The organism is Mycobacterium sp. Root265 (genome assembly GCF_001428895.1).
Taxonomy (GTDB): domain Bacteria; phylum Actinomycetota; class Actinomycetes; order Mycobacteriales; family Mycobacteriaceae; genus Mycobacterium.
In genome coordinates this window covers 1-105,338 of sequence record NZ_LMJA01000010.1, presented here as the reverse complement: position 1 = coordinate 105,338, position 105,338 = coordinate 1, and the positions used below count along the sequence as shown (strand labels likewise).

Annotated in this window: 105 protein-coding genes and 1 pseudogene; 72 read left to right on the top strand and 34 right to left on the bottom strand. The window is 68.0% G+C overall.

The annotated features are described in order from the left end of the window. The first annotated feature begins 266 nt into the window (after window positions 1–266). Entirely contained in the window at window positions 267–1,571 is a 1,305-nt protein-coding gene (locus tag ASE48_RS11710; protein WP_057167252.1) for an HNH endonuclease signature motif containing protein, read from the top strand. Window positions 1,572–1,708: 137 nt separating this feature from the next. Here the strand turns inward: ASE48_RS11710 and htpG are convergent, their stop codons facing one another. The 3 genes from htpG to hglS form a co-directional block, all read right to left on the bottom strand. Further along, window positions 1,709–3,616 (bottom strand): molecular chaperone HtpG, encoded by a 1,908-nt coding sequence (gene htpG / locus ASE48_RS11705; RefSeq protein WP_057167251.1) that lies wholly within the window; start codon window positions 3,614–3,616, stop codon window positions 1,709–1,711. A 62-nt stretch (window positions 3,617–3,678) separates the two neighbouring features. Further along, a complete protein-coding gene (amaB, locus tag ASE48_RS11700) occupies window positions 3,679–5,223 on the bottom strand; it encodes an L-piperidine-6-carboxylate dehydrogenase (protein WP_057167250.1) in 1,545 nt (514 codons plus the stop codon). After that, a complete protein-coding gene (gene hglS, locus ASE48_RS11695) occupies window positions 5,220–6,419 on the bottom strand; it encodes a 2-oxoadipate dioxygenase/decarboxylase (protein ID WP_057167249.1) in 1,200 nt (399 codons plus the stop codon). The genes amaB and hglS overlap by 4 nt, the downstream gene beginning before the upstream one ends. Before the next feature lie 18 nt (window positions 6,420–6,437). Between hglS and ASE48_RS11690 the strand changes: the two genes are divergently transcribed. Then, window positions 6,438–6,899 (top strand): Lrp/AsnC family transcriptional regulator, encoded by a 462-nt coding sequence (locus ASE48_RS11690; RefSeq protein ID WP_057167248.1) that lies wholly within the window; start codon window positions 6,438–6,440, stop codon window positions 6,897–6,899. A gap of 50 nt (window positions 6,900–6,949) precedes the next feature. Further along, entirely contained in the window at window positions 6,950–8,290 is a 1,341-nt protein-coding gene (gene lat, locus ASE48_RS11685; RefSeq protein ID WP_057167264.1) for an L-lysine 6-transaminase, read from the top strand. On the opposite strand, the gene ASE48_RS11680 is transcribed toward lat, so the two are convergent. Then, a complete protein-coding gene (locus ASE48_RS11680; RefSeq protein WP_057167263.1) occupies window positions 8,277–8,810 on the bottom strand; it encodes a restriction endonuclease in 534 nt (177 codons plus the stop codon). The two genes, lat and ASE48_RS11680, sit on opposite strands and share 14 nt — an antisense overlap. A gap of 119 nt (window positions 8,811–8,929) precedes the next feature. On the opposite strand from ASE48_RS11680, the gene ASE48_RS11675 reads away from it, so the two are divergent. The 5 genes from ASE48_RS11675 to usfY all read left to right on the top strand — a co-directional run bounded on the left by ASE48_RS11675 (window position 8,930) and on the right by usfY (window position 11,245). After that, window positions 8,930–9,358, top strand: a complete 429-nt coding sequence (locus ASE48_RS11675; protein WP_057167247.1) for an SRPBCC domain-containing protein — start codon at window positions 8,930–8,932, stop codon at window positions 9,356–9,358. After that, on the top strand, window positions 9,355–9,696 hold the full coding sequence (locus ASE48_RS11670; protein WP_057167246.1) for an ArsR/SmtB family transcription factor: 342 nt from the start codon (window positions 9,355–9,357) through the stop codon (window positions 9,694–9,696). Before ASE48_RS11675 ends, ASE48_RS11670 begins: the two co-directional genes overlap by 4 nt. A gap of 11 nt (window positions 9,697–9,707) precedes the next feature. Continuing rightward, window positions 9,708–10,397, top strand: coding sequence for a PAS and ANTAR domain-containing protein (locus ASE48_RS11665; RefSeq protein WP_057167245.1), 690 nt, complete (start codon window positions 9,708–9,710; stop codon window positions 10,395–10,397). A gap of 96 nt (window positions 10,398–10,493) precedes the next feature. After that, the gene (locus ASE48_RS11660) at window positions 10,494–10,853 is read left to right on the top strand and encodes a hypothetical protein (protein ID WP_057167244.1); all 360 of its coding nucleotides are present in this window, start codon (window positions 10,494–10,496) and stop codon (window positions 10,851–10,853) included. An 83-nt stretch (window positions 10,854–10,936) separates the two neighbouring features. Then, window positions 10,937–11,245: a protein UsfY gene (gene usfY, locus ASE48_RS11655; protein WP_057167243.1), complete on the top strand. Its 309-nt coding sequence runs from the start codon at window positions 10,937–10,939 to the stop codon at window positions 11,243–11,245. 82 nt (window positions 11,246–11,327) lie between these two features. Here usfY and mbp1 read toward each other — a convergent pair whose 3' ends face one another. Beyond that, a complete protein-coding gene (mbp1, locus tag ASE48_RS11650) occupies window positions 11,328–11,564 on the bottom strand; it encodes a microaggregate-binding protein 1 (RefSeq protein WP_057167242.1) in 237 nt (78 codons plus the stop codon). Between the two features lie 177 nt (window positions 11,565–11,741). Between mbp1 and ASE48_RS11645 the strand changes: the two genes are divergently transcribed. From ASE48_RS11645 to ASE48_RS11630, 5 genes are read left to right on the top strand one after another with little or no spacing between them, the layout of a single operon-like run. Then, window positions 11,742–11,975: a hypothetical protein gene (locus ASE48_RS11645; protein WP_057167241.1), complete on the top strand. Its 234-nt coding sequence runs from the start codon at window positions 11,742–11,744 to the stop codon at window positions 11,973–11,975. Continuing rightward, window positions 11,972–12,127: a DUF6131 family protein gene (locus ASE48_RS33110; protein WP_156409158.1), complete on the top strand. Its 156-nt coding sequence runs from the start codon at window positions 11,972–11,974 to the stop codon at window positions 12,125–12,127. The genes ASE48_RS11645 and ASE48_RS33110 overlap by 4 nt, the downstream gene beginning before the upstream one ends. Before the next feature lie 35 nt (window positions 12,128–12,162). Beyond that, window positions 12,163–12,696, top strand: a complete 534-nt coding sequence (locus ASE48_RS11640; protein ID WP_082614132.1) for a DUF6328 family protein — start codon at window positions 12,163–12,165, stop codon at window positions 12,694–12,696. 41 nt (window positions 12,697–12,737) lie between these two features. Then, window positions 12,738–13,721 (top strand): LLM class F420-dependent oxidoreductase, encoded by a 984-nt coding sequence (locus ASE48_RS11635; protein ID WP_057167239.1) that lies wholly within the window; start codon window positions 12,738–12,740, stop codon window positions 13,719–13,721. After that, window positions 13,718–14,407, top strand: coding sequence for a HemK2/MTQ2 family protein methyltransferase (locus ASE48_RS11630; RefSeq protein ID WP_057167238.1), 690 nt, complete (start codon window positions 13,718–13,720; stop codon window positions 14,405–14,407). The genes ASE48_RS11635 and ASE48_RS11630 overlap by 4 nt, the downstream gene beginning before the upstream one ends. A gap of 1 nt (window position 14,408) precedes the next feature. Here the strand turns inward: ASE48_RS11630 and ASE48_RS11625 are convergent. The 4 genes and pseudogenes from ASE48_RS11625 to ASE48_RS33685 form a co-directional block, all read right to left on the bottom strand. After that, window positions 14,409–15,388: pseudogene (locus ASE48_RS11625) on the bottom strand (iron-containing redox enzyme family protein). A gap of 15 nt (window positions 15,389–15,403) precedes the next feature. After that, on the bottom strand, window positions 15,404–16,306 hold the full coding sequence (locus ASE48_RS11620) for a DoxX family protein (protein WP_082614127.1): 903 nt from the start codon (window positions 16,304–16,306) through the stop codon (window positions 15,404–15,406). 84 nt (window positions 16,307–16,390) lie between these two features. Continuing rightward, on the bottom strand, window positions 16,391–16,594 hold the full coding sequence (locus ASE48_RS11615; RefSeq protein ID WP_057167236.1) for a hypothetical protein: 204 nt from the start codon (window positions 16,592–16,594) through the stop codon (window positions 16,391–16,393). Between the two features lie 89 nt (window positions 16,595–16,683). Then, complete coding sequence (locus ASE48_RS33685) at window positions 16,684–16,806, bottom strand: hypothetical protein (RefSeq protein WP_268766293.1); 123 nt, start codon at window positions 16,804–16,806, stop codon at window positions 16,684–16,686. 115 nt (window positions 16,807–16,921) lie between these two features. Here ASE48_RS33685 and ASE48_RS11610 point away from each other — a divergent pair, with 115 nt between their 5' ends. After that, window positions 16,922–17,347, top strand: a complete 426-nt coding sequence (locus ASE48_RS11610; RefSeq protein WP_057167235.1) for an ATP-binding protein — start codon at window positions 16,922–16,924, stop codon at window positions 17,345–17,347. Window positions 17,348–17,373: 26 nt separating this feature from the next. Beyond that, the gene (locus ASE48_RS11605; RefSeq protein ID WP_235571076.1) at window positions 17,374–18,096 is read left to right on the top strand and encodes an RNA polymerase sigma factor SigF; all 723 of its coding nucleotides are present in this window, start codon (window positions 17,374–17,376) and stop codon (window positions 18,094–18,096) included. 1 nt (window position 18,097) lies between these two features. Here the strand turns inward: ASE48_RS11605 and ASE48_RS11600 are convergent, their stop codons facing one another. After that, the gene (locus tag ASE48_RS11600; protein ID WP_057167233.1) at window positions 18,098–18,469 is read right to left on the bottom strand and encodes an STAS domain-containing protein; all 372 of its coding nucleotides are present in this window, start codon (window positions 18,467–18,469) and stop codon (window positions 18,098–18,100) included. A 314-nt stretch (window positions 18,470–18,783) separates the two neighbouring features. Here ASE48_RS11600 and ASE48_RS11595 point away from each other — a divergent pair, with 314 nt between their 5' ends. Then, window positions 18,784–19,344 carry a nucleotidyltransferase family protein gene (locus tag ASE48_RS11595; RefSeq protein WP_057167232.1) on the top strand — a complete coding sequence of 187 codons (561 nt, stop codon included), beginning with the start codon at window positions 18,784–18,786 and terminating at the stop codon, window positions 19,342–19,344. 1 nt (window position 19,345) lies between these two features. Here the strand turns inward: ASE48_RS11595 and ASE48_RS11590 are convergent, their stop codons facing one another. From ASE48_RS11590 to ASE48_RS11565, 6 genes are all read right to left on the bottom strand, one after another. Continuing rightward, window positions 19,346–19,678 carry a hypothetical protein gene (locus ASE48_RS11590; RefSeq protein ID WP_057167231.1) on the bottom strand — a complete coding sequence of 111 codons (333 nt, stop codon included), beginning with the start codon at window positions 19,676–19,678 and terminating at the stop codon, window positions 19,346–19,348. A gap of 81 nt (window positions 19,679–19,759) precedes the next feature. Next, window positions 19,760–21,556, bottom strand: a complete 1,797-nt coding sequence (locus tag ASE48_RS11585) for an acetyl/propionyl/methylcrotonyl-CoA carboxylase subunit alpha (protein WP_057167230.1) — start codon at window positions 21,554–21,556, stop codon at window positions 19,760–19,762. A 270-nt stretch (window positions 21,557–21,826) separates the two neighbouring features. After that, complete coding sequence (locus tag ASE48_RS11580; RefSeq protein ID WP_057167229.1) at window positions 21,827–23,260, bottom strand: hypothetical protein; 1,434 nt, start codon at window positions 23,258–23,260, stop codon at window positions 21,827–21,829. Window positions 23,261–23,475: 215 nt separating this feature from the next. Continuing rightward, window positions 23,476–23,892: a SufE family protein gene (locus ASE48_RS11575; protein ID WP_057167228.1), complete on the bottom strand. Its 417-nt coding sequence runs from the start codon at window positions 23,890–23,892 to the stop codon at window positions 23,476–23,478. Beyond that, on the bottom strand, window positions 23,889–24,785 hold the full coding sequence (locus tag ASE48_RS11570; RefSeq protein WP_057167227.1) for a sulfurtransferase: 897 nt from the start codon (window positions 24,783–24,785) through the stop codon (window positions 23,889–23,891). Before ASE48_RS11570 ends, ASE48_RS11575 begins: the two co-directional genes overlap by 4 nt. Window positions 24,786–24,819: 34 nt before the next feature. Beyond that, window positions 24,820–25,362 (bottom strand): cysteine hydrolase family protein, encoded by a 543-nt coding sequence (locus tag ASE48_RS11565; RefSeq protein ID WP_057167226.1) that lies wholly within the window; start codon window positions 25,360–25,362, stop codon window positions 24,820–24,822. A 90-nt stretch (window positions 25,363–25,452) separates the two neighbouring features. Between ASE48_RS11565 and ASE48_RS11560 the strand changes: the two genes are divergently transcribed. Next, window positions 25,453–25,872, top strand: a complete 420-nt coding sequence (locus ASE48_RS11560) for a ChaB family protein (protein ID WP_057167225.1) — start codon at window positions 25,453–25,455, stop codon at window positions 25,870–25,872. Window positions 25,873–25,874: 2 nt separating this feature from the next. Here ASE48_RS11560 and ASE48_RS11555 read toward each other — a convergent pair whose 3' ends face one another. Genes ASE48_RS11555 through ASE48_RS11545 form a run of 3 tightly spaced genes read right to left on the bottom strand, consistent with a single transcriptional unit; the run spans window position 25,875 to window position 28,398 of the window. Next, on the bottom strand, window positions 25,875–26,516 hold the full coding sequence (locus tag ASE48_RS11555; RefSeq protein WP_057167224.1) for a Maf family protein: 642 nt from the start codon (window positions 26,514–26,516) through the stop codon (window positions 25,875–25,877). Further along, complete coding sequence (locus ASE48_RS11550; RefSeq protein WP_057167223.1) at window positions 26,513–26,773, bottom strand: acyl-CoA carboxylase subunit epsilon; 261 nt, start codon at window positions 26,771–26,773, stop codon at window positions 26,513–26,515. The genes ASE48_RS11555 and ASE48_RS11550 overlap by 4 nt, the downstream gene beginning before the upstream one ends. After that, entirely contained in the window at window positions 26,770–28,398 is a 1,629-nt protein-coding gene (locus ASE48_RS11545; protein ID WP_057167222.1) for an acyl-CoA carboxylase subunit beta, read from the bottom strand. The genes ASE48_RS11550 and ASE48_RS11545 overlap by 4 nt, the downstream gene beginning before the upstream one ends. A gap of 128 nt (window positions 28,399–28,526) precedes the next feature. Here ASE48_RS11545 and ASE48_RS11540 point away from each other — a divergent pair, with 128 nt between their 5' ends. From ASE48_RS11540 to ASE48_RS11505, 8 genes are all read left to right on the top strand, one after another. Further along, on the top strand, window positions 28,527–30,152 hold the full coding sequence (locus ASE48_RS11540) for an AMP-binding protein (RefSeq protein ID WP_057167262.1): 1,626 nt from the start codon (window positions 28,527–28,529) through the stop codon (window positions 30,150–30,152). After that, on the top strand, window positions 30,145–31,728 hold the full coding sequence (locus ASE48_RS11535) for an FAD-binding protein (RefSeq protein WP_057167221.1): 1,584 nt from the start codon (window positions 30,145–30,147) through the stop codon (window positions 31,726–31,728). The genes ASE48_RS11540 and ASE48_RS11535 overlap by 8 nt, the downstream gene beginning before the upstream one ends. A 2-nt stretch (window positions 31,729–31,730) precedes the next feature. Continuing rightward, complete coding sequence (locus ASE48_RS11530; RefSeq protein WP_057167220.1) at window positions 31,731–32,855, top strand: Rieske 2Fe-2S domain-containing protein; 1,125 nt, start codon at window positions 31,731–31,733, stop codon at window positions 32,853–32,855. A gap of 132 nt (window positions 32,856–32,987) precedes the next feature. Beyond that, window positions 32,988–34,166: a glycosyltransferase gene (locus ASE48_RS11525; protein ID WP_082614125.1), complete on the top strand. Its 1,179-nt coding sequence runs from the start codon at window positions 32,988–32,990 to the stop codon at window positions 34,164–34,166. Window positions 34,167–34,239: 73 nt separating this feature from the next. Continuing rightward, the gene (locus ASE48_RS11520; RefSeq protein WP_057167219.1) at window positions 34,240–34,917 is read left to right on the top strand and encodes an acyltransferase; all 678 of its coding nucleotides are present in this window, start codon (window positions 34,240–34,242) and stop codon (window positions 34,915–34,917) included. Further along, entirely contained in the window at window positions 34,917–36,053 is a 1,137-nt protein-coding gene (locus ASE48_RS11515; protein ID WP_057167218.1) for a glycosyltransferase family 4 protein, read from the top strand. The genes ASE48_RS11520 and ASE48_RS11515 overlap by 1 nt, the downstream gene beginning before the upstream one ends. Before the next feature lie 4 nt (window positions 36,054–36,057). Beyond that, on the top strand, window positions 36,058–37,239 hold the full coding sequence (locus ASE48_RS11510) for a lipopolysaccharide biosynthesis protein (protein ID WP_200962130.1): 1,182 nt from the start codon (window positions 36,058–36,060) through the stop codon (window positions 37,237–37,239). Next, window positions 37,236–38,363, top strand: coding sequence for a glycosyltransferase (locus ASE48_RS11505; RefSeq protein ID WP_057167217.1), 1,128 nt, complete (start codon window positions 37,236–37,238; stop codon window positions 38,361–38,363). Before ASE48_RS11510 ends, ASE48_RS11505 begins: the two co-directional genes overlap by 4 nt. On the opposite strand, the gene ASE48_RS11500 is transcribed toward ASE48_RS11505, so the two are convergent. Continuing rightward, a complete protein-coding gene (locus ASE48_RS11500; RefSeq protein WP_057167216.1) occupies window positions 38,360–39,856 on the bottom strand; it encodes an O-antigen ligase family protein in 1,497 nt (498 codons plus the stop codon). The two genes, ASE48_RS11505 and ASE48_RS11500, sit on opposite strands and share 4 nt — an antisense overlap. A 181-nt stretch (window positions 39,857–40,037) precedes the next feature. On the opposite strand from ASE48_RS11500, the gene ASE48_RS11495 reads away from it, so the two are divergent. The 10 genes from ASE48_RS11495 to ASE48_RS11450 all read left to right on the top strand — a co-directional run bounded on the left by ASE48_RS11495 (window position 40,038) and on the right by ASE48_RS11450 (window position 52,348). Next, window positions 40,038–41,498 (top strand): polysaccharide biosynthesis tyrosine autokinase, encoded by a 1,461-nt coding sequence (locus tag ASE48_RS11495; RefSeq protein WP_156409157.1) that lies wholly within the window; start codon window positions 40,038–40,040, stop codon window positions 41,496–41,498. A 4-nt stretch (window positions 41,499–41,502) separates the two neighbouring features. After that, window positions 41,503–42,753 (top strand): lipase family protein, encoded by a 1,251-nt coding sequence (locus ASE48_RS11490; protein WP_057167214.1) that lies wholly within the window; start codon window positions 41,503–41,505, stop codon window positions 42,751–42,753. A 14-nt stretch (window positions 42,754–42,767) separates the two neighbouring features. Next, window positions 42,768–43,496, top strand: a complete 729-nt coding sequence (locus ASE48_RS11485; protein WP_057167213.1) for a YveK family protein — start codon at window positions 42,768–42,770, stop codon at window positions 43,494–43,496. A 7-nt stretch (window positions 43,497–43,503) separates the two neighbouring features. Next, entirely contained in the window at window positions 43,504–44,763 is a 1,260-nt protein-coding gene (locus ASE48_RS11480; RefSeq protein ID WP_057167212.1) for a lipase family protein, read from the top strand. A 43-nt stretch (window positions 44,764–44,806) separates the two neighbouring features. Then, window positions 44,807–46,093, top strand: coding sequence for an acyltransferase family protein (locus ASE48_RS11475; protein WP_057167211.1), 1,287 nt, complete (start codon window positions 44,807–44,809; stop codon window positions 46,091–46,093). Beyond that, window positions 46,093–47,346 (top strand): lipase family protein, encoded by a 1,254-nt coding sequence (locus ASE48_RS11470; protein ID WP_057167210.1) that lies wholly within the window; start codon window positions 46,093–46,095, stop codon window positions 47,344–47,346. The genes ASE48_RS11475 and ASE48_RS11470 overlap by 1 nt, the downstream gene beginning before the upstream one ends. 835 nt (window positions 47,347–48,181) lie before the next feature. Then, window positions 48,182–49,702 (top strand): sugar transferase, encoded by a 1,521-nt coding sequence (locus ASE48_RS11465; RefSeq protein ID WP_235571073.1) that lies wholly within the window; start codon window positions 48,182–48,184, stop codon window positions 49,700–49,702. A 58-nt stretch (window positions 49,703–49,760) separates the two neighbouring features. Continuing rightward, on the top strand, window positions 49,761–51,026 hold the full coding sequence (locus tag ASE48_RS11460; RefSeq protein ID WP_235571062.1) for a lipase family protein: 1,266 nt from the start codon (window positions 49,761–49,763) through the stop codon (window positions 51,024–51,026). Beyond that, entirely contained in the window at window positions 51,016–51,819 is an 804-nt protein-coding gene (locus tag ASE48_RS11455) for a biotin--[acetyl-CoA-carboxylase] ligase (RefSeq protein ID WP_057167209.1), read from the top strand. Before ASE48_RS11460 ends, ASE48_RS11455 begins: the two co-directional genes overlap by 11 nt. 10 nt (window positions 51,820–51,829) lie before the next feature. Then, the gene (locus tag ASE48_RS11450) at window positions 51,830–52,348 is read left to right on the top strand and encodes a PH domain-containing protein (RefSeq protein WP_057167208.1); all 519 of its coding nucleotides are present in this window, start codon (window positions 51,830–51,832) and stop codon (window positions 52,346–52,348) included. On the opposite strand, the gene ASE48_RS11445 is transcribed toward ASE48_RS11450, so the two are convergent. Further along, window positions 52,303–53,013 carry a GtrA family protein gene (locus ASE48_RS11445; RefSeq protein WP_057167207.1) on the bottom strand — a complete coding sequence of 237 codons (711 nt, stop codon included), beginning with the start codon at window positions 53,011–53,013 and terminating at the stop codon, window positions 52,303–52,305. The two genes, ASE48_RS11450 and ASE48_RS11445, sit on opposite strands and share 46 nt — an antisense overlap. Before the next feature lie 150 nt (window positions 53,014–53,163). Here ASE48_RS11445 and ASE48_RS11440 point away from each other — a divergent pair, with 150 nt between their 5' ends. From ASE48_RS11440 to ASE48_RS11430, 3 genes are read left to right on the top strand one after another with little or no spacing between them, the layout of a single operon-like run. After that, on the top strand, window positions 53,164–54,345 hold the full coding sequence (locus ASE48_RS11440) for a 5-(carboxyamino)imidazole ribonucleotide synthase (RefSeq protein WP_057167206.1): 1,182 nt from the start codon (window positions 53,164–53,166) through the stop codon (window positions 54,343–54,345). 1 nt (window position 54,346) lies between these two features. After that, window positions 54,347–54,874: a 5-(carboxyamino)imidazole ribonucleotide mutase gene (purE, locus tag ASE48_RS11435; RefSeq protein WP_057167205.1), complete on the top strand. Its 528-nt coding sequence runs from the start codon at window positions 54,347–54,349 to the stop codon at window positions 54,872–54,874. A gap of 36 nt (window positions 54,875–54,910) precedes the next feature. Further along, the gene (locus ASE48_RS11430; protein WP_057167204.1) at window positions 54,911–56,071 is read left to right on the top strand and encodes an acyl-CoA dehydrogenase; all 1,161 of its coding nucleotides are present in this window, start codon (window positions 54,911–54,913) and stop codon (window positions 56,069–56,071) included. 69 nt (window positions 56,072–56,140) lie between these two features. Here ASE48_RS11430 and ASE48_RS11425 read toward each other — a convergent pair whose 3' ends face one another. The 3 genes from ASE48_RS11425 to ASE48_RS11415 form a co-directional block, all read right to left on the bottom strand. Further along, entirely contained in the window at window positions 56,141–56,941 is an 801-nt protein-coding gene (locus ASE48_RS11425; protein WP_235571060.1) for a class I SAM-dependent methyltransferase, read from the bottom strand. 90 nt (window positions 56,942–57,031) lie between these two features. Further along, window positions 57,032–57,742, bottom strand: a complete 711-nt coding sequence (locus tag ASE48_RS11420; RefSeq protein WP_057167203.1) for a TIGR03089 family protein — start codon at window positions 57,740–57,742, stop codon at window positions 57,032–57,034. A 1-nt stretch (window position 57,743) separates the two neighbouring features. Next, window positions 57,744–59,243, bottom strand: coding sequence for an LCP family protein (locus tag ASE48_RS11415; protein ID WP_057167202.1), 1,500 nt, complete (start codon window positions 59,241–59,243; stop codon window positions 57,744–57,746). 215 nt (window positions 59,244–59,458) lie between these two features. On the opposite strand from ASE48_RS11415, the gene ASE48_RS11410 reads away from it, so the two are divergent. From ASE48_RS11410 to ASE48_RS11395, 4 genes are all read left to right on the top strand, one after another. Then, a complete protein-coding gene (locus ASE48_RS11410) occupies window positions 59,459–60,511 on the top strand; it encodes a hypothetical protein (protein ID WP_057167201.1) in 1,053 nt (350 codons plus the stop codon). 6 nt (window positions 60,512–60,517) lie between these two features. Then, on the top strand, window positions 60,518–61,372 hold the full coding sequence (gene rfbD, locus ASE48_RS11405) for a dTDP-4-dehydrorhamnose reductase (RefSeq protein ID WP_057167200.1): 855 nt from the start codon (window positions 60,518–60,520) through the stop codon (window positions 61,370–61,372). 109 nt (window positions 61,373–61,481) lie between these two features. Further along, entirely contained in the window at window positions 61,482–62,357 is an 876-nt protein-coding gene (locus tag ASE48_RS11400) for a glycosyltransferase family 2 protein (protein ID WP_057167256.1), read from the top strand. Next, a complete protein-coding gene (locus ASE48_RS11395) occupies window positions 62,358–63,446 on the top strand; it encodes a sugar phosphate nucleotidyltransferase (RefSeq protein ID WP_057167199.1) in 1,089 nt (362 codons plus the stop codon). It begins immediately after the preceding gene. A 16-nt stretch (window positions 63,447–63,462) separates the two neighbouring features. Here the strand turns inward: ASE48_RS11395 and ASE48_RS11390 are convergent, their stop codons facing one another. Genes ASE48_RS11390 through cofD form a run of 3 tightly spaced genes read right to left on the bottom strand, consistent with a single transcriptional unit; the run spans window position 63,463 to window position 66,343 of the window. Beyond that, on the bottom strand, window positions 63,463–63,993 hold the full coding sequence (locus ASE48_RS11390; RefSeq protein ID WP_057167198.1) for an NUDIX hydrolase: 531 nt from the start codon (window positions 63,991–63,993) through the stop codon (window positions 63,463–63,465). After that, window positions 63,990–65,348: a coenzyme F420-0:L-glutamate ligase gene (locus tag ASE48_RS11385; protein ID WP_057167197.1), complete on the bottom strand. Its 1,359-nt coding sequence runs from the start codon at window positions 65,346–65,348 to the stop codon at window positions 63,990–63,992. Before ASE48_RS11385 ends, ASE48_RS11390 begins: the two co-directional genes overlap by 4 nt. Further along, window positions 65,345–66,343 carry a 2-phospho-L-lactate transferase gene (cofD, locus tag ASE48_RS11380; RefSeq protein WP_057167196.1) on the bottom strand — a complete coding sequence of 333 codons (999 nt, stop codon included), beginning with the start codon at window positions 66,341–66,343 and terminating at the stop codon, window positions 65,345–65,347. Before cofD ends, ASE48_RS11385 begins: the two co-directional genes overlap by 4 nt. 472 nt (window positions 66,344–66,815) lie before the next feature. Here cofD and ASE48_RS11375 point away from each other — a divergent pair, with 472 nt between their 5' ends. Continuing rightward, on the top strand, window positions 66,816–67,085 hold the full coding sequence (locus ASE48_RS11375) for a WhiB family transcriptional regulator (protein ID WP_199196430.1): 270 nt from the start codon (window positions 66,816–66,818) through the stop codon (window positions 67,083–67,085). 35 nt (window positions 67,086–67,120) lie between these two features. On the opposite strand, the gene ASE48_RS11370 is transcribed toward ASE48_RS11375, so the two are convergent. Beyond that, window positions 67,121–67,543: a metallopeptidase family protein gene (locus ASE48_RS11370; protein WP_057167194.1), complete on the bottom strand. Its 423-nt coding sequence runs from the start codon at window positions 67,541–67,543 to the stop codon at window positions 67,121–67,123. A gap of 130 nt (window positions 67,544–67,673) precedes the next feature. Between ASE48_RS11370 and ASE48_RS11365 the strand changes: the two genes are divergently transcribed. The 10 genes from ASE48_RS11365 to ASE48_RS11320 all read left to right on the top strand — a co-directional run bounded on the left by ASE48_RS11365 (window position 67,674) and on the right by ASE48_RS11320 (window position 76,496). Continuing rightward, window positions 67,674–68,105 carry a DUF3499 domain-containing protein gene (locus ASE48_RS11365; RefSeq protein ID WP_057167193.1) on the top strand — a complete coding sequence of 144 codons (432 nt, stop codon included), beginning with the start codon at window positions 67,674–67,676 and terminating at the stop codon, window positions 68,103–68,105. A 144-nt stretch (window positions 68,106–68,249) separates the two neighbouring features. Continuing rightward, complete coding sequence (locus ASE48_RS11360) at window positions 68,250–69,662, top strand: phosphomannomutase/phosphoglucomutase (RefSeq protein ID WP_057167192.1); 1,413 nt, start codon at window positions 68,250–68,252, stop codon at window positions 69,660–69,662. Further along, the gene (locus ASE48_RS11355) at window positions 69,659–70,729 is read left to right on the top strand and encodes an SIS domain-containing protein (protein WP_057167191.1); all 1,071 of its coding nucleotides are present in this window, start codon (window positions 69,659–69,661) and stop codon (window positions 70,727–70,729) included. The genes ASE48_RS11360 and ASE48_RS11355 overlap by 4 nt, the downstream gene beginning before the upstream one ends. A gap of 4 nt (window positions 70,730–70,733) precedes the next feature. Next, window positions 70,734–71,960, top strand: coding sequence for a mannose-6-phosphate isomerase, class I (gene manA, locus ASE48_RS11350; protein WP_057167190.1), 1,227 nt, complete (start codon window positions 70,734–70,736; stop codon window positions 71,958–71,960). Between the two features lie 193 nt (window positions 71,961–72,153). Beyond that, window positions 72,154–73,380 (top strand): alkane 1-monooxygenase, encoded by a 1,227-nt coding sequence (locus ASE48_RS11345; protein ID WP_057167189.1) that lies wholly within the window; start codon window positions 72,154–72,156, stop codon window positions 73,378–73,380. Then, complete coding sequence (locus ASE48_RS11340) at window positions 73,377–73,550, top strand: rubredoxin (RefSeq protein ID WP_057167188.1); 174 nt, start codon at window positions 73,377–73,379, stop codon at window positions 73,548–73,550. Before ASE48_RS11345 ends, ASE48_RS11340 begins: the two co-directional genes overlap by 4 nt. A gap of 30 nt (window positions 73,551–73,580) precedes the next feature. Beyond that, a complete protein-coding gene (locus ASE48_RS11335; protein WP_057167187.1) occupies window positions 73,581–73,760 on the top strand; it encodes a rubredoxin in 180 nt (59 codons plus the stop codon). 41 nt (window positions 73,761–73,801) lie between these two features. Beyond that, window positions 73,802–74,434, top strand: a complete 633-nt coding sequence (gene alkX, locus ASE48_RS11330) for a TetR family transcriptional regulator AlkX (protein WP_057167186.1) — start codon at window positions 73,802–73,804, stop codon at window positions 74,432–74,434. A 122-nt stretch (window positions 74,435–74,556) separates the two neighbouring features. Further along, window positions 74,557–76,017 carry an adenosylhomocysteinase gene (ahcY, locus tag ASE48_RS11325; RefSeq protein WP_057167185.1) on the top strand — a complete coding sequence of 487 codons (1,461 nt, stop codon included), beginning with the start codon at window positions 74,557–74,559 and terminating at the stop codon, window positions 76,015–76,017. A gap of 5 nt (window positions 76,018–76,022) precedes the next feature. Next, window positions 76,023–76,496 (top strand): hypothetical protein, encoded by a 474-nt coding sequence (locus ASE48_RS11320; RefSeq protein WP_057167184.1) that lies wholly within the window; start codon window positions 76,023–76,025, stop codon window positions 76,494–76,496. A gap of 27 nt (window positions 76,497–76,523) precedes the next feature. On the opposite strand, the gene ASE48_RS11315 is transcribed toward ASE48_RS11320, so the two are convergent. Then, a complete protein-coding gene (locus ASE48_RS11315) occupies window positions 76,524–77,150 on the bottom strand; it encodes a trimeric intracellular cation channel family protein (protein WP_057167183.1) in 627 nt (208 codons plus the stop codon). 24 nt (window positions 77,151–77,174) lie between these two features. On the opposite strand from ASE48_RS11315, the gene ASE48_RS11310 reads away from it, so the two are divergent. The 8 genes from ASE48_RS11310 (at window position 77,175) to lpqB (ending at window position 86,555) form a co-directional block, all read left to right on the top strand. Next, complete coding sequence (locus tag ASE48_RS11310; RefSeq protein WP_057167182.1) at window positions 77,175–78,440, top strand: amidohydrolase; 1,266 nt, start codon at window positions 77,175–77,177, stop codon at window positions 78,438–78,440. Between the two features lie 289 nt (window positions 78,441–78,729). Beyond that, window positions 78,730–80,037 carry a lipase family protein gene (locus ASE48_RS11305; RefSeq protein WP_057167181.1) on the top strand — a complete coding sequence of 436 codons (1,308 nt, stop codon included), beginning with the start codon at window positions 78,730–78,732 and terminating at the stop codon, window positions 80,035–80,037. Window positions 80,038–80,145: 108 nt separating this feature from the next. Next, a complete protein-coding gene (locus tag ASE48_RS11300; RefSeq protein WP_156409154.1) occupies window positions 80,146–80,832 on the top strand; it encodes a hypothetical protein in 687 nt (228 codons plus the stop codon). Continuing rightward, complete coding sequence (locus ASE48_RS11295) at window positions 80,825–81,652, top strand: hypothetical protein (RefSeq protein WP_057167179.1); 828 nt, start codon at window positions 80,825–80,827, stop codon at window positions 81,650–81,652. Before ASE48_RS11300 ends, ASE48_RS11295 begins: the two co-directional genes overlap by 8 nt. A 9-nt stretch (window positions 81,653–81,661) precedes the next feature. Then, window positions 81,662–82,285: a dTMP kinase gene (locus tag ASE48_RS11290; RefSeq protein WP_057167178.1), complete on the top strand. Its 624-nt coding sequence runs from the start codon at window positions 81,662–81,664 to the stop codon at window positions 82,283–82,285. A 106-nt stretch (window positions 82,286–82,391) separates the two neighbouring features. Further along, window positions 82,392–83,078, top strand: a complete 687-nt coding sequence (gene mtrA / locus ASE48_RS11285) for a two-component system response regulator MtrA (protein WP_057167177.1) — start codon at window positions 82,392–82,394, stop codon at window positions 83,076–83,078. Window positions 83,079–83,106: 28 nt separating this feature from the next. Continuing rightward, window positions 83,107–84,786 (top strand): MtrAB system histidine kinase MtrB, encoded by a 1,680-nt coding sequence (gene mtrB / locus ASE48_RS11280; RefSeq protein ID WP_057167176.1) that lies wholly within the window; start codon window positions 83,107–83,109, stop codon window positions 84,784–84,786. Then, window positions 84,783–86,555 carry an MtrAB system accessory lipoprotein LpqB gene (gene lpqB, locus ASE48_RS11275; RefSeq protein ID WP_057167175.1) on the top strand — a complete coding sequence of 591 codons (1,773 nt, stop codon included), beginning with the start codon at window positions 84,783–84,785 and terminating at the stop codon, window positions 86,553–86,555. Before mtrB ends, lpqB begins: the two co-directional genes overlap by 4 nt. 70 nt (window positions 86,556–86,625) lie before the next feature. Here the strand turns inward: lpqB and ASE48_RS11270 are convergent, their stop codons facing one another. Further along, window positions 86,626–87,426 (bottom strand): SDR family NAD(P)-dependent oxidoreductase, encoded by an 801-nt coding sequence (locus ASE48_RS11270; RefSeq protein WP_057167174.1) that lies wholly within the window; start codon window positions 87,424–87,426, stop codon window positions 86,626–86,628. Window positions 87,427–87,579: 153 nt separating this feature from the next. Between ASE48_RS11270 and ASE48_RS11265 the strand changes: the two genes are divergently transcribed. The 3 genes from ASE48_RS11265 (at window position 87,580) to secA (ending at window position 92,161) form a co-directional block, all read left to right on the top strand. Next, window positions 87,580–88,209 carry a ComF family protein gene (locus ASE48_RS11265; protein WP_057167255.1) on the top strand — a complete coding sequence of 210 codons (630 nt, stop codon included), beginning with the start codon at window positions 87,580–87,582 and terminating at the stop codon, window positions 88,207–88,209. Window positions 88,210–88,544: 335 nt separating this feature from the next. Next, window positions 88,545–89,180, top strand: coding sequence for a ribosome hibernation-promoting factor, HPF/YfiA family (gene hpf / locus ASE48_RS11260; protein WP_200962132.1), 636 nt, complete (start codon window positions 88,545–88,547; stop codon window positions 89,178–89,180). A gap of 197 nt (window positions 89,181–89,377) precedes the next feature. After that, window positions 89,378–92,161: a preprotein translocase subunit SecA gene (gene secA / locus ASE48_RS11255; protein ID WP_057167172.1), complete on the top strand. Its 2,784-nt coding sequence runs from the start codon at window positions 89,378–89,380 to the stop codon at window positions 92,159–92,161. Here the strand turns inward: secA and ASE48_RS11250 are convergent. Next, window positions 92,158–92,670, bottom strand: coding sequence for an Rv3235 family protein (locus ASE48_RS11250; RefSeq protein ID WP_057167171.1), 513 nt, complete (start codon window positions 92,668–92,670; stop codon window positions 92,158–92,160). The genes secA and ASE48_RS11250 overlap by 4 nt on opposite strands. Before the next feature lie 169 nt (window positions 92,671–92,839). Here ASE48_RS11250 and ASE48_RS11245 point away from each other — a divergent pair, with 169 nt between their 5' ends. From ASE48_RS11245 to ASE48_RS11225, 5 genes are all read left to right on the top strand, one after another. Further along, window positions 92,840–94,249: a WS/DGAT/MGAT family O-acyltransferase gene (locus ASE48_RS11245; RefSeq protein WP_057167170.1), complete on the top strand. Its 1,410-nt coding sequence runs from the start codon at window positions 92,840–92,842 to the stop codon at window positions 94,247–94,249. Window positions 94,250–94,302: 53 nt separating this feature from the next. Next, window positions 94,303–96,066, top strand: coding sequence for a BCCT family transporter (locus tag ASE48_RS11240; RefSeq protein WP_057167169.1), 1,764 nt, complete (start codon window positions 94,303–94,305; stop codon window positions 96,064–96,066). A gap of 6 nt (window positions 96,067–96,072) precedes the next feature. Beyond that, complete coding sequence (locus tag ASE48_RS11235; RefSeq protein WP_200962131.1) at window positions 96,073–96,573, top strand: DUF6912 family protein; 501 nt, start codon at window positions 96,073–96,075, stop codon at window positions 96,571–96,573. Window positions 96,574–96,639: 66 nt separating this feature from the next. Beyond that, window positions 96,640–97,794 carry a ferredoxin reductase gene (locus ASE48_RS11230; protein ID WP_057167167.1) on the top strand — a complete coding sequence of 385 codons (1,155 nt, stop codon included), beginning with the start codon at window positions 96,640–96,642 and terminating at the stop codon, window positions 97,792–97,794. Window positions 97,795–97,862: 68 nt separating this feature from the next. Then, complete coding sequence (locus ASE48_RS11225; protein WP_057167166.1) at window positions 97,863–99,110, top strand: fatty acid desaturase family protein; 1,248 nt, start codon at window positions 97,863–97,865, stop codon at window positions 99,108–99,110. A gap of 78 nt (window positions 99,111–99,188) precedes the next feature. Here the strand turns inward: ASE48_RS11225 and rsgA are convergent, their stop codons facing one another. Continuing rightward, window positions 99,189–100,175 (bottom strand): ribosome small subunit-dependent GTPase A, encoded by a 987-nt coding sequence (gene rsgA / locus ASE48_RS11220; protein ID WP_057167165.1) that lies wholly within the window; start codon window positions 100,173–100,175, stop codon window positions 99,189–99,191. Next, the gene (aroA, locus tag ASE48_RS11215) at window positions 100,172–101,455 is read right to left on the bottom strand and encodes a 3-phosphoshikimate 1-carboxyvinyltransferase (RefSeq protein ID WP_057167254.1); all 1,284 of its coding nucleotides are present in this window, start codon (window positions 101,453–101,455) and stop codon (window positions 100,172–100,174) included. Before aroA ends, rsgA begins: the two co-directional genes overlap by 4 nt. A 10-nt stretch (window positions 101,456–101,465) precedes the next feature. Here aroA and ASE48_RS11210 point away from each other — a divergent pair, with 10 nt between their 5' ends. Both ASE48_RS11210 and ASE48_RS11205 read left to right on the top strand, forming a co-directional pair. Then, window positions 101,466–102,260 carry an SOS response-associated peptidase gene (locus ASE48_RS11210; protein ID WP_057167253.1) on the top strand — a complete coding sequence of 265 codons (795 nt, stop codon included), beginning with the start codon at window positions 101,466–101,468 and terminating at the stop codon, window positions 102,258–102,260. 11 nt (window positions 102,261–102,271) lie between these two features. After that, window positions 102,272–103,729, top strand: coding sequence for a N5-glutamine methyltransferase family protein (locus tag ASE48_RS11205; RefSeq protein ID WP_235571056.1), 1,458 nt, complete (start codon window positions 102,272–102,274; stop codon window positions 103,727–103,729). On the opposite strand, the gene ASE48_RS11200 is transcribed toward ASE48_RS11205, so the two are convergent. Beyond that, a complete protein-coding gene (locus ASE48_RS11200) occupies window positions 103,730–104,494 on the bottom strand; it encodes a class I SAM-dependent methyltransferase (RefSeq protein ID WP_057167163.1) in 765 nt (254 codons plus the stop codon). A 27-nt stretch (window positions 104,495–104,521) separates the two neighbouring features. On the opposite strand from ASE48_RS11200, the gene ASE48_RS11195 reads away from it, so the two are divergent. Then, on the top strand, window positions 104,522–105,244 hold the full coding sequence (locus ASE48_RS11195; RefSeq protein ID WP_057167162.1) for a YqjF family protein: 723 nt from the start codon (window positions 104,522–104,524) through the stop codon (window positions 105,242–105,244). Window positions 105,245–105,338 lie beyond the last annotated feature (94 nt).

Below are 105,338 nucleotides of genomic sequence, written 5' to 3'. Positions count from 1 at the left end.
CGATACTTTCGACTGCCGTGATCTCGTCATCTGACACTCCTTCTGACATGTCGCCAGTCTTACCCCGACGAACATGACAAGAAGTTTGAGTCAGTAGAAGCGCGTAGAATCGAACACAAGTTCGAATGCGACGTGGCTCCCAACGCAACACGGTGAGCCTCAGACCGCGACTTCGGTCGCCGCGAGGTTCGACGGTCCTGCGGGACTGTCGAACTGCCTTGCCTGATCGTGCCGTTGTGCACCTTCTGTGAAAGCCGGTATCCGCCATGGACGCCACGTACCTCGAGACTGTCATCGATGCGCTCATCGATGACCTCACCCCGACGCCTGCGCTCGACGAGGTCGCCGACCGCACGTTGTTTCATCTGTTGGACCGTCCCCGGCGGGTGATCGATGAACCGGCCCTGCTCGCGGTGCTGGTGGCTGCGGTCACCGCTCGCAATCTGTTCGATCATGTGATCGCTCAAGCGGTCGCGGCCGCTGAGCGCCTCGGGATCCCCGCACGACGACACCTGAGCTCCGGGGCCGATTTACTCACCAGCCTGGGGGTATCACCTGGTGCGGCGTACCGAGCGGCGCGGGTGGGACGCGCCGCACACACGCTGCCGGCTCTGACCCAGGAACAGCGCCTCGGTGGGATCGGCATCGAATTCGTGGATGCGGTCGGTAAGGGGGTCACCCACATCAACAACCGGGTGCCCTTGTCCGAGCAGGACAGAGCGGCCGTTGTCACGAAGTTGATGATCCAGACCACGCCTGCGCAGGTGGACAAGAAAGCCCGCGAAATCGCGATCGATAAATCCGCCGCCCGACCGCCCGAAGATGGCGCGGTGCCGGTTGCTGAGAACAGTGACCTCAACGAGATGACCGTCGTGCAGACCGACGACGGGCGGGTCAGTGCCACTCTCGATCTCGATCTGCTGACCGGTGAAGAACTGATGACGGCATTGGATCCGTTATGCCGGCCCGTGCCGCTGCCCGACGGATCCCCCGACCCCCGCCCGGCGGGTAAGCGGCGCGCGGACGCGTTCGGGCAGTTGATGCGTACTTATCTGTCGAATTCGCGTCGGCCGACCTCCGGTGGAGTGCTCCCGCACGTCACCCTCATCCGTAGCGATGGGCGCGTAGACACCCTCGGCTTCGCCGGACCCGTCAGCGCGTTGACTGCCGAACTCATCACCTGCGACAGCACCCTGACTTCGGTGCTCGTCGATTCGGCCGGGGTGCCACTGGACGTCGGGCGCGCCGAGCGTCTGTTCACGCCCATCATCCGGAAAGGGTTGGCCGTACGCGACTGTGGCTGCGCATACCCCGGCTGTGGCCGACCGGTCTCCTGGTGCGACGCCCACCACATCACCCCCTGGGCCCACGGGGGCACCACCAGCCTGGACAACGGAGTGCTGCTCTGCCGACTGCACCACACCGCGATCCACCACGGCGGCTGGCAGGTCTACCTCGGCCCCGACCGCCACCCCTGGTTCATCCCACGCCGCAAACCTGGCGAAGCAGAACCGACGCACCTGCGCTCCCACGCCCGACGCACCATGACCATCCTGCCCGCTGCCGCCTAAACGCTTTGCGCACCTTGACAACTACACAGTGAACACCAAATGACGGCGGGAGCCGGCGCACAGTGCAGAGCCGGACCCGCCACGACGAACCCCGCTGTCTTTGACCCCAGGCGACCCGTGACCTGCGCCGTGGGTGTCTAGAACGTCTTGGCCAGCCGGTCGGCGAGAATGGCGGCGAAGCGCGCCGGATCGTCGAGCGACCCACCCTCGGCGAGAAGAGCTGTGCCGTAGAGCAACTCGGCAGTATCGCTGAGCCCGTCCGGTGACGACGCCAAGGCGTCCCGCAGACCGGTGACGAGGGCATGGTCGGGGTTGAGCTCCAGGATGCGTTTGCCCACCGGCACCTCCTGACCGGAGGCGCGGTACATGCGCGCCAACTGTGGGGTGATGCCGAAGGCGTCGGTGATCAGGCAGGCCGGCGACGAGGTCAGTCGGGTCGACAGCCGCACTTCCTTGACATGCTCGTCGAGTGTCTCCTGCAGCCAGGTGAGCAGGTCGGCGAACTCGGTGCGGTCGGCGTCGGCCTCGTCGTCTGCGGAGCCGAGATCGACTTCGCCCTTGGCCACGGACTGCAGCGCCTTGCCGTCGAACTCCGGCACCGACTCGACCCACACCTCGTCGACCGGGTCGGTGAGCAGCAGCACTTCATATCCCTTGGCCTTGAATGCCTCCAGATGAGGGGAGTGCTCCAGCAATTGGCGTGATTCGCCCGTCGCGTAGAAAATCTGTTCCTGGTCGTCCTTCATCCGGCGCACGTAGTCGGCCAGCGTCGTCGGAGTGTCCGGACTGAACGTCGACGCGAACGACGACAGCCCGAGCACGGTGTCGCGGTTGTCGGTATCGGTGAGCAGGCCCTCCTTGAAGGCGCGGCCGAACTGTGTCCAGAAGGTCGCGTAGTCGTCCGGGCGGTTGGCCTGCAGGTCCTTGATCGCCGAGAGCACCTTCTTGGTGAGGCTGCGCCGGATCACCTTGATCTGGCGGTCCTGCTGGAGAATTTCACGAGACACGTTGAGCGACATGTCCTGTGCGTCGACGACACCCTTGACGAACCGCAGGTACGGCGGCACCAGCTCGTCGCAGTCGCCCATGATGAAGACACGCTTGACGTACAACTGCACACCGGTGTGCCCGTCGCGGTTGAACAGGTCGAACGGCGCCTGGGACGGGATGAACAACAACGCCTGATACTCGAAGGTGCCTTCGGCCTTCATGGAAATGACATCGAGTGGCTCATCCCAGGCATGGGCGATGTGCCGATAGAACTCCCGGTACTCCTCGTCGGACACCTCGCTCTTGGACTTCGCCCACAAAGCGGTCCGCGAGTTGATGGTCTCTGTCTCGACGGTGAGGGTCGGCTCGCCACCGTCCTCGGTGGCCGGGACGGTCTTCTCGACCTCCATCCGGATCGGCCAGGAGATGAAGTCGGAGTACTTCTTGACCAGCTGCCTGATCTTCCACGGCGCGGTGTAGTCGTGCAGCTCGTCGTCGGCGTCCTCGGGCTTGAGGTGCAAGGTGACCGACGTGCCCTGCGGAGCGTCGTCGACGGTGGCGATGGTGTAGGTCCCGTCGCCGCTGGATTCCCAACGGGTGGCGGTGCTCTCGCCCACCTTGCGGGTCAGCAGCACAACCGAGTCGGCCACCATGAACGTCGAATAGAACCCGATGCCGAACTGGCCGATGAGGTCGCTGACCTCACCCTGCTGCTGCGCCTCACTGAGCTTGCGGCGCAGTTCGCCGGTACCGGACTTGGCGAGCGTGCCGATCAGGTCGACGACCTCGTCACGGGACATCCCGATGCCGTTGTCGCGAATCGTCAGCGTCCGAGCCGCGCTATCCGCGTCTATCTCGATGTGCAGGTCGGAGGTGTCGACCTCCAAGTCCTTGTCCTGGTACGCCGCGAGCCTCAGCTTGTCCAAGGCGTCGGAGGCGTTCGAGACCAGTTCCCGTAGGAACGAGTCCTTGTTGGAGTAGATGGAGTGCACCATCAGCTGCAACAGCTGACGGGCCTCGGCCTGGAATTCCCGCTGTTCGACCTGCTCGCTCACAGCCCGCGATATTACGTGCGGCGGGCAGGAGCGCAGCGACCCGGGGTTGGACCCGGCCCTGCTCACCCGAACTGCACGCCTTGGGCGAGCGGCAGCTCGGATGAGTAGTTCACGGTGTTGGTCGCCCGGCGCATATAGGCCTTCCAGGAGTCCGACCCGGACTCCCGGCCGCCGCCCGTCTGCTTCTCGCCACCGAACGCGCCACCGATCTCGGCGCCCGAGGTGCCGATGTTCACGTTGGCGATACCGCAGTCCGAGCCGTCCGCGGCCATGAACCGCTCCGCCTCACGGATGTCGGTGGTGAAGATCGCCGACGAAAGGCCCTGCGGCACGGCGTTGTTCAACTCGATCGCGGAGTCCAGATCCTCGTAGGTCAGCACGTACAGAATCGGGGCGAAGGTCTCGTTGTGCACCACCTCGGTCTGCGCCGGCATCCGGACCAGCGCCGGGGCGACGTAGTACGCGCCCTCGTCACCCATCTCGTGGCGGTGCCCGCCGATGACCTCGCCGCCGTCGGCACGCGCGGCCTCCAGCGCACCGACCATGTCGCGGTAGGCGCGGGCGTGGATCAGCGGACCCACCAGAGTGCCCTCGACGGAAGGGTCACCGATGGGCAGCGTCTTGTAGGCCGCCGCGACCCGCCGACACAGCTCATCGGCGATCGAGGAGTGCGCGATCACGCGTCGCATCGTCGTGCACCGCTGACCGGCCGTCCCGGCCGCCGAGAACACGATCGCGCGCACCGCGAGATCGAGATCCGCCGACGGGGTGACGATGGCGGCGTTGTTGCCGCCCAATTCCAGCAGTACCTTGCCGAAACGGCGAGCCACCCGCGGGCCGACTTCCTGACCCATCCGCACCGATCCGGTGGCGCTCACCAGCGCGACCCGCGGATCGTCGACGAGCTGCTCGCCGATCTCGCGGCCACCCTGGATGAGCCGGGCGACGTTCTGCGACGCACCCACGTCGGCACAGGCACGCTCGATCAGCGCCTGACACGCGATGGCGGTCAATGGGGTCAGCTCGGATGGTTTCCAGACCACGGTGTCCCCGCACACCAGCGCGACGGCGGTGTTCCACGCCCACACCGCGACCGGGAAGTTGAAGGCGGTGATCACGCCGACCACGCCGACCGGATGCCAGGTCTCCATGAGCCGGTGGCCGGGCCGTTCGGAGGCGATCGTCTTGCCGTAGAGCTGGCGGGACAACCCGACGGCGAACTGGCAGATGTCGATCATCTCCTGCACTTCGCCGAGTGCCTCGGAGGTGATCTTTCCGGCCTCCACGGTGACCAACGTGGCGAGATCGGTCTTGTGCTCGGTGAGCAGTTCGCCGAGCCGCGCCACCAGCGCGCCACGGACCGGAGCCGGAGTGGTCCGCCAGCCGAGGAATGCGGCGGCAGCGGCGGCAATGGCGTCCTCGGTCTGCGCTGCGGTGTGCTCGGGAACCGAGAAGAGCACGTCGCCGCTGATCGGGGTGCCCGCAGGCAGCCCCGGCTCGCCCGGTGCCCCGAGCCGGGCGTCGGCGCCGATCGCCTGTAGCGCGACACGTACCTGGTCGCGAAGGTCATCGGCGGTGGGGAGAGTACTGGTCTGCACGACGGTCATGATGCCGCTTTCTCGTAGAGGGCGTAAGGGTCGTGGATGTGGTGGTCGATGGCGCCCGACATCCAGTCGAGGCTGTAGCCCGGCTGGTCGGACTGCTGCACCGGCTCGGCATCGGTATCCAGATTCGAACGGAAGATGCCGGCCGCAGATGCGGGCAGAAAATCCTCGTAGACAACGGGTTTCGCCGGGTCTCCGCCGCGGTAGTAGGCGAGCCCCGCAGCGGCCATGGCGGCATCGGTATCCGGGAAGTACTCATCCCAGCGCTGGGGGTCGGCCATCGCGGCGTCGTAGCGTTCGCGACCCGCCGGGGTGAGCGCCACCCCGCGAGCCTCGACCTCACCGAAGCGCACCCGCAGGGCGCCGTCGAACACCGTGCCGTCGGTACCGCGGAACCGTCGCGGTTCGGCGAGGGCCCGAAACGAGGTCTGTCGCAGTAGTACTGCGGGCCCGGCGGTGCGCGGTGGTCCCTGGATCGCGTCGATCATGGTGACGCCCCGAGCGGTCATCCGGGCATACAGCTCATCGATGTCCAGCACGCGGGGCGTGAGGTGGTTGATGTGGGTGGTGCGCACACCGGCGATGTCGGCGGCCACCGCCGACACCGCGGCCAACTCCTCGTACCAGGCCTTGTCGATCGGTGCGCGGGACAGCGCGAATGCCGCGGCGGCACGGCGCACGAAGTCCTCGGCATCCTCGCGCGGGCAGCCGTCGGCGGCGATGCGGCGGGCTTGGCCGATCAAATCCGGGTCGAAGAGTTGTCGCCGGGCGATGAAGGTGCCCATCCTGGTCTGCAGGTCGGGGGAGAAGAACCGGGCGTCGTCGGTGGCAAGCATCGAGGTGAACACCCGGAAAGGGTTGGCGTCCAACTCGTCCGAATCGATGGGGCGGAACGCCGTGGACACCACCGGAACCGGTGACGCCGCCTCGCGGAGATCGTAGAAGCCGACCGGGAGCATGCCGAACGCCGCGAAAAGGTCGGCCGCGTCGGCAAGTTCGGCGGCACTACCCACCCGGATCGCGCCGTGGCGTTCCGCGGTGACCCGCGCCGGCGACCCGAGCGCCTCCGAGCCGGTGTGACCGCGGTTCACCTCGGAGGTGACCTCGACCAGGGTGGTGTAGGCGGGAACTTCGGCGCCGTACATGTGCGACAGCGCAGCGGCGAACGATGCGCGCAGCTGTGAAGTGGGCACGGTCATCTGCGATAGTCTCCGGCCATGGTCGACACCGAGCACCTCGACGACATCGATCGGATCCTGGTGCGGGAGCTCATCGCGGATGGACGCGCGACGCTGGCGCACCTCGCGACGACCGCGGGGCTGTCGGTCTCGGCGGTGCAGTCGCGGGTGCGTCGACTGGAATCCCGCGGCGTGGTGACCGGGTACACGGCCCGGATCAACCCCGAGACCGTCGGACACATGTTGTCGGCGTTCGTGGCCATCACTCCTCTTGATCCCTCTCAACCCGATGACGCTCCGGCCCGGCTGCGCCACATCGATGAGATCGAGTCGTGCTATTCGGTGGCCGGCGATGAGAGCTATGTGCTGCTGGTGCGTGTCGCCTCGGCGCGGACCCTGGAAGACCTGCTGCAACGGATCCGCACGGCGGCCAATGTCCGCACGCGAAGCACCATCATCTTACAGACTTTTTACGATGGAAGAACCAACCTGCCGGAATAGTTCCTGTTTGATGGTGGGTAGAGCGTAAAAATTGCGTTAGGATGGCGCCCATGACCGCTGTTCTGACTTCTGCCGACCACCAGCGCCCCGCCGAGATCCCGGCCCGCCAGGTGCACGATGTGCTGGGCCGCAACATGCTGGCCGACGGCATGGATCTGGTGCTCGATCTCGAACGATCCCGAGGATCGGTCCTGGTCGATGCCCGCGACGGCCGGCGCTACCTGGACATGTTCACGTTCTTCGCCTCGTCGGCGCTCGGCATGAACCACCCGGCCCTGGCCGACGACGAGACCTTCCGCGCCGAACTGGCGCAGGCGGCGGTGAACAAGCCGAGCAACTCCGATATCTATACCGTGCCGATGGCGCGATTCGTCGAGACCTTCGCCCGGGTGCTGGGTGATCCGGCGCTGCCGCATCTGTTCTTCGTCGACGGGGGAGCCCTCGCCGTCGAGAACGCGCTGAAGGTGGCCTTCGATTGGAAGAGCCGCCACAACGAGGCCCGCGGCATCGATCCGGCGCTGGGCACCCGGGTCCTGCACCTGCGCGGCGCCTTCCACGGCCGCAGCGGCTACACGATGTCGCTGACCAACACCGACCCCAACAAGGTCGCCCGCTTCCCTAAGTTCGACTGGCCGCGTATCGACGCGCCGTATCTACGGCCGGGCGTCGACATCGCCGAGCTGGAGGCCGAGTCACTTCGCCAGGCGCGTGCCGCATTCGAGGCGCACCCGCACGACATCGCATGTTTCATCGCCGAGCCGATTCAGGGCGAAGGCGGTGACCGGCACATCCGGCCCGAATTCTTCGCGGCCATGCGTGCACTGTGCGATGAGTTCGACGCACTGCTCATCTTCGACGAGGTGCAGACCGGGTGCGGTATCACCGGAACTGCCTGGGCCTACCAGCAATTGGGCGTCACCCCGGATGTGGTGGCCTTCGGTAAGAAGACCCAGGTGTGCGGTGTGATGGCCGGCGGACGCGTCGATGAGATCGTCGACAACGTGTTCCATACCAGTTCCCGGATCAACTCCACCTGGGGTGGCAACCTCACCGACATGGTGCGCGCCCGGCGCATCCTTGAGGTCATCGAATCCGACGAACTGATCGCCGACGCCGCCGTGGCGGGACGGCGTCTGCTGGACCGGCTGCGCGAGTTGACCGGTGAGTTCCCCGACCGTGTGCTCGATCCACGGGGCCGCGGGCTGATGTGCGCGTTCAGCATGCGCACCGCCACCGAGCGGGACGAACTGATCCGGCGGTTGTGGGACCGGCAGGTGATCATGCTGGCCAGCGGTACGGATTCGGTGCGGTTCCGGCCGGCCCTGACGGTGACCGCCGCCGAGATCGACACCGCGGTGGACGCGGTGCGCGACGTCCTCAGCGGGATGTAGTCAGCCCGCGGATCAGCCCCTTGAGTCTGGGGATGTCCGCCCCGGTGACCAGGATGCAGTCGTGTCGTTCGGCCAGTTTCCTTGCCGCAGGCGTGAACTCGTTGTTGGTCACCACCATGGTGTGAGTGCAGTCCTGCATCGCGGCACCGGCCACCACCTCTTGGACGGCGCTCGTGCCGACCGGACGGTTCATCCGTTTGCACTGCACGGCAAGACGTTCGGGGCGACGACCGATGATGAGGTCGACACCCCAATCGCCGGTGATCGAGGTCATGATCACCGGGGCGCCGCAGGAGCGGGCGATGCGGGCGATGTAGTCCTCGAACTCGGTTCCCGACATGGTGTCGATCGGATTCTCGTCGGGAGCCGGGGTGCGCAACCCGGATAGGAAATGCGGCACCGTCGCCACCGTGAGCGGCGCGAGCAGTGCGGCGGTCAATGCCAGTTGCCACCTGGCGCCCGCGGCATATGCCGCGGCACCGGCCGTGATGCCCACCGCGAGAACGATCTTGATCCGCACGCTCGCATGGTAGGCGACGGCTCCGACAGGCCGATCGGACGACATGCAACTTCAGGGTTGCGTTAAACCGGGCATCATGCAATTCTGGGGTTGCACATCAGCCGACGAGGGAGACTCCCATGGACACGCTCGACATCACCCGCAGCATCGACATCGCCGCTCCCATCGGCAAGGTGTGGTCGGCGCTCACCGAAGCGGATCTGATCGCACAATGGTTCGGTGACAGCGCGGAGTTCGAGGCCGTCGCCGGTGGCACCGGCTTCTTCGGCTGGTCCGATCACGGCAAGCACCGGGTGCTCGTGGAACAGGCCGAGAAGCCCCGGCTGCTGGTGTACCGGTGGGCCAGGGAGGCCGACACCGACCCGGTGCCCGGGAACTCGACGGTGGTGCGCATCGAGCTCGTCGAGGTCGACGGCGGGACGCGACTCGCGCTGGTGGAGAGCGGGTTCGAACAATTGCACAACCCCGAGGCCGCGCACGCCGACAACCAGGGTGGGTGGACCGCCGAACTCGGCGAACTGGTCGAATTCCTGACGCCGGCGTCGTGACGGCCACACCTCCCGCGTCGGAGCCGACGGCGCTGCTGGCCGCGCTGGCCGACGAAACGCGTTGGCGCATCCTCACCGAACTCGGCGCCGCCGAGATGTCGGCCAGTGCGCTGGCAACCCGACTCCCGGTGAGCAGGCAGGCGATCGCCAAGCACTTGGTGGTGCTGGCCGAGGCCGGTCTCGTCGAGTCCGTCCGCGCCGGTCGCGAGGTTCGCTATCGCGCGCTCGGTGCCCGGTTGAGCGCGCTGGGCACCCAACTCACAGTGATCGGGCAGCAATGGGATCGTCGCCTTTTGGCTATCAAGCGCATCGCCGAAGGGCTGGATGAACGGGCATAATCCATCGTGAGATGAGCGATGGACAACACCTTGGCAAACAACTGCCGGACGAGCCCGCACTCGCCGGTGGTGAGCATCAACACGTCGGTTGGTTTCGTTTCCATTTCGCCGATGAGCGATGGGAATGGTCCGAACAGGTGCAGCGCATGCACGGTTACGAGCCCGGCGCGGTAGAGCCCACCACCGAACTGGTGCTGGCACACAAACATCCGGATGACTACGGTCAGGTCGCGGCCACGCTGGCCGAGATCCGGCGCACCGGCGCGGCGTTCAGCACCCGGCACCGGATCGTCGACACCCGCGGCAACACCCACCATGTCGTTGTCGTCGCCGACCAGTTGTTCGCCGATGACGGCAGCACCGTCATCGGCACCCATGGGTTCTACATCGACGCCACGCCCTCGGCGCAGACCGGCACGCGCGAGCAGCAGGAGCGTGTCAGCGAGGCCGTTGCCGAGATCGCCGAGGCCCGTAGCGGTATCGAACAGGCCAAGGGCATGCTCATGCTGATCTACCGCATCAGCGCCGACGCCGCGTTCGAGCTGCTGAAATGGCGCTCGCAGGAAACCAACACCAAGCTCAGGGCGCTCACCGAGCAGATCGCCAAGGACTTCCTCGAACTCGACTACCACGAACTTCTGCCGCATCGCAGCGTGTACGACCGGCTGCTACTGACCGCCCACCTGCGCGTCGACTCCTGACGTTTACGCCCCGGTCTGCTCGGGCATCCACCACTCATGGTGACCGGCGCCACAGGTGTGCCCCGCTCCGGAATCCCCGCGGCGAGGTGAGCGTCGATGCACGCCGAACCGAGACTGCAACGCGACGACCCCGAGGTGAGCGCCGCGATCCGATTCGGTCTGGTGACGGCCGTGCTGGGCGTTCTGTTCCTCACCGTGGCGGCGATACTGGCCCGTGGCTGCGACGGCGCGGTCGTCGATTCGGCGACGTGCGGACGGCCGCAACGCATCGTGCTGGCACTGGGCGCGCCGGTGATCCTTTTCGGGGGCGGCGTCCGCGCGTTTGTGCGCACGTATCAAACCTGGAAGCACCGGCAGACATGGTGGGCGTGGCAGGGCGCCGGCTGGTTTCTGATGCTGCTGATGATGACGGTCCTGACCATGAGCCTTCCGGCGTTGGCCGGGTTCGGCGGATGACGGCGTTCGGCAGCAGCGAAGTGCGGACAGTCCTACCCTTGAGGTAACCCGGTAACGGGTCAGGTTGGGGAGAAGGAGGCGCCATGAAAGGCCCCAGAGATCCTGTAGACCACACCCGCACGACGCGCACCCACGCCGGCGAGTCCATGACGGACAACGTGATCATGCCCGCGCTGGTCGTGATCGGAGTGGCACTCGTGCTGTTCGTCGGTTGTCTTGCCGCCTTCGCCACCCGGCACCATGATGTCGGGCTGATGCTCGGTTCGCTGTCGGCCGCCGGTTTTGTCATCGGCGCGCTGTGGATGACCGTCGAGCATGTTCGGGTGCGTCGCCTCGAAGAGCGGTGGTATGCCGAGCACCCCGAGGTCATCCGCCAGCGTCCCGCCAGTTAGACCCTGAGGACGGCCCGAACACGGAAAGGCCCAGCCCCGCGGGGGAGCTGGGCTGGGCCGGTCCGTGGAGCCGCGAGGGCAGTTACTGCTCTGCCTTCTGGCGCTGCTCGGCTGCGTCGGCGCCGGCGCGAGCGCTCTCGGCCTCGGCTTCCTTCTTGGCCACATCGCGCTCGGCTTCGGCCTTGTCCTGTTGGGCCGCGCCCTCGCGCCGCAGATCGTCCTGGCCGGTGACGGTGCCCACGGCCTCCTTGGCCTTGCCCTTGACGTCTTCGACGACGCCGCTGATGCCGGATTCGGGGCCGGTCTTCTTGTCAGTCATGTTCAACCTTTCCGCTACGGGAGTGGATTGGTTTTCCCGCACCACCGCAGGCTTCCCGGTGCCTTGGCGGGCCAAACCTGGGCCACGACACAGTTTTCAGTACCACCAAACAGGTTTGACGCGACCGTCAAAGGGGTACCCGGCGTCTGCATTCATCCATAGCAAACTGGAGGATTCATGGGACGCGGACTCATCGGCACGCTGGTGTTGATCTGGTTGTTGATCGGGGTGTTCGCGGCGTTTCAGCGCGACTACTTCGACAGCGGCGCCACCAACTGTGCGACCGCCGGGACCATCGCGCTGACCGTGGTCGCCGGGCCACTGAACTACGCGGGCGTGAACCCCAAGGTGGCGAATTGCAAACTGCCAGAGCCCAGTTCGATGGGTCCGATGGAAATGAGGGTGTCGTGATCGTTCTCGGAGCAATACTGCTGATCCTCGGCTTCGTGCTGGATGTGTATCTGCTGTGGGTCGTCGGGGTCGTTCTGCTCGTCGTCGGCGCGGTCTTCTGGGCACTGGGTGCCATCGGCAGGCCGGTGGCCGGTAGGCGTGCCTGGTATTAGCGGGCGGAGAAGTGCCGCGGCCCGACGAGGTCGACGTGGACGATCTGGAGCGCGACCGACGTTGGAATGAAAACGCTCGTCACGAGACGAGTACGCAAAGGCTGGACCGTAACTGGTCCAGCCTTTTGCAGGAGTTGAGGGTGGTGCAGACCGGAGTCCAACTGCTCACCGGCCTGCTGCTGACCCTGCCGTTTCACGACGGCTTCGAGGGCCTACGACTCGAGCTGCGGATCGTCTACCTGGTCACGGTGTCGTGTTCCATCGGTGCGACGGTGTTGTTGATCGCCCCGATCGGCATCCACCGGCTGCTGTTCCGCCGCCACCGGCTGGATCTGGTGGTGACGACCGCGCACTGGCTGGCCTATGCCGGCATCCTGCTGCTGGCACTCACGCTGTCCGGCGTGATGGTGCTGATCTTCGGTGCGGTCCTCGACCTGTGGGCCGGTGTGCTGGCGGGTCTGACCACCGGACTGGGCCTGGTGGCCTTCTGGTTGGTGCTGCCACTGGTGCTGCGGATACGGGCCGGGCCAACGGAATGTGAGACCGCAGAGCATAGCCCCGAGCGTTGAGCGCCGCGTTTGCCCAGCGGGTGAGCGGGTATGCCCCGGCCATGACCAGATTCGGCTACACCCTGATGACCGAGCAGACTGGTCCCAAAGATCTTGTTCGCCATGCGGTTTCCGCCGAGCAGGTCGGGTTCGACTTCGAGGTCTGCAGTGATCACTTCTCGCCATGGCTGGCAGCGCAAGGGCACGCCCCCAATGCCTGGCCGGTGCTCGGCGCAGTGGCCCACGCGACCTCCGAGGTGGGCCTGTACTCGTACGTGACCTGTCCGACGATGCGGTATCACCCCGCGGTGGTGGCGCAGCAGGCCGCGACCGTGCAGATCCTCGCCGACGGCAGGTTCACCCTCGGGCTGGGCAGCGGCGAAAACCTCAACGAGCACGTCGTGGGTCAGGGCTGGCCGACCGCAGGTCGCCGGCTGGACATGCTCGCCGAAGCCATCAAGGTGATCCGGGAGCTTCTCGGCGGCGATCTCGTGGACTTCCACGGCGAGTACTTCTCGGTCGATTCCGCACGGCTGTGGGATCTGCCGCAGGAGCCGGTCGGGCTCGCGGTCGCGATGGCAGGGGACCGGGCGGTCGGGGAACTGGCCGTGCTGTCCGACCATCTGATCAACACCGCGCCCGACACCGATGTCGTTCAGGGCTGGCATCACCAGCGCCAGGGGATGGGTCTGACCGAGGGGCGCGTCATCGGTCAGTTGCCCATCTGCTGGGATCCCGACCGGGACACTGCGATCGCTCGTGCCCACGATCAGTTCCGGTGGTTCGCCGGCGGATGGCCGGTGAACGCCGACCTGCCCACCCCGGCAGGGTTCGCCGCGGCCACCAAGTTCGTCCGGCCCGAGGACGTGGCATCGGCGATACCCTGCGGGCCCGATCTCGACGCCATCATCGAGGCGGCGCGACCCTACCGGGACGCCGGTTTCACCGACATTGCGCTGATCCAGATCGGCGGGGACACCCAGGATCAGTTCCTGTCCGAGGCGGCCCAACCGCTGCTGACCGCATTGCGCGCGGAACTCGGATGAGAACGACTTTCACCCGGACAGCCTCGGAACTCGCCACTGTGTATCGGCCGCAACAGGATTCGTATCTTCTCGTGCAGGCTCTGCAGGAAGCCGCGGCGGTGGCCGGGCGCCGTGTGCTGGATCTGTGCTCCGGTAGCGGCGTGGTCGCAATGGCTGCCGCCGGCCTGGGCGCCAAAAGCGTCACGGGGTTCGACATCTGCCCCCGTGCCGTGCAGTACGCCCGAACCCGCGCATCGGTCGCCGGGGCGGATGTCCACATCCGGCTGGGGTCATGGACGCAGGCGCTGGAATGCGCACCGTTCGATGTGGTGGCGTGTAATCCGCCCGGGGTGCCGATGCAGCCCGACGGTCGCGGCGCAACGCCCGGCGCGTGGGGTGCGCCGAGCACGCCGTGGAACGGGGGCCCCGATGGCAGGCTGATTTTGGACCCGCTGTGCCAGGTGGCCGCCGGGATGCTCGCCGCCCGCGGGGTATTGCTGTTGGTGCAGTCGGAGCTCTCCGATATCGACCGGTCGTTGGAGCAGTTGCGCGGCAGCGGCCTCGATGCCCGGATCGTGCTCACCGAACAGGTCCGGTTCGGCCCGGTGCTCAGTGAGCAGGCGGGCTGGCTGGAGCAGACCGGACGACTCGACACCGGGCGACGGGAAGAGCAGATCGCCGTCATCAGGGCCGACAAGCCGGCCTGATTCAGCTCAGCGCCTGCAGTAGTGAGGTCTCCTCGGCCGCCCAACTCTTCAGCATGTGCTCGGCGAGCCGATTCTCGACGATATCGTGCGCGCGGATGCCGAACACCACATCCTCGTTGAGCTCGGGCTCGGCCTCCAACAGATCGCCGACCACCTCGAACGCCATGTCGTTCTCGGGAACGCACGCGTGTTCGCGATAGAACTTCGTGCACGGACCGGGAGCGTCCATCCCCTCCAGTGCATCCGCCAACCGCCGCGAATACGGCGGTGAGGTGATCCCGGCCGCCGCGAAGTGCCCGACCGCGGCGCCGCGCAGACTGCGGTGCAGCCCGAACATCGACATCAGGTTCACCACCGTCAGCGACACCGCGGGGACCGCGCCCAGGTACGCCAGATAGGCATCGTCGAGTTCAGCGGCCGCATCAACTCGGCGAACAGCCGCTGGTCCATGTGCGCGGCGTGACCGGCGCCGTACTCGTCGAACTCGACGGCCACGAACGATGCCTTAGCCTGCCCGGTGAGCCGGGGGATGACCCACGCCTGCGGATCGGCTTCCTTGAGCCGGTGCAGTGAGCGGTGCACGAAGTACTCGCGCATCTGCTGCCAGGTCCCGTGGTGGTGCAGAAAGTGTGCCGGCCCGCCGACGTCGTCGGACTCCGCGGTGAGCCGCCGCATCTCCTCGGCAGCCGATATCCCGCCGGTATCGCCGGCGCAGTCGCGAAGGTGGTCGAGAAAGACCTTTTCGAGCCGGCTGCGCAGTCCGATCAGGTCGGCGTCCCATTCCCATCTCGGATCGACGCCCTGGAAGCCCCGGTAGGCCAACTCATAACAGACATACAGTGCCAGCTGCACGTCGAGCCCCACCGGGTCGGCGCTGCCGGGCCGCACGCGGGTGAGGTCCTGCACCCGCCCTGCCAGGTGCGCTGTCACCGCCGCCGACGACGGGCCGGCGGCGGCGGGCAGGGGACGCGAGGCCGTCACGACATCAGGACGGCGTCAGACCTGCTTGCGCACCCGTCGCCAGCCGGAGGACAGCTGGTCGCCACCCTGCTCGATGGCGGTCTCGGCCAGTTCCGTGCCCCGGCGACGTGCCTCGGCGGCCAGCGGTGCGGCCCTGTCGGCACCCTTCTGCAGGGCGTAAGCGCTGCGTTCGTAGGCTTCGGCGGCCAGCGGTGCGGCCTTGTCGGCGCCCTTCTGCAGGGCGTGCGCGCTGCGCTCATAGGCCTGGGCCGCCAGCGGTGCGGCACGGTCTTCGGCCTTTCGTAGCGCCTTGGCGCTGCGCTCGTATGCGGTCGCGGCCAGCGGGGCGGCCCGGTCGTAGGCCGTCTCGGCCAATTCTCGGCCGCGGTCGACGCCGGTCTGTACGCCGTGACTGAGCTTGTCGGCCAGCTCCGCATCGATCAGTGCGTCGTGCGAGGACGACGGCAGCGCGGCTGAAACGCGTTCGGCCACACGACGTCCGGCACGCCGGCCGCGCCAGCCCAGTGACGGCTTCCCGGCCGTGTCGGCCGACGCGAGCACCAGGCCGCCGATCAGGCTCAGGTCGGTCAGGAACCCGCGACGCTTCTCGGCCTTGAGAGCCGGATCGGTCTCGTCCCAGAACATGTGCTTGCCGAGATTGCCGGGAATCACGGTGGCCGCCAGCAGCGCCGAGGCGACCCGTGGGATGCGGCCGGTGGCCAACAGCAGACCGCCGCCGATCTGCACGGCGGCGTTGATGCGCGCGACGGTGACGGCATTGTCGGGGATCTGATCGGCAACCGAGCTCGGGAGCGCCTGGGCCGCGTCAAGGGTCGGCTGTACGACCTCGGCGGCGGGCTTCACGTCTCGCAGGGCTTCAATACCCTGTCCGATGAAGGCGGCTGACAACAGTGGGCGGGCGATTCGTCGAACCAACATGGGCCAGGAATGCCCACCCCTCGCACGATGCAAACACGCAACAAGCCGACCGGCGTCGGCCGGGTCCGGTTGGCTCCCAACGCGTCAGCCGCGGCGGTCGAATTCGTCCGCGTCGGCGTCCGGATCCAGCGCGGCGGTCTGCTCCTGCCAGTCGGCCGCACTCGCCTCCAGCGGCGGGGCGCCGTGGTCGGGCTCCGGGGACTCCCGGTCCGGGACGGTCTCCGCGGCGTCGCGGGACTGCTCGAGGGCATCGGCGACGGGTACCTCGTCGGGAACTGGACTCGTCATGGGGGATGAGTACCCGGGGTATGACCGGCGAAACGGCCTCAAGGTTTGTCGACCCGGTGTGACGGGGTACCGAGGGCGGCATGCTCATTTCAGGCCATCATCGGCCCGAGCATGATGAAAGCGACGGCGTACACACCGATGGCGATGAGTACGGCGATGGTCAGCACCACGGCGATGGCGATGAGGACCCCGCGCAACGTGTTGTTGCTCATAGCGCGGGATTACCCATGGCTCGTCAAGGTGACACACCCGTGAGGCGGTGCAGGACCGTTGGTTAGCTACCAGCAGTTGTGGGGTAACCTCCGAGCGGACTCAGCGGGAGGTCAGATGGTGCACGGTACGGGCACGCACGACGGTGCGGTCGTCGGAGACAGATCGGTGGAACTTCGGGTGGCTGCCACCGTGGAGAACCTCGCCGTGCTGCGGGCTTTGGTGTCCGCCGTGGCGACATTCGAAGATCTGGATTTCGACGCCGTCTCCGATCTGCGCTTGGCGGTCGACGAGGCCGCCACCCGGCTCATCCGGTCGGCGGTGCCCGGCTCGCCGTTGCTGGTACGGGTCGAACCGCGCGAGGACGCGGTAGTGGTCCGTGCGTCGGCGACCTGTGAGACCGACGAGGACACCATCGTGGCTCCGGGAAGCTTCAGCTGGCACGTGCTCAATTCGCTGACCGACGAGGTCAGCACCTTCAACGAGTCCGACAGCGTGTTCGGGATTTCGCTCACTGCGAGACGAGCGAGCCTGCTGCAGTGAGTTCGGAATACGCCGACGTCCTCGAGATGTTCCGCGAACTCCGCGAACTCCCTGAGGGCTCAGCACAATTCGCGCGGCAACGCGAGCGGATAGTGCAGCGCTGCCTACCCTTGGCAGATCACATCGCGCGCCGCTTCGAAGGCCGCGGTGAAGCCCGCGACGACCTGGTGCAGGTGGCTCGCGTCGGTCTGGTCAACGCGGTCAACCGGTTTGACGTCGATGCCGGCTCGGACTTCGCCTCCTACGCGGTGCCCACCATCATGGGCGAGGTGCGCAGGCACTTCCGCGACAACGGCTGGTCGGTGAAGGTGCCGCGCAGGCTCAAGGAGCTGCACCTGCGCCTGGGTGCGGCCACCGCGGAGTTGTCCCAGCGGTTGGGCCACGCGCCGACCCCCACCGAACTCGCCGCCGAACTCGGCATGGATCGCGAAGAGGTGGTCGAGGGTCTGATCGCCGGCAGCTCGTACAACACGCTGTCCATCGACAGCGGCGGTTCGGGCGATGACGAGGCGCCGGCGATCGCCGATACCCTCGGATCCTCAGATGACGCGCTCGATCAGATCGAGAACCGGGAGGCGCTGCGACCGCTGCTGGCGACCCTGCCCGAGCGTGAGCGCACGGTGCTGATCCTCAGGTTCTTCGAATCGATGACCCAGTCACAGATCGCCGAACGGGTCGGCATCTCGCAGATGCACGTGTCGCGCCTGTTGGCGAAATCCCTGGCCCGCCTGCGCGACGAACTGCAGTAGGTCAGCCTGCCTTGCGCAGTTCGTCGAGAGCGTGGTCGGGATCGCAGATCTGCAACATCCGGTCGACGGCTGCGCTGGTCAGCAGATTCCACTGCACGTTCTGCCCGGCGGCCTGGACGCTCACCTTGTGAACAGCCGAGAACGCTTCTGCGGCAAAGAAAGTCACTCCACTGAGGTCGAGCACCAGCTTCTCGGCATTACGCAGGCGGAGCTGGATGTAGTCGCTGAACTGGGTGGTGTTCGCCGCATCGAGTTCACCTTCGACGGTGATCACGACGGTCGACGGCGGTAAGGCCTGGGTGGTGTAGCTCGCCCGGTCGCGGGTGAGGTGCTGCGTGGCAGCGACCCGCACGTCGGCGTTGAGGTTGGTCATGTGTACTCCATCAGTCGGATGCACTCTGGATGAACCTGATCGTGCTGGCACGCGTCCGCGTGTTCCGGTTCTGAAGAAATCGACCCCGTGTGCTTGAGGCAAATCAGGCGGGGGCTCTCGAGGGCCCCGTAGCTGCGATGACGCGTGGTGCCGGCTGTTAACTCAACCTGGTACCGACCCTACGCCACATGATCAATGCGAACAATCGCCTTGCTGGACTCTCAGGAAATTGCGATGTCACGTGTCATTTTTGACATCACGGTGATTCTCCCGGTCGATGGGCCGGATTCCGTTGACCGGTTCACACTGGTGTCATGTCGATTACCGCCCCCGCCGCCGGCGTCGTGCTGGCCGCCGGAGCAGGCACCCGGTATGGGATGCCGAAAGTCCTTGCAGATAACGGAGTTTGGTTGCGGCGGGCGGTTGCGGCCCTGGCTGGCGGTGGCTGTGATGAGGTGGTCGTGGTGCTGGGTGCGGCCGGTGCGGATGCCGTCGAAGTGCCCGCCCCGGCCCGCGCGGTGCATGCGCCGGACTGGGCCGACGGTCTGTCGGCGTCCTTGCGGGCGGGGCTGAACGCCGTGGACGCGGCCTTCGCCGTCGTGCATCTGGTGGACACCCCGGATGTCGGGGCCGACGTGGTCGCCCGGGTGCTCGAAGCGGCCCGCTCGGCACCGTCGGGATTGGCCCGAGCGGTCTATGCCGGCCGCCCGGGCCATCCCGTCGTCATCGCGCGCCGGCATCGGCGGGAATTGCTCACCGGGCTGAGCGGTGACGTCGGAGCCGGGCCGTTCCTGCGCGCCCGCGAGGACGTCATCGCGGTGGAATGTGGTGATCTGGCCGGCGGTGCCGATATGGACGAGCGGGCCGAGAATTGAGTCAGGTGTGCACCGTGAGGCCCAGCGCGGCCGATGCATAACGCCGCACGGTGTCCTCGGACATCGCCGCTGCGTCTTCGAAGCCCGGCCGGGCCCTGCTGGCCATGAACCCCGTTTCGCGGTCCAGAGTGACCTCGGCGAGCAGTTCGCCGGTGCTCGGTTCGCACACCGCCCAGGTGTAGCGGGTGTCGGATTCCCAGCCGTCGGCGGCCTCGTCGATGTAATCGAGGTCGGTTTCGCCGAGGTCGGCCAAAGCGGGGCGGTCATCGACGCGATCGTCGTAGCGCAGCCCCCGCAGGTACCACTGCCCGTTGTTGATCTCCACGGGTTCCATCAGGCCTCCAGAATGCCGAATGGCCACTTATCGCACGGGATTCGGTACGAACCCGCGCAATAAGTGGCCAGTGAGCGGGTGTCAGTCCTTGATCTCGGCGATCACGGTGCCCTGGGTGATGGCGGCACCGGCCTCCACGGACAGTCCGGTGATGGTGCCGTCCTTGTGGGCGGTGACCGGGTTCTCCATCTTCATGGCCTCCAGCACCACGACCAGATCGCCTGCCGCGACCTGCTGGCCCTCTTCGACGGCGACCTTGACGACGGTGCCCTGCATGGGTGCGGTCACCGAGTCGCCGGAGGCTGCCGCACCGGCGGCGCCGCCGCGCTTGCGCGCCTTGGGCTTCTTGCGGATGGCGCCCGCCGCGGCACCGCCGCCACCACCGATGGCCAGGTCGCCGGGCAGCGAGACCTCCAGGCGACGTCCGCCGACCTCGACGACGACCTTCTGCCGGGGCAGGTTGTCCTCTTCGTCGAGGGGCTCACCGCCGGTGAACGGTTCGACGGTGTTGTCCCACTCGGTCTCGATCCAGCGGGTGTGCACGGTGAAGCCGTCGCCGTCGCCGATGAAGGCGGGATCGGAGACCACGGCCCGGTGGAACGGGATCACGGTCGCCAGGCCCTCGACGTTGAATTCCGCCAGCGCCCGGCGCGAGCGGGCCAGGGCCTCGTCGCGGGTGGCGCCGGTGACGATCAGCTTGGCCAGCATCGAGTCGAACTGGCCGCCGATGACCGAGCCGCTCTCCACACCCGAGTCCATGCGGACGCCGGGGCCGGTGGGGGGCTCGAACTTGGAGACCGGGCCGGGGGCGGGCAGGAAGCCGCGGCCGGCATCCTCGCCGTTGATGCGGAATTCGAAGGAGTGCCCGCGCGGCGTCGGGTCCTCGGTGATGTCCAGCGCCTCGCCGTTGGCGATCTTGAACTGCTGCAGCACCAGGTCGATGCCCGAGGTCTCCTCGGTGACCGGGTGTTCCACCTGCAGGCGGGTGTTGACCTCGAGGAAGCTGATCAGGCCGTCCTGGCCGACCAGGTACTCGACGGTGCCGGCACCGTAGTAACCGGCCTCCTTGCAGATGCGCTTGGCGGACTCGTGGATCTCCTTGCGCTGCGCCTCGGTGAGGAACGGCGCGGGCGCCTCCTCGACCAGCTTCTGGAAGCGGCGCTGCAGCGAGCAGTCGCGGGTGCCTGCGACGACGACGTTGCCGTGGGTGTCGGCGATGACCTGGGCCTCGACGTGGCGCGGCTTGTCCAGGTAGCGCTCGACGAAGCACTCGCCGCGGCCGAATGCGGCGACCGCCTCACGGGTGGCCGAGTCGAACAGCTCGGGGATCTCTTCGAGGGTGCGGGCGACCTTCATGCCGCGCCCGCCACCGCCGAAGGCGGCCTTGATGGCGATCGGAAGGCCGTACTCCTTGGCGAAGGCCAGGATCTCGTCGGCGTCCTTGACCGGGTCGGGGGTGCCGGGGACCAGGGGAGCGTCGGCGCGCGCGGCGATGTGGCGGGCGGTGACCTTGTCGCCGAGGTCGCGGATGGACTGCGGGCTGGGCCCGATCCAGATCAGGCCGGCGTCGAGGACGGCCTGGGCGAAGTCGGCGTTCTCGGACAGGAAGCCGTAGCCGGGGTGGATGGCGTTGGCGCCGGACTTGGCGGCGGCCTCCAGCAGCTTCTCGAACACCAGGTAGGACTCGGCGGAGGTCTGGCCACCGAGGGCGAACGCCTCATCGGCGAGCCGTACGTGGGGTGCGTCGGCGTCGGGCTCGGCGTAGACGGCCACGCTGGCCAGCCCGGCGTCTTTCGCGGCTCGGATCACACGGACGGCGATCTCCCCGCGGTTGGCGACGAGCACCTTTGAGATCTTCGAGCTGGCGTGACTGGGCACTGGGCCTCCTGATGGCATGTTCTCTAAGAAACGTCTTTAAGAATGTATCGGGCGAAGTTTATGTGTCCAATTCCGGGGTGGCGAGTCGGACCCCCGATTTTCGGCGGAGTTACCGTCGCCCTTCCGGTAAGGCGGGTTTGTTACTGGTCGGTACGTGTGACGTGCTCGGTAGCTGCGCTGCGGGAATGCCGCCGAATGCACCCTCAGAGTAGAACGGCGGCGCCCCCGTTCGGGGGCACCGCCGTTTCTTGACAGCTGTCGAGTTCTTCCTCAGCCGAACAGGGTCGGGATGCCCTTCATCGACGGCGACGGGTCCACCCCGAGCGCATTGGCCAACAGTGACGGCGCCACGTCGAGGATGTCGACCTCCTTGCGCGAGGGATCGGCGGTCACGCCGGCACCCGCGGCCAGCAGGATGCCCTCGGGGATGTGGTATCCGGTGTTCACCCCACCGATCCGCGAGTGCACGCTCAGGCCCAACTCGGTGGCCGGGACGGTCACGCCGGCGTCGGCACCCGTGGGCCGCAGGGTCACGGTCGTGGTGTCGTCGCCGGGCACCGTGTAGTCGATGCCGAAGGTGACGGTCTTGCCCTCCACCCGCAGTCGGGCGAACAGCCGCTCGGTGCCGTTCACCAGAACCGACTCCAGCGGTGCGACGGCCTCGGCGGCATCGGACTCCGACTGGAAGACCAGCGAGAGCATCGGGTACATCGCCAGCGCGACGTCGGCGGGCTTGAGGCCCAATTGGGCGATCAGCTTGGTGTGGTCGTCCAGGACGAACCGGCCACCGTCGAACTTGGGCACCTCCACCGGGCCCTGGCCCATGCTGGCCGACAGCACCAGCATCGACTGCGGATGCTTGGCCAGATATTTGCGGATGCGCCCGATCTGGCGGTCGGTGATGTCCATCGCGGCGACGATGAAGCTGCCGTACACCTCGTCGGCGTCGTACTCGTACGTCTCGGTGTAGCCGGGCATCCCGTCGCCCCAGAACCGGTGCATCATGCCGGCCACGTGATTGGTGAAGAAGACGCTGAGGCGCGGGTTGTTCTTGCGGTGCTGGCGCCAATACAGATCGAAGCTCAGCGGGGCCTGCATCGCCGATCGGAAAGCCTTGTAGCGCGGGTCGATTCGCTCCTTGACCAGATGGGTGGCCAGGGTGGCGGTGACCCGAGGTGTCAGCCCGAGCCGCACCAGATCGACCGCGGTGCCGGCCAGCGCCTTGGGGCTCAGCGCGGAGTCCGGCGAGAAACCGTTCTCACCGGTCATCGCGAGGTTGAACGCCTGGAACCGTTCCAGGGCGGGCGGGTAGGTCTTGGCATCGGAGGCGAAGGTGTCGGGCACATAGAAGCCGCCGTGCTTGAACGGGCGGGCCGGCCAGCTCTGCATCGGGCCGAACAGTCCGACGGACAGACCGGCTTTCTCGGCGACATCCCAGATCGGCTCGCCGCGGAACGTCGAGGGATCCTGGCCCAGGTCGAAGGAATTGTGCTCGTAGGAGGAGGTGTGCAGGGTGGGCCAGGTGCGCCACGGCTGCAGCCCCTGCAACTCCTCGCGGTCCTCGTGCACGGTGGTCAGCGACTGGCCCTCCCGGAGCAGTGCCGCGATGTTCGAGTCGGGACGATGCTTGACGTAGATGTCGACGACATCCCACGGGACTTCGTTGAGCTCATAAAGAATGACGTCTCTGGCCTGCCGATTCATCGAACTGGGCCCCTTTCCTGGTCGTCCTTCGCCGCTGGCCCCCGCCCGCAACCGTCGTATCCAGCCTGGCGGGCGGTGCGGACGGCTCGCTGGCTAGTTAGCTGGCTTTGAGCCATTCTGGCACGGATCGACGGGAATTGCCGTGGTCGGCAATATTGACACCGGCGACAACAGTGATGGCACTCACAGCGCGCGAGGTCCGGCCGCGGCAGGCGTCAGGCGGCGCGCAATCGGCGCTTGATCCGGGCCAGCATGGCCGACATCCCGCGCAGCCGAAGCGGACTGATCAGCGCCGCCAGGCCCAGGTCGGCGTAGAAATCGTCAGGTACCGCCAGGATGTCGGCGGCCGATTGCCCATCCAGGCCTGCGGCCAGGATGGAGGCGAAACCCCGGGTCGTCGGCGCCTCGGCGGGAGCGCTGAAGAACAGTCGCACATGGTCGGGGTCGGTCGCGTCGACGTCCAGGAACAGTGGCGACTGGCATTCGGGGACCGGTTCCATGGCGGCCTCCTCCAGGTGCGGGGGCAACTCCGGAAGATCGTTGGCGAATTCGAGCAGGAGTTGCAGCTTGTCCTGCCCGGTGACCTCCTGGAACTCCCCGACGACTTCGGCGAGCGCCGCGGGCACGCTCATGTGGCCGCGGGTGCCGATCCGGGCTCCTCGCCCACGGCGACCGGTACCCGCACCGCATTGCCCCACTCGGTCCAGGATCCGTCGTAGTTGCGCACGTTGGGCAACCCCAGCAGATGGGTCAGGACGAACCAGGTGTGGCTGGAGCGTTCGCCGATGCGGCAGTACACGATCGTCTTGTCGTCGGCGGTGAGATGTCCGTACAGCGCGTCCAGGTCGGTGCGGCTGCGGAAGCGTCCGCTGTCCTCGGCGGCCTTGGCCCACGGGATCGACACCGCGGTGGGGATGTGCCCGCCCCGCAGCGCACCCTCCTCGGGGTAGTCGGGCATGTGGGTGCGCTCACCGCTGTACTCCTGCGGGGAGCGCACATCGATCAGCGGCTCCTGCCCGAGCACGCCGAGCACATCCTCACGGAACGCCCGGATGGCGGCGTCATCGCGCTCGACGACCGGGTAACCGCTGCTCGGCTTGCTCGGCACATCCAGCGTGGTGTCGCGGCTGTTGGACACCCACAGATCGCGCCCGCCGTCGAGCAGGCGGACATCGGGGTGGCCGAACAGGGTGAACACCCACAGCGCGTAGGCGGCCCACCAGTTGCTCTTGTCGCCGTAGATGACCACGGTGTCATCGCGCGAGATGCCCTTGCGGTCCATCAGTTCGGCGAACTGGGCGCCGTCGATGTAGTCGCGGACGGCCGGGTCGTTGAGGTCGGTGTGCCAGTCGATCTTCACCGCACCCGGGATGTGCCCGGTGTCGTACAGCAGGACGTCCTCATCGGACTCCACGATGGACAGCCCGGGCCGCCCGAGATTGGCCGACAGCCAATCCGCGGTGACCAAACGTTCGGGGTGCGCATAGGCGGCGAGGGCAGGATCTGGATCGGCAGGAAGCGACACCCCATGAGCGTACCCATGATCAGTGACGCAGCGCTCACGCCGGCAGGCAGTGTGCTGCGGGGATGAGTTCGGCCCGCATGTTGCGGCGCATCATCGCCAGCGCCGCCTCGCCGAGGCCCGCGTCGATGTGGGCCACCGCATCCGGTGGCACCACCACGTCGTAGTGCCGCACGTAGGCGTCCAGGGCGGTGTAGAGCACGCACTGTTCAGTCACCTGACCGGTGATCACCAGGCGGTCTGGTTGCATCTGCTGCAGCAGATAGTCCAGCTGGGTGGCGTAGAAGGCGCTGTGCCGAACCTTGGTGAGGCGCAGGCATTCCGGGGCCGGAAGGATGGGCTTCACCAGATCGGGCCGGGCGCCGTCGAGTGCCGCGCGCACGATGTCGTCCCAGTCGCCGGTGAAGTCGCCGTAGTTGTCGTTGACGTAGATGACGTCGACGTCCTCGGCATCACGGCCGCGATGGATCAGATCGGCCAGCGGCTCGACGATGTCGGCGGCGCTGTTCATCAGCTGATCGGCATCGGGGTGCCGGTAGGCGTTGAGCATGTCGATGACGAGGATCGCGGTGTCGGCCATGTTCGGGAAATACCCCGGTGCGGGCGATTCATGCGCGTTTCTCCGGTCGGCGGGACGGGCACCCAACCACGGTCGAAGGGAGCGGTTCCGATGCCGAAAACCACGCGCCAGGGCACGCCGAAACAGGATGAGTTGCCGAGCACCCTCCGAAAATCGGAGGCCAAGGCCCAGCGCACGTTCGCCAAGGTGCACGATGCGGCGGCCGATGAGTACGGCGATGAGGAGCGCGCGCATCGCGCCGCCTACTCGGCGCTCAAACACAGCTACGAGAAGGTCGGGGATCATTGGGAAGCCAAGGCCGAACGTGGACCGTCCGATGAACGCGCGCGCAGCGGCGGCCCGAACCCGACGGGCGCCACCGCGGAGGGTGTCGACGCCAACGCCAGCAAGAAGCACCTGCAGGAGATCGCGCGCCGCCTCGACATCCGGGGCCGTTCCACGATGAGCAAGGACGAGCTGGTCGACGCCATCCAGGTGGCCAATCGCCGGGAGACGCGCGAGAACCGCTGAGGTCAGCCGGCCGGCGCGTTCGCCGCCCACAGCGCGGCGACGGATATCCCGATGTCGGCCAACAGAACCCGCAGCAGCGGCAGGCTGAGCCCGATGACGTTGGACGGATCGCCCTCGATGCGGTCGATGAACCAGCCGCCCAGTCCGTCCAGGGTGAAGGCGCCCGCGACGTACAGCGGTTCGCCACTGGCCAGGTAGGCGTCCAGATCGTCCGCGCCGGGAACGCCGAAATGAACTGTGGTGGTACCGGTTCGCCCGGTCTCGCCGATGACGGCGCCGTCGCGTACCCGCAGCACGCGGTGTCCGGTGTGCAGCTGCCCGGCGCGGCCGGCCGCGGATTGCCACTGGCGGCGGGCGGCCGCCACGGTGCCGGGCTTACCGCTCAGCACCCCGTCGATCTCCAGCATCGAATCGCAGCCGACGACAACGCAATCGGCGGCGATACCGGCATCGAGCAGTTCCGCCACGCGCTGGGCCTTGGCGTCGGCCAAGGCTGCCACGATGTGCGCCGGTGAGTCGTCGGCCATCCGCGCGACGATGGCGTCCTCATCCACATCGGACACCACGACCAGCGGCTCGACACCGGCGTGCCGCAGCACGCTCAGGCGCCCCGCGGAGGCCGAACCCAGGACCAGGCGGGTCACTTCCGGAGGTGGGTCCGCTCCAGCAGGGTCACCCGCTGCCAGCTGTGACTCTGGTAGCGCAGCCGGTCGACCGGATGGCCCCACAGGTTCTTCTCGGTGACGACCGGCTCGGCCGGACCGCCGCCGGCGGCCGACAGCACGCCGATCAGCGCGGCCAGCTCGTCATCGGTGGGAGAACCCTTGAGCACCTTGATGTGCGGCTCATGGGTCGCCGGGGTCGCGGTCTCTTCCACAGGGGCCTCGCTTGCGTCGCTCACAGCGGGATGTTTCCGTGCTTCTTCGGCGGAACCTGGCTGATCTTGCGCTCCAGCAGTCGCAGCGCGGTGCCGACGTAGCCACGGGTGTGCGACGGCGGGATGACCGCGTCGACGTAACCGCGCTCGGCCGCGATGTAGGGGTTCACCAGGGTGTCCTCGTAGGTCTGCTGCAGTTCCAGTCGCAGGCTGTCGACGTCCGCGCCCTCGGCTGCCGCGTCCTTGAGTTCCTTGCGGTACACGAACCCGACGGCGCCGGAGGCGCCCATGACGGCGATCTGTGCGGTGGGCCAGGCGACCACGACGTCGGCGCCCATGTCCTTGGACCCCATCACGCAGTACGCGCCGCCGTAGGACTTGCGGGTGATGACGGTGATCTTCGGGACGGTGGCCTCGCCGTAGGCGTACAGCAGCTTGGCGCCGCGGCGGATGATGCCGTTGAATTCCTGGTCGGTGCCCGGCAGGAAGCCTGGCACGTCCACCAGCAGCACGATCGGGATGTTGAAGGCGTCGCAGGTGCGGATGAACCGCGCGGCCTTCTCGGAGGCGTTGATGTCCAGGCAGCCGGCGAACTGGGTGGGCTGGTTGGCCACGATGCCCACCGAACGCCCGTCCACCCGGCCGAAGCCGATGAGGATGTTGGTGGCGTAGCCGGCCTGCACCTCGAGGAACTCGTCGTCGTCGAGGATGCGCGAGATGACCTCGTGCATGTCGTAGGGCTGGTTCGGCGAATCCGGGATGAGGGTGTCGAGCTCGAGGTCCTCACCGGTGAGGTTCTCCTCGATGGCCCCGGTCGGAACGACCGCCGGGTACCGCGGCGGGTCGGCGTAGTTGTTCGGCGGCAGGTAACTCAGCAGGTCGCGGACGTAGTCGAGGGCGTCCTGTTCGCCCGAGGCGACGTAGTGCACGGTGCCGGACTTGGCCATGTGGGTGTGCGCGCCACCCAGCTCCTCCATGGTGACGTTCTCGCCGGTGACGGTCTTGATGACGTCGGGGCCGGTGATGAACATCTGGCTGGTGCCGTCGACCATGATGACGAAGTCGGTCAGTGCGGGGGAGTAGACGTGCCCGCCGGCGGCGGCGCCCATGATCAGCGAGATCTGCGGGATGACGCCGGAGGCCTTGATGTTGTTGTGGAAGATCTTGCTGTACAGGCCGAGGGAGACCACACCCTCCTGGATGCGGGCGCCGGCGCCGTCATTGATGCCGACCAGCGGGCGGCCGGTCTTGATGGCCAGGTCCTGAACCTTGACGATCTTCTCGCCGTAGACCTCGCCGAGGCTCCCGCCGAAGACGGTGGCGTCCTGGCTGAAGATGCAGACCTCGCGGCCGTCGATGGTGCCGTAGCCGGTCACCACGCCGTCACCGGTGGGCCGGTTCTTCTCCAGGCCGAAGTTGGTGGAGCGGTGCCGGGCCAGCGCGTCGAGCTCGACGAAAGAACCCTCGTCCATCAGCGCGTAGATGCGCTCGCGGGCGGTCAGCTTGCCCTTGGCGTGCACCTTCTCGACCGCGGCCTCACCGACCGGGTGCAGCGACTCTTCGGCGCGCTTCCGCAGGTCGGCCAGCTTGCCGGCCGTGGTGTGGATATCGGGTACGTGCTCTGCCGCCGGCTCGATAGTGCTCGTCATGGGAGTCGATGCTAGCTGTACTTCTAAGAACTGCATAAGAGAGGTGCGAGTTAACTCACTGCGTGTCGATCGACGGCCAAGCTGTGTCGGTGCCGAGCGCCGACCTGACCCGCGAATCCATCGCCGCCATGCTGCTCGATCGACGCGGGGACACCCGGCTCGGCCTGCGCTCTCATGAACGCGACTGGACCTGGGACGAGGTGGTCGCCGAATCCGCTGCCCGCGGCGCGCTGGGCGCCGCACTGCTGGCCGACCGCCCGGGCGCACCGCCCCATATCGGGGTACTGCTGCCCAACGTCGCGGACTTTGTGTTCTGGCTCGGCGGCGCGGCGCTGGCCGGCGCCACCGTGGTGGGCATCAACCCGACCCGTGGGCCCGCCGAGCTGAGTGCCGAGATCCGGCTCGCCGACTGCCGACTGATCGTCACCGACACCGCGGGCGCCGAGCGGCTGCACACGCTGGACCACGAGGCGACACTGCTGGTGATCGACACCCCCGCCTACACCGCAGCGGTCGACGGGTACCGCGGGGCGCCGCTGAGGGCAGAGGTCGCCGAGGACACGCTGCTGCTGTTGTTGTTCACCTCGGGCACCACCGGAGCGTCCAAGGCGGTCCGGTGCAGCCAGGGCAGGCTGGCCCGCATCGCCTACGCGGCGGTGGAGAAGTACGGCCACCGGCGCGAGGACGTGGAGTACTGCAGCATGCCGCTGTTCCACGGCAACGCCATCATGGCGCTGTGGGCGCCCGCGCTGGCCGTCGGTGCCACCGTCTGCCTGGCCCCGTCCTTCTCGGCCTCACGGTTCCTGCCCGACGTGCGGTACTTCGGTGCCACCTTCTTCACCTACGTCGGCAAGGCGCTGGGCTACCTGATGGCCACCCCGGAACACCCCGATGACGCGGACAACCCGCTGCAGCGCGGCTTCGGCACCGAGGCCTCACCGGACGACCAAGCCGAGTTCCGTCGCCGGTTCGGTGCCGAACTGTTCGAGGGGTACGGGTCCAGTGAGGGCGGTGGTGCGGTCGCGACTGCCGCCGACGCCCCGCCCGGCGCGCTGGGCAGGCCGCTGCACGACGGCGTCACGATCGTCGACCCGCACACGCTCAAGGACTGTGCGGCAGCGGTTCTGGATGAAAGGGGCCGGGTGCTCAACCCCGACGACGCGGTCGGCGAGATCGTCGACAAGTTCGGCACCCGCACCTTCGAGGGGTACTACAACAACGACGAGGCCAACGCCGAACGCATCCGCAACGGCTGGTACTGGACCGGTGACCTCGGCTACCTCGACGGGGACGGGTTCCTCTACTTCGCCGGGCGCCGCGGCGACTGGATCCGGGTCGACGGCGAGAACATCTCCGCCCTGACCATCGAACACGTGCTGCGCCGCCACCCGCAGGTGATCGCCGCCGGTGTGTTCGCCGTGCCCGATCCGCGCTCCGGGGACCAGGTGATGGCGGCCATCGAGGTGGCCCGCCCCGGCGAGTTCCACATCGACGAGTTCGCCGCCTTCCTGCGGGGCCAGGACGACCTGGGTGCCAAGGGTGCGCCGCGACTGTTGCGGGTCTCCGGTAATCTCCCGGTCACCGGCTCCAACAAGGTACTCAAACGTGAACTACAGCAACAACGTTGGCATACCGAGGAACCGGTGTACCGATGGGTGGGCCGCACGGGCCCCGAGTATCGGCCGATGACCGATGCCGACCGGGCCGCGTTGGATGGGGAGTTCGCCACGTACGGAAGGCAACGTCATGTCTGATCGGCAGCATTGGGATGAGACCACCGATGTGCTGGTCGCCGGATCGGGCGCCGGCGGGGCGACCGGCGCCTACACCGCGGCCAGGGAAGGTCTGGGCGTGATCCTCGTCGAGGCGACCGACAAGTTCGGCGGCACCACCGCGTACTCCGGTGGCGGCGGAATGTGGTTCCCGTGCAATCCCGTTCTGCAGCGCGCCGGCGTCGACGACACCCTCGATGACGCGTGCGAGTACTACCGGGCCGTGGTCGGGGACCGCACACCGGCGGCGCTGCAGGAAACCTACGTCCGCAACGGGGCGCCGCTCATCGAGTACCTGGAAAGCGATGAGCTGCTGAAGTTCTCACTGCTGCCCTGGCCGGACTATTTCGGCAGGGCGCCCAAGGCGCGTGCCGACGGTATGCGCCACATTGCCGCCAAACCGCTCAAGGTCGCCGCGGCACCCGAACTGCGGGAATCGGTGCGGGGGCCGCTGGACGCCGACCGCCTGGGCCATCCGCAACCCGAGGACTATTTCGTCGGCGGCCGGGCACTGATCGCCCGGTTGCTGACCGCCACGGCCCGCTACCCGGACGCCTCGGCGCGCCTGAACACCGCGCTGGTCGAGCTGGTGGTGCAGGACGGCCGGGTGGCCGGTGCGATCGTGGAGACCGACGGGCAGCGCTGGGCCATCCGCGCACGCCGCGGCGTGCTGCTGGCCGCCGGCGGCTTCGAGCACAACGACGAGATGCGGGCCCGCTACGGTGTGCCCGGAGACGCCCGGGACACCATGGGGCCGTGGGGAAATCGCGGTCTGGCCCACCTGGCCGGTATCGCCGCCGGCGCCGACACCGACCTGATGGATCAGGCGTGGTGGTCACCGGGGCTCACCCACCCGGACGGGACGTCGGCTTTCGCGCTGTGGTTCACCGGCGGCATCTTCGTCGACGATCACGGCAAGCGGTTCGTCAACGAATCCGCCGCCTACGACCGGCTGGGCCGTGGTGTCCTGCACGCGATGGCCGCCGGCACGGTGACGCTGCCGTACTGGATGGTCTACGACGACCGCGAGGGCGTCGTCCCGCCCGTCAAGGCCACCAACGTCTCGATGGTCGACACCGAGAAGTACCTCGCGGCCGGATTGTGGCGGACGGCCGACACGCTGGAGGAACTCGCCGCCGAGATCGGGGTGCCACCGCGGGAACTGGTCGCCACGGTGGCCCGGTTCAACGATTTCGTGCGTGCCGGTGCCGACGAGGATTTCGGCCGCGGCGACGAACCGTATGACCGCGCGTTCTCCGGCGGCGAGTCCCCGCTGGTGCCGATCGAGCAGGGCCCGTTCCACGCCGCCGCCTTCGGGGTGTCCGACCTTGGCACCAAGGGCGGATTACGCACCGACACCGCTGCCCGGGTGCTGGATTCCGGGGATCGGGTGATCGCCGGCCTGTACGCCGCGGGCAACACCATGGCCGCCCCGAGCGGCACCGCATACCCCGGCGGTGGCAATCCGATCGGAACGAGCATGCTGTTCAGCCACCTGGCGGTGCGAGACATGTTAAGCAGGAGTGATGAGCGCTTGCGCGAAGAACAGAGCACCTGAGCATGACTGAGATCCGGGAGATCGACGCAGGCACATCGATGACGCGGTTCGCCCGCGGCTGGCACTGCCTGGGCCTGGCCGACTCGTTCCGCGACGGGCAACCGCACGGCATCGACGCCTTCGGCACCAAGCTGGTGGTCTACAGCGATGCCGCCGGGGACGTGCACGTGCTCGACGGGTACTGCCGCCACATGGGTGGGGACCTGTCCCGCGGCACCGTCAAGGACGACAACCTGGCCTGCCCGTTCCACGACTGGCGCTGGGGCAGCGACGGCAAATGCAAGCTGGTGCCCTACGCCAAGCGCACCCCGCGGATGGCACGCACCCGCACCTGGCCCACCCACGAGGTCAACGGTCAGCTGCTGGTCTGGCACGACCCGGAGCGTTCCAGTCCGCCACCGGAACTGGCGCCACCGGCCATCGACGGTTACGCGGAGGGCCGGTGGTCGCCGTGGCAGTGGAATTCGATCCTCATCGAGGGCTCGCACTGCCGTGAGATCGTGGACAACAACGTCGACATGGCGCACTTCTTCTATATCCACCACGCCTACCCGACGTTCTTCAAGAACGTCATCGAAGGCCACACCGCCAGCCAGTTCATGGAGTCCAAACCGCGGCCGGACTACATCGCCGACCCCGACAAGCTCTGGGACGGAACGCATCTGCGGTCCGAGGCCACCTACTTCGGTCCGGCGTACATGATCAACTGGCTGCACAACGACCTCGCGCCGGGCTTCACCGTGGAGGTGGCGCTGATCAACTGCCATTACCCGGTGACGCACAACTCGTTCGTGCTGCAGTACGGCGTGGCCGTCCAGCAGATGCCGGGCCTGCCCGCCGACAAGGCCGCCAAGCTCGCCGGGGCGATGAGCCGGTCCTTCGGCGACGGATTCGGAGAAGACGTCGAGATCTGGAAGCACAAGACCCGCATCGACAACCCGCTGCTCACCGAGGAGGACGGCGGCGTCTATCAGCACCGGCGCTGGTACGAGCAGTTCTATGTGGACGTCGCCGATGTGACGCCGGAGATGACCGACCGTTTCGAGTTGGAGGTCGACACCACCCACGCGTTCGGCATCTGGGAACAAGAGGTCAACCACAACCTGGAGAACCTGGCCACGCGCTGACACCTGCATCCGGGGCGGGGAGCAACTGGCGGGTGACTGGTCGGCATGGTGAACTGGGTCAGCTAACGTCAGCTGAGCACCCGACGTCGGCCGTACCGACGCGCACATGTCGTTTTCGCAGGAGGAGTTGTCGTGCCCGACGACCGTAGCGCGCCGCCGCACAGGTACGACGGGGTGGACGGGCCGCGGGTGGCGATCGCCCACGACTACCTCACCCAGCGTGGCGGGGCGGAGAAGGTGGTGCTCTCGATGAGCAAGGCGTTCCCGGACGCCCCCATCTACACCCTGCTGTACGACCCGGACGGCACCTACCCGGAATTCGCCGACCGCGATATCCGGGTTTCCCCGCTCAACCGGGTCTCATTGTTCCGCAAGCACCACCGGGTGGCCCTGCCCGTGCTGCCGTTCGCGGCCGGCGCGATGTTCGTCGACGCCGACGTGGTGGTGACCAGCAGCAGCGGCTGGGCACACGGCTTCCGGACCGACGGCGCCAAACTCGTGCACTGCCACACCCCGGCGCACTGGCTCTACGCGTTGGACCACTACCTCAAACCCGACGGGGACACCCTGAAGCGGGCCGCGCTGAAAGTGGGCTCGCCCCTGCTGAAGTCGTGGGACCGCCGGGCGGCGATGACCGTCGACCGTTACCTCGCCGTGTCGACGGCCATCAAGCACCGCATCCACGCCGCCTACGGCATCGACGCCGGCGTGTTGCCGTCCCCGATCGCGATGAAACCGCACACCGCGGCCGAACCGGTCCCCGAACTGCAGGACTGGGCCACCGGCGGAGGCGAACCGTTCTACCTGTGCGTGTCCCGGCTGATGGCCTACAAGAACGTCGACGCCGTGGTGGGGGCGTTCGCGAACACCGATCGCCGCCTGGTGGTGGTCGGCCACGGCCCGGAGGCCGCGCGCATCGAGCGGATGAAGACACCCAACGTGCGGATGCTCTCGGCGCTCACCGACGGGCAGATGGCCTGGCTGTACCAGTCCTGCCGGGCGTTGATCGCGGCCAGTTACGAGGATTTCGGGCTGACCCCCATCGAGGCGGCGGTGTCGGGGCGACCCGCGGTGGTGCTGCGCTGGGGTGGCTTCCTGGACACCGTGGTCGAGGGCACGACCGGGATGTTCTTCGACCGGCCGGCCGCCGATTCCATCGCCGAGGCGCTCGACCGCTTCGAGGCCTGCCGCTTCGACCCCGACACACTGCGGGCGCACGCCGAACGGTTCACCGAGCAGCGGTACGCGGAATCGCTGTACGCCGCCGTCGACCAACTGAGCGGCACCCGAAATCCTGAACGGGCCGGGTAACGGCCAACCGAGCGGCGCGAGCCCGTTCGGCTAGTTATGGTTGACGCGAATTTCTCAAAGGAGCACAACACCTATGACCGGAGTACCAGCGTCGGCAGATCCGGCAGACGTCGCCCGCAAGCTTGCCGCTGCTCCCGATCTGCACATGCCCCCGCCGCCCGAGTGGATTCTCGACGAAAACAACCGGGTCATCGACTACAAGATGCAGGGCATGACCCGCGGCCGCAAGATCCGCAACCGGCTCGGTGAGCTGTTCTTCAACAGCTTCATCACCTTCATCCCGTCGCACACCATCCGGCAGGGCTTCCTGCGGCTGATGGGTGCGCGGATCGGGCAGCGCACCTCGATCCTGCGTGGCACCACGGTGCTCGACATCGAGTTCCTCACCATCGGTGACGGTGTCGCGATCGGGTTTCGCTGCCTGCTGGACTCCCGCGCCGGCCTCTACATCGGTAACAACGTGACCATCGCCAGCGACGTGCACTTCATCGGCGGCGGCCACGACATCAACCACCCCGACTTCCTGCCGGTCCCGATCCCGACCGTCGTGCAGGACTACGTGTGGATCGCCAGCCGCGCGATGGTGCTGCCGTCGCTCATCCACCGCGGCGCCGTGGTGGCCGCGCATGCCGTGGTGAACAAGGACGTCGACGAACTCGCGATCGTCGGCGGTGTGCCCGCCAAGGTGATCGGTAAGCGTCCGGCCGATTCCCTGGGCTACACCAACAATCACCGCCCGCTGTTCTACTGATGGGTGCGGCGTCGGTCCCGTTCGGTGATCACCGGCTCGTGTTCGTCGCGCCCGACGAGGGCCAGACCGCGGTCGGCGACTACGCGCAGGACCTGCTGACCGCGCTGCGCCCGCATTTCGGCGAGGTCGTCGAGCACCGCACCGCCGGGCCGGGCCAGGACAGTCTGGCCGATCTGCGCAGGCACCGCGCGCAGGTACGGCGACTGGTGGCCGAAGGGCCGCCCGGACGGACCCTGGTGCACGCCGAGTTGTCCACCGGTGTGCTGCCCACCTTCTGGGCCGTGGCGGGCCTCAAGGGCGTTCCGGTCACCTCCACGATTCACGATCCGCCGCAGGGTCTGTGGTTTTTGGCCCGCACCCGCCGTATCGCGCAGTCCCGGCTGCTCACCCATGGCATCCACTACCCGCTGCGACCGCTGTCGCAGGCCATCGAGGGCCGGGTGCACGGGGACCGGACGCTGATCGCGCTCACCGAGACCGGCAGGCAGTCCATCGAACGCACCTATCCGCGCACCACCACCTACTACGTTCCGCACCTGGTGCGGGAACGGCCCGCCATCAGGCCCGCCGAAGAGCGTTCCAAGGCGGTCGGTTTCTTCGGATTCGTCTACCGCGGCAAGGGTTTCGAGCAGATCGCCCGGATCCGCGAGTTGCTGCCCGACGATATCGCCATCCGGGTCGCCGGGCGCGGCACCGAAGAGTTGCCGCGGGCCGACGGCATCGAGATCCTCGGCGGTGTGGACGGCGCGCACGAAGATGCGTTCTTCGATTCGGTGCGCGCCATCGTGGTTCCCTACGGTAAGCGGCACTTCTACGCCGAGACCTATCCGGCCTCCGGCGTGGTGGCGCACGCAATGGCCTACAGCACCCCGGTGGTGTGCACCGGGTACGGCTCGCTGGCCGAATTGGACAGTGCGCACGGTGTTCTCACCGTGAGCCCGCGCGGTGAGGGTGAGGACGCCGTGGCGACCGGCCTGGCCGAGGGGATCGAGTCGTTGCTCAACGATCCCGCCCGGCTCGCCGAACTGGGGCGTAACGCCGACCGGACCCGTCAGGAGCGTTCTGCCGAGCGCACCGCCGACGCCCTCGTCGAGATCTGGACGCGGGTCCTCTCCGGACAGAGCGAAAGCGCCTGAACGGGTGACCGAACCGATCGAGCCGGTGGCGCCCGCGCCCACCTCGCATCATCTGGTGCGCACGCTGTGGGCGGTGTTCTGGCTCTACGGCGGCCGCGGCGTCGGCCTGCTGTGGACGGTGATCATCATCGCCCAGCTCGGGATCGCCGACTACGGCCAGTACGGCATGGCGTATGCCGCCTTCTCACTGATCGGCCCACCGCTGGACAACCCGTTCGCGGTGCGCGCGGTACGGGAATCCGAGGAGCGGTTCCTCGCCGAACGGGCCACCCGGTATCTGCTCGGCCTGACCCTGATGGTGGCCGGGGCGGCTCTGGTCGAGGTCAGCTACATCGCCTGGTTCGGGCTGTTCGTGGCCGGCGGCGAGATCATCATGAAGGCCTACCAGAGCCACTGGGCACGCGACGGGCAGCCGCAACGGGTCGCGCAACTCGACACCATCCGCCAGGTCGTCAGCGTGATGTGTGCTGCCGCATACGTTTTCCTCGTCGACGACCCCACCCTGCAGGTCGCCAGCCTGTTCCTGGTGGCGCCCTATGTGGTGATCGCCGTCGTCGTCGGCTTCTCGGTGCTGGGGCCCCGCCCCGGTATGCCCGGTCCGCCCAAACTGATCGCCATCCTGGTCGGCGAGATGCTGGGCCTGGCCGCCTACCTGCAGGGCGATGTGCTGCTGCTGGGCTGGCTGACCAACGACACCATCGTCGGGTACTACGCGCTGACGGTCACCGTGACCATCGCGATCGTCGCCGTCGGGCAGTCCTTCGGCATGTCCTACAACCGCTCCCTGCGCGAGGGTGACGGGCAGCTGGCCGCCGGGCCGCCGCTGAAGAGCACCCTGATCCTGGGCGGCGTCGCCTGGCTGCTGGTCCTGATCGTCGGTGTGGTCATGCTGTTCACCCCCGCGCCACAGCAACTCGCGGTCGCGATGATCATCATGAGCTTGTTCTGCGGCATGCGGACCGTCACCTCGGTGTTCCAGGCGGTGCTCTACCTGCAACGTCGCGACACGACCCGGCTGGTGGCCAACATCAGCCTGCTGCCGGTCAAGCTGGGGCTGGTCGCACTGCTCGCGGTGGCGGGCGCCGTGGGGGCCGCCATCGCGACGGTGATCGCCGACGCGCTGCTGCTGGGCATCTACGCCTATGTCCTCTACCGCAAACCCCCTGCCAGAAAGGCGCCGGAATGACCAGGGCGACGTTCCTGCTGTCGAAGGATCCGGTCGTCGAGCACGGCGGGGATGTGGAGCTGTCCCGGCTGGTGATGCGGCTGGCCTCGGATTCCCACGAGGTGTCGGTCATCTGTCTGTCGCATCAGCCGCCGGGCCGCACCACCGCCGATCTGGTCGAGGGCGGCGCCGTCGTGCAGCGGGTGGCCAAGTCCGGTGTGCAGCCGCTGCGGTTGCTGAAGGACACCGCGCGCAGCGGGCGCAGCCTCGCGCACGCCCGGTTCGACAACGACGAACTGGTCGCCGCGATCTCCGCGTCACCGGCCGACGTGTTCGTCGCCGAGCACAGCTACATGGCCGAATCGTTCCTGCGCAGCGAACGGCGCGGCAACGCGCGGTTCGTGGTCAACACCCATGTCAGCGAATCCCTGGTCTGGCGGGCCACCCGGGGAGTGTTGGGGCGCCTGCAGGTGGGCAGGTTGGTGCGCGACGAACTGCGGGTGGCCCGCGCTGCCGACGCGGTGGGCACCTACGACGCCGAGGAGGCGGAGTTCTACCGCGCCAACGGTGTTCCGTCCGCGCGCTGGCTGGATCTGACGCTGCCGCCGGCCGCCCAGGTCGAGGTGGCGGCCACCCCGCGCCGGCTGGTCCTGATGGGGACCAGGGACTGGGCGCCGAATCAGGAGGCGTTCCTGACCGCGCTGCGGCTGTGGCCGCAGATCTCGGCGGGCATCGCCGGCGCCGAACTCTGCGTCATCGGCGCCCGACACTCGAAAGCCAAGGCACCGCAGTATCCCGACGGTGTGCGCGACCTCGGTTTCGTCGACGACCTGGTCGGTTTCCTGGGGACCTGCCGGGCCATGATCGCGCCGATCAGCACCGGTGGCGGGGTGCGGGTGAAGATCCTCGACGCGGCCCGGATGGGGCTGCCCGTGGTGGGCACCACCCCCGCCGTCGGCTCGCTGGGCGATCTGTTGGAACTCGGCGTCCACGACGAGGACGCCGACTTCGTCGCCGAGTGCCGCCGGCTGCTGCTGGATGTGCAGGCCGCCACCGCGGCTGGGGACCGGCTGTACGCGCTGAACAGCCGGTATTGGCAGGAGCGACGGCCCCACCGTGCGGTCGAGGCGCTGCTGACCGGTTAGTGGCGTCCGGCGCTGACCGGTGCCGCCGTCGGCACGGACCTGGTGGCCTCGGCGATGCGCGTCTCCAGCGCGGCGCGCTCTTTGTCCTCGCGCCGGAGTTGATCGGCGTAGGCCAGAAATGTCAGGAAAATGGTGTACAGAAACACGATCTGCGGGATGACCACCACGGGGTGATCGAGATTCAGAGCAACGATCGAGAATCCGATGAATACGCCGCCATAAAGTGCGCCCGGTAGCGAATTCGATCGCAACAACCGGTAACCAATTACGCACCCGATCACGACGACCGCCAGAAACGCCGCACCGACGAAGATGCCGCCGCGGTGAATCGCGATCAACGGGGCATTGGACACGAAGTTCTCGATGAAGGCGTACGCACCATCCTTGAACTCGCGCTGCGACCAACCCCAACCGAACAGCCAGTGCCCGTCCATGCGTCCGGGGAACTCCCGGATCGAGTCCACCCGGTCGGTGGCGCCGGCGTCATTGGAGCTGAGCGTGCCCATCAGGCGGGTACGCACCGAGGGCACCATGAAGGCGCCGATGAAGGCCAGCGTCAGCGTGCCGACCAGGATCTGGCGATCGCGTGAACGCATCGGGTGGAACACGAAAACCAGTACGACACCGACCAATACGCTGACGATGGCCGAGCGGCTCAGCGTCAGCGCGATGGCCGAACCGAGGATCGCGGCGATCACCACGCGCCGCCAACCGGCGAAGACGATCATGGCGATCACGAACGAGATGACCAGACCGATACCGGCGGCGTTGGGGTCCAGCCACAGCCCGCCGAGCCGGCTGAACGCCTGGCTGTCGGCGGCAACCTGGAATCGGTCGGTGCGTGGCAGATTCGAGGTGCCACCGGTGAAGAAGAAACGTTCGGTATTGGCCACCGCATAGCCGAAGATCCGGAATGGCTGCAGCAGTATCTGATTGGAGCCGAGCACAATTGACCCGATACCGATCAGCGCATTGAAGCTGGCCGCATAGACGAAGATGCGGCCGAACTTGGCCAGATGCTCCCGCGGCAGCGCGAGCAGCGCGAAGAAAGCGCCCGTGGCGATGGCCCACTTGGTGTAATCGAGGATGTTCACGATGGAGCTGAATGTGAGCACCATCGACACCCCGGAAATGACCACCAGCACCAGCACGCTCTTGGCCAGTGTGCTGCCCAGGACGGGGAAGCGTTTGGCGGCGTTGGGATGGACCAGAGCCGCCACCAGCGCGCCGCCGGCGAACGGGAGATACAGCGGAAGGTGCACGCCGGGGAAGTAGCCGAAGGGCAGCATGCCGACGGCGATCGCCATACCCCAGTACAGCCACAGCGGGTGGCGAAGACCGATATAGACGCCGACCGCCAGTGCGATCAGCCCGCCGACGGCCATCACCCCGACCTTGCCGCCGAGCGCCACCGTGCCGGCGATCACGGGCACCAATATGATGATCGCGGCTCCGACCAGCAGGTTGGGCCGTGTAGACGCGCCGAGTTTCATTGCGGACTCGTCTTCATTGCGGAATGATCCTCACGGCTTTACCGCACCGTCGTTGCATTTAACTATCCTTGCATCGACTTAGCTGGCCGCGCTACAGGGGCGCTCGGCAAAGTGTGCAGCTACTGTTGTTGACGCTATCGTTGCATTGTTGTGGCGATCCAAGAGCGAATGGAGTGCTCCCTTGGCCATCGGTGATTACCTGCGAATTTTTCGCCGGTTGTGGTGGGTGGTGCTCTTGGCGACGCTGATCGGCGTCGCGGTGGGTTATGCCAGCACCCTCTTCTCGACCCCGCAGTACTCATCGACGACACGGCTGTTCGTCACCACCCAGAGCGGCACCTCGGTGGGCGACGCCTACCAGAACAACCTGTTCTCCCAGGAGCGCGTCTTCTCCTACGCCGGTCTGGCCACCAGCGACCAGGTCGCTGCCCGGGCCATCGACCAGCTCAAGGCGCCGCTGACCGTCGATGAGCTGCGCGCCAAGATCACCGCGGTTCCGCTGCCGCAGACCGTGTTGCTGGACGTCACCGCCACCGATCCCGACCCGGCCGCCGCTCAGCGCTACGCCAATGCCGTCGCCGACCAACTGGTGAATGTGACCGCCGAACTGGAGACCTCGCGCCGTGGCGGTGAGGCCGCGGCAGCCGCGGTGCTCGTCGACGACGCCAGCTATGGCACCAAGGTGGCCGCCATGGGTCTGACCACCCGCCTGGCCGCCGGTGCGGTGGGCGGTCTGGTGCTCGGCGTGCTGTTGGCGATCGCGCTGGGTCTGTCCGACTCCAAGCTGCGCCGTCGTGAGCGCATCGAGGACGTCACCGGTATCCCGCTGCTGGGCACGCTGGTGGCCGACAAGCAGAGCCGCGACGGCATCATCGACATCGACTCCGGTGGCCTGGCCGTCGAGCGCCTGCGCGAACTGCGCACCAACGTGCAGTTCGCCCGCAATGCCACCGGCCAGCACCCCCGGGTGATCGCCGTGACCAGCCCGTCCCCCCAGGACGGCCGGTCCTCGACCGCCATCGACCTGGCCGTCGCGTTCGCCGAGTCGGGCCACTCGGTGGTCCTGGTCGACGGTGACCTGGTGAATCCGGAACTGCCGCAGCTGCTTCAGCTCGACTCCGCGGCCGTCACGCAGGCCGGAACGAAGGGCTTCACCACGCTGCTCGCCGGCCAGCACGACCTGTCCGAGTCACTGATCGAGGTGCCGCAGTCCGGTTTCGCGCTGCTGCCGTCCGGTCCGGTGCCCTCGGTGCGTCGCGAGCTGTGGGGCGACCAGCGGGTGCAGCGGGTGCTGGAACTGCTGCGCGGACACTTCGACTACGTCATCATCGACACCCCGCCGCTCACCAAGTACGCCGACGGCGCCGTGCCCGCCGCACTCGGCGACGGCGCACTGGTGCTCGGCCGGCTCGGCCACACCAAGACCACGGCGCTGCGCAAGGCGCTCAAGGTGCTCCAGACCGCGCACGCACCGGTGCTCGGCGTGGTCGCCACCTGCGAGCCGGGACACCGTCGTGAGCTCTCTTCGGACCGCAAGCACCAGGGCGGTGCCCACGCCTCCGGCAACTCCGCGGCCGCTGCCGAGGAAGAAACCGACAGCCGCACCGCGAGGTCGCAGACCTCATCGCACACCTCGGGATGACGGCGTGCCGAGTCTGATTCGTGGTGCGGCGGTCCTGTTCGTGACCGTCGTGCTGGTGACCTCGTGCGCACCGGCGGAGGCCCCCGCGCCCCCTCCGGGCTCGGACACTGTCGCGATCAAGACCTTCACCCCGCCCTTCGACGGCAAACCGCGGCTGCCACCGCCGGATATGAACGACGACGGGCCGGGCTCGCTGGTGTCCGTCGAACCGATGAGCGGCAGTGAACTGCTCAACCAGGACGACGCCACCTACATGCGCGTGGTCTACCGATCCACCTCCGGGGTGGACGGGCAGCCCACCGAGGTCTCGGGTGCGGTGGCGATCCCGCCGGGCGACCCGCCCAAGGGCGGCTGGCCCATCCTGGCCTTCGGCCAGGGCACCAAGGGTGTGCTGAACAAATGCGCGAGCAGCCTCTACGGCAGCCTGCCGTTGAACGCGTGGACGATGTCGGTCTTCGTCCGGTCCGGCTTCCTGGTCACCGTCTCGGACTTCCAGGGTGCCGGGGTCGAGGGCTACCAGCACCCGTTCCTCAACGCCAAGACCTACGGCTACAACGTGATCGACTCGGTCCGTGCCGCCCGTCGGGTCGGCGCCGAGACCAGCGACCGCTGGCTGTCCTACGGTCACTCCGCCGGCGGCCTGGCGGTCTGGGCGGCCGCCGAACAGGCCACCACCTACGGTCAGGGACTCAATCTGCTCGGCACCGTCGCGATGGCGCCGGCCGCCGACATGTCCGGGTTGGCCGACGCCGCCTGGAACGGCACGCTGACCGCCGATCAGCGGGTGACGCTCGTGTTCGCGCTGCAGTCGCTGAAGTGGTTCAACCCGGAGATGAATCTGGACAACTACCGGCGCGGCACCACCGCCGAGAACTGGGATCAACTCCTGGACTGCATCCCGCCCAACTTCGACGACATCGCCAGGGTGCGCGGGCTGATGACCAACGAGGACCTGCGGCCTGCGACCTACGAGGACGTCGTCTGGTTGCGTGAGCGGCTCGCGGAAATCGCTGTGCCACAAGCCCCCAACACCACACCGATGGTCGTCGGCTACGGCACCCAGGACATGCTGGTCGACGAGACGTGGTTCGAGAAGGCACTGGACCGGGCCTGCGCGATGGGCAGCTACATCGAGATCCGCAAGGGCCCGGGCAAGGGCCACGCCGACCTGGACAGCGGGTTCACCCTGCCCTGGCTGATGGACCGCCTCGACGGCGCCGACCCGCCGCCCAACGATTGCCTGAGCAGAAATTGAGGGCGCCGGTCGACGTGCCACGGGCACGGGACTACCTGAGGATCGCTGCCCGGGGCTGGGTCATCATCCTGGTGGCCACGCTGCTGGCGCCCGCCGCGGCGTTCGGCATCCAGAAGCTCACCGCCGAACGCAGTTACACGGCGTCGGTGCTGCTGTTCGCGCAGGTCGCCGGTGACCCCGGCACCTATTCGGCCTACGCCGGCGGCATCGGGGCCAACAGCCGGATGTCCACCTACGTGTCGCTGGCGCAGTCCTCGGTGATCAGCGAACGGACCATCGAACAACTCGGATTGCCGCTGACGCCAAGCGAACTCGCGGCCAAGGTCACCGCAACCTGGGAGCCCTACGGCTTGTCGCGGTTCGGCAGGCCATCGTCGGCACTGCTGCGGGTGGGGGTGACGGGCACCGATCCGCAGACCACCATCGACACCATCAACACGCTCGCCTCCGTGCTGATGAAGATGTCGGGCGAGCTGGAATACGTCGAGGCCAAACCCACCGACCCGATCCAGTACACCGGGCCGGTGGCCGAACTCGTGGCCGTCGATCCGGCGACCGTCGCCCACGAGGTCCAACCCGATATGACGAACACGCTGCTGGTGGCCACCGGCGTCGGCTTCGCCCTCAGCCTGGTGCTGGTGCTGGCGTTGGGACTGGCCCGTGATGAGGTGCTGACCGGCGGCCAACTCCGCCAGGTCGCCAACTCGTACACGTCGTCCAGCGGCGAGCCCCCCAGGTCTTAGGAGCTCGATGGCACACACAATCTCGACGAGGACGACCCGCAAGGCGCTGGCGAGTTCGCTGCTGGCGCTCGCGCTGGTGGTCGCGGGCTGCTCGGAGCCCGACCCCGGCCCGTCGGCCGCGGTGGTCTCGGAAATCCAGTTGCCCGCCGACTATTCGGCCACCGGTCCGGGCGCGCTCGTCAGCGCCACCCGGTTGCCCACCATCGACCGCCGGCTGCTGCGGGTCACCTCCGTCGCCGCCCGCATCACCTACAACTCGACCTCCGGGGTCGACGGCAGCTCTCAGGTCGTGTCGGGCAGCGTGTTCGCCCCGGCGGGCCCCCCGCCCGAGGGGGGCTGGCCCGTCATCGTGTTCGGGCACGGCACCACCGGCGTGCTGTCGGACTGCGCGCCGTCGCTGTCACCGACCCTGCTGGGCGCGGCCGAGGCGGTCCGCGCGCTGGTCACCCTCGGCTACGTCATGGTGGTGCCGGACTACCAGGGGCTGGGCACCATCGACAGCTACCACCCCTATCTGGATGCCACCACGGCCGGCTACAACATGGTCGACGCGGCCAGTGCGGCCCGCAAGCTGGTGCCGGACTCCTCGGAGCGATGGGTCGCCTTCGGGGTGTCCCAGGGCGGCCAGGCGTCCTGGGCCGCCAACGAATTGATCGCCGGTTACGGCGCGCAGGACACCCGGCTGATCGGCTCGGTGAGCGTGTCGCCCGCGGCCGACATCACCGGTCTTGCGGATATGGCCGCCGAGGGCATCCTGTCCCCGCAGCAGCGGATCGCCATGGTGCTCATCCTGTCGTCGTTGCAGAATGCGCATCCCGGTTTCAAGCTGGACGATTACCGGCGCGGCCTGGTCGAAGAGAAGTGGGATCTGCTCGCCGGGTGTTCCACCGACGCCACCGAGGACCGGCTCGCGGTGGCCGAGCAGATTCCGCCGGAGGATCTGCGCCCCGCGACCCCCGAGGCCCTCGACACGTTGCGCGGGTACCTCAATCAGATGAGCGGTCTGCCCCGCGCCCCGGCCAGCGCGCCGATGTTCGTGGTGCACGGGGACGCCGATGACGTGGTCCCGGTGGCGTGGACCACCGAAGCGGTGCGAAGAGCCTGCGAGATGGGCGACACCGTGGCATCCTTCATCGCTGGCGGCCGGGGACACGGTGATTTCGACCCCATCGTGTCGCTGGACTGGATCATGAAGCGGTTCGACGACGCACCGGCGGACAGTACGTGTGGGGTCGAGGGCGGGCCGTCGATCCTCAAGACCACCTAGTCGTCGAGACGACGCCGCTGACCACCGCGACCGGAGAACGCTCATGACAGAAACCAACGCGGCGCACGGGGGCGCGGGGGCCTCCGGTGTGCCGGGCATCGAATCCCAGGTGCTCGCCAGTTCGCCGACGCACACCAGGATCATCGGCCTCGACGGCATCCGCGGGTTGGGCTGTCTGGCGGTGGTGATGGGCCATGTGGCGCTGAGCTATTCGCCGGTCACCCACGACAAGGCCTTCCTCGGTGTGCTCGGCCTGGCGCTCATCCTGTTCTTCGTGCTCAGCGGTTTCCTGCTGTTCCTGCCCTATATCCGGCGCCTCACCAAGGACCGGTCGAAGGCGGCCATGCCGGATACCAAGCAGTACGCCCTGCACCGGTTCTTCCGGGTCTTCCCCGGATATCTGACGATCTTCCTGATCTGCAATTTCGTGCTGCAGGTGGCGTATGTGCAGAATTCGGCGATCCAGCCGCACGGGACCGACGCCGGTACCGGGATGATCACCGATCCCTGGGAACTGCTGGCGAATCTGACGCTGACGCAGACCTACATTCCCGACTACGTGCAGACCGGTATCAGCCCGTCCTGGTCGCTGACCCTGGAAATCGCGTTCTACGCGGTGCTGCCGCTGTTGGGCTTCCTGCTCTTCGCGTTGCGTAAGCGCACCGACGTCAAGCCGCTGGTGCTGGCCTGCCTGGCACCGGCCATCCTGCTGGCGGTCGGGGTCATCGGCCGACTGTTCGCCCCGCTGGTGTTCACCGCGTCCGGCGCGGACACCGTCATGATGCAGAACTGGGGACCCACCTGGGCTGCGGTGTTCATGCGCAGCTTCATCACCAACGCGGACCTGTTCGCCTACGGGATGTTCGCCGCGATCCTGTTCGTCGCGATCGAACAGGGCGTGATTTCCGTCCCGGCGGCCAGGCGGATCCATTTCCTGTGTTTCCCGCTGCTGCTGGTGTCCTTCGCCGTGGCACTCGTGCTCGCCGTGAAGGGCACCGTATTCGCCACTGCCGGAATCGGTTTCGTCTCCGCGGTGTTCATCGCGATCGTCGTCCTGCCGTTGGCCCGCGGCAAGGATTCCCCGATCGCGCGGTTCCTCGACCTCAAACCGTTCTATTTCGTCGGGATGATCTCGCTGTCGGTGTACCTGTGGCATTACCCGGTGCTGTTGCTGCTGGGCCGCTACGACTTGGCCGCCGGCGACTCCTGGAGCGGCATGTTCCGTAATGTTGCGGTGGTGGCCGTCGTGACGATCCTGCTGTCGACCATCACCTACTACGCCGTGGAGCGCCCGGGTCTGGGCCTCGTCAAGCGGTTCCGGAAGAGTTGATGCGCCGATACCTGCTGCCGGCCGGCATTGTGCTGTCCGTCCTGATCCTGGTTGCCGCGGTGGTGCTGGCGGTGTCCCCGGCCGCCCGCCAGACGGTGGGTCTGTCGACTAAGCCGCCCGCGACGGTGCTGCCCACACCCATCGAGGGCGCCGACCTGACGGGCAGCGGCCCCGGCTCTCTGGTCAGTGCGATGACGATGCCCGAATTCAGCCGCAGCCCGCAAGGCTCCGACCTGAACTCGGCCCGGGTCGTGTACCGCTCGACCAACGGCGACAGCGGAGAGCCGACGGTGGTGTCCGCTGCGGTGTTCACGCCCAGCGGGGGCGCCCCGGCCGGCGGATGGCCGGTGGTCGCCTTCGGTCACGGCACCCTGGGCATCGACGAGCCGTGCGGCCCGTCGATGTCGGCGACGCTGCTGGGGCTGACCGATTGGGTGGTCAAGTTGACCGAGCTCGGTTTCGCGGTGGCCCTCGCCGACTTCCAGGGACTCGGATCACCGGGAATCCATCCCTATCTGGATTCCAAGACCGCCGGGCTGAACATGATCGACTCGGTGCGGGCGTTACGGCACACCTTCCCCGATGTCTCGGACAGGTGGGCCGCACTCGGGGGCTCGCAGGGCGGTGGCGCGGCCTGGGCGGTAGGGGAGCAGGCCGGGACGTACTCCCCGGAGATGCCTCCGCGCGGGGTGCTCGCGCTGGCGCCGGTCGCCGATATCGCGGGGCTGGTCGACAAGTCCGTGGACGGCACCTTGACCAAGGAGCAGGTGGCGGCGCTGGTCCTCGTCGTCGAATCGCTGGCCCGGCTGCACCCCGAGCTCAACCGGGACGATTTCCGGCACGGTGTCGCCGCCGAGAACTGGGACATCCTGATCGCCTGTTCCGGCGATGCGGTGCACACCCGGGAAGCCGTGATCGACCGACTCGGATCCGATGACGTGAAGCCGCGGACGCCGGAAGCCGCCGATCAGTTGCGGGCCTATCTTCGACAGTGGGCATTGCCGCAGCAGCCGCTGGCCGCACCCATGTCGGTCGTCTACGGCGGTGAGGACGAGTACATCGACCCGCGCTGGACGACGGACGCGCTGGCCCGCGCCTGCGAGCTGGGCGGCACGGTGACGTGGGATTTCCAGCCCGACAAGGGCCACGGCGACCTTGAGGTCGCCGACCAGCTGGGCTGGCTGGCCGAACGGCTCGAGGGGCTGCCGATCGAGCGCCCCGTAGGTGAAGCCGCCGCCACCGCCTGCGGTTAGTCCTGCTACGGGTACCCGGTCGTGCCGCCGCACCGGCGCGAACTCCCTCCTGGCGCCCTCCTACGGCCCGGCAGGGGCATTGCCCCGGACCCCGGCAGCGAAGTCGCCGTGATGTGCCTGTTACCCGGCAAACCGATGTGTCAGGCACTGTCAATTCGGTGTCCTCGCAGCGCTGCGATTCGCTATTCGAGGAATGGCGAATGAGGAATGGCACGAATGTGCCATTCATATTGGGGCGGATGATGCCGAAGTGAATAGGTGGGTGGGCCGCTGCGCCAATGGTGCGCGACGCCATTCGCACGGTCCGGTCCGTCTGCGTGGCTGGTCCGGCGTTTGGCCGCTGGTCACGGCGGGTAGGACATGTTCGCGATTGCAAGCACTCCCGTGCCGGCGGCCAGCGACTTCTCGCAACGTCATACCGGAATGCCCATCGGGCCGTCGCCGATCGCCGGGAGGTCTGGGCAGGTTGCCGGTGGTGTGTGCCGCGGCTAAGCCATAAAACGTCGGAACCTTGCACGCAAGCGCAGTTTCAGCAATGGCTCTTCGGCCGACTCGCCGGGCGCCGGAAGATCTTGATTCAGGTGTAACGCATCGGCAACCCCGGCGATAACCCATGAGTACATGGGATTAACAGACTCGGCTTAGGCTTAATTACCAGGTCAAATCGTCGCGGGCGTCAGTTTTTACCGACTCACCCGCGCGGCCAGATCCGGCAAATCAAGATCATATCCACCGGCGAATTTGCGCCGGCGTCAGCCGAAGGGTGGATATTTGGGCCGAAATGTTGCAAGAAGCAGGAAACAAAGCGATAGTCTTAGTCAGCATGCTTGGACCGGTGCAGCAAACGAAGGTGGACGCGCACGTGACGTTGGTGAGAGAGACGGAAGCGCCGATCGCTCTGGTGAGCGCGGCGCCCGCCCGCGACCACGACGGACTGCAGTGGCAGCGGCGCTACGGGTTGGCGCTGTTGGTCACCGATGTCGTTGTCGTGGGCGCTGCCATGGCGTGCGCCCAGATGGTGCGCCTGGGGCGCCCAGTTACCGATTTCGATCCGCTCACCAAGTACTTCGGCCTGCTGTCGGTGATCTTCGGCTTGATCTGGCTGGGTTTGCTGACGGCCTACCGCAGCCGGTCCCCGCGCATCGTCGGTGCCGGCATCGAGGAGTACCGACGGGTGCTCTCGGCCACGCTGGCGACCATCGGCGTCGTCGCCGTCACATTGATGATCTTCCGGCCGGAGTACGCGCGCGGCTACCTGGCGCTGGCCTTCCCGCTCGGTCTGGTGTTCCTGGTGCTGGGCCGTGCCGCCTGCCGCCGGGTCCTCGGCTGGTACCGCAAGCGCGGACAGTGCGTCAACGCTGTGGTGGCGGTCGGTAACGCGGCCGCGGTGCGCAGCCTGGTCCAGTCCCTCGACCGCGCCTGGGGTTACGGCTACTCGGTCGTGGGTGTCTGCCTCACCGGCCGCGTCGGTGGCGGCACGCTCGACGTGCCCGGCGTCGGCCCACTGCCGATCCTGGGCGACGAGCATCAGGTGGAAGAGGCGATCGCCAAGGCCAACGCCGACACGGTCGCACTGACCACCACCGAGCACCTCGGCCCCGAGGGCGTGCGCGAGCTGTCCTGGGATCTCGATCGCCTCGGCGTCGACCTCGTGGTCTCACCGGGCATGGTCGATGTGGCCGGTCCGCGCCTGACCATGCGCCCGGTCGCCGGTCTGAACCTCATCCACGTCGAGAAGCCGCAGTACAGCGGCACGACGAAGGTGCAGAAGCGCGCCTTCGACATCTTCGTCTCGCTCGCCGTGCTCACCGCCGCATTCCCGCTGCTGCTGGTCAGCGCCATCGCGATCAAGCTCACCAGCCGTGGCTCGATCTTCTACATGTCCGAGCGCATCGGCCTGGACGGCAAGCCGTTCCAGATGATCAAGCTGCGGACCATGGTGGAGAACGCCGACAAGTTGGTCGCCGGCCTGGCCGACATGAACGAGATGGACGGCGGCGTGCTGTTCAAGATCCGCCGCGACCCCCGGGTGACCGCGGTGGGCCGGATCCTGCGCCGCTACAGCATCGACGAACTGCCCCAGTTCATCAACGTGCTGCGCAAGGACATGAGCGTGGTGGGCCCGCGCCCGCCGCTGCCGTGCGAAGCCGATGCCTACACCGACCAGGTCCGTCGCCGTCTGCTGGTGCTGCCGGGTATCACCGGCCTGTGGCAGGTCAGCGGTCGCGCCGATCTGTCCTGGGACGACTCGGTGCGCCTGGATCTGTCCTACGTCGAGAACTGGTCCATCAGCGGTGATCTGCTGATCGCCCTCAAGACCGTGCGCACCGTGCTGGGCGGCACCGGCGCCTACTGACCCACCCGGGTCGCTTTCGCTTCGCAGTCCCGTGACGGACGTCCGGTAGCGTAGGGACGTGCGGCTTTCCCGGAGCAACGACAGGCCGCGTTGGCTCAAACGCACCGCCGTCGCCGTCACCATCTTCGTCGTCGTCCTCGCCCAGATCCTGCTCGGCCGTGCACTATTGCCGTTCGCCGTGCCGCTGGGTCTGGAATTCCTGAACAGCTTCCCGTCCTCGGGCGGAGCGCCCGTCGCCATCGACACCGCCGACCTCACCGACGCCGGACCCGGCTCGTTGGTCACGGCCACCACCATGCCCGGGGTGACCCGGCGGGTGGAGGCCCGCGATCTGCGCGCGGCGCGGGTGCTGTACCGCTCGACATCCGGTGACACCGGCGCGCCCACCGTGGTCTCCGGTTCGGTGTTCACCCCCAAAAGCGCCCCGCCGCCGGGCGGCTGGCCCATCGTGGCCATCGGCCACGGCACCGTCGGCATCGACAATCCCTGCGCCCCGTCGCGGTCGGACACCATGCTCGGCGCGCTGGCCTTCGTGACACCGTTCATCGACCGCGGTTTCGCGGTGGCGGTGCCCGATTACCAAGGACTGGGCGCCAAGGGGATTCACCCGTACCTGGATGCCAGGACCGCCGGGCTGAACATGATCGACAGCGTGCGGGCGCTGCGCCACACCTTCCCCGAGGTGTCCACCAAGTGGCTGGGATTCGGCCACTCGCAGGGCGGCGCGGCCACCTGGGCCGCCAACGAACAGGCCTCGGTGTACGCCCCCGAACTGAAGCTGCTCGGGACGGTCGCGGCCGCGCCGGCCGCAGACGTGAGTGGCTTCGCGGATAAGTCGCTGCGCGGTGAACTGACCGCCGACCAACTGCTGGCCATGCCGGTCATCGTCGAATCGCTCGCGCGGCTTCATCCGGAACTCAACCGTGACGACTTCCGGGCCGGGGCCGGCGCGCAGTACTGGTCGGTCATCACCGCGTGCCAGGCGCCGCAGATCTACGAACGGCAGAGTGCCGCAGAACATCTGCGCCAGCACGATGTCGCACCGCAGTCGGTGGCCGCGGCCGACCAGTTGCGACAGCTGCTGCGGGACTGGGCACTTCCGCAGCGCCCACTGTCGGCGCCGCTATCGGTCTGGTACGGCGGGGCCGATACCCTTGTCGACGCGGCGTGGACGGCAGCGGCCATTCAGCGCGCATGCGCCATGGGAGGAACGGTGACAGTGCAGTTCGAACCGGACAAGGGGCACGCGGGTGTCGATCTCGCGAGCCAACTGGATTGGATGACAAAGATTTTCGCTGATCAGCCGGTGCGAAATGACTGCTGACCGGCTACCCCTCGATGTCGACGCCCTGCGCGCCGATCTGCGCGCGCCGTGGCACCGCCTCGACATCGTCGAGGAGACGGGATCGACCAACGCCGATCTGATCGCGCGGGCCGCCGCCGGTGAGGACATCGCCGGAGCGGTGCTGCTCGCCGAGCATCAGAGCGCCGGGCGCGGACGGGGTGGACGCGCCTGGACCGCGGTGCCGCGCGGACTGGTCATCGTGTCGGTGGCCATCTCCGCCGAAGGCGTCGACGAACAACAGTGGGGGCTGCTGCCACTGCTGGCCGGTGTCGCGGTCTCCGACACCCTGGCCGCCGTCGGCATCCGGGCCGGCGTGAAATGGCCCAACGACGTCCTGATCGACGGCGCCAAGATCGCAGGCATCCTTGCCGAGGTGGCCTCGCCCAAACCGGTCGTGGTGCTGGGCATCGGCCTGAATGTCGCGGTACTGCCCGAGGAGATCGGCCAGCCCCACGCCACCTCGGTGCGCGCACTCGGGGTGAGCGCCGAACGCACCGAGATCGCCCGGATCCTGTTGGGCGAGCTGGCCACCCGCATCCAGGCCTGGCAGGCCGGGGAGGCCGCGGCGCTGCTGACGGATTATCGGGAACGCAGCGCCACCTTGGGCCGACCGGTGCGCGCACTGCTGCCCGGCGGCAAGGAGATCGTCGGCACCGCCACGGCCATCGACGCGCAGGGCCGGCTCTGCATCGACACCGGCGCGGGCACCGAGGTCATCGCCGCGGCCGATATTGTGCATTTGCGCCCGCTATCCGGTGAGGTGTTTGAGTAGAGTCCACACCGTGGGCTATCCGGAGAACGTGCTGGCCAGAGACGAGCATGTGGTGCTGCACCGGCACCCGCACTGGAAGCGGCTGCTCGCTCCCGCGTTGGTGCTGCTGCTGGCCAGTGCGCTGGCCGCGTTCGGTGCCGGCTGGGTCAATCAGACCGATTGGGACGACAATGCCAAGCGGATCATCTTCGGTGTCATCGCCGCGCTCTGGTTGGTGCTGGTCGGATGGCTCACCCTGTGGCCGTTCCTGACGTGGTGGACAACGCATTTCGTGATCACCGACCGCCGGGTGATGTTCCGCCACGGCCTGCTGACCCGTAGCGGCATCGACATCCCGCTGGCCCGGATCAACAGCGTGGAGTTCAAGCACGGCGTACTGGACCGGATGCTGCGCACCGGCACGCTGATCATCGAGTCCGCGTCACAGGATCCGCTGGAGTTCTACGACATTCCGCGCGTCGAGCAGGTGCACTCCCTGCTCTATCACGAAGTCTTCGACACCCTCGACTCCGAGGAATCGCCGAGCTGATCGGTGTCGCGGACCCGTCGGCGTAGCGGGGTGACGGTGTTCTCGTCGCCGGCGCCGTTCTCGTCGAAGCCGCGCCCGGCGCTCTGACCGACCTGACCGTGGTGCTCGGCATGGTCCTCGAAGGCCTCGGCGATACCGCCGGCGGTGAGGGTGGACTCCAGGGCCTTCTCCGGGTTGCGCGCGTGCTCGTCGGGGAACACCCAGCGGCGGAACGCCCAGAACCGGAAGGCCATCTGCAGCAGGTTGCCGATGACGTAGGCCGAGATGAAGTCGGCGATGTTCTCCACCGTCAGCGACACCTCGGGCACCCGCAGGCCCAGCACGTAGCTGGAGAAGTACAGCGGGGCCATGGCCAGCACCACGCCCACGCCGCTGACCCCGAAGAACAGCAGCGCCTCATGGTGGCGTTCGCGGCCGCCGCGGTCCTTGAAGCTCCATTCCCGGTTGAGAATGTAGGACGCGATGACCGCCACGATGCCGGCGATGATCTTGGCCGTCACCGGCTTGGGCTCCAGGACGGTCAGCTTGAGCGTGTAGAAGATCGCGGAGTCGATGACGAAAGTCGTCGCGCCCACGAGCGCGAACTTGATGAGCTCATGGTGCCGCTCGGCGAAGGGCCGGATCGGGCGGGGAAGCCGCGCAATCGTGGCATCAGCGAAGGACACGAGGATCAAGTCTACGGAAACTCCCTGCCCAACGTGAACCTGTGCAGGTCACTGCCGGTACCGGTCGTCCCGTATGGAGGTCACCCGGGACATGACAACATATGTGCCGTGCCCCGAACGCCCAGTGACTCCCGAGCGCCCACCGTCGCGATGATCGGCGGGGGCCAGCTCGCCAGAATGACCCACCAGGCCGCCATCGCGCTGGGGCAGACGCTGCGGGTGCTGGCCGCCGGGCCCGACGATCCTGCGGCTCAGGTCACACCCGATGTGGTGATCGGTGCCCACACCGACCTGGACGCACTGCGGCGCGCCGCGCAGGGGGTCGCCGCGCTGACCTTCGACCACGAACACGTGCCGACCGAGCATCTGGAACAGCTCGTCGCCGAGGGCGTCACGGTGGCGCCGCCGCCGCAGGCCCTGATCCACGCCCAGGACAAGCTGGTGATGCGCCGCCGGCTGGAGGCCCTGGGCGCACCCATCCCGGCCTACTCCGCGGTGCGGACCGTCGACGATGTCGATGCCTTTGCCGCGCGGACCTCCCGTCCGGTGGTGGTCAAGACGGTGCGTGGCGGCTATGACGGCCGCGGCGTGGTGCTGGCCCGCGATCTTGCGCACGCCAGGGAGGCGGTCGCCGGGTATCTGGCCGACGGTGTCGAGGTCATGCTGGAGGAGCGGGTGGCATGGCGCCGCGAGCTCTCCGCGCTGGTGGCCCGGTCCCCGTTCGGGCAGGGCGCGGCCTGGCCGGTGGTGCAGACCGTGCAGCGCGACGGCATCTGCGTGGAGGTCATCGCACCGGCGCCGGGCCTGCCTCGCGAGATCGCGGCCGGCGCGGAGGCGCTGGGCCTGCGGCTGGCCTCCGAACTCGGGGTCGTCGGCGTGCTGGCAGTCGAGCTGTTCGAAACCGAGACCGGCGAGATCCTGGTCAACGAGCTCGCGATGCGCCCGCACAACTCGGGGCACTGGAGCATGGACGGCGCCCGCACCAGTCAGTTCGAACAGCACCTGCGGGCGGTGCTGGACTATCCGCTCGGCGATACCGCGGCGCTGGCCCCGGTGACCGTGATGGGCAATGTGCTCGGTGCCGCCGAGACGCCGCGGATGTCGATGGACGAGCGGGTGCACCACCTGTGCGGGCGGATGCCGGACGCGAAGGTGCACCTGTACGGCAAGGGGGAGCGGCCCGGCCGCAAGATTGGGCACGTGAATCTGGTGGGTGCACCCGGCGGATCGGCCGATGACCCGGAATATGTTGGCGCACTGAGGGAAAGAGCGCAGCGCGCAGCACACTGGCTGTCGCATGCGCAGTGGACGGATGGATGGGACGGGCACTGACATGACCGAAGCGCACACCGTGCCCGGCCCGCGGGTCGGGGTCATCATGGGCAGCGACAGCGACTGGTCGGTGATGGAGGACGCCGTCACCGCGCTCGCGGAGTTCGAGATCCCGTTCGAGATCGGTGTCGTCTCGGCGCACCGCACGCCGGCCCGGATGCTCGACTACGCCCAGCACGCGGCGGGCCGCGGCATCCAGGTGATCATCGCCGGTGCGGGCGGCGCGGCGCACCTGCCCGGCATGGTCGCCGCCGCGACCCCGCTGCCGGTGATCGGGGTACCGGTCCCGCTGGCGCGCCTGGACGGGTTGGATTCGCTGCTGTCCATCGTGCAGATGCCCGCCGGGGTGCCGGTGGCCACGGTGTCCATCGGCGGTGCCCGCAATGCCGGCCTGCTCGCGGTGCGGATTCTCGGGGCGTTCGATCCCGCGCTGCGCGCCCGGATCGAGGCATTCCAGGCCGACCTGGAGAAGATGGTGCTGGCAAAGGACGCCGCACTGCGGGACCGGCTACTGGGTGGCGCGGATTAACCGCTAAAGTTACTGACGAGTAGCGAGGAGATCCAGATGGTTGCCAACCCGTCATTTGACCTGTTCCAGCTGTCCGACGAGCACAATGAGCTGCGCACCGTGCTGCGCTCGCTGTGTGAGAAGGAGATCGAGCCGTACGCCGCGGAGGTGGATGCGCAGGCGCGCTACACCGATGAGGCGCTGGCGGCGCTGGACGGTTCCGGCTTCTCCGCGGTGTTCATCCCCGAGGAGTACGGCGGGCAGGGCGCGGACTCGGTCGCGGCGTGCATCGTCATCGAAGAGGTCGCCCGGGTGTGCGCGTCGTCCTCGCTCATCCCCATCTGCAACAAGCTGGGCACCACCGGACTGCTCATGCGCGGCTCCGAGGAGCTCAAGCAGAAGGTGCTGCCCTCGATCGCGGCCGGCGAAGCCACCGCGTCCTACGCCCTGAGCGAGCGCGAGGCCGGCAGCGATGCCGCGGCAATGCGCACCAAGGCCGTCGCCGACGGCGATGACTGGATCCTCAACGGCACCAAGTGCTGGATCTCCAACGGCGGCAAGTCGACCTGGTACACCGTGATGGCGGTGACCGACCCCGACAAGGGCGCCAACGGCATCTCCTCGTTCATCGTGCACAAGGACGACGAGGGATTCAGCGCCGGACCCAAGGAACACAAGATGGGCATCAAGGGATCGCCCACCACCGAGCTGTACTTCGAGAACTGCCGCATCCCGGGGGATCGCATCATCGGTGAGCCCGGCACCGGGTTCAAGACCGCGCTCGCGACCCTGGACCACACCCGGCCCACCATCGGGGCCCAGGCCGTCGGGATCGCCCAGGGCGCCCTGGACGCGTCGATCGCGTACACCAAGGAGCGCAAGCAGTTCGGCAAGTCGATCGCGGACTTCCAGAGCACCCAGTTCATGCTCGCCGACATGGCGATGAAGATCGAGGCCGCCCGGCTGATGGTCTACACCGCGGCCGCGCGTGCCGAGCGGATGGAACCCAACCTGCAGTTCCTGGCCTCGGCCTCGAAGTGCTTCGCCTCCGATGTGGCGATGGAGGTGACCACCAACGCGGTGCAGTTGTTCGGTGGGTACGGCTACACCGTCGATTTTCCGGTGGAGCGCTACATGCGCGATGCCAAGATCACCCAGATCTACGAGGGCACCAACCAGATCCAGCGCGTCGTGATGAGCCGCCAGCTGCTGAAGTAGGTTTGCGCCGAGTGGCCAGTTATTGCACGCTTTTCGCGAAAAGGCGTGTAATAACTGGCCATTGGCGTATCAGCGGATGAGCTTGGCGACCTTCTGGTAGGTGTTGCGGACCGTCTCGCTGCGCCGCGCGATGTGCACCGGGTGCTTGGGCACCGGCACCAGCACGCTGACCGGGTGGCCGACGAAGGTGGATTCGAAAACCGCCGTCATGGTCCGGTCGGCGTAGGCCGCGTCCAGGGTGCGGCGGTAGCGCTCGGCATGCTCGGGCTGCGTGAACAACACCTTGTTGTAGCCGATGTAGAACGGCACCAGCGCGCCGCCCTGCTCCAGGTAGTGCACGGTGCCGACGCACACGCCGGGCCACTGCTGGTTGAACACGTCGTCGGCGATCACCACTCCGCCGTCGACGAGACTCTTCTCGGCCAGCCGCATATCGCTGAGCACGATCTCCTGGGTGTGTCCGCCGTCGACGGAGAAGATCCGCACGTTCGACATCGCGGCGATGTCGCCGGGCACGATCGCGGTCGAGTCACCCTGATGGATGACCAGGCCGGTGCGGTCGGTCCACTGGTCGAGGTGGTGCAGGAAGCGGTCCCGGTCGCCCTGACCGGACTTGTCGATATTGGACTCCTGGTCCTCGAACAGGTCGATGGCGATGGCCGCCTCACCCGGTTGCTGCAGGAGCTTCATCGCGATGAACAGCTGCCCGTGATGCACGCCGATCTCGGCGATGGGGCCATTGATCCCGGCGTCGCGCTGGTACTGATCGACGGCATGCAGCAACCCGATGGCCGACGATTCCGTATAGCCCTGCACCCGTCGATGGCCCAAATGCCGATATGCAGCGAATTTCATCGCGATGCTTCCCACCTGTCACAGGGTACTCATCCGAGGCCGTTTGGCCTATGCGAGGACAATATTGACGCCCAGGGTATTTGATATAGCCGCCGATCGGACGAATTACCCCCGGCTCACCTTTTCCATCTCGCGTCGCCGGTCCAGCACGGCCGGATCGGCGTTGGCGACCTGAACCAGTGACGCGCCCGACGACAGCACGGCGAGGAAATGCCGGATCAGGTCGTCGTCGGTGTCCCAGCGCGCGGTGGAGAGCACCCGGTCGGAGTCGGTCAGTTCCTGCGCACTGGCCGAGTCGGCGGCCAGTGCGAGCACGTCGGCGGCGGACCGGCCGTTCAGGGCCGCGCCGGGCGCCCGTTCCGGGACGATCTGGTCGCCGTGCACGCGGACCGAGGTTGCGTAATCGGTCACCCCGATGGGCAGGTCGGGCACCGGCTTACCGAACGGATCCAGGGAGAGTGCCATCACTTCCCCCATCCCGGCGGCCGCGTCGGCCTCGTCCAGGCGATCGGCGGTGCACAGCGCGATATCGGTGGTATCCGGCCGGCCGAACACCACCTCGGCACCGATCCACCAGGTGCCGAGCAGCACCGCGGCCGTCTGCCAGTGGGCGGGCAGCAGCACCGCGACCCGGCTGCCCGGGCCGGCCCCCAGTTCGTCGCGCAGCAGGTTGGCGGTCTTGGCGGCCCAGTTGGCCAGTGTCACCGTGGACACCTCGATGCGCTCGCCGGTGGCGTCGTCGTAATAGGTGATCCGCGGGCCGACCGGGTCCCGTTTGATCAACGGGTCCAGCAGTGCCGCGCTGACGGTCGTCACGTCAGTTCACGCACTGGGGGTCGTCGGAGCCGGCGGTGATGATCGGCGACGGGGGCGGGGGTGCGTCCTCGGAAGAGGAGATCAGATCCTCGCCTTCGTAGCCCTGGTACCACTCGGTGGACGCGGGATCGGCCGATGGCGTGGTGCCTTCCAGGCCCGAACCGGGGCCCGCGTAATCGTCGGACAGCACGACCTGCACGGTGCCGGGTGCCATCGACGGGTCCTCGATGACAGGCAGGTTGCCCAGGCTTTTCGAAACAGCCTGCGCGCCAAGGTCATCGACGCTGGGCGCGCGTACCTGGCTGTTGGCCACCCCGTCACCCTCGTGGTTGCCGACGGCGCCGGGGGTGAAGCCGCCGCCGGTCAGCACCTCGGAGACGGCGGCGGCCAGACCACCGACATCGGTGTCGTTGACCACGTCGACGGTGGTCTTGTCGGGGGAGTAGGCCACCTTCTCGGTGTTGCCCTGCTCCTGTTCGTCCAGCAGACCGCTCACCCATTCCTTGACGCTGTCCGGGTCGATGCGGACCACGGACTGCATGCCGTCATCGCTCCAGCCGTCCTCGCGCAGGATCGGAATGGTGGCGAAGGCGACCGAACCGGCCGCGATCTCCTGGAGCTGCTCCACGAAATCCATGATGTCCCAGCCATCGGAGAGCACCACCGAGCGCTGCACGGCGGTCTGCAACCGGCCCAGGGTGGCCGGGCTGGACAGCGTCTTACCGGAGATCACCTGATGGGCAAGCGATGCCATCACCGCCTGCTGGCGGGTGACCCGGTCCAGATCGCCGCGCGGCAGATCGTGGCGCTGCCGCACGAAGCTCAACGCCCTCGCACCGTCCAGTTTCTGCCAGCCGGCCGGGAAATCGGCGCCGGAAAGAGGTTCGTAGACCGGGTTTTTGAGGCAGACATCGACGCCGCCGAGCGCGTCGGTGATCAAACTGAAGCCCAGCAGCCCGATTTCGGCGTAGTGATCGACGGTCACACCGGTCAGATGCGCGACCGTTTCGATCAGCGCCTCCCGGCCGGCTTCGGTGCCTCGCTTCTCACCCTCGAGCGGGTCCATGCCCTCGACCTCGATGAGCTGCTTCATGGTGGCCAGCCGCGCGTCGCCGTACACGCCGTTGATCTTCATCTTTCCCTGGTCATCCGGCAGTTCGACGTAGGTGTCGCGGGGGATGGAGATCGCGGTGGCCGACTTCCCGTTGTTCGGGATGCGCACCAGGATGATGGTGTCGGTGTTGGTGGCGACATCGTCGCCGACCCGCAGGGTGGCCAATTCCTCGGCCGACAACGGGTTCCCGTGGGCATCGGTGCGACTGTCGACGCCGACCAGCAGGATGTCGATCGCGCCGTCCTCGCCGCCCCCGCCGAGAGCGGCGGAATTGACGTGGTTGATGCCGTCCTCGAACGACCGCACGGTGCTCCAGGCCACGCCAGTGGACACCACCACCGCCACTGCGGCAATGACGCCGACCGTTCTGGTCAGCCGATTTTGCATCAGCCCAGGCTACTGGCCGGAGCATCGATGTCCGCCGAAGCGCGTCGGCGTGCCAACTTCCGCGGTGCCGGATGTGCTGGGACCCCCGCGGTAACGATGGCGGCTCAGCGAACGACAGATGGCGTACGAGTTGTCATCGGCCGACAGCGGCGTTCACCCGTCTGGGCTGGGCGTTCGGTCGATGAGCACATGAGAGGTCCGGTAACTTGAACGGTATGCGGAAAACTTGGGTCAGGGCTTTGGGCCGCGCGGCGGTAATGGTCGCGTTGGTGGTGTCGATGGTCACGGTCAGCCCGGCCACCGCGAACGCGGTGGTGGCCCCCGCCGACGGTTACGGATTCGCCCAGGGGTACACCTGGGCCACCGGAAACCCGGGTGATTCCGCCCGCGAGATCGCCGCGGTCGCCAAGACCAGCGGCAGCTGGGTGCGGCTCCCGCTGGACTGGGGCATCGTCGGGATCGGTCCGGGTGAATACAACTGGGGCTACTTCGACAGCCTGGTCAATGCCGCGAGTGCGAACGGTCTGCGCGTCCTCGGGCTGATCTCCAATACCCCGTTCTGGGCCCGCACCGAGGGTGCGCAGCTGCTGTTCCCGTCGTCGCCGCCCAAGAACTACGGCGATTTCGGCGCTTTCACCGCGGCCGCGGCCAAGCGCTACGCCGGCCGGATCAACGCCTGGGAGGTCTGGAACGAGCCGAACCTGCCGCTGTTCATGGGCTTCGCCGACAACAAGGCCGTCCGGTACACCGACATGCTCAAGGCCGCCTATCCCGCGATCAAGGGCGCCAACCCGGGCGCGACCGTCGTCGCCGCCGGGCTCAGCCCGCTGGAGGGCCCGGACTCGCCCCCGGGATTCCTGCAGCAGATGTACGCCGCGGGCGCAAAGGGTTCCTTCGACGCGGCCGCCGCGCACCCCTATGTCTTCCCGGGTGGCCTGGCCGCCGACAGCAACAACGGGTGGTCCGATGTGCTGCGCATGCATGACGTGATGGCGGCCAACGGCGACGGCGGCAAGAAGATCTGGCTCACCGAGATGGGCGCGTCCACCAGCGACATCCCCGGCGACGGTGTGAGCCAGCAGGAGCAGGCCAAGCAGATCGTCGACGTGCTCGGGGCGGCCGCCGCCGTCGGGTGGGCCGGACCGGCCTTCATCCACGCCGTGCGTGACCTGGACAGCTCCAACCGCAACGACCGTGAGGCCAACTACGGCGCGCTGCTCACCTCGGACTGGCAGCCGAAGGTCGCCGCGGGCGTGCTCGCCGGATAGCCGGTTGTGCCTGCCCGAATCGTCATCACCGGCGCGGGCGGGCAGGTCGGCCGGTTCCTGGGCGGTGCACTCCCCGCCCAGGGACGCGATCTGCTCGCGTGCACGTCGTCGCAGTGGGACATCACCGACCCGGCGGCCGGCGCCGATATCGTCGCCCCCGGTGACGTGGTGATCAACTGCGCGGCCCTGACCGCCGTCGATGTCGCCGAGACCGAAGAGGCCCGCGCGTACGCCGTCAACGCCACCGGCGCAGGCAATGTCGCGCGCGTCTGCGCAGCGAACGGCGCCCGGCTGATCCACATCTCCACCGATTACGTGTTCAGCGGGGACTTCGGCGGAGCCCCGCGGCCCTACGAGGTGTACGACCCTGTCGGGCCCCGCAGCGTCTACGGCCGCAGCAAGCTCGCGGGGGAGCAGCAGGTGCACGACGTGCTGCCGGAGGCGACCGTCGTGCGTACCGCGTGGGTGTACACCGGGACGGGCAACGATTTCGTCGCCGCGATGCGCCGACTGGAGTCCGAACGCGAGCACGTGGACGTGGTGGCCGATCAGACCGGATCGCCGACCTATGTCGCCGACCTGGCCCGCGCGCTGCTTCTCATCGCCGACGATCCGGCGCCCGCATCGCTGCTGCACGTGGCCAACACCGGCCCGGCCAGCCGCTACGAGCTCGCCTGCGCGGTGTTCGCCGGGATCGGCGCCGACCCGCAGCGGGTCCGGCCGGTGAGTACCGACCGGCATCCGCGGCCCGCACCGCGTCCGGTCTACTCGGCGCTGTCGACCGCGCGTTATGACGCCCGCCACAGCCCGATGCGGTCCTGGCGGGATGGGCTGGATGCCGCCTTGACGGCACTGCCTTGAGGATCCGGGGCGAGCGTAGCGAACGGGAGGACGGGATCCGGGGCGAGCGTAGCGACGGGGGGAAGAATGGTTACCCTCTGCAGCGTGGGCGACGAACTGGCTGGGCGTGGTGACTGACGAACTGAAGGTCGTGACGGTGACCTATTCACCGGGCCCCCATCTGGATCGCTTCCTGGCCTCGCTGGCGCATGCCACCGACCGGCCGGTGACGGTGATCATGGCCGACAACGGCTCCACCGACGGCGCCCCCGAGGAGGCGGTCGAGCGATATCCGAACGTCCGGCTGCTGCGCACCGGCGGCAATCTCGGTTACGGCACCGCCGTGAACCGCGCCGTCGATGCCTTCGTGACCGACGGTGAGCTGTTCATCGTGGCCAACCCCGATGTGCAGTGGGGCCCGGGCAGCATCGACGAACTGCTGGCGGCCGCGCAGCGGTGGCCGCAGGCCGGTGCCTTCGGTCCGCTGATCCGCGATCCGGACGGCTCGGTGTACCCTTCGGCCCGGCATCAGCCCAGCCTGATCCGCGGCGGCATGCACGCCGTGGTCGGCCCGGTCTGGAAGACCAACCCCTGGACGGCGGCCTACCGGCAGGAACGGCTGGTCCCCACGGAACGTCCGGTCGGCTGGCTGTCCGGCGCCTGCCTGCTGCTGCGCCGCGACGCGTTCACCCACATCGGCGGTTTCGACGAGCGCTATTTCATGTACATGGAGGACGTCGACCTCGGCGACCGGCTGGAGCGGGCGGGCCGGCAGAACATCTATGTGCCGACCGCCGAGATCCTGCACGACAAGGGACATTCGACCGGGCGCGATCCCGCGAAGAATCTGGCGGCCCACCACCGCAGCACCTACACTTTCCTGGCTGACCGTCATTCGCGCTGGTGGCAGGCCCCGTTGAGGTGGACGATCAGGGGTGCGCTGGCAACCCGAGCCGGTCTCGTGGTCCGGAACTCTCGACGTAAACAGGCGAAAGGGCGGCTCTGAATGGCCAGCACACTCGATCCGGCGAACGTGGATGCGGTCATCCTGGTCGGCGGGCAGGGCACCCGACTGCGCCCGCTCACCCTGTCGGCGCCCAAACCGATGCTGCCGACGGCCGGGCTGCCGTTCCTCACCCACCTGCTGTCGCGGATCGCCGCGGCCGGTATCCAGCATGTCGTGCTGGGCACCTCCTACAAGGCCGAGGTGTTCGAAGCGGCCTTCGGTGACGGATCGAAACTCGGTCTGGAGATCGAGTACGTCGTCGAGGAGGAGGCGCTGGGCACCGGCGGCGGTATCGCCAACGTGGCCGGCAAGCTGCGCCACGACACCGCACTGGTGTTCAACGGCGATGTGCTCTCCGGCGCCGATCTGGGCGCCCTGCTGAACTGCCATGCCGGCCATCAGGCCGATGTGACCCTGCATCTCGTGCGGGTCGGGGATCCGCGCGCCTTCGGGTGCGTGCCCACCGACGCCGACGGCCGGGTCACCGCCTTCCTGGAGAAGACCCAGGATCCGCCGACCGATCAGATCAACGCCGGCTGCTATGTCTTCCGCCGCGAGATCATCGACCAGATCCCCAAGGGCCGGGCTCTGTCGGTGGAGCGCGAGGTGTTCCCGACGCTGCTCACCGAGGGACAGAAGGTGTGCGGGTACGTCGACGCCAGCTATTGGCGCGATATGGGCACCCCCGACGATTTCGTGCGGGGATCGGCGGACCTGGTCCGCGGTATCGCCCCGTCGCCCGCGTTGCAGCATCAGCGCGGCGAGTTCCTCATCCACGACGGTGCGGCCGTCTCACCCGGCGCGCTGCTGCTCGGCGGGACCGTGGTCGGCCGCGGTGCCGAGATCGGCGCCGGAGCCCGACTGGACGGTGCGGTCATCTTCGACGGGGTCCGGGTCGAGGCCGGGGCCGTCATCGAACGGTCCATCATCGGGTTCGGCGCCCGCATCGGCCCGCGGGCGCTCATCCGCGACGGTGTCATCGGCGACGGTGCCGATATCGGGGCCCGCTGCGAGCTGCTGCGCGGCGCCCGGGTGTGGCCGGGGGTCACCATCCCCGACGGCGGGATCCGCTACTCCACCGACGTCTGAGGGCGGACCGGACCGATCAGGCCTGCGCGGCCTTCGCCAGCGCCACCAGCGCCGGGTCGTCCTGCGGCATCGCGTCCAGCGGCCACCACCGCAGATCCAACGATTCATCGCTGCGCACGAATTCGGTATCGGCCGGTGCGTGCGCGACGAACTGCAGATCCAGATGACGGGTCGGCACACCGAGTGAGCAGGTCAGCGGATGCACGTGCAGCGCAACCATGTCCGGGTCGATACGCAGCCCGTCGATACCCGACTCCTCGGTGGCCTCACGCAGCGCCGCCGCGGTGATATCGCTGTCGGACTCCTCGCAGTGCCCACCGAGCTGCAGCCACCGGCCCACCCGCGGGTGCAGGGTGAGCAGGGCGTGTTCGCCGCGGTGGTCGAGGACCAGTGCCGAGGCGGTGACGTGGCCGGGCTCGCAGGACCGCGCGCAGGCGTCGGGCCGGGCCAGCACGAAGGCCAGCACCGCGTGGCGCAACGCGTCCTGTTCAGGATCTGGTGCATCCCATCGGGACAGCAGATCGACGACGGAGGCGTGCAGGCTCATCGTTGGATCAGCAACCCGTCGGTGGGCGCCGGGTCACGGGGTCCGGTGTCCTCGGCGGGATAGCCGATCGCGATGGCGCCCAACGGTTCCCAGTCTTCTTCGATACCCAGCTCGCGGCGGGTGATCTCGGCGGCGAAGATCGTCGAGCCGATCCAGCAGCTGCCGACACCACGGACCGCCAGTGCCACCAGCAGACCCTGTACCGCCGCGCCGGCCGCCACCGTGAACATGGTGTGCTCGGCCGCGGTGCGCTCTGGATCCGGATAGCTGTGTGCGCCATCGGGAACCATGAACGGGATGACGAGTTCGGGGGCGTCGTAGAGGATCTGGCCGCGCGCCACCCGGCGCGACACCTCGTCCTCGGAGCGGCCGTCGGCACTCAGATCGTGCTGCCACTGCTGTTTCATCGCATCGAGCAGCCGGGTCCGGGTGTCCGGATCGCGCACCCAGACGAACCGCACCGGGCGGGTGTGATGCGGTGCCGGTGCGGTCAGCGCCTCGGCGACCGACTCCTCGATGAGTGCGGCGGCGACCGGCTCGGCGTTGAACTGCCGCACCGAGCGGCGCAGCAATTGGGCCTGTCTGCGGCCCAATTCGATCGCCTCGGCGGTGCCGAGCCAGAACAGGTCCTCTTCGCCGCTGCGGACCAGGGTGTGGCCGTTGGAGCCGTCGTCGCGCAGCGTGAGCCCGCGCACCACCGCCACCGGGATGCCGGTCAGCTTGCCCTTCACCAGATCTGCCGCGGCGGCGAGTTCGTCGGCCACCGCGATCTCGGTCACCACGAGTTCGTTGCCGTGCGGGTCCTGCGCGCCGGCGTAGCCGTGCAGGACCGTCAACCCGGCCGCACCGATCGCGACATCGGTCTGCCCGTTGCGCCAGGCTCGTCCCATGGTGTCGGTGACGACGATGCCTACCCGCACGCCCAGATGCGTTGCGATACCGTCCCGGATCGCCGCGGCACTGCCGTCCGGGTCGACCGGCAGCAGGGCGAGTTCGGCGGCGTCGATGTTGGATCCGTCCACCCCGGCGGCGGCCTGGATCAGCCCGATGGCGTTCTCGGTGATGAGCGTCTTGCCCTTGCGGGCCAGCACCCGCACGGCCTCGTCGTCGATGAGCTTGCGGCGCAGCATGTCCCGCTGCTCGGGGTCGGTGGGCGCGGTGACGATTCGGCCCTCGGTCTTGGAGAGCACCTTGCTGGTGATGACCACCACGTCGTCATCGCGCAACCACTCGGCCGCGCCGGCGATCGCCGCGGCGAGATTGTCACCGGGCCGGAATTCGCCGAGCCCGGTCACCGGGATGATCTCGATGGACGCAGCCGTCCCGTGCTCCGCGCTGCCGTGTTCGGGGCTCACAGCGCGACGCCCGCCAATTGCAGCCCGGCCCGCACCATTTCGGCGGTGGTCGCGGGATCGGTCATGAGCAGGGGGGCCTGGCGGACCTCGACACCCTCGATGGTGGCGGCGTCGCCCTCGTCGATCAGCCAGCCGTCCAGGATGCCGACACCGGTGCGCGCGCCGAAGTGTTTCCCGACACCCTCCGAGGACGATTCGACGCCGATCACCGAAAGGCATTCGTCGGCCATCCCGCGCAACGGCTTTCCCGCGATGATGGGCGAGTAGCCGATGACGGGTGCCGCGGTGGAACGCAGCGCGCCGCGGATTCCGCCGACTTTGAGGATGGAACCGATGCTGACGACCGGATTGGACGGGGCGATCAGCACCACATCGGCCTCGGCGATGGCCTCGGCCACACCGGGTGCGGCGGTGGCTTTGTCGGAGCCGACGTAGGCGAAGCTGTGCGTTTCGATCTTGGCGCGGTAGCGCACCCACCACTCCTGGAAGTGGATGGCCTTGCGTTCGCCTTCGGGATCGGTGACGACGACGTGGGTTTCGCTGCGGTCGTCGCTGGCCGGCAGCAGCCGGGCGCCGGGCGCCCAGCGGGCGCACAGCGCCTCGGTGACCTGAGAGAGCGGATATCCCGCGCGCAGCATCTGACTGCGCACCAGATGGGTGGCCAGATCGCGGTCGCCGAGACCGAACCAATCGGGCTGCACCCCGTAGGCGGCCAGTTCCTCCTTGGCATGCCACGTTTCGTCACGGTGACCCCAGCCACGTTCCGGGTCGATGCCGCCGCCCAGGGTGTACATGCAGGTGTCGAGGTCCGGACAGATCCGCACGCCGAACATCCAGGCGTCGTCTCCCACGTTGACGACGGCGGTCAGCTCGTGTTGAGTGGGCGCTTCGGATTCGGCGCCCACGTCGGCAAACTGCCCGAGTTGCAGCAGATGCTGGACGCCGAGGAGGAAGCGGGCGCCACCCACGCCGCCGACCAGAACTGTGACCTTCACGCCCTCAGACCCTAGGCCCTGCAGCATTCTTCGGTGTCGCCGCCCGGGGTGTGGGGAACACGCCGGTGCGTGGACACGCCGGATCTATGTCACGAGATGGTATGAAAACTGGCCATTCCGCTTGACCGTGGCAGCTAACGCGTGTCTAATCACATCAGTGTCATTTCGTGGTTCGCCCGCCGGTTTCGGTGCCGCAGACCGGGATTCGATCGTATGTTCGAATCCGGATGGCCTGACATCACAATAGTGATAGCTGGGGCAGTGCTGGAGGGGTTTGGCGATCCGTGATTCAGCAGGGGCCCCGATCGGCAACAACGGGGAAAATAATCAGGTGAGGAGGCGGAACATGTCTTTTGAGCAGGTCGATCTCGACCGCGCGCTCCGGTTCGAAGACCGGATGCTCGGTTCAGTGGACAGTGCACCGCACACCACTACCGATCCGGCGACAAGCGAACTGGTTGTGCGCCCGAATTTGAGCTTGGTGCCCGACCGTATCGAGTTGGCGCCCGAGTCGTTCGAGGACGACGACCAGTGGCAGGAGCGCGGTCTGTGTGCGCAGACCGACCCCGAGGCGTTCTTCCCTGAGAAGGGCGGCTCGACGCGCGAGGCCAAGCGCATCTGCCAGGGCTGCGAAGTCAAGGACCGGTGCCTGGAGTACGCGCTGGCCAATGACGAGCGCTTCGGCATCTGGGGCGGCCTGTCCGAGCGGGAGCGCCGTCGCCTCAAGCGCGGCATCATCTGACGCGGGCACGTTGCGGCCGGCCCGGTCGCAACGTGCTATTCGTCCTCGGCCGAAGGGTCGATGACGTTGGGCTCCACGCCCAGATAGGTGGCCACCTGAGCCACCAACACCTCATGTAGTAAATCGGCGAGTTCGTCGGTGTCTTTGGCGCGCCGTTCGATCGGCTTGCGGAACAAGACAATTCGCGCCCGCGTGGAATTGCCGCGGACGTCTACCCCGGCCGGGATCAGGCGGGCCAACGCGATCGGCCCGTCGGCGACAACCTCCGGCGGCCATTGCACACTGTCGGGATCCTTGGGCGCGATGCGCGGGATCTCATCGACCGCCACGTCCAACGTCGACACCCGTGTGTGCCACCGCCGCTCGATCGGCTCGTAGGCCTCCAGCACCGCCATGTCGAATCGTTCGGCCCGGCTGCGCCAGCCCGGCACCGTCGGCGGCAGCAGCGACCCGCGCATTCCACGGCCGCGCCGGGAACCCCGATGGTTACGCTGCGCCACGCAGGAGATGGTAACGGTTGGAGATCGGGCGCCGCGGCGCGCGCGTGTCCGGAGGCCCCCGGCGTCGCCGCACGATAATCTTCCCTGCGTGAACGCTCCCCGTCGCTGCTGCAGGCCCGGGTGCCCGCACTACGCCGTGGCGACGCTGACCTTCGTCTATCGGGACTCGACAGCCGTCGTCGGACCTCTGGCGACCGTGTCCGAGCCGCATTCCTGGGATTTGTGTGTCGTGCATGCCGGTCGGATCACCGCTCCCCGCGGATGGGAGTTGGTCCGCCACGCCGGTCCGCTGCCGTCTCATCCCGATGAGGACGATCTGAGTGCCCTCGCCGACGCGGTCCGCGAGGGCCACGAAGGCGTGCAGGCTCTGGTGAACGGCGTGACCGCCGGATTCTCCGACCCCTCGACCGGGGTGTCCGGCGGATCGCTGATGGCCCCGCCGGTGCGTCGCCCGGAACCCAACGGCCGCCGTCGCGGTCATCTGCGGGTCCTCCCGGATCCCGAACCGAACTCCGAGTAGTTCCGCTCATCTCCGGCGCCGGCAGCACCCGGGTCGGCCGTTTCGCGCGCGCTCACGGGACCTGCCGCGGCTGTCGTGCCGAGACACTAGGCTGAGTGGGCAGAGCAGTTCCCGATTCCCCGTACACAGAGAGCGAGGAGAGCCATGTCTCGGCCCGCTGAGGCTGTCCACGCTGTCATCAAGGCCTATGACGTGCGGGGCCTGGTCGGAGAACAGATCGATGACGCATTCGTCCGTGACGTCGGCGGCGCATTCGCCCGTCTGGTGCGCGATGAGGACGCGACCGGGTCGGTGGACACCGTGGTGATCGGACACGACATGCGGGCCAGCTCGCCGGCTCTGTCCGACGCGTTCGCCGAGGGTGTCGTCGCCCAGGGGCTCGACGTGGTGCGGATCGGGCTCGCTTCGACCGACCAGCTGTACTTCGCCTCGGGTCTGCTCGACTGCCCTGGCGCAATGTTCACCGCCAGCCACAACCCGGCCGCCTACAACGGCATCAAACTGTGCCGCGCCGGTGCCAAGCCCGTCGGCAAGGACACCGGCCTGCTGACCATCAGCGATGAGGTCATCAACGGTGTGCCCGCGCACGACGGTGCCGCAGGCGCGATCACCGACCGCGATGTGCTCGCCGAGTACGGCGATTTTCTGCGCTCGCTGGTCGACCTGTCGGAACTGCGCCCGCTGCGGGTGGCCGTCGACGCCGGAAACGGCATGGGGGGACACACCACGCCCGCGGTGCTCGAGGCGATTCCCGGGATCACGGTGCTGCCGCTGTATTTCGAACTCGACGGCACCTTCCCCAACCATGAGGCCAACCCGCTGGATCCGGCCAACCTCGTCGACCTGCAGGCCCACGTGCTGGCCACCGGAGCGGACATCGGACTGGCCTTCGACGGTGACGCCGACCGCTGCTTCGTGGTCGACGAGAAAGGTCTGCCCATCTCGCCGTCCGCGGTGACCGCGCTGGTGGCGGCCCGCGAACTGGGCCGCGAGATCGGTGCCACCGTGATCCACAACCTGATCACCTCGCGCGCGGTGCCGGAATTGATCGTCGAGCGGGGCGGTACCGCGGTGCGCTCGCGGGTGGGCCACTCCTACATCAAGGGGCTGATGGCCGAGACCGGCGCCATCTTCGGCGGCGAGCATTCGGCGCACTACTACTTCCGCGACTTCTGGGGCGCCGACTCGGGCATGCTGGCCGCCCTGCACGTGCTGGCCGCGCTCGGTGAGCAGCAGCGCCCGCTCTCGGAGCTGATGGCCGACTACCAGCGCTACGAGGAGTCCGGCGAGATCAACTTCACCGTCGCCGATGCGCCCGGCTGCGTGGACGCCGTGCTGACCACCTTCGGCAGCCGGATCCAGTCCCTGGATCATCTCGACGGGGTCACCGTCGACCTCGGCGACGGGCGCTGGTTCAACCTGCGCACCTCCAACACCGAGCCGCTGCTGCGGCTCAACGTCGAGGCCCGCACCACCGAAGAGGTCGACGAGGTGGTGGAGCAGGTGGCGAAACTGATCGCCGCACGGAGTGAGTCGGGTAGCGAGTCGGTTCTGTGACCTCCCGGGCTGCCACCATCGACCTCGACGATGTCGAGGGGTTGCTGGCTGCCGACCGGGAAGGTCTGCTACGCGCATCTGCCATGGCCGGCGCCCAGGTGCGCGCCACGGCGGCGTCCGTCGACGAGGGCGCCCTGGAGCTGCTTCGCTCGGACACGCCACCCCGCACGCTGATCTGGGTCGCCGACGGTGGCCCGGCGCGCGCGGCGGGCGCACTGCTGGCGGCCGCTCTCGGTGCGGCCAGCGGGGTCCCGATCGTGGTCGCTTCCGAGCTGCCGCCGTGGACCGGCGCATTGGACGTCGTGGTGGTGGCCGGTGCCGACGCGGGCGATCCCGTGCTGGTGACGGCCGCGGCGACCGGGGTGCGCCGCGGAGCGCGGGTCGTGCTCGTCGCACCGCACGAGGGGCCGCTGCGCGATGTGACCGCCGGGCGCGCGGCGGTGCTGGCGCCGCGGCTGCCGGTCCCCGACGAATTCGGATTGACCCGCTACCTGGCTGCCGGTGTGGCGGTGCTGGCCGTCGTCGACAAGGCCGTCCGGGTCGACATCGGGGCGCTGGCCGACGAACTGGACGCCGAGGCATTGCGCAACAGCGCGGCGCGCGAACTGTTCACCAATCCCGCCAAGAGTCTGGCCGAGCGGCTGGCCGGGCGCGAGGTCGTGCTGGCCGGCGACAGCGAGGCGACGCTGGCCTTGGCCCAGCACAGCGCGGCGGTGCTGCTGCGGGTCGCGCGTCAGGTGGTGGCCGCAGTCGGTCTGACCGATGCGCTGGGCGCGTTGAGCCCGCTGAACATCGCGCCCGTCGACTACGAGACCGCGCTGTTCCACGACGAGGAACTCGACGGCCCGCTGCCGTCGCGGGTACGCACCGTGGTGCTGACCTCCGATGAGCAGCGGCCTGTGGTGGTGGCACGCACCGAAGGCTTTGCCGACCTCGATGTGGTCAGTGCCGACGACGTGCCCGACAGCGCGACCAAGGTCGGCGGCGTCCGTCCCGAGCAGCAGCTGGCGACGGTGGCGGTGCGCCTGGAGATGACGGCCGTGTACTTACGACTGGTGCGAGGTTGAGGGTGTGAATCTGCTCCGAGGAGCTGTCCGGAAGTACGCGTGGGGGTCGCGCACAGCGATTGCCGAGTTCACCGGAAGACCAAGTCCCACACAACATCCCGAGGCGGAGCTGTGGCTCGGCGCGCATCCCGGCGATCCCGCACACTGTGCGACCGATGACGGTGAGCGCTCGCTGCTGGACATGATCAGCGCCGACCCGCAGGGCCAGCTCGGCGCCGGGTCGCGGGCCCGGTTCGGTGACGCCCTGCCGTTCCTGGCCAAGGTGCTGGCCGCCGACGAACCATTGTCGCTGCAGGCTCACCCCAGTAGTCAGCAGGCGGTGCACGGATTCGAACGCGAAGAGCGGCTGGGCATTCCGGTGACGGCGCCGACCCGCAACTACCGGGACGCCAGCCACAAACCGGAATTGATGGTCGCGCTCGGGCAGTTCGAGGCGCTGGCGGGATTCCGGCCCGCCGAACGCAGTGCGGAGTTCATGCGGGCGCTGGCGGTCACCGAACTGGATCCCTACATCTCGTTGCTCAAGGGCCAGTCCGACGCCGACGGGTTGCGTGCGCTGTTCACCACCTGGATCACCGCACCGCAGCCCGCACTCGATGTGCTGGTGCCTGCGGTGCTCGACGGTGCGATCAACTACATCCGTTCGGGCGAGACGACCTTCCAGGCGGAGGCCAAGACGATCCTCGAACTCGGCGAACGCTATCCCGGCGACGCCGGTGTGCTGGCCGCGATGCTGCTGAACCGCATCACCCTGCAACCCGGCGAAGGCATCTATCTGCCCGCCGGCAACCTGCACGCCTACCTGCACGGGGTGGGCGTCGAGGTGATGGCGAACTCCGACAATGTCCTGCGGGGCGGGCTGACACCCAAGCACGTGGACGTGCCCGAACTGCTGCGGGTGCTGGACTTCACGCCCGCCGATGATTCGGTGATCCTGCCGCGGGCCATCCGCGGCGGCGCGGAACTGATCTATGACACCCCGGCCCCGGAATTCGCGGTGTCGGTGCTGCAGGTGACCGAGGACCAGGTCGGGCGTGAGGTCGACGCCCCCGCCGAACACGACGGGCCGCAGGTGCTGCTGTGCACCGAGGGCACGGTGCAGGTGCGCGCCAAGGATGTCGCGGTGACCCTGGAGCGCGGCGCCGCGGCCTGGGTGGCCGCCGATGACGGGCCCATCCGGTTGGTCGCGGACCGGCCGAGCAAGCTGTTCCGGACCACGGTCGGCATCTAGCCACCGCTGCGCATCTGCTGTCGCGCGTATGCGCCGACGGTGCATCGAGATCTTCTTTGACGACTTTTCCGTGCGCTGAGTGCACGCTCGCGGCCAGCTGTGTTTACAAATAGATATGTTTTGTCTAGACGCGAGACAAATTAAGTTCTATAGTCAACGCCAGTAGTGATGGCACTCACAGGAGGTGTGGCAGATGACATCGCAGATCGATGTGGATGGACAGAATGCGCCGGCGGTCGAATGGCGGGATCGCAAGCGGTATCTCTGGTTGATGGGGCTGATCGTGCCGACGGCGGTGCTGGTGATGCTCCCGATCGTCTGGGCGCTCAACGAGCTCGGTTGGCACGCGGCGGCGCAGGTGCCGTTCTGGATCGGACCGATCCTGGTCTACCTCGTGCTGCCGCTGCTGGACCGCAGGTTCGGACCCGACGGCGAGAACCCGCCCGATGAGCTGATGGAGCGGTTGGAGAACGACAAGTACTACCGCTACTGCACCTACAGCTTCATCCCGTTCCAGTATCTGACCCTGGTGCTGGGGGCCTACCTGTTCACCGCGGCCGATCTGAGCTGGCTCGGCTTCGACGGCTCCCTGGGCTGGCCGGCCAAGATCGGCCTGGCGCTCTCGGTCGGCATGATGGGCGGCGTCGGCATCAACACCGCGCACGAGATGGGCCACAAGAAGGAGTCCATCGAGCGCTGGCTGGGCAAGATCACCCTGGCGCAGACCTGCTACGGCCACTTCTTCATCGAGCACAACCGTGGTCACCACGTTCGGGTCGCCACCCCGGAGGACCCCGCCTCCGCGCGCTTCGGCGAGACGTTCTGGGAGTTCCTGCCGCGCAGCGTGTGGGGCAGCCTGAAGTCCTCCTGGGAGTTGGAGGCCAAGCGACTGGAGCGGGCCGGTAAGAGCAAATGGCACTGGTCCAACGATGTGCTGAACGCCTGGGCGATGTCGGTGGTGCTGTACGGCGCCATCATCGCGGTCTTCGGAGTCGCCGTCCTGCCCTACGTCATCCTCTCCGTGGTCTTCGGCTTCTCACTGCTGGAAACGGTGAACTACCTGGAGCATTACGGGCTGCTGCGGCAGAAGACCGCCAGCGGACGCTACGAGCGTTGCGCTCCCGAGCACAGCTGGAACTCCGACCACATCGTCACCAACCTGTTCCTCTATCACCTGCAGCGGCACAGCGATCACCACGCCAACCCGACGCGTCGCTACCAGACCCTGCGCAGCATGGAGGGCGCACCGAATCTGCCCAGCGGCTACGCGTCCATGGTCGGGCTGACCTACTTCCCGCCGCTGTGGCGCAAGGTGATGGATCACCGCGTGCTGGCCCACTACGACGGCGACATCACCAAGGTGAACATTCACCCGCGGATGCGCGACAAGGTACTGGCCAAGTACGGGGCCGCCCGGTGAGCGCCTACCGCTGCCCCGGTTGTGATTTCGTATACGACGAAGCCAAAGGTGCTCCGCGCGAAGGCTTTCCGGCCGGTACCGGATGGGTCGACATTCCCGATGACTGGGCCTGTCCGGACTGTGCGGTCCGGGAGAAGGTCGACTTCGAGGTCCAGGGCGACGGGAATTAGAACCGTATATATGAGAGAGGAATCCCGAACATGGACTACAAGCTGTTCGTCTGCGTGCAGTGCGGATTCGAGTACGACGAGGAGAAGGGTTGGCCGGAGGACGGGATCGCCCCGGGTACCCGCTGGGATGACATCCCCGAGGACTGGAGCTGCCCGGACTGCGGGGCGGCCAAAACAGATTTCGAGATGATCGAGGTTGCCCGGCCGTGACAGTCAGCGCAACCGCGGCGCGAAGCTATAGGGTCGCGGCTATGAGCGCACCCTCGCCCCGGCGTACGGCACCGCGTGTGCCCTACGCCGAGGCGTCGCGGGTGCTCTTGCGTGACTCGATCCTCGATGGCATGCGGGACATGCTGCTGGTGCGGGACTGGTCCTCGATTACCCTCACCGATGTGGCGCGGGCGGCCGGTATCAGCCGTCAGACCATCTACAACGAGTTCGGATCGCGGCAGGGGCTGGCCGAGGGATATGCGTTGCGGCTGGCCGACCGCCTGGTCAACGCCGTCGATGCCGCGATCAACAACAACGTCGGCCGCGTCTATGAAGCCTTCCTGGAGGGTTTCCGCGCGTTCTTCATGGAGTCGGCATCGGATCCGCTGGTGATCTCGCTGCTCAACGGGGAAGCCAAGCCCGATCTGCTGCAGATCATCACCACCGACAGCGGGCCGATCATCACCCGGTGCTCGCAGCGGCTGACCGAAACCTTCCAGAACAGCTGGATAAAGGCCAGCGACGAGGACTCCGGGGTGCTGGCCCGGGCCATCGTCCGGCTGGCCATGAGCTACGTCTCCATGCCGCCCGAAGCCGACCACGATGTGGCCAGGGATCTGGCTAGGCTCATGACACCGTTCGCAGAGCGGTACGGTGTCATAGACACCCGGTAGCTGGCAGAGCGCTGAAGAAGTGCCTGTCCCGCGAGCCCGCAGGCCACCGGTGTCGCCCGCGCACAGCTGTGCGAGCTGGGCAACGCTGATTCAGAACACGATAAATAAGGGGCTCTATCCACATGACTGAGTTGACCGCCGACGTACGCAACGGCATCGACTACAAGGTCGCTGACCTTTCGCTGGCCGAGTTCGGGCGCAAGGAAATCCGCCTCGCCGAGCACGAGATGCCCGGCCTGATGGCGCTGCGCCGCGAATACGCCGACGTGGCACCGCTCAAGGGTGCGCGCGTCTCCGGCTCGCTGCACATGACCATCCAGACCGCCGTGCTGATCGAGACGCTGGTCAGCCTGGGTGCCGAGGTGCGCTGGGCGTCCTGCAACATCTTCTCCACCCAGGACCACGCTGCCGCTGCCATCGTCGTCGGCCCGCACGGAACGCCGGAGGAGCCCAAGGGCATCCCGGTCTTCGCGTGGAAGGGCGAGACGCTGGAGGAATACTGGTGGGCGGCCGAGCAGATGCTCACCTGGCCCGGCGAGCCCGCGAACATGATCCTCGACGACGGTGGCGACGCCACCATGCTGGTGCTGCGCGGCGCCGAGTTCGAGAAGGCCGGTGTGGTTCCGCCCGAGGACGACGAGCACTCCGACGAATACAAGGTGTTCCTGAACCTGCTGCGCCGGTCCATCGAGGCCGACAAGACCAAGTGGACCAAGGTCGCGGCGTCGGTCAAGGGTGTCACCGAGGAAACCACCACCGGCGTGCTGCGCCTGTACCAGTTCGCGGCTGCCGGCGAGCTGTCGTTCCCGGCGATCAACGTCAACGACTCGGTCACCAAGAGCAAGTTCGACAACAAGTACGGCACCCGTCACTCGCTGATCGACGGCATCAACCGCGGCACCGACGTGCTGATCGGCGGCAAGGCCGCGCTGGTCTGTGGCTACGGTGACGTCGGCAAGGGCTGCGCCGAAGCGCTCAAGGCGCAGGGCGCCCGCGTCGCGGTCACCGAGATCGACCCGATCAACGCGCTGCAGGCGCTCATGGATGGCTTCGAGGTCAAGACCGTCGAAGAGGCCATCGGCTGGGCCGACATCGTCATCACCGCCACCGGCAACCAGGGCATCATCACCCTCGAGCACATGCGGTCGATGAAGCACCAGGCCATCCTGGGCAACATCGGTCACTTCGACGACGAGATCGAGATGGCGCGCCTGGAGCGCGACAATGACATCCGCCGGATCAACATCAAGCCGCAGGTCGACGAGTTCATCTTCCCCGATGGCCACTCGATCATCGTGCTGTCCGAGGGCCGTCTGCTGAACCTGGGCAACGCGACCGGGCACCCGTCGTTCGTGATGAGCAACAGCTTCTCCAACCAGGTCATCGCCCAGATCGAGCTGTGGACCAAGAACGATGAGTACGACAACGAGGTCTACCGCCTGGCCAAGCACCTCGACGAGAAGGTCGCCAAGATCCACGTCGAAGCCCTCGGTGGTTCGCTGACCAAGCTCACCAAGGAGCAGGCCGAGTACATCGGCGTCGACGTCGACGGCCCGTACAAGCCGGAGCACTACCGCTACTAGTCCCTGTGCGGATTCTGCGCGGTATCGCCACGGCGGCCCTCTGTGCCGCCGTGGCGACCGGCTGTTCCACTCCGTCGCAGGAGGTGGCGGCTCCGCACGCGCCACCTCCGCCGACCGACGTCCATCGCGACATCCCAGGCCTGGCCAAGGTGTTTCCCGGTATCGGCGCGCCCGTATCGGTGGCCTGGCTGCAGTGGGGCGACCCGGCCGGGGGAGACGCCGACGCCGCGGTGCGCTGGACGGACGCCGTCGTGAAGCTCTCGCCGACCGTGGCCGATGCCATGGTGACCCAGTTCAAGCCGACCGACACCGGTCGCGCACCGAACGTTCAGGACGCACTTTCCGCCGAGGTGCCGCCCGGCCCGTTCCTCACCGGCGAACTCCTGGACTCCGGGTTCTCCTCCGATTCGACCAGCACGTACGCGTTCCTGGACCGAGCCGCGGCCACGCTCGTGCTGCAGGCGACCAGCCTCGGCTGACCCGCGCGCCGAACCCGCAGCTGTCTATCAGCGCTGGCCGGGCGGACGCGGAGCATGGAGGTCGAAACGCACCCCCACCATCCGGATCACGAAGCAGACCGTGGCGGCACTGAGTGCGGCAACGGTGCCGTGATGCCCCAGGCTGTGGCCTGCGGCGGCGCACCCCGCGCCGATCAGGGCCGGAATGGCGTAGAGCTCGCTGCGCAGGACGGTGGGAATCCGCCCGATCATCACGTCGCGGATGGTGCCGCCACCCACTGCGGTCACGGTGCCGACGATGATCGCTTGTGGGACACCGAAACCCAAGTCCAGTGCCTTATAGGCGGCCAGCACCGAGAATACGCTCAGCCCGATGGCGTCGAGCACCGTGATCGGTAGGGTCAGGCGGTCGAGTCTGCGGCTGAGTGCGAATGCGATCAGGCCACCGCTCGCCGCGACGGCCAGGTAGCGCCAGTCGACGAACGTCGCCGGCGGCAGTGCGCCGAGCAGGACATCGCGGATGGTCCCGCCGCCGAGCGCAGTGAACATGCCGAGCGTGATGACACCGAAGATGTCGAGCCGTTCGGCGCGTACCGCGGTGAGCGCGCCGTTGAGTGCGAACGCGAAGGTGCCGGCAAGGTCGAGCGCCAGCAGCAACGGCGTTTCGGTCGGCATGACACGAGGTATACCGCATCGGTGATGCCGTCAGCGCGCGCCACCGACGCCGTCCTGGGCGGTATGGATCAGGTCCGCGCCTGGCAGGAGGACCTGTACCGCCGACTGCACGAACATCCAGAGCTGTCGCATCAAGAGACCCGTACTGCCCACAGCGTCACCGAGCGGTTGCGCGCCTGCGGATATGAGGTGCACGACGGGATCGGCGGCACCGGTGTGGTGGGGATACTCCGCAACGGGCCCGGTCCCACCGTGCTGCTCCGTGCGGACATGGACGCGTTGCCGGTGCGCGAGGACACCGGTCTCGACTACGCCAGCACCGTCCTTGCCACCGACGGCGATGGCAACCAGGTTCCGGTGATGCACGCCTGCGGGCACGATGTGCACGTCACCGCTCTTCTCGGCGCGGCCCAGCTGCTCGCGGACGGTGCCGATCATTGGGCGGGCACAGTGGTGGCGCTGTTCCAGCCCGCCGAGGAAACTGCCGACGGTGCACGCGCCATGGTCGACGACGGCCTCGCCGCCCTGCTTCCCGCAGTGCACGTCGCGTTCGCTCAGCACGTCCTGCCACTGCCGGCGGGGTTGATCGGTACCCATGCAGGCCCATTCATGGCCGGCGCCGACAGCATCCGGGTGACCGTGCACGGCCGCGGCGGGCATGGGTCGATGCCGCAGGCCACGATCGATCCGGTGGTACTCGCGGCGATGATCATCGTGCGGCTGCAGACGGTCGTCTCCCGCGAGATCGCCCCCACTGAAACTGCCGTGCTCACCGTCGGAAGCGTGCAGGCCGGGAGCAAGAGCAATGTGATCCCGGACCGCGCGGTCCTCCTGCTCAACATCCGCACCTACAGCGAACAGACGCGGGCTGCGGTCATCGGGGCAATCCGCCGGATCGTCACCGCCGAATGTGCGGCCGCCGGGTCCCCGCGGGACCCTGAGTTCGAGATGTTCGATCGATTTCCGTTGACCGACAACGATGTTGAAACGACGGGGCGAGTGCGTGGAGCATTCGAGGCATTCTTCGGTGACCGGTGCCGGGAGCTGCCGCAAGGAGCGGGCAGCGAGGACTTCAGCGAGATCCCGTCGGCCCTGGGCGTGCCGTACTCGTACTGGGGTATCGGCGGTATCGACCCGGCGGCGTTCCGGCAGGCCCTCGAAGGCGGCCGGGTCAACGAGGACATTCCGGTCAACCACTCGCCGAGTTTCGCCCCGGCTGTGCAGCCCACCCTCGACACCGGCACCCAGGCGCTGGTGGTGGCTGCGCTGGCCTGGCTGGCGCCGTCCTGATCCAGGGCGAACTCCTTGCGGTGGGTTCCCGCCGAATCCGGCCCGCCGGGTGGGCGTTCCTGGACCGGGAGTCGGCAACGCTCGCGCCGGGGGCGACCAGCATCGACCGACCGGACCACACAACGAAGTCGGTAGCTCGGCGGTGCCGGGATCGGGGGAGCGACCACCGGCTGAGCAAATCCCGGCGGTATCGGCCCAGGTCGGCCACCAAACGCCGTTACATCTGCGCCCGTGAACGACATGTGATGAATCCGTAGCCATTCGGCTACCCGTTTGTTACTGTCCGGTAGTGATTCGGGCCGGGGCTGTGTTCGTCGTGGTGTCTTTGGGGTTTGTCATCAGTTGTCTCACAACTGGTTTGGCGCACGCCGACGACTGGTATCCGTACTACAACGAGGACGAGTACACCGCCTTCTACACACCACCGAATCCGTTGCCGGACGTCCCGCCCGGCGACCTCGTCCGCACCGAGCCGTCCCGGCTGGTGATCGAGCCGTCCGGTCAGGTCGGCAGGCTCAATGCCACTGGCACGCGCGTCATGTACCGCAGCACGGACGGCCGAGGCAATCCGAATGTGGTGACCGGCACCTACTTCGAGCCGTTCAACGCCTGGCCGGGACAGGGCCCGCGCCCGCTGATCGTGTTCGGTCCCGGAACGCAGGGGCAGGGCGACCAGTGCGCACCGTCGCGGCAGTTCAACCAGGGCATCCACTGGTCGCCATATTTGGACATCATGGTCAACTACGAGTCCGGGTTCGTGAACACCATGGTGAACCGCGGGTTTGCGGTCCTGATGACCGACTACGAGGGTCTGGGCACCATCGGTACGACGCATACCTACGTCAACCGGCTGTCCCAGGGACACGCCATGCTCGACGCGGCGCGAGCCGCCGGCAAGTTGCCGGGCACTTCGCTGACACCCGGTGGGCCCGTTGCCTTCTGGGGCTACTCGCAGGGCGGCGGCGCGGCAGCCTCGGCCGCCGAGTTGGCCGTCGCCTATGCCCCCGAACTCAACATCGTCGGCACCTACGCCGGTGCCCCGCCCGCCGACCTTGTCGACCTGATCCCGTACGCCGACGGCAGTGCGCTGGTCGGGGTGATCGGCTACGCGCTCAACAGCGTCATGCAGGGCTACCCGGAGGCCGCGCCCAAGATCCGGGCGCTGCTCACCCCGCGCGGGATGGACTTCGTCGACAAGACCAGGGATCAGTGTGTCGGGGAGACGGTCGCGAAGTTCATGTTCCGGCACCTGCAGCCCTACTTCAACCATCCCATCCCGGAGCTGTTGAACGACCCGCAGTTCCGCGGGATCTTCGATCTGCAAAAGCTCGGCACGCTGAAACCCAATGCCCCGGTGCTGCTCAACAGCAACCGCTATGACCCGCTGGTGCCCTACGCGCCGGTGGTGCAACTCGGCAAGGACTGGTGCGCCAAGGGCAGCGACATCGAGTTCCGCACCAACGAGGGTCCGCCGATCTTCAACAAGCTGGTGATCAACCACGCGCTGCCGATGGCGGTCGACGGTGAACCTGCCTTGCAGTGGGTCGCCGACCGGTTCAACGGGGTGCCGACGGCGCCGAACTGCGGGCAGTACTGACCCGCCCGAATTGGTGTGCTGCCCTTCCTTCCGGGTGACTTAGGCTGGGACATCGGGGGAGCCGTCGGTGCGGGACGAATACCCCTCGGACGGAGGGGGATCGGCAACGTGAGTGTGCCACCACAGGGCCCGCCACCCGGCTGGCCGCCGCAGGGCCCGCCTTACTGGGCTGCGCCAGTCCCGCCGCCTCCGTCCAACAACCGCGGTCTGCTCATCGTGCTGTCGGTGATCGTGTCGGTCTGCGTTGCCGGGTTCGCGGGTCTCATGATCGCCGCTGCCGACCGCGCCGAGGTCAGCGACGACGAGCGTGCTGCCAACGCACGGGTCGCACACAGCCCCACCGATTTCGAGATCGTCTGCCGCGCCGGCTCGGTGAGCAACGCCCGCTCCTTCGAGAGGCCGCACACCATCATGGCGTTCGCGGATGACGACGGTCTCGGCGCGTGGACCACGATCACCTTCACCGGTGACGCCCCGTTCCTCGTCGGCACCGATCTGACGAAGGTCGACACCGTCGCCTGTGTGTCGAGGAAGCCCGGTACCGAGGTCAAAGAGGGAACCTGCGATGTCGAATCCGGGGGCGAGCTGTATGAGGCCGGACGGTACTCCGTGGAGTACACCGTGGAACTGCGCCAGGCGCGCACGGGCGCGTTGGTCGAAAACCTCGGAACGGTTCCCGGGCCGTCGGATGACTGCCCGTACATCTCGTTCTTCGACCGCGAGTCACCGAAAATCTTCGGCTCGCCGGACAAGGCCGCGGTGGAAGCCAAACTGACGGAGTTCGTCGGTGAGTGATTCCGCACCCGGCGACGAGGACGCGATGCACACCCGGACATTGGCGCTCTACGGGCAGGGTCGTGTTGCCGAGGCGCTGATGCTGGCCTGGCAGACGGCCGCCGGCCATCCGAATTCGCCTCTGGCGCAGTACACCTACGCCAGCCTGCTGCGCGAATCCGGGCGCGATCGCGACGCGCTGGCGGTCGTCGACCAGACGCTGCGGCTCAGTCCGGCCTCGCCGGATGCGCTGGTGCTGCGCGGGGACCTGCAGCGTTCACTGTCGGGTGCCCGTGCGGCCGAGGCCGACTACCTGCAGGCGTTGCGCCTGCAACCCGATCATGCGCTGGCGGTGCACAACCTCGCGGTCGGCAGACTGCGGATGGGCACCACCACCAAGGCGGTGCGCGGGCTGCTGGATGCCACTCGACTGGACCCGACACTTGCGCCGCTGGCGCTGGGAAACATCGCGCTGGCGCTCACCCGCGTGCTGCGCTGGGCGACCGCGGCGGTGGTCCTGCTGGCCTCGGCGCTCATCGTGGTGGGTGCCCTGCGCGACGACGGTGTGTCGACCGCGCTGCCGCGGGTGGTCGCGGCCCTGCTCACGGTGCCGTTGCTCGTCGCCATCGCGTGGACCGTGCGCACCGTCCCGGGCCCCACGTTGCGGGCGGTGTTGGGCAGCGCGCGGCTGCTGGTGGTGCGGCTGCTGTTTCTGGGGGCGGCGGCGATCGTCGGTGTGGCCGTCGTCGCCGGGGCGACAGGCATCGCCGGTGTCGCGGGGCCGCTGCTGCTGTTCGCGGTGGTGGGCCTGACCGTGTTGGGCTGGATGACCGGGGCATAGGCTCCCAGCGTGCTGATGGTGATCGAAGGCCTGGACGGTGCGGGCAAGCGCACGCTGACCGAAGGGTTGCGCGCGGCGTTCGAAGCCGGGGGGAAGTCGGTCACCACACTGGCCTTCCCGCGCTACGGAGCCTCGGTGCACGCCGACCTGGCGGCCGAGGCGCTGCACGGCAAGCACGGCGATCTCACCGACTCGGTGTACGCGATGGCGGCGTTGTTCGCGCTGGACCGGGCCGGGGCCAAGGACGAGATCGAACGCTTGTCGGCCACCCACGACGTCGTGATCCTGGACCGCTACGTCGCCTCCAACGCTGCCTACAGCGCGGCGCGGCTGCATCAGGGCATCGACGGTGCGGTCGTGGACTGGGTGTACGGCCTGGAGTTCGACAGGTTCGCGCTGCCCAGGCCGGATTATCAACTGCTGCTCGATGTTTCGGTAGAGCTGGCCGACCGGCGGGCGCGGCAACGGGCCGAACAGGAAGCCGACCGGGCCCGCGATGCCTATGAACGTGACCGCGGTCTGCAGCAGCGCACCGCCGCGGCCTATGCCGGGCTGGCCGCCGCGAACTGGGCGGGGGAGTGGATTGTGGTGCCCCCGGACGCGGACCCGGTCGCGCTGGCCGCGAAGCTCTAGCCGAGGCACCCGCCGTCGCGCGATCCTCGACCGCATCGCCTGACATCGACCGATAAGCCCGCGAACCCCGCGTGGCACCCGGGTTTTATCGCCTTGTGGTGACACCATGGTCACCATGAGGCAACGGATCCTGGTCGTCGATGACGACCCCTCGCTGGCTGAGATGCTCACCATCGTGCTTCGTGGGGAGGGTTTCGACACCGCTGTCATCGGAGACGGCAGCCAGGCGCTGACCGCCGTCCGTGAATTGCGGCCCGATCTCGTGCTGCTCGACCTGATGCTGCCGGGCATGAACGGTATCGACGTCTGCCGCGTGCTGCGCGCCGACTCCGGCGTGCCGATCGTGATGCTGACCGCCAAGACCGACACCGTCGATGTGGTGCTGGGCCTGGAGTCCGGTGCCGACGACTACGTGATGAAGCCGTTCAAGCCGAAGGAACTGGTGGCCCGGGTGCGGGCCCGGTTGCGGCGCAACGACGACGAGCCCGCCGAGATGCTGTCCATCCACGACATCGAAATCGACGTGCCCGCGCACAAGGTCACCCGCGCCGGTGAGCAGATCTCGCTGACACCGCTGGAGTTCGACCTGCTGGTGGCACTGGCGCGCAAACCGCGCCAGGTGTTCACTCGTGATGTGCTGCTCGAGCAGGTGTGGGGCTACCGACATCCGGCGGACACCCGGTTGGTGAACGTGCATGTCCAGCGGCTCCGGGCCAAGGTCGAGACCGACCCGGAGAACCCGCAGGTGGTACTGACCGTTCGAGGAGTGGGATACAAGGCCGGACCTCCGTGATCGGTGGGCCCGCGGCTGGGCGGCGCTCGTGATCTGGGGTACGCGACGTCGGGTCCGCAGCCGTTTCCGCGGACCGTCCCCGATGCTGCGCGGGCTGGGCGCGGTGGGCCGCGCGGTCAGCTATGCCTGGCGCCGGTCCCTGCAACTGCGGGTGGTCTCCCTGACTCTGGGACTGTCGCTCGCCGTCATCATGGTGCTCGGCTTCGTACTGACCAGCCAGATCACCGACCGCATCCTGGAAGTCAAGGTGCGCGCCGCCACCGAGGAGATCGAACGCGCCCGTGACACCGTCGGCGGCATCGTCGGCGGCGAGGAGACCCGCTCGCTGGACAGCAGCCTGCAGCTGGCCCGCAACACCCTCATCGATCGCAAGGCCGATGCCGGACCAGGGCTGGCCGGCGCCTACGACGCGGTGCTCGTCGTGCCCGGCGACGGCCCCCGCGCGGCGACCGCCGCGGGCCCGGTGCAGCAGGTGCCCGATGCACTGCGCGATTTCGTGCAGGCCGGTCAGGTCAGCTACCAGTACGCGACCGTGCACACCGACGGGTTCTCCGGGCCGGCGCTGATCGTCGGGAGCCCCAGCACCTCGTCGGTCACCAATCTTGAGCTGTACCTGATCTTCCCGTTGAACAACGAGGAATCCACCATCGCCCTGGTGCGCGGCACCATGGCCACCGGCGGCATCGTGCTGCTCGGGCTGCTGGCGGCGATCGCGCTGTTGGTGGCCCGCCAGATCGTGCTGCCGGTGCGCTCGGCATCCAGGATCGCCGAGCGCTTCGCCGAGGGGCATCTGACCGAACGCATGCCGGTGCGCGGCGAGGACGACATGGCGCGGCTGGCGGTCTCCTTCAACGATATGGCCGAGAGCCTGTCCCGCCAGATCACCCAGCTCGAGGAGTTCGGAAACCTGCAGCGCCGCTTCACCTCCGACGTGAGCCATGAACTGCGCACCCCGCTGACGACGGTGCGGATGGCGGCCGACCTGATCCACGACCACAGCGACGATCTGGATCCGGCGTTGCGCCGCTCGACCGAACTGATGGTCAACGAGCTCGACCGCTTCGAGACCCTGCTGGCCGACCTGCTGGAGATCTCCCGCCACGACGCCGGTGTCGCCGAACTCGCGGTGGAGGCGGTCGATCTGCGCTCCACCGTGCAGAGCGCGCTGGACAACGTCGGTCACCTCGCGGCCGACGCCGGTGTGCAGCTCGATGTCGACATGCCGAGCGACGGGGTGATTGCCGAGGTCGATCCGCGCCGGGTGGAACGCATCCTGCGCAACCTGATCGCCAATGCCATCGACCATGCCGAGCGCAAATCGGTGGAGATCCGGATGGCCGCCGACGAGGACACCGTCGCCGTCACGGTTCGCGACCACGGTGTGGGGCTGCGTCCCGGTGAGGAGAAGCTGGTGTTCAGCCGGTTCTGGCGCTCCGATCCGTCGCGGGTGCGCCGCTCCGGCGGCACCGGGCTCGGGCTGGCCATCAGCATCGAGGACGCCCGGCTGCACCAGGGCCGCCTGGAGGCGTGGGGTGAGCCCGGCAAGGGCGCCTGCTTCCGGCTGACCCTGCCGCTGGTTCGCGGCCACAAGGTCACCACGAGTCCGTTGCCGCTCAAGCCGCCCGGGATCTCGGGCGGATCCACCGGACCGCAGGCGCGGGTCAAGGATCCCGCGCTCCGGCGCGACCGCGAGTCGGAGGGCGTATGACACGCGCCCTGAGAGTTCTCTGTCTGGCCGTGGCCACCGTGCTCGCCGTGACGACCGCCGGTTGTGCCGGGGTGCCGAGTTCCTCGGCGCCGCAAGCGCTCGGGACCGTCGAACGGCCCGCGCCACCGAGCCTGCCCACGCCGACACCGGGCATGGAACCCGATGTGCTGCTGCGCGAATTCCTCAAGGCCACCGCCGATCCCGCCAACCGGCACCTGGCCGCCCGGCAGTTCCTCACCGAATCCGCTTCGCGCGGTTGGGACGACGCCGGCAGTGCGCTGCTGATCGACCGGGTCGTCTTCACCGAGACGCGCCGGCCCGACCTGGTCACGGTGAGCATGCAGGCCGATATCCTCGGCTCACTGTCCGAGCTCGGAGTGTTCGAGACGGCCGAAGGGGCACTGCCGGACCCGGGCCCGATCGAACTGGTCAAGACCCCGGGGGGCTGGCGCATCGACCGGCTGCCCAACGGGGTCTTCCTGGACTGGCAGCAGTTTCAGCAGACCTATAAGCGCAACACCCTGTACTTCACCGACCCCACCGGCAACACCGTGGTGCCGGACCCGCGCTACGTCGCGGTCTCCGATTCCGATCAGCTGGCCACCGAGCTGATGAGCAAGCTGATCGCCGGACCGCGACCGGAGATGGCGCGCACCGTGCGCAACCTGCTGGCCGCACCGCTGCGGCTGCGCGGCCCGGTGACCCGCGCCGACGGCAGCAAGACCGGGGTGGGCCGCGGCTACGGCGGGGCCCGCATCGAGCTGGAGAACCTGTCGACCACCGACCCGCACACCCGGCAACTGCTTGCCGCGCAGATCATCTGGACCCTGTCGCGGGCCGGGATCAACGGCCCGTACGTCATCAATGTGGACGGCGCGGCGCTGGACGACCGCTTCGCCGAGGGTTGGGACACCGCCGACGTGGCGGCCAGCGATCCCGGTGCCGCCGACGGCGCCGGCGCGGGCCTGCACGCCCTGGTGGGTGGATCGCTGGTGTCGCTGGACGGTCAGCGCGCGCCCCGGGTGCCGGGCCCGTTCGGGCAGATGCCCGACCAGGTGTCGGCGGCGCTGTCGCGGTCCGGGCAGGAAGTGGCCTCGGTGATGGTGCTGCGGCCCGGTGCGCCGGACATGGCCTCCTCGTTGTGGATCGGCCCGATCGGGGGCGCCGCCGGCCAGGCACTCGACGGCCGCACCCTGACCCGGCCCAGCTGGTCGCTCGATGACGCCATCTGGATCGTGGTCGACGGCGTCAACGTGGTCCGGGTGCTGCAGGACGCCTCGGGGCAACCCGCGCGCATTCCGGTGGACTCGACCGCGCTGTCGGCCAAGTTCCCCGGCGCCATGACCGAACTGCAGCTCTCGCGCGACGGCACCCGGGCGGCGATGGTGATCGACGGGCGGGTGATCCTGGCGAGCGTCGAGCAGACACCAGGCGGCGGGTACGCGCTGACCTACCCGCGCCGGCTCGGCTTCGGGCTGGGGGACACCGCGGTGTCACTGTCCTGGCGCACCGGCGACGATATCGTGGTCACCCGCACCGACGGCGCCCATCCGGTGTCCTACGTCAACCTCGACGGCGTGAACTCCGACGGACCCAGCGGCAACCTGGCGGGCCCGGTGACGGTGGTGGCGGCGAACCCGTCGACGGTGTACGTCGCCGACCGGCGCGGGGTGCTGCAGCTGTCCGGTTCGGCCGCCGACGATGACCTCACCTGGTCGGAGGTGCGCCCGTTGATGATCGCGGGTGCGTTGCCGGTGCTACCGGGTTGATCCTGGGGCGAGCGAAGCGACGGGGAAGATTTCTGGGGCGAGCGAAGCGACGGGGAAGATTTCTGGGGCGCTAACGCTGTGCGGCGCGCTGCTTTTCGACGAACCCGATCGACATGCGCTGTAACAACCCCGGTGCGTACCGGGCGAACCGCCACGCCATCCGGGCCTGCCGGGGCCAGACCAGCAACGCCTTGTTGCGTTCGATAGCGCGCAGGGTGTCGGCGGCCAGGTCGTCGGCGGAGGCGAACGTGGTGCTGCGCTGGCCCATCCGGTAGAAATCGCGGCCGACGAACCCGCCGACCGCGCCCTTGTCCAGGATGGGCGTCTCGACCGCGGTCGGGCAGATGGCCAGCACTCCGACCCCGTGGCCGGCGGCCTCTGAGCGCAGCGCCAGGGACAGCCCGACGACGGCGTGCTTGCTCATCACATAACTGGTGATCTGGCCGGCGGCGGCCAGCCCGGCCATCGACGCGGTGTTCACGATGTGGCCGTGGCGCTGTTTCACCATCACCGGGTAGGCGGCGGCCACCCCGTGCACCACCCCGCGGATGTTGACGTCGATGATCGCGTTCCACTGATCGAGGGTCAGCAGTTCGGTGTCACCGCCCCAGGTGATGCCGGCGTTGTTGAACAGCAGGTCGATCCGCCCGGCACGGTCGACGACCTCGGTGACACAGTCGGCGACCGCGGCCGCATCGGCGACGTCGAGCCGGCGCCACCGGGCGCCGAGCGGTTCGGCGGTGCGCGCCGCCGCGGCGTCGTCGATGTCGGTGCACACCACCTCGGCGCCCGCCGCGGTCAGGGCGCGGCACAGCGCGGCGCCGATCCCGGATCCTGCGCCGGTCACGATGGCCTGCTTGCCGTTGAACATGCCGAAATGCTATCGGTAACGGCAACGGTGGCCGTCGATTGTCGGCGAAACTCGCGTACCCGTCGTTCGCGCGGCGGTTTCACGACGGGTACGCGAGTTTCGCCAAGGTGGGCGGCCGGATCTGTCGGACCTCCGGTCGAAACTGGGCGCATGCTGCTGGACCTGATCCTGCCGCTGGAGTGCGGCGGCTGCGGTGCGCCCTCGACGCGGTGGTGTCCGGCCTGCGCGGGGACGCTGGTCGCGGGCGCGGCCGAGCCACGCCTGGTGACACCGCGCCTGGACCCCGGGGTGCCGGTGCTGTCGCTGGGCCGGTACGCCGCCGCGCGCCGGCAGGCGATCGTCGCGGTCAAGGAACACGGCCGGGCCGACCTGATCACGCCACTGGCCGGCGCCCTGCACACCGGCCTGGCCCGACTGCTGGACTGGGGACTGCTCGGCGCACCGCTGACGGTGGTGCCCGCCCCGACCCGGCGGATGGCCGCGCGCCGACGCGGCGGTGACCCGGTGACCCGGATGGCACTCGCGGCGACCGCGGATCTCCCCGGCATCACGGTGGTGCGTGCACTGCGGCTGACCGGTTTCGCCCGGGACTCCGTGGGGCTGTCCAGCGCGGACCGGCAACGCAATCTGGCCGGGCGGGTGCGGCTGACACGGCCGGTCACCGGACCGGCGGTCGTGGTCGACGACGTCGTCACCACCGGCGCGACCGCCTGTGAGTCGGTGCGTGCCCTGCAAACAGCGGGTGTGGACGTGCACGCGGTGCTGGCGCTGACCGATGCATGAAACGGCCGGGAAATCAGCCTGCTCTATTGCTGGCAGATGAAGACTTCAAAACAGGTCTGCGAAATTGGTGGCACAGTCAGGTGAACACGGACTACCGTCGGGTCCAACAACCCGTGTTTCTCACGGCGGCACCCGGTACGGGCGCCCGTGCGATACCGGGACTGCCTAGTGCGGTTGGAGGTGATTACTCGACACCTGACGCCGGCGGGCGCAGCGACATGCAACGTCCCGACGGCGTATTTGTGACGATCCGGGCACGTGATGCGCGTGCGACTTCCGACAGAAACGAGTTGTCAAGCATGTCAACGAATTCCGTGGAAACCAACAGCTCCACCATGGTCCTCGACGACCACGACCGATCGACCGATGCGCCGGTGCTCAACGCCGACGTCGTCGTCAAGGGACGCAACGTCGAGGTTCCCGACCACTTCCGGGTCTATGTCTCGGAGAAGTTGTCGCGGCTGGAGCGTTTCGACAGAACCATCTACCTGTTCGACGTCGAACTCGATCATGAGAAGAACCGGCGCCAGCGCAAGAACTGTCAACACGTCGAGATCACCGCACGCGGGCGCGGCCCGGTGGTGCGTGGCGAGGCGTGCGCAGACAGCTTCTACGCGGCCCTGGAGTCGGCGGCAAGCAAACTCGAAGCACGACTGCGCCGCAGCAAGGATCGTCGCAAGATCCACTACGGGGACAAGACACCCGTCTCGGTACACGAGGCCACCGCGGAGCTGGCAGCAGTCGACGAACCCGCACCACACGACCCGTTCGCCGTCGAACCCGCCCACGAACCCGGGCGCATCGTGCGCACCAAGGACCATGAAGCCACGCCCATGAGCATCGACGACGCTCTCTACGAGATGGAACTTGTCGGGCACGACTTCTTCCTGTTCCACGACAAGGAAACCGACCGGCCGTCGGTGGTCTACCGCCGGCACGCCTACGACTACGGACTCATCCGGCTGGCCTGAGCCGCCGCCCATGCACGAGCCCTCGGCTGCGAAGCCGGGGGCTCGTCGCATGTCCTGGCGCGCCCGCAGCAGACTTTCAGGCAGCGATTTCGGCGGGTCGCCTACGATGGATTAGCGGCAGGTAGGTGTGCAGCGACCACGTTCGGTCCGTTGCGTCGACCCGCCGACACTATTCATCAACCCACAGGGGAAATAGCGTGCTCGATAAGTTGCTCCGTCTCGGTGAAGGCCGCATGGTCAAGCGGCTGAAGAAGGTGGCTGACTACGTCAACACCTTGTCCGACGATGTCGAGAAGCTGTCAGACGCCGAACTGCGCGCCAAGACCGACGAGTTCCGCAAGCGGGTCGACGGCGGCGAGGACCTCGACGACCTGCTGCCCGAGGCATTCGCGGTGGCCCGCGAGGCGGCCTGGCGGGTGCTCGGCCAGAAACCCTTCGACGTCCAGCTGATGGGCGGCGCGGCGCTGCACTTCGGCAATGTCGCCGAGATGAAGACCGGCGAGGGCAAGACCCTGACCGCCGTGCTGCCCGCCTACCTGAACGCCCTGTCCGGCAAGGGCGTGCACCTGGTCACCGTCAACGACTACCTGGCCAAACGCGACAGCGAGCAGATGGGCCGTATCCACCGGTTCCTGGGCCTGGAGGTCGGCGTCATCCTGTCCGGCCTGACCCCCGACGAGCGTCGCGTCGCCTACGCCGCCGACATCACCTACGGCACGAACAACGAGTTCGGCTTCGACTACCTGCGCGACAACATGGCCCACTCCGTGCAGGAGATGGTGCAGCGCGGCCACAACTACGGCATCGTCGACGAGGTCGACTCGATCCTCATCGACGAGGCCCGTACCCCGTTGATCATCTCGGGCCCGGCCGACGGCGCCTCGCACTGGTACAGCGAGTTCGCCCGGCTGGCCCCGCTGATGGAGAAGGACGTCCACTACGAGGTGGACCTGCGCAAGCGCACCATCGGCGTGCACGAGCTGGGCGTGGAGTTCGTCGAGGATCAGCTCGGCATCGAGAACCTCTACGAGGCCGCCAACTCGCCGCTGGTCAGCTACCTGAACAACTGCCTCAAGGCCAAGGAACTCTTCCTGCGCGACAAGGACTACATCGTCCGCAACGGGGAGGTCGTCATCGTCGACGAGTTCACCGGACGCGTGCTGGTGGGCCGGCGCTACAACGAGGGCATGCACCAGGCCATCGAGGCCAAGGAGCACGTCGAGATCAAGGCCGAGAACCAGACGCTGGCCACGATCACGCTGCAGAACTACTTCCGGCTCTACGAGAAGCTCGCCGGGATGACCGGTACCGCCCAGACCGAGGCCTCCGAGCTGCACGAGATCTACAAGCTCGGTGTGGTGTCCATCCCCACCAACCGGCCGATGATCCGCCAGGACCAGTCCGACCTGATCTACAAGACCGAGGAAGCCAAGTACATCGCGGTCGTCGACGACGTGGTGGAACGCTACGAGAAGGGCCAGCCGGTCCTGATCGGCACCACCTCGGTGGAGCGGTCGGAGTACCTGTCCCGCCAGTTCGCCAAGCGCAAGGTGCCGCACAACGTCCTCAACGCCAAGTACCACGAGTCCGAGGCCAACATCATCGCCGAGGCCGGGCGGCGCGGCGCCATCACCGTCGCCACCAACATGGCCGGCCGCGGTACCGACATCGTGCTCGGCGGCAACGTCGAGTTCCTCGCCGACCTGCGGCTCAAGGAGCAGGGTCTGGATCCGGTGGCGACGCCGGAAGAGTACGAAACCGCCTGGGAACCGACGGTCAGCAAGATCAAGGCCGAGGCCAAGGCGGAGGCCCAGGAGGTCATCGCCGCCGGCGGTCTGTACGTGCTGGGCACCGAGCGTCACGAGTCCCGGCGTATCGACAACCAGTTGCGCGGCCGCTCCGGCCGCCAGGGCGATCCGGGCGAGTCCCGCTTCTACCTGTCGCTGGGCGATGAATTGATGCGGCGTTTCAACGGCGCGACCCTGGAGACGCTGCTGACCCGGCTGAACCTGCCCGAGGATGTGCCGATCGAGGCAAAGATGGTCACCCGGGCCATCAAGAGCGCGCAGACCCAGGTCGAGCAGCAGAACTTCGAGGTCCGCAAGAACGTCCTGAAGTACGACGAGGTGATGAACCGTCAGCGCACGGTGGTCTACAAAGAGCGCCGGATGATCCTCGAGGGCGAGAACCTGGCGCAGCAGGCCCACGACATGATGGTCGACGTCATCACCGCTTACGTGAACGGTGCGACGGCCGAGGGCTACTCCGAGGACTGGGATCTGGAGAAGCTGTGGGAGGCGCTCAAGACGCTGTACCCGGTCGGTATCGATCACAACGACCTGATCGACTCCGATGCCGTCGGTGAGCCGGGCGAACTGACCCGCGACGAGCTGCTCGACGCGCTGGTCAAGGACGCCGAGCGGGCCTACGCCGCCCGCGAGGAGCAGATCGACGCGATCGGCGGCGACGGTGCGATGCGCCAGCTGGAGCGCAACGTGCTGCTCAATGTGATCGATCGCAAGTGGCGTGAACATCTCTACGAGATGGACTACCTCAAGGAGGGCATCGGCCTGCGCGCGATGGCCCAGCGCGATCCGCTGGTCGAGTACCAGCGCGAGGGCTACGACATGTTCGTCGCGATGCTCGACGGCCTCAAGGAGGAGTCGGTCGGCTTCCTGTTCAACGTCGCGGTCGAGGCCGCGCCGCAGACGGCTCCGGTGGTCGCGCCCATGTCGCAGGGACTGGCCGAGTTCGCCGCCGCTGCAGCGCAGAAGGCCGAAAGCCAGGTGGCCACCAAGGAACGCCCGACGGGCGTGCAGGCCAAGGGCATCGGCGGCAGCGGCAAGCCCGCGCTGACGTACTCCGGTCCTGCCGAGGACGGATCCGCCGAGGTGAAGCGCTCCGGCGGAGCCGCCGCAGCCACCACCGGCGGGACCCGCAAGGAACGCCGCGAGGCGGCGCGCAAGGGCCGCAAGCGCTAGCCGATCTGTAGCGCCACCACCTGCCACCGTCCCGCGACGAGTTCGACGCGGGCGGCGATGGCCCGCACCCGAGGCCCGCGCGTATAGGTGGCGAACACCTCGGCGGCGTTCACCTCCCCGTCCGCCGGCGCACCGACGCTGCGCAGCCGGATCCGGCGCAGCACCGCCGCGCCGCCGGCCTGCGGGACCCGCGCCAGCGTTTGCGCCATGTCGATCAACGACGGTGCCAGCAAGCCGCGCAGCTGGGTCACCGGACGGCGCCGGTCCACCACCTCCAGCACGCGGCGCAGGGTGGCATCGGCGAACATCACCGCCGCGGGCGGCGCCGCAACCTCACCGACAACCGCGGGCAGTCGCGGCTGCCGGGGCGGGCGCGGGCGCAGGGTGGGTGGATGCGGCGCCGGGCGTCCGGCACCGCGCACCGGGGGCTCGCAGTCGATGATCGGCGATGTCACCGCGGAATGCGCGGCGGCGGCTACCTGGCGGATGGGGTTGCTGACATGTGACACGGGCTCTCCAGCGGGCACGGAAACGGACGGGACGGCTGCTGGAGAGGCACAGTCATATTGATGATCGCACGGCTGGACGGGGCTCCCGTGCACCCGTGATGCGCGCAGTGGACGATGGCGGATACGGTGACGGGGAATCCGCACCGGGTGAGGGGAGGACGCTGTCGCGATGGTGACGAGACTGTCGGCATCCGACTCGGCGTTCTACCGCTTGGAGAACAGTTCGACCCCCATGTACGTCGGGTCGCTGTCGATCGTGCGCAAGCCGCGCGGCGGGCTGAGCTACGAGTCGGTGCTGGCCACCGTCGAGCGGCGGTTGCCGCAAATTCCGCGCTACCGGCAGAAGGTTCGCGAGGTCAGCCTGGGGTTGGCCCGTCCGGTCTGGATCGACGACACCGAGTTCGACATCACCTATCACGTCCGGCGCTCGGCGCTGCCCTCGCCGGGAAGCGATGCGCAACTGCATGATCTGATCGCCCGGATCGGCTCCCGGCCGATGGACAAGTCCCGTCCGCTGTGGGAGATGTACATCGTCGAAGGCCTGACCCGCAACCGGATCGCCATCTACACCAAGTCGCATCAGGCACTCGTCAACGGCATGTCGGCACTGGAGATCGGGCACGTCATCGCCGACCGCACCCCGAAGGCGCCGGAGTTCGGTGAGGACATCTGGATCCCCGCGCGCGAACCCAGCGATTCGCAGCTGTTCGTGGCCGCACTCGGGGAGTGGGTCACCCGGCCCACCGCGCAGGCCGCCGCGGTGCGCGCGTCGGTGCAGGAGATGGCCACCAACGCCGGCGCGCTCGTGGACGCCGGGCGCCGCATCGCGGACGTGGCGCGCACGGTGGCCCGCGGCACCGCGCCGAGCAGCCCGCTGAACGCCACGGTGTCCCGCAACCGCCGGTTCACGGTTGCTGCGCACCCGCTGGAGGACTACCGCGCGCTGCGGGCGCGCTACGAGTGCGATGTCAACGATGTGGTGCTGGCGGTGGTGGCCGGCGCGCTGCGCAACTGGCTGCTGTCGCGCGGTGAGCCGGTGACCGCGACCTCGACGGTCCGCGCGATGGCCCCGAACTCGGTGTATCCCGATTCCGAGATCGATTCGGCCGGGCCGGGTCAGGCCATCAGCGAGGTGTCGCCGTTCCTGGTCGATCTGCCGATCGGGGAGGGCAACGCGGTGGTGCGGCTGTCCCAGATCGCGCATGCCACCGAATCGCATTCCACCGCTGCGAGTTTGGTCGACGCCCGCACCATCGTGACGCTGTCCGGATTCGCGCCGCCGACCCTGCACGCCATGGGTATCCGGGTGGCGACCAGTTTCTCGGCCCGCCAGTTCAATTTGCTGATCACCAACGTCCCCGGCGCGCAGAAGCAGATGTACATTGCCGGGACCAAGCTGCTGGAGTCCTACGCGGTACCGCCGCTGCTGACCAACCAGGTGCTGGCGATAGCGGTGACCTCCTACAACGGCATGCTGTACTTCGGTATCAACGCCGATCGGGACGCCATGAGCGACGTGGATGTGTTGCCGGCGTTGTTGCGCGAATCTCTGGACGAATTGCTGGAATCAACGCGCTGACGCCCGGCGCGGAAGTTGACTCGGTCCGCTGATCGCGATGTGATGGATCGACCATGTCTATTAATTCGCCTAGCGAAGAAGCCGGTGTCAAGCCCGAGCTTGACGTCATACCGCACCCGATTCTCGACGTGCCGATCGACGAGGAGGCGCTGGCCAAAGAGGGCCGCCTGGACCTCGTGGTCTTCGGTGTCACGGCGGCCATCGCCGTCGGATTCCTGGTCTGGGGGTTCCTCGACACCGCGTCGCTGGCCTCCGCATCCGGTAACGCCCTTGGGTGGGTGATGTCCAACACCGGGTGGCTGTTCACCCTGATGGCGTCGGCGTTCGTGCTGTTCGTGCTGTGGATCGCGCTCGGTAAGTTCGGCAACATCCCGCTCGGCCGCGACGACGAGGAACCCGAGTTCCGCACGGTGTCCTGGATCGCCATGATGTTCAGCGCCGGTATGGGTATCGGTCTGATGTTCTTCGGTGTCTCCGAACCGCTTTCGCATCTGGTGTCACCCCCGCCGGGTACCGGCGCGGAGGGCAACCCCGAGGCCGTCCAGAAGGCAATGGCCACCACGCTGTACCACTGGACGCTGCACCCGTGGGCGATCTATGCGGTGGTCGGGCTGGCCATCGCCTACGGCGTGTACCGCAAGGGCCGGTTCCAGTTGATCAGCGCGGCGTTCGAGCCGCTGATCGGCGATCGCGCGCACGGCGGCTGGGGCAAGGTCATCGACATGCTGGCGATCTTCGCCACGCTGTTCGGGTCGGCGGCGTCACTGGGCTTGGGCGCGTTGCAGATTCGCAGCGGCCTGCAGATCGTCGGCGGCATCGGCGAGGCCGGCAACGCGGTCCTGATCGGCATCATCGCGGTGCTCACCTGTGCGTTCGTGCTGTCCGCGGTCTCCGGTGTCGCGCGCGGCATCCAGTGGCTGTCCAACTTCAACATGGTGCTGGCCCTGCTGCTGGCAACGTTCGTATTCATCGTCGGGCCAACGGTTTTCATCCTCAACCTGATTCCGACGTCGATCGGCAGCTACTTTCAGGACCTGGCGATGATGTCGGCCCGTACCGGTGCCGAAGGCGCCGAGACGGAGGCCTGGCTGGGTTCGTGGACCGTCTTCTACTGGGCCTGGTGGATCTCCTGGACGCCGTTCGTCGGCATGTTCATCGCGCGGATCTCCCGCGGGCGCACCATCAGGCAGTTCGTGACCGGGGTGCTGTTGGTGCCCAGCCTGGTGTCGCTGGTGTGGTTCTGCGTGTTCGGCGGCGCGGCGATGAAGGCTCAGCAGGAAGGGGCCGACCTGGCCGGTGAGGGCACTGTCGAGGGCCAGCTGTTCGGGTTGCTCGCCGAGTATCCGCTGGCCACCGTCTCGACCGTGGTGGTGATGTTGCTGGTCGCGGTGTTCTTCGTCTCCGGCGCCGACGCCGCGTCCATCGTGATGGGATCGCTGTCCGAACGCGGCACCATCGAGCCCCACAAGAAGACCGTCGTCTTCTGGGGTGTCGCCACCGGTGCCGTCGCCGCGGTCATGCTGCTGGTGGGTGGCTCCGACGCGCTGACCGGGCTGCAGACCATCACCATCGTGGCGGCGCTGCCGTTCGTGCTCGTGATGATCGGGCTGGCGGTGGCGTTGGTGAAGGACCTGCGCCAGGACCCGATGATGGTGCGCCGCCAGTACGCCGCGGCCGCGGTGAACTCGGCGGTGATCGCCGGTGTCACCGCGCACGGTGACGACTTCGTCATCTCGGTGGAGAAGGATCCCGACGCCGACCCGGATGCCGAGGACGCCGAGGCGACCGTGGCTCCGAAGGAGCGCGCCGACGGCTAACCTCGCCTGGTGCGTGTCTACATACCGGCCACCCTGGCGATGCTGGCGCAGTTGGTGGCCGACGGGCTGATCCATGCCCGCAGCGGCACCGCGTTCGCGGTCACCCCGGCGCTGCGCGAGTCCTATGCCGAAGGCGATGACGACGAGCTGGCCGAGGTGGCCCTGCGTGAGGCCGCGCTGGCATCGCTGCGCCTGCTGGCCGCCGAGGGGGAGTCGAGTCTGCCGCCCCGGCGTGCGGTGCTCGTCGTCGATGTCGCCGAGGCGACGGCCCGGCCCGATCTCGACGACGCGGTGGTGCGCCTGGCCGGTCCGGTGCCCGTGGCCGACGTCGTCGCCGCCTATGTGGACAACGCCGCGGCGGAGCCCGCGGTGCTGACCGCCGTCGGGGTGGTCGACGAAGCCGACCTCGGAGACGAGGATGCGGAGCTTGCTGTGGGTGACGCTCAGGACCACGACCTGGCTTGGTACGCCCCGCAGGAGTTGCCATTCCTGCTCGAGCTGCTGTGACGTAAGTCGCATCCAACCTGGGCATAAATTCACTACGCATGCGTAAGTTACGGTACCGTAGGTTGCGTGGCCAAGAGTGAAATAAAGGTCTCGGCGAAAGTTGCCGACACCGTCCGCCCCACCATCGCGGGGGCCGATCGTCACCGCGGTTGGCATGCGCTGCGCACCATCGCCGGCCGCATCACGACGCCGCTGCTGCCGGACGACTACCTCAAGCTCGCCAACCCGCTGTGGTCGGCACGCGAACTGCGTGGCCGGGTCATCGAGGTGCGCCGCGAGACCGAGGACTCGGCGACGCTGGTCATCAAGCCGGGCTGGGGCTTCTCGCTGGACTACGAGCCCGGCCAGTACGTCGGTATCGGCCTGCTGGTCGACGGCCGCTGGCGCTGGCGTTCCTATTCGCTGACCTCGACCCCGCTGCGCGGGGGTCAGGACAAGCGCGGGGCGCGCACCATCACCATCACCGTGAAGGCCATGCCGGAAGGCTTCCTGTCCACCCACCTGGTCGGTGGCGTGGAGCCCGGCACGATCGTGCGGCTGGCCGCACCGCAGGGCAACTTCGTCATGCCCGACCCGGCGCCGGCTTCGGTGCTGTTCCTGACCGCGGGGTCGGGCATCACCCCGGTCATGTCGATGCTGCGCACCCTGCAGCGCCACGACCAGATCACCGACATCGTGCACGTGCACTCCGCGCCCACCGAGGCCGACGTGATGTTCGCCGACGAGCTCAAGCAACTGCACGACGCCCACCCGGGCTACCGGATGGAACTGCGTACCACGCGCACCCAGGGCAGGCTGGATCTGTCCCGCCTGGACGAGGTGGTGCCCGACTGGCGTGACCGCCAGGCCTGGGCGTGCGGCCCGGAGGCCATGCTCAACGACGCCGAGCGGGTCTGGGCCGAGGCGGGTCTGCCCACCCATCTGCACCTGGAGCGTTTCGCGGTCACCCGCGCCGCACCGCACGGCACCGGCGGCACCGTCACCTTCGAGCGCAGCGGCAAGAGCGTGGCGGCCGACGCCGCGACATCGCTGATGGAAGCCGGCGAGGGCGCGGGCATCCAGATGCCGTTCGGCTGCCGGATGGGTATCTGCCAGTCGTGTGTGGTGGGTCTGGTCGAGGGGCACGTGCGGGACCTGCGGACCGGCGTCGAGCACGAACCGGGGACCAGGGTGCAGACCTGCATCTCCGCGGCATCCGGCGACTGCAAGCTGGACGCATAGACTTTACTGGCAGGTAACCTACGGTTGCGTAGGTTACGGTATCGTAGGAACGGAAGGAGGGCCGATAAGTGGCTATTACCGACGTACCGGCGTTCACGCATCTCACCGATGCGGACATCGAAACGCTGGGTGCTGAGCTCGACGCGATCCGTCAGGACATCGAAGATTCGCGGGGCGCCAACGATGCGCGCTACATCCGCCGGACGATCGCGGGTCAGCGTGCGCTGGAGATCGCAGGCCGCCTGCTCCTTGCCGGAAGCTCGAACCGGGCCGCCTGGTGGGCGGGGGCGTCGACCCTGGGCGTGGCCAAGATCATCGAGAACATGGAGATCAGCCACAACGTCATGCACGGTCAGTGGGATTGGATGAACGATCCCGAGATCCACTCCTCGACCTGGGAGTGGGATACCACCGGGGCATCGAAGCACTGGCGTTTCACCCACAACTTCATGCACCACAAGTACACCAACATTCTTGGCATGGACGACGATGTGGGCTACGGCGTCATCCGGGTTACCCGCGACGCGCGGTGGAAGCCGATGAACCTGGGAAACCTGTTCTACAACACCATGCTCGCGGTGCTGTTCGAGTGGGGTATCGGTCTGCAGCACCTGGAGCTCGGCAAGATCTTCATGGGCCGCGACGACCGCAAGGCGACGATGGTCCGGGTCAAAGAGTTCGGTGTGAAGGCCGGCCACCAGGTGGCCAAGGACTACGTGCTGTGGCCCGCGCTGACCTCGCTGTCGCCGGGAGCAACCTACAAGTCCACGTTGAAGGCCAACGTCGTGGCCAACATCATCCGCAACATCTGGACCAACGCGATCATCTTCTGCGGCCATTTCCCGGACGGCGCAGAGAAATTCACCAAGACCGACATGGTCGGCGAAAGCCGCGGCCAGTGGTACCTGCGCCAGATGCTGGGCAGCGCCAACATCAGTGGCGGCCGGGTGCTGGACTTCATGAGCGGCAACCTGTCCTACCAGATCGAGCACCACCTGTTCCCGGACCTGCCGAGCAACCGGTACCGAGACATCTCGATCAAGGTGCGCGCGCTGTGCGACAAGTACGACCTGCCCTACACCACGGGGCCGTTCCTCGTGCAGTACGGCAAGAGTTGGCGCACCATCGCCAAGCTGTCGCTGCCGGACAAGTTCCTCACCGACACCCGCGACAACGCGCCGGAGACCCGCAGCGAGCGGATGTTCGACGAGTTGGAAGGTTTCGGTGTCACCGATCCCGCCACCGGTAAGCGCCGCGGTCTGAAGACCGCGATCGCCACCGTGCGGGGCTGGCGGCAGGGCAAGATCGCCGCATAAATTATCTACCCTTACCGCGAGCGTGCGTGTCTGTTCCAGACATGCCGCTCGCGGTTCGGCGTTTACGCACCCTCGCGATCAATAACCGGCCTCGTTGAGGGTGGCGAGCAGCAGCCGGGCCGCGGCGACACGTCCCGCGGCGGGCCCGGTCAACGTGTCCAGCGCGCATTCCGGATCGGCCGGCGGGCCCAGATGCCCACAGCCGCGCGGACATTCGTCGACGGCCTCGGCCAGATCGGAGAAGGCCTGCACCACGTCATCGGCGCTGACATGGGCCAGGCCGAACGACCGGATGCCCGGCGTGTCGATCACCCAGCCGGATTCCAGCAGCGGTAACGCCACCGACTGGCTCGACGTGTGCTTGCCCTTGCCGACACCGGACACGTCCCCGGTGGCCCGTTCCGCCGCGGGCACAAGACGATTCACCAGGGTGGACTTACCCACCCCGGAATGCCCCAGCAGCACGGTCACTTTCCCGGTCAGCAACGGCGCCACCACGTCGAGCGGGTCGTCGCGCCCGGCCGTCACCACCTGGAGATCCAGGTCGGCGAACTGCGCCGCGAACGGTTCCGGGTCGGCCAGATCGGATTTCGTCAGGCACAGGATCGGTGCCAGCCCACCGGTGTACGCGGCGATCAGCGCTCGCTCCACGAACCCGGTGCGCGGCGGCGGATCGGCCAGCGCCACCACGATCAACAGTTGATCGGCGTTGGCCACCACCACCCGCTCGGCGGGGTCGGTGTCATCGGCGGTGCGGCGCAACACCGTTCGGCGCTCGCCGCGGCGCACGATGCGGGCCAGGGTGTCCGGCTTGCCGGACAGATCACCGACGATGCTCACCTCGTCGCCGACGACGATGGGGGTGCGGCCCAGCTCCCGGGCGCGCATCGCCGTCACATGGCGTTCCGGGTCGCCGCCCAGCGCGCAGCCCCACCGGCCGCGGTCCACGGTGACGACCATCGCCTCGGCCGCGTCGGCATGGTCGGGCCGGGTCTTGGTGCGCGGACGCGACCCCTTGCCCGGGCGGACCCGGACATCGGACTCGTCGTACTCGCGAGATTTCAAATCGTGCCCAGCATGTCGGTCCACATCCCCGGGAAGTCGGGCAGTGTCTTGGACGTCGTCGCGATGTCCTCGACTTCCACACCGGCGACCCGCAGCCCCACGATCGCGCCGGCGGTGGCCATCCGGTGATCGGCGTAGGACCGCCACACCCCGGCGTGCAACGGTGTCGCGGTGATCTGCAGACCGTCCGGCGTCTCCACGCACTGCCCGCCCAGTCCGTTGATCTCGGCGCTCAGCGCCGCCAGCCGATCGGTCTCGTGACCGCGCAGGTGGGCGATACCGCGCAGCGTGGACACCGAACCGGCAGTGGCGAGCGCGGCCAGCGCGGCGACCGCCGGGGCCAGCTCGCCGATATCATGCAGGTCGATGTCGATGCCGCCGTAACTCGGTGCGCCCTGCACCTGCAGGTACGAATCGGTGTGCTCGGCAACGATATTCACCCGGGACAGCAGATCCAGGATCGCCCCTGAGGGCTGGATGCTGTTCGCGGGCCAGCGGCTGATCCGCACGGTGCCCGCGGTGACGGCGGCGGCCGCCAGGAACGGCACCGCGTTGGACAGGTCGGGTTCGATGTCCCAGTGCCGGGCGGCGACAACGCCCGGGGCGACCCGCCAGCGGTTGGGCGTGCTGTCGTCGACGGTGACACCGGCGCTGCGCAGCATCGACACCGTCATCGCCACATGCGGCGCCGACGGCACCGACTCGCCGGTGTGCACGACGCTCAGACCGTCACGGAAGGCGGTCCCGGCCAACAACAGTCCCGAGACGAACTGCGATGACGCCGACGCGTCGATGCGGACCTCACCGCCGGGCACCGAACCGTCACCGCGCACCTCGAACGGCAACCCGTCGCCGTCGATGCGGACCCCGAGGCCGCGCAGCGCGTCGAGCAGCGGGGCGATCGGGCGGGCCCGGGCCTGCTCGTCGCCGTCGAAGACGACGGTGCCGGTGCTCAGCGCGGCGACGGCGGGCAGGAACCGCAGCACGGTGCCGGCCAGCCCGCAGTCGATGCGGGTGCCCGCGGCCGGGGAGATGGCGCCGCCGGCGGTCAACTCGGTGCCGTCACCGGTCACGCTCACCCCGAGCGCCCGGACCGCATCGATCATCAGGTCGGTGTCGCGGCTGCGCAATGCGCCGCTGATGGTGGTCGTCCCCTGGGTGGTGGCCAGCGCGGCCAGCACCAGAGCGCGGTTGGTCAGCGATTTCGACCCGGGTACCGCCACCGTGGCGTTCACGGGTCCGGTCGTCGTGGGTGCCGGCCAGTTGTTCACGGCCTCTATCCTGCCTGGTATGTGTGGGCGATTTGCGGTGACCACCGACCCGGCGTTGTTGGCGGAGAAGATCAAGGCGCTCGACGAGACCGTCGAGGCGGTCAAGGACGGCGGACCCAACTTCAACGTGGCGCCGACCACGACCATCAGCACCGTGGTCAGACGGCACGATCATTCCTCCCCGTCGCTTCGCTCGCCCCAGGGCGAACCCGATGGCGAGGCGACGCGCCGGCTCCGTTCGATGCGCTGGGGCCTGATTCCGCCCTGGGTCAAGACCGGCGAGGACGGCGGCCCCGACACCAAGAAGGGCCCGCTGCTGATCAACGCGCGCTCCGAGACGCTGACCACCTCACCGGCGTTCCGAGGGTCGGCCAAGAGCAAGCGGTGCCTGGTCCCGATGGACGGCTGGTACGAGTGGAAGCCCCACCCCGCCGGGGACGGCAAGAAGGCGTCCAAGACGCCGTTCTACATGTTCGCCGCCGACGGCGAGCCGCTGTTCATGGCGGGGCTGTGGTCCACCTGGCGGCCCAAGGACTCCGACAAGGACGTGCCGCCGCTGGTGAGCTGCACCATCATCACCACCGACTCGGCCGCGCAGCTCTCCGATATCCACGACCGGATGCCACTGACCATCAGCGCGCCGGACTGGGACCGTTGGCTGGATCCCGATGCCCCGATCGACGAGGGCCTGTTGCGCGGGCACGGCGATCTGGACCGCATCGAGATCCGGGAGGTGTCGCGGTTGGTGAACAGCGTCCGCAACAACGGCCCGGAACTGATCGAGGCTGTCGAGCCCGAAGCGGGACTGTTTTGACCCTCGGCCCGGTGGTGCTCGACGCCCTGGGCGCCGATCTGCGGGCGGCCGGTTACACCGTGGACGGTGTCGCCGAACTACTCGGCGCCGACGTGCACGCCGCTCTGGGCCGGGGTGTGTGGTGGCCGGCGTTGCGGGCGACCGCGGCGGACCCGTTGTCGACGCTGGTGCGGCTGTTCCTGCTCGGCGCCGAGGTGCCCCGGGGGCATCTGCACGAGGTCTTCACCCGGGTACCGCTGGACGCGTTGGTGGCCGGTGGCGTGCTGGAGGTGGCCGACGGCACCGTGCGGGCGGCACTGGACATCCGCCCGCATTCCGACGGCGCCCGCGACTTCCTGGTCGTCTCCGATCAGGACGCCGCCCTGCGCGGCGCACCGCTGCGGCGCGACCACGTGCTCGGGATCGGCGGCGCCTCGATGTCGCTGGCCCGCGCCGTCATCCGCACGCCGGTGCGCCGCGCCCTGGATCTGGGCACCGGCTGCGGAATTCAGGCCCTGCACCTGGACGGGCACTGCGACGAGATCGTCGGCACCGATACCAACGAGCGGGCGCTGAAGCTGGCCGCGGCCACCGCACGCCTCAACGGGATGTCCTGGGATCTACGGTCCGGCAGTCTGTTCGAGCCGGTGGCGGGGGAGCGTTTCGACCTCATCGTGTCCAACCCGCCGTTCGTGATCGGCTCCGGTGTCAGCGACTACATCTACCGCGATTCCGGTGTGGCCGGGGACGGTTTGTGTCGCAGTCTGATCGAACAGGTCGGTGACTACCTCAACCCCGGTGGCACGGCTCAGATCATGGCGAACTGGATTGTCCGCGAGGGTGATTGGCGCGACCGTGTGCGGGACTGGCTGGCGGACACCGGCCTGCACGCCTGGGTGGTGCAGCGCGAGCTGGCCGACCCGGTGAGTTACGTGTCGCTGTGGCTGGCCGATGCCGGGGAGAGCCCGGACCAGACGGCCCGGCGCGGCGGTGCCTGGCTGGACTGGTTCGCCGAACAGGGCATCACCGGGATCGGCATGGGCCTGATCTCGCTGCGGAGGCCCCGCGACGGCGAGGCGCCCGAGCAGATCCTCGAAGAGATCACCGGTGCAGACGAACTCGTCACCGGCACCGAGGTGGAGGCCTTCTTCGCCCGCCGCGACTACCTACGCGACACCGGCGACGAGGCCCTGCTGGCGGCACGGTTGTCCACGGCGCCGGTCTTTTTGGAGCAGCAGTCCCTGCCGGGGCCCGAGGGCTGGCAGCAGGTCGGCGCCGCGGTGCGGCGACCGGGTGGGCCCGGCGCGGTGATCGGTGTCGACGAGGTGCTCAGCGCACTGCTGGCGGGCTGCCGCGGGGAAGTGCCGTTGGGCACCCTCATCGCCCTGCTCGCCGCGCACCACGGCGTGGACGCCGACGCGCTCGCCGAGGCGGCGCTGCCCGAGGTCCGCGACGCGATCGGTCGCGGGATCCTTTATCAGGCGCAGTGATCAGCGGCGCCGCGCCGCCACCACCGCATAGGACGCGTCGAAGGTGACTCCGTCGGCGGTGGCGTAACGCTCGAACGCCGCGGTGAACGCCTCGGTCAGTCGCACGCAGGTTTCCTCGTCGGAGCGGGTGAACAGGTCCACGTGCATCGGGGACTCATCGGTGACGAACACGACGGCGTCCTGCACCGAGCCGAATTCCCACGCGTGCTTGCCGTTTTCGATGAAGATCTCGTCGAAATCATCGCTCAGCCGGGTGGTGACGATATCGGGTTCGCCCCACTGGTCGGGGCTGTACTGCGCGGCCGGCGGCGTACCCAGCACATCGATGATCGGGTTGAAGAACGGATTGTCGGTGTCGCGCACCCAGGTGGAGAACCCGAGAAAGCCACCCGGGCGCAGCAGCCGCGCGATCTCGGCGACCTGGCTGACCGGTTCCACGAAGATGATGCCCATGTTGGACACCACCGCATCGAAACCCGCGTCGGGCAACCCGGTGGCCGAAGCGTCCGCGGCGACCCACTGCACCGCGTCGCCGCCGGCCTTGTCGGCGGCGATGGCCAGCAGCTCGGGGGTCAGGTCCACACCGGTCACCTGCGCGCCCGCCGCGACCGCGGCCAGCGCGGCGTTACCGGTACCGCAGGCCAGATCGGCGACGACGGCACCGTCGAGCGGGCGCAACCGGTCCACGGTCTCGATCAGCTGGGCGGAGATGGGCGCGATGCGTTGGGCGACGGCCTCATACCGTCCCGCAGACCAGATTGACACCCGGCCAGCCTATGCCACGATGACGGAGTGGCCGGTCTTTCCGTCGTCGCACCACCGCTGCCGCGGCCGGTGCTGGTCGGCCAGTTCTGGGGTGATCTGACCTTCCTGCATTGGCCGGTACGCCCGGATGCCGTGGCGCACCTGTTTCCGGAGGGGACACGTCCGGACGTCTTCGACGACGGTTTCACCTACGTCGGGCTCATCCCGTTCGTCATGCGCCGCACCGCACTGGGGGACCGGGTGCCGCTGCCGTATTTCGGCGCCTTCGCCGAGACCAACGTCCGGTTGTACTCGGTGGATGACGCCGGGCGGCACGGCGTGCTGTTCCGCTCGCTGGAGACCCAGCGGCTGGCTGTGGTGCCGCTGACGCGGATCGGGCTGGGGGTGCCCTACACATGGGCCAAGATGCGGGTGACCCGCACCGGTGACCGGATCAGCTACGCGAGCGTGCGACGTTGGCCGCGAAGGGGATTGCGCAGCACGCTGAACGTGACCATCGGTGCGCCGCTGCAGCCGACGCCGCTGCAGGTGTGGCTGACCGCGCGGTGGGGTGCGCACACCCGCAAGGCGGGGCGCACCTGGTGGGTGCCCAACGGCCATACCGAGTGGCCGCTGTACGAGGCCGAGATCGACCATCTGCGTGACGATCTGGTCGTTGCGAGCGGTGCCGGGCCGGCCGGTGCCCGACTGCCGGCGATGTTCTCACCCGGGGTGGCGGCCCGGTTCGGTAAGCCCGTGCCGGTGCGCTAGTGTCCTGAGTCATTAATTCGGGTGCAGTAGTTGGCGATGCTGGCCAGGATTTGGTCGGCGGTTTTGGTCCAGACGTAGGGCTTGGGGTTGTCGT

Bases quoted from the DNA above. Each gene is read 5' to 3' on its own strand.
- ASE48_RS11500 (WP_057167216.1), bottom strand. From the start codon at position 39,856: ATGAAACTCGGCGCGTCTACACGGCCCAACCTGCTGGTCGGAGCCGCG.
- ASE48_RS11645 (WP_057167241.1), top strand. From the start codon at position 11,742: ATGGGACGCGGACTCATCGGCACGCTGGTGTTGATCTGGTTGTTGATC.
- ahcY (WP_057167185.1), top strand. From the start codon at position 74,557: ATGACTGAGTTGACCGCCGACGTACGCAACGGCATCGACTACAAGGTC.
- ASE48_RS11665 (WP_057167245.1), top strand. From the start codon at position 9,708: ATGAGCGATGGACAACACCTTGGCAAACAACTGCCGGACGAGCCCGCA.
- ASE48_RS11480 (WP_057167212.1), top strand. From the start codon at position 43,504: ATGGCACACACAATCTCGACGAGGACGACCCGCAAGGCGCTGGCGAGT.
- ASE48_RS11455 (WP_057167209.1), top strand. From the start codon at position 51,016: ATGACTGCTGACCGGCTACCCCTCGATGTCGACGCCCTGCGCGCCGAT.
- purE (WP_057167205.1), top strand. From the start codon at position 54,347: ATGACCGAAGCGCACACCGTGCCCGGCCCGCGGGTCGGGGTCATCATG.
- ASE48_RS11710 (WP_057167252.1), top strand. From the start codon at position 267: ATGGACGCCACGTACCTCGAGACTGTCATCGATGCGCTCATCGATGAC.
- ASE48_RS11560 (WP_057167225.1), top strand. From the start codon at position 25,453: ATGCCGAAAACCACGCGCCAGGGCACGCCGAAACAGGATGAGTTGCCG.
- ASE48_RS11315 (WP_057167183.1), bottom strand. From the start codon at position 77,150: ATGCCGACCGAAACGCCGTTGCTGCTGGCGCTCGACCTTGCCGGCACC.
- ASE48_RS11575 (WP_057167228.1), bottom strand. From the start codon at position 23,892: ATGAGCGTGCCCGCGGCGCTCGCCGAAGTCGTCGGGGAGTTCCAGGAG.
- ASE48_RS11505 (WP_057167217.1), top strand. From the start codon at position 37,236: ATGACCAGGGCGACGTTCCTGCTGTCGAAGGATCCGGTCGTCGAGCAC.
- ASE48_RS11470 (WP_057167210.1), top strand. From the start codon at position 46,093: ATGCGCCGATACCTGCTGCCGGCCGGCATTGTGCTGTCCGTCCTGATC.
- mtrA (WP_057167177.1), top strand. From the start codon at position 82,392: ATGGTCACCATGAGGCAACGGATCCTGGTCGTCGATGACGACCCCTCG.
- ASE48_RS11310 (WP_057167182.1), top strand. From the start codon at position 77,175: ATGCCGTCAGCGCGCGCCACCGACGCCGTCCTGGGCGGTATGGATCAG.
- ASE48_RS11580 (WP_057167229.1), bottom strand. From the start codon at position 23,260: ATGAATCGGCAGGCCAGAGACGTCATTCTTTATGAGCTCAACGAAGTC.
- ASE48_RS11675 (WP_057167247.1), top strand. From the start codon at position 8,930: ATGGACACGCTCGACATCACCCGCAGCATCGACATCGCCGCTCCCATC.
- ASE48_RS11360 (WP_057167192.1), top strand. From the start codon at position 68,250: ATGTCTCGGCCCGCTGAGGCTGTCCACGCTGTCATCAAGGCCTATGAC.
- mbp1 (WP_057167242.1), bottom strand. From the start codon at position 11,564: ATGACTGACAAGAAGACCGGCCCCGAATCCGGCATCAGCGGCGTCGTC.
- ASE48_RS11600 (WP_057167233.1), bottom strand. From the start codon at position 18,469: ATGACCAACCTCAACGCCGACGTGCGGGTCGCTGCCACGCAGCACCTC.
- ASE48_RS11635 (WP_057167239.1), top strand. From the start codon at position 12,738: ATGACCAGATTCGGCTACACCCTGATGACCGAGCAGACTGGTCCCAAA.
- lpqB (WP_057167175.1), top strand. From the start codon at position 84,783: ATGACACGCGCCCTGAGAGTTCTCTGTCTGGCCGTGGCCACCGTGCTC.
- alkX (WP_057167186.1), top strand. From the start codon at position 73,802: ATGAGCGCACCCTCGCCCCGGCGTACGGCACCGCGTGTGCCCTACGCC.
- ASE48_RS11410 (WP_057167201.1), top strand. From the start codon at position 59,459: ATGCGGAAAACTTGGGTCAGGGCTTTGGGCCGCGCGGCGGTAATGGTC.
- amaB (WP_057167250.1), bottom strand. From the start codon at position 5,223: ATGACCGTCGTGCAGACCAGTACTCTCCCCACCGCCGATGACCTTCGC.
- ASE48_RS11540 (WP_057167262.1), top strand. From the start codon at position 28,527: ATGCTGCTCGATCGACGCGGGGACACCCGGCTCGGCCTGCGCTCTCAT.
- ASE48_RS11345 (WP_057167189.1), top strand. From the start codon at position 72,154: ATGACATCGCAGATCGATGTGGATGGACAGAATGCGCCGGCGGTCGAA.
- hglS (WP_057167249.1), bottom strand. From the start codon at position 6,419: ATGACCGTGCCCACTTCACAGCTGCGCGCATCGTTCGCCGCTGCGCTG.
- ASE48_RS11515 (WP_057167218.1), top strand. From the start codon at position 34,917: ATGGGTGCGGCGTCGGTCCCGTTCGGTGATCACCGGCTCGTGTTCGTC.
- ASE48_RS11565 (WP_057167226.1), bottom strand. From the start codon at position 25,362: ATGGCCGACACCGCGATCCTCGTCATCGACATGCTCAACGCCTACCGG.
- ASE48_RS11630 (WP_057167238.1), top strand. From the start codon at position 13,718: ATGAGAACGACTTTCACCCGGACAGCCTCGGAACTCGCCACTGTGTAT.
- ASE48_RS33685 (WP_268766293.1), bottom strand. From the start codon at position 16,806: ATGAGCAACAACACGTTGCGCGGGGTCCTCATCGCCATCGCCGTGGTG.
- ASE48_RS11210 (WP_057167253.1), top strand. From the start codon at position 101,466: ATGTGTGGGCGATTTGCGGTGACCACCGACCCGGCGTTGTTGGCGGAG.
- ASE48_RS11545 (WP_057167222.1), bottom strand. From the start codon at position 28,398: ATGACGAGCACTATCGAGCCGGCGGCAGAGCACGTACCCGATATCCAC.
- ASE48_RS11520 (WP_057167219.1), top strand. From the start codon at position 34,240: ATGACCGGAGTACCAGCGTCGGCAGATCCGGCAGACGTCGCCCGCAAG.
- ASE48_RS11535 (WP_057167221.1), top strand. From the start codon at position 30,145: ATGTCTGATCGGCAGCATTGGGATGAGACCACCGATGTGCTGGTCGCC.
- ASE48_RS11430 (WP_057167204.1), top strand. From the start codon at position 54,911: ATGGTTGCCAACCCGTCATTTGACCTGTTCCAGCTGTCCGACGAGCAC.
- ASE48_RS11415 (WP_057167202.1), bottom strand. From the start codon at position 59,243: ATGCAAAATCGGCTGACCAGAACGGTCGGCGTCATTGCCGCAGTGGCG.
- ASE48_RS11370 (WP_057167194.1), bottom strand. From the start codon at position 67,543: ATGCGCGGGTCGCTGCTGCCGCCGACGGTGCCGGGCTGGCGCAGCCGG.
- hpf (WP_200962132.1), top strand. From the start codon at position 88,545: ATGGTCCTCGACGACCACGACCGATCGACCGATGCGCCGGTGCTCAAC.
- ASE48_RS11590 (WP_057167231.1), bottom strand. From the start codon at position 19,678: ATGGAACCCGTGGAGATCAACAACGGGCAGTGGTACCTGCGGGGGCTG.
- ASE48_RS11610 (WP_057167235.1), top strand. From the start codon at position 16,922: ATGGTGCACGGTACGGGCACGCACGACGGTGCGGTCGTCGGAGACAGA.
- ASE48_RS11335 (WP_057167187.1), top strand. From the start codon at position 73,581: ATGGACTACAAGCTGTTCGTCTGCGTGCAGTGCGGATTCGAGTACGAC.
- ASE48_RS11395 (WP_057167199.1), top strand. From the start codon at position 62,358: ATGGCCAGCACACTCGATCCGGCGAACGTGGATGCGGTCATCCTGGTC.
- ASE48_RS11620 (WP_082614127.1), bottom strand. From the start codon at position 16,306: ATGTTGGTTCGACGAATCGCCCGCCCACTGTTGTCAGCCGCCTTCATC.
- ASE48_RS11530 (WP_057167220.1), top strand. From the start codon at position 31,731: ATGACTGAGATCCGGGAGATCGACGCAGGCACATCGATGACGCGGTTC.
- ASE48_RS11660 (WP_057167244.1), top strand. From the start codon at position 10,494: ATGCACGCCGAACCGAGACTGCAACGCGACGACCCCGAGGTGAGCGCC.
- ASE48_RS11690 (WP_057167248.1), top strand. From the start codon at position 6,438: ATGGTCGACACCGAGCACCTCGACGACATCGATCGGATCCTGGTGCGG.
- ASE48_RS11605 (WP_235571076.1), top strand. From the start codon at position 17,374: ATGTTCCGCGAACTCCGCGAACTCCCTGAGGGCTCAGCACAATTCGCG.
- usfY (WP_057167243.1), top strand. From the start codon at position 10,937: ATGAAAGGCCCCAGAGATCCTGTAGACCACACCCGCACGACGCGCACC.
- ASE48_RS11245 (WP_057167170.1), top strand. From the start codon at position 92,840: ATGGTGACGAGACTGTCGGCATCCGACTCGGCGTTCTACCGCTTGGAG.
- lat (WP_057167264.1), top strand. From the start codon at position 6,950: ATGACCGCTGTTCTGACTTCTGCCGACCACCAGCGCCCCGCCGAGATC.
- ASE48_RS11390 (WP_057167198.1), bottom strand. From the start codon at position 63,993: ATGAGCCTGCACGCCTCCGTCGTCGATCTGCTGTCCCGATGGGATGCA.
- ASE48_RS11440 (WP_057167206.1), top strand. From the start codon at position 53,164: ATGATCGGCGGGGGCCAGCTCGCCAGAATGACCCACCAGGCCGCCATC.
- ASE48_RS11475 (WP_057167211.1), top strand. From the start codon at position 44,807: ATGACAGAAACCAACGCGGCGCACGGGGGCGCGGGGGCCTCCGGTGTG.
- ASE48_RS11615 (WP_057167236.1), bottom strand. From the start codon at position 16,594: ATGACGAGTCCAGTTCCCGACGAGGTACCCGTCGCCGATGCCCTCGAG.
- ASE48_RS11595 (WP_057167232.1), top strand. From the start codon at position 18,784: ATGTCGATTACCGCCCCCGCCGCCGGCGTCGTGCTGGCCGCCGGAGCA.
- ASE48_RS11240 (WP_057167169.1), top strand. From the start codon at position 94,303: ATGTCTATTAATTCGCCTAGCGAAGAAGCCGGTGTCAAGCCCGAGCTT.
- ASE48_RS11270 (WP_057167174.1), bottom strand. From the start codon at position 87,426: ATGTTCAACGGCAAGCAGGCCATCGTGACCGGCGCAGGATCCGGGATC.